Genomic DNA, 112140 nt, shown 5'->3' on the forward strand with positions numbered 1-112140 from the left:
AATCCAAATGTTTGTAGCAAAGAGTGGATTTGGCAACAATACGATCATACCGTTATGGGTGATACTATTCAAAAACCTGGCGGAGATGCTGGTGTTGTTAGAGTTCATGGTACCAATAAAGCTGTTGCAGCATCTGTAGATTCATCTGCTGTATATTGTTGGGCTCACCCTTTAAGTGGGGGAAAGCAAATTGTTTGTGAAAGTTGGAGGAACTTAATTTCAGTTGGTGCTAAACCAATTGCTATTACTAATTGCTTAAATTTTGGTAGTCCTGAAAATGAAGAAAATATGGGTGAGTTTGTTGAGTGTGTTCAAGGTTTAGGTGAAGCGAGTGCTTACTTGGAGTTTCCAGTAGTTTCTGGAAACGTTTCATTTTACAACCAAACTAAAGATATTGGGATTAAACCTACACCAGCAATTGGGGGGGTTGGTTTAATTAAAGATTACCAAAACATGGTTACAATGGATTTAAAAGAAGCTGATAATATACTTTTAGTTATTGGTAAAACTGAAGGTCACTTGGATCAAAGTTTATTTGCAAGAGATATTTTAAATGAAAAAAATGGACCTCCTCCTGAAATTAATCTTTTTAATGAAAAAAATAATGGTGAAACAATTTTAAAGCTTATTAATAAAAAATTTATAAAATCTGCTCACGATGTTTCTTTAGGTGGAATAATTACTGCTCTTTCTAAAATGTGTATTAAAGGTAAAAAAGGTGCAACTCTTAAAAAGTCTAATTACTTAATTAATCAATTTGAATACTTATTTGGTGAAGATCAGGGAAGATACATTATTGAAATTAGTAAAGATGATCTAGAAAATGCTACTAAAATACTTCAAGAAAACTCCGTACATTTTGATGAACTTGGGTTAGTTAATGAAGATGGTTTAATAATTGACGATAAGACAAAAGTATCAATTGACGATTTGATTAAATCACATACAAATTGGCTAACGAACTACATGGAAAATTAAAATGGCAATGGATATAAAAGAAGTTGAAACACTCATTAAAGAAGCTTTACCAGATGCTATAATAGAAATTCAAGATCTTGCAGGAGATAGTAATCACTACTCAGCGACAATAACCTCTAAAGAGTTTTCAGGAAAAAGTAAAATTGAACAACACAAAATGGTGTACAATTCTTTAAAAGGGAAAATGGGCAACGAACTTCATGCATTAGCAATTAAAACAAAGGAACAATAATGGACGATAGTACAAAAAATTTAATTCAAGGTCATATAGAAACCAACGAAGTATGTTTATTTATGAAAGGAACGCCAGATGCTCCTCAATGTGGATTTTCTATGGCTGTGTCAAATATGTTAAAAATTTTAGAAGTGAATTACAAAGGAATAAATGTTCTTGAATCTCAGTCTTTAAGAGAAGGTATAAAAGAATTTAGTGACTGGCCTACTATTCCACAAGTTTATATTAAAGGTGAATTTGTTGGTGGCTGTGACATCGTTAAGGAAATGTATGAAAATGGTGAACTCAAAAAAGTCCTTGAGGATAAAGGAATTAATTTTAAAAAATAATTGATTACTTATACATATAATCTCTAGTATTAGGAGTTGACATATAGTTCTTTGTTAGTTGGAACTGATAAACAACTTGGTCTCCCCATTTAAAAGCACTTTCACAGCTAGCTAAATAAAATTCCCACATCCTAAAAAATTTTTCATCAAACATATTAATTATTTGAATTTTATTTTTAATACAATTTTCTTTCCAGTGCCTTAGAGTGTGAGAATAATGTAATTTAAGAACCTCTATGTCAGATACTATTAATCCAGCTTTCTCAACAGGTGTTACCACCTCACTGAGACTAGGCGTATAACCACCTGGAAAAATATACTTAGTTATCCAAGGGTGTGGGTCTCTAGGAGGATTAACTGAGCCAATAGTGTGAACTAGTGAAACACCATCATCTTTAAGCAAATTATCAATTTTCTTAAAAAAATTTTTATAAAACTTTCTACCAACATGTTCAAACATTCCAACACTTACAATTCTATCAAACTTTTCGTCTATCTGACGGTAATCTATTAGCTTAAAGGTAACTTGATTTTCTAAATTAAGCTTTTTGGCTTTTTTAACACAGTAGTTAAACTGATTTTCGGATAGAGTAATTCCAGTAACTTCACAATTATTACTTTTTGCAATATCAATAGCTAAAGATCCCCAGCCACAACCTATATCAAGAACTTTTTGATTTGGCTTTATATTAAGTTTTTTTATTATGTGTTGTATTTTATTATTTTGAGCATCTTCTAAAGTATCATTTTCATTTATAAAATACCCACACGAGTATTGTTTTTTAGAATCTAAAAATAAACTGTATAAATCATCTGAGAGATCATAATGATGTGCCACATTCATTTTTGATTTTTTTATAAAGTTAAAGTTTGTTAAATATCTATAAGACCCATAAAGCTTATTTATCAACATACTAAAAAAATTTAATTCACCTCTTCCTATATTCATAAGCGCTATATCTAAGAAATCAGTTAAACTTCCGTTTTCAATTTGTATATCTCCATTAGAATAAGCTTCTCCAAAATATAAATCTGGCCTAAAAAATAATTTATAATGGAGTTTCTTATCTAATATTTTAACTGTGATTGGCTTATTGTTTTTTGGTGTGCCAATAATATATTTATTTGAATTAGCATCAATTAAAAGAAAGCCATCTTTCTGAAACAATTTATTTAGATATCTTGCCAGTTGCATTTAAAATCTCATAAAAATTTTATTTATAAGAAAAAATGTATAATAAATTTATATAAAATTCACTCAGGATTAATTCACAATTTTATTGGAATTTTAAGAGCAATATTAAAAGAATTTTTTAAAAAAGGATATTTATTATCTAGAGTAATATTCAATTACTAGATTAGGTTCCATTATTACTGGATAAGGAACTTCGTCGAACTTAGGTGTTCTAACAAAAGTAACTTTTTTATTTTTTTCATCTAAATTAATGTATTCAGGTGTTTCTCTTTCTTTACTAGCTAGAGCGATATCAATTATAGCCAACTGTTTAGATTTATCTCTAATTTCAATTATATCTTCTTCTTTAACAACGTAACTTCCAATGTTAACTTTTTTACCGTTAACTCTTACGTGACCATGGTTAATAAGTTGTCTCGCTGAAAATACTGTTGTTGAAAATCTTGCTCTATAAACAACAGAATCTAATCTTCTTTCAAGCAAACCAATTAAATTTTCACCCGTATCCCCTTTTAACATGGTAGCTTTTTTATAAATATTTCTGAATTGTCTTTCGTTAATGTTACCGTAGTAACCTTTTAATTTTTGTTTAGCTTGTAGCTGAATTCCGTAATCAGAAGGTTTTCCTTTTCTACCTTGTCCGTGTTGTCCTGGACCATAATCCCTTTTATTAAAAGGACTTTTAGGTCTACCCCATAGGTTAATTTTTAACCTTCTATCTATTTTATGTTTAGCGCTTATTCTTTTTGTCATTTGATAGGTGGGTTTATAAACTTACTCATTATTTTGTCAATCAACCTTTTTTGGACAAACTTGCAAATACACTGGATAAAATACGTGTTTCTTTCTCAGAAAGCTCCATTTTAGAAAAAATACTTCTTAAGTTTTCAAGCATAATAGGTCTCTTTTCTAAGGGTTTAAAAAAGTGTTTTTCCTCTAGTTTTTTGATGCACAAGTTAGTCATAGCTTGAATATCCTTTTTGCTAGCTAAGTTTACTTTTTTTGATTTAGAATATTTTGCACCCTTTAAATTAATAATGCTTGCTACTGTATGAGCTATAATAATAACACTATGTGACAGGTTTAAAGATTTAAAATCAGGGTTAGTTGGGATTTGCATAGTGTAATTAGCATAACTAATCTCATTATTAGATAAACCAGATGCCTCAGAACCAAATAAAAAAGCTATCTTTTTATTAAAATCAATTTTTTTTAAATCATCTAAATTAATATGTTTAATATTTTTATTTCTAAACCTTGCAGATGTTGCAACAACATAATCTACCTTTTTTACAGCAGATTCTAAAGTTTCATGTACTTTAGCATTAATAATTAGATCTTTTGCCCCAACTGATGTTGCTAAAATTTTATCATTTGGGAAAATTGGTTTTGGTTTAACAATAACTAACTTTTTAAAATTAAAGTTTTTAACAGCTCTAGCACAAGCTCCAATATTTTCTGATAGTTGAGGTTGATGTAAGATAAATGAGATATTATTAAAAGACATTAAAGACTTGCTGGAGCTTTATCTTTAAATAATTTATAATCTAAACTATCAACTAATGCTTTAAATGAAGCGTCAATTATATTTGCTGAGACACCAATAGTGAACCAGTTCTTACCTTTTGAGTCTGTGCTTTCTATTGAAACTCTAGTGATTGCTTCAGTACCTGTATTTAAAATTCTAACTTTGTAATCAACTAATTTCAAATCTTTTAAATATTTAGAGTATTTGTTTAATCGATCTACATTTTGTCTAATAGCATTATCTAGTGCATTAACAGGACCATTTCCTTCACCAGTACACATAATTTTTTCACCATCAACTTCAAGCTGAGCTTTTGCAGAAGAAACAATTGTACCTGACGAATCTTTTTTAACAGAGACATCGTATTCTTTAATCAATATATACCTTGGTATTTTGCTGATAATCCTTCTGGCCAATAATTCAAAAGATGCGTCAGCGCCATCATAACTATAGCCAATAAATTCTCTATCTTTAACTTCATCTAAAAGTTTTTTAATTTTAGGATCGCTCTCTTCTATTTCTATACCAATAGTTTTTAGTCTTGAGATTATATTGGATTTTCCAGATTGATCTGAAACTACTATATTTCGAGAATTTCCAACTTCTACTGGATCAATATGTTCATAAGTTTTTGGATTTTTTTGAACCGCTGATACATGAAGACCACCTTTGTGAGAAAAAGCTGCAGCACCAACGTATGGAAGATGTTTGTTAGGTTTTCTATTTAAAATCTCATCCAACAATCTAGAGCATTCTGTTAATTTCTTAATATTGTCTGGTTTAATTTTTAATTGAAAATTAGTTGCAAAATCTTCTTTTAAAAAAAAAGTAGGGATTAGTGACATTAAATTAGCATTACCACACCTTTCACCTAAACCATTGATGGTTCCTTGCACCTGTCTAACTCCAGCCCAAACTGCAGCTAAAGAATTCGCAACTGCATTACCCGTATCATTGTGTGCATGTATCCCTAAATTTTTTCCAGGTATAGTTTTAGAAACTTCTGTAACAATTTTTGTAACTTCATGAGGTAAGGTTCCACCATTAGTGTCACATAAAACAATCCACCTTGCTCCCTCATCAAATGCTGATTTGAGACATGATAAGGCGTAACTTGGATTAGCCTTGTATCCATCAAAAAAATGCTCTGCATCGAACATGAATTCTTTATTCTCTTTAACGAAATGTTTAGCTGTCTCTTTAATGTTTTCTAAGTTTTCTTCATTAGAAATACCAAGTGCTATATCAACATGAAAATCCCAAGATTTTCCTACAATACAAACTGCCGGTGTGTTTGAGTTTAAAAGTGCTGATAGTCCAGGATCATTATCGGCACTTCGACCAGTTCTTTTGGTCATACCAAAAGATGTTAGTTTAGCATTATTAAATGAATGTTTTTTTTGAAAAAATTCAGTATCCGTAGGATTTGCTCCTGGCCACCCACCCTCAATATAATCAACACCTAAATTATCTAAAGCTGAGGCAATTTTTAATTTATCATCTACAGAAAAGTCTACCCCTTGTGTTTGTGCACCATCTCTCAGTGTTGTATCAAATATAAAAAGTTGTTCTTTGCTCATTTTAGTTTCCAAATTGTTTTACCATCTTTGTCTTCTATTAAAACCCCTTTATCTAAAAGCTTATTTCTAATGATATCAGCTTCTTTATAATTCTTATCTTCTCTAGCTTTGTTTCTAAGTGAAATCATTTCTAAAATATCATCTTCATTAATGGATGATTTTTTCTTTTTAAATTCAATCCACTCTTCTTTTGTTTTATTTAAAATACCAATAAAATTACAAGCTAATACAAATAAACTTTTCTCTTCATTTCCACCTTTTAAGGCCTTATCATAAAGTTGATGTAATTTTGCAATGTAGCCAGGTGTATTCAAATCATCATATAATGGAGACAAAATATCTTCATCTAAAACTATTTTGTCTTTCGGGGGTAAATAAACTTCATACCATTTATCAATAGTATTTTTGCAATCTTCTAAGAGCTTTTCGTTCCAGTCTAATGGCTGTTTGTAGTGAGCACTCATAAGAGCAAGTTTTAAAACTTGTCCATCAACATTATCTTTAAAATCTTTAATCTTAAGTATGTTGCCAGTTGATTTAGCCATTTTTTCATTGGACATAGTAATAAATGCGTTATGGATCCAATAATTTGCAAAAACTTTACTATCATTCGCACATCTTGATTGTGCAATTTCATTTTCGTGATGTGGAAAAATTAAATCAATTCCACCTCCATGAATATCAAATACGTTTCCTAGGTATTTCTTTGACATTGCAGAACATTCTAAATGCCAACCAGGTCTTCCTTTACCCCAAGGAGAATCCCAAGAAGGTTCATCATCCTTAGAGGGTTTCCATAATACAAAGTCTTCTGATTTTTTTTTATTATCTGAAACTTCTACTCTAGATCCTGCAATTAAATCTTCTAGTTTTTTATTCGATAATTTTCCATAATCATCAAATTTGCTAACTTCAAAATAAACATGGTCGTTTACCACATAAGCAAAATCTTTTTCTATTAAAGTTGATATCATTTTAATCATGAGATCAATATGATCTGTTGCTTTTGGTTGTTGTGATGGATTATCTAAATTTAAGTAATTACAATCATCATTAAAATCTTTAATAACATTGTTTGTTAATTCTGATATTGAAAGATTTTTTTCTTTTGCTGATTTAATTATCTTATCATCAACGTCTGTAATATTTCTTATATAATTTATTTTATCATGACCATATTTTGATTTTAAAACTTTGAACAAAATATCAAAAATAACAAGAGGTCTTGCGTTCCCAATGTGTGGGTTGTCATAAACGGTTGGACCACAAACATACATTCCAATGTTTTCTTTATTTATAGGAACAAATTTTTCTTTTTTATTGTTTAGATTGTTTGTTAAAAAAATATCCTTGTTCATTATCTTAGAATTATACTTTAATTATAGATTTGTGAATCTATAAGATTAGTTGGGAATCTTGCAAACTGGGATTGGTTCCATTTTATGCAAGTTTATCTTTCTTATTTTTTCGTATTTTTCACGATTTATTGAATTAACATTGTTCATAGCTTCTTCTAATTCCTTGTATTTAAGACCTAACTGACCTTCATCAGTTCTGCCATCATCCCATAATCCATCTGTTGGAGCAGCATCAATTATCTCTTGAAGAATATTAATAGATTTACCTATTTCCCATACTTCTGATTTATTACAATCCGCAATAGGAGATATATCAACTCCACCATCTCCATATTTTGTATAAAACCCCACTCCAAAATCCTCAACTTTATTTCCAGTACCAACCACAATACCTTTGTTTGCAGCTGCTACTTGATAAAGAGTGGTCATTCTAATTCTTGCTCTAGAATTTGCCATACCAAGTTCACTATCAAAATTAGATAGCGTACTCTCAAACGTTTCAAATAATTTATCTAAATTTATTGTGTGCGCTTCAACATTATCAAAGTTTTTAACAAGCCATTCTTGATGTTTTAAGCTTAAGTCATGTTGTGATGATTTTTGTTTAATGGGCATTGATAAAACAATTGTTTTAATACCTGTCATTGCGCTCAATGTACTTGATACAGAAGAATCTATTCCCCCAGAAATTCCAATGATTAAAGATTGAGCCTTACTTGGCATCTTGTTCACATAATCTTTAATCCAATTGCTTATAAATTGTGCTTTTTCTAAAGGTTTCATTTCCTAAAATTTAAACGAAATTGTATTCAATACAATGGTTTAAGATGCCGCTTTAATATTTTTTTTAGAATAAGCAGCATTTTTTTTAATCTCATCAGAAATTAAAAAAGCTAACTCTAACGCTTGGTTAGCATTAAGTCTTGGATCGCAATGAGTATGGTAACGGCTAGATAAATCTTGGTCAGATATTTTCTGAGCACCACCTGTGCATTCCGTAACATTTTGACCGGTCATTTCAATGTGTAATCCACCTGCATAACTTCCTTCACTTTGGTGACATTCAAAAACATTTTTTACTTCTTTGACAACACTATTAAAGGGTCTTGTTTTAAATCCAGTTGTAGCTTTAATTGTATTTCCATGACAAGGATCACATGACCATATTACATTTAAACCTTCTTTTTTAATTGCTCTTATTAATTTTGGTAAAAATTTAGAAACATTTTCATGACCAAATCTAGAAATTAAAGTTATTTTACCTTTTTCATTATTTGGATTAATTTTATTGCAAAGATTTATCAAGTCTTCAGCTTTTAATGTTGGTCCACATTTAATTCCAATTGGATTTTCAATTCCCCTACAAAACTCAACATGTCCACCATCTAGTTGTCTTGTTCTATCTCCTATCCAAACAAAGTGAGCTGAGGTATCGTGATATTCACCTGTTGTTGAATCTACTCTTGTCATTGCTTGCTCAAAAGGAAGTAATAAAGCCTCATGTGAAGTCCAAAAGTTTACTGTTTTTAATCTTCTATTAAAGTCAGAATTAATTCCACAAGCATCCATAAATGCTAAGGCATCTGCAATTCTATCTTCTAAATCTTTAAATTTTTTTGCAGCTGGAGAGTTTTTAATAAACCCTAAGTTCCAAGTATGTACTTTTTTAAGATCAGCAAAACCTCCATGAGAGAAAGCTCTTATAAGGTTAAGCGTTGATGCAGATTGAGAATAAGCTTTAAAAAGTCTTTTTGGATCAGGAACTCTTGATTTTTCATTAAATTCCATTCCATTAATATTATCACCTAGGTAACTAGGCAGTTCAACACCATCAATATTTTCAACAGGAGAACTTCTTGGTTTTGAAAACTGTCCAGCAATTCTTCCAAGTTTAATAACAGGTAATGATGCCGAATAAGTAAGCACTAACGACATTTGCAGTATCAGTTTAAATGTATCTCTAATGTTATCAGGATGAAATTCTGCAAAACTTTCTGCACAATCTCCACCTTGTAATAAAAAAGCTTTTCCATCGACAACATCAGCTAATTGTTCTTTTAAATGTCTCGTCTCACCAGCAAAAACTAATGGAGGAAAATCTTTAATTTTACTTAAAACACCATCCAATTCTTTTTGATCAGGATATTCCGGAATGTGTTTTACAGGATAATTTCTCCAGCTATTTATTTTCCAATTTTTCATATTCAGCCTAGGGGTGTTGTAACAGAGATTAATTATTATTCAACTGTGACTGATTTTGCTAAATTTCTAGGTTTATCAATGTCATACCCTTTTTTGAGAGCTGAATAATATGCTAATTTTTGCAGTGGAACAGTTAATAAAAAAGGCAACAAGTCATCATTGGCACTTTCAACTAATACAGTTTCCCAAATATTTTCTGAAAAAACTTCGTCTTTGCTCTTGTTAGTGATCAATAAAACTTTAGCCCCTCTTGCTATTACTTCCTGCATATTAGAAATAGTTTTTTTATAATAATTATCTCTTGGAGCTAAGACAACAACTGGCATTCCATCTTCAATTAAAGCTAAAGGCCCATGTTTCATCTCACCTGCAGGGTACCCTTCAGCATGAACGTAAGCTAATTCCTTTAATTTTAACGCCCCTTCTAATGCAATTGGGTAAGAAAAACCTCTCCCTAAAAACATCGAACCTTTTGCATCAGTAAATGAACTTGAAACTGTCTGGATTTTACTCTCTGTAAGTAAAGTTTGCTCAACTAACTTAGGTAATAACTTTAAGTCTTTAATTTTGTTTAAATATAAATCTTTATCCAAGTCTTTTCTTAAAATTCCTAATTTTAATACTAAAATATATAAAACCAACATTTGACCCATAAAAGCTTTTGTGGATGCAACACCAATTTCTTGCCCACAATGAATGGGTAAAACAAAGTTAGAGTCCCTTGCAATAGAGCTTTCTATAACATTAACTACACTGCAAGTTTTCATGTTATTTTTATTACATAAATCTAGGGCCGCATAAGTATCTGCTGTTTCACCAGACTGAGAAACAAAAATATATAAATTATCATCTTTAAATCTATTTTTTCGGTATCTAAACTCAGATGCAATATCAATTGTTACTTCAAGTGTAGTATTTTCTTCAAACCAATACTTTGCCATTAAACAAGAGTGATAAGCTGTACCACAACCAATTAAAGTAACTGAAGAAATTTCTTTAATATTCCAGGGAAAATTGTAGATGTTGATGTCGTTGTTAATCTTATCTACATACTCGTTTATACAGTTCTTTAATGTTGTAGGCTGTTCTTCAATCTCTTTTGCCATAAAGTGTTTAAAATCACCTTTGTCATAATCCTGTTCTTTTGAAGATAATTCTAAAACTTTTTTATTAACCTTTAAGCCTTCTTCATCAAAAAACTCAACTTGGTCTTTTTTTATAATGCAAAACTCTCCATCATTTAAATATGAAATTTTATTAGTCATAGACTTTAAAGCGTAAGAGTCTGAACCTAAATAATTTTCATTAGGACCATAACCAACTGCAAGTGGAGACCCTCTTCTAGCACCCACTATAAGATTTGGTTGATCTTTAAAAATTATACCTAAAGCAAAACTTCCATGTAATTGTTTAAGGGTTTTAATAATTGCCTCTTTTAAATTTAGTTCTTTTAAATACTCTGTTATTAAATGTACAATTACCTCAGTATCTGTTTGAGATTTAAATACATGACCCTTGTTTATTAAATACTTTTTTAAAAGTGTAGAATTTTCAATAATCCCATTATGTACAACCGATACACTCTCTGAAGAATGAGGATGTGCATTAATAGTATTTGGAATACCGTGCGTTGCCCATCTAACATGCCCAATTCCAATGGGGCCTGACATATTCTTAACAGCAAGGTTTTTTTCTAAAATATCAACTCTACCTTCTGATTTTGCTTCACTTACAATTCCATTTGATAATGTGGCAATTCCTGCAGAGTCGTATCCTCTATATTCTAATTTTCTAAGAGAATTAATAATTGTAGATGAAACCGGTTTATTACTAGCTATACCTATTATTCCACACATTTTATTTTGTTCTTCTTTTGTAGTTTTTAACTTCTGTTTGAGCGCTTCTAGTTAAAGCTAATGAATTTTTTTTAACTTTCTTTGTAATAACTGATCCTGCCCCAACAATACTATTTTTTTCAAGAGTAATTGGTGCAACTAATGATGAGTTAGAACCTATAAATACATTGTCTTTAATTTTTGTTTTACTTTTTTTAACACCATCATAATTGCAAGTAATTGTACCAGCTCCAACATTAACACCTTTACCCAATTCACTATCTCCAACGTACGATAAATGATTTATTTTTGATTTTTTTCCAACTGTACTTTTCTTAACTTCTACAAAATTTCCAATTTTTGATCCTTCTTCAAGAATAGTTCCTGGTCTTAATCGTGCATAAGGTCCAACTTCAACTTTATTTTTTATTTTACAATCTTCTAAATGTGAAAATGAATTGATAGTTACATTATTTCCAATTTTAACTTTTGGCCCAATGACAACATATGGATTAATAGTAACGTTTTTTCCAACCTTTGTATCTTTTGAAAAAAAAATAGTTTCAGGACCAATCATTTTTACTCCAGACTTTATAAAAAATTTACGAAGTTTTTCTTGTTCAGTATTAGAATTTATTTGTTTCATCTGGAAATATTTTTATATTAAGTGTATAGATAGCTTAATTCACAATTTATTTCTTAAAAATACTTTATTAATGACTCAAAAATACTCAATATTATTTGACCTAGATGGAACATTAGTCGATACCGCACCTGATTTAATGAATGCTCATAATCATGTAATGAGAAAATATGGTTATCCTACCAAATCTACTGCTGACATTAGAAATTTAGTAGGTCAAGGCGCTGGAGCAATGATTGGTAGATCTATATGGGGACAAGCAAAAAAAGAGTTTGGTAAAATTGATGATCAAAAAATTAAAGCTGAAATGGTAAAAGATTTTGTTAATTTTTATGGAAAAAATATTATTAAAGAAAGCACACTTATTAATGGGGTAAAAGAATTTCTAAAATGGTGTAAAGAAAAAGAAATTTCAATGGCAGTTTGTACCAATAAACAAGAACACTTAGCAATTGATCTTTTAAAAAAGATTGGAATTTATGATTACTTTGAGTACGTTGCTGGTTCAGATACGTTTGATTATTGCAAACCCGATCCTAGACACATAACAAGTATAATTGAAATCATCGGGGGTGATATAAAAAAATCTCTAATGTTTGGGGATAGTGAAACTGATGCAAATGCAGCAAAGGCTGCCTCTGTTCCTGTTATTTTATTAGAAAATGGTTATACGGAAAAAAATTCTAATGAAATTTACCATAATCATTTAATAAAAGACTTTATTGGTGTTGAAAAAATAGTTTCAACTTACTTAAAAGATTGATTTAATTTTTTTTCTTACTATTAATAGGTTTGCACAATTAAGGAGGCCTAATGATTTCACATAGAGTTAAAGTTTACCCATCAAAAATTGATTTACCTAAAAAAAATCAATTAGCATGGAAAATTGCTGAAATTGCTTCTGATAATGCAAAGTTAGATAAGGCAGCCATTGAGATGGTTATTAATAGAATAATTGATAATGCTTCAGTTGCCATTGCTTCTTTAAATAGAAAAGCGGTTATCTCTTCTAGAGAAATGGCCTTAAAGCATCCTAGAAAAAATGGTGCAAATTTATTTGGTATTGATTCAAAATTAAAATTTGATTGTGAGTGGGCTGCTTGGTCAAATGGAACAGCTGTTAGAGAGCTTGATTTTCATGATACTTTTTTAGCAGAAGATTACAGTCATCCTGGAGATAACATTCCACCCATTTTAAGTGTAGCTCAACAAACTAAAAAAAGTGGACTAGATTTGTTAAGAGGAATTATTACAGGTTATGAGGTTCAAGTTAATTTAGTTAAAGGAATTTGTTTGCATAAACATAAAATAGATCACATAGCACACTTAGGACCAAGTGTTGCGGCAGGTTTGGGTACAATGTTAAAGCTAAACACTGAAACAATTTATCAAGCAGTTCAACAAGCTCTACATACAACAGTTTCGACAAGACAATCTAGAAAAGGTGAAATCTCTAGTTGGAAAGCTTACGCCCCTGCTCATGCTGGTAAACTTGCAATTGAAGCAGTTGATAGAGCAATGCGTGGTGAAGGTGCGCCAAGTCCTATTTATGAAGGAGAAGACAGTGTTATAGCTAGAATATTAGATGGTAAGAAAGCTTTATACAATGTGCCCCTTCCTAAGAAAAAAGAATCTAAGAAAGCGATACTTGAGACCTATACAAAAGAATATTCAGCTGAATACCAGTCTCAAGCACTAATAGATATTGCTAAAAAACTTAATAAGAAAATTCCTAATTTAAATCAAATTAAAAAAATTGATATTTACACAAGTCATCACACTCATTACGTAATTGGAACTGGTGCAAATGATCCACAAAAAATGGATCCAAATGCAAGTAGAGAAACACTTGATCACTCTATTATGTACATCTTTGCAGTAGCACTTGAAGATGCTGATTGGCACCATGTTAAATCATATACCAAACAAAGAGCTAATAGAAAAAGCACTATAAAAATTTGGAAATCAATTACGACGTTTGAAGATAAAAAATGGACTAAAAAATATCACGATCCTAATCCAAAAAATAAATCATTTGGTGCAAGAGTTGTAGTTACTTTAAATAATGGTAAAAAAATTACAGAACAATTAGATAGAGCAGATGCTCATCCATATGGAGCACGTCCGTTTAAAAGACAAAATTATATAAATAAGTTTTTAACGTTAACAGACGGTATCTTAGATAAAAAAGAGAGTGCACGTTTCTTAAAAGTTGTTCAAAATCTTAAAAACCTGAAAGCTGGAGAGTTAAATAAATTAAACATCCAGGTTAAAAGAAGTCAGATAAAGAAAAATACGAAACAAGGAATTTTTTAATGCATTTTGTAGAAAAAGAGCCCAGTCAAAAAAGAGCTGACTTTGTTAGTAAACTAAAATCAAATAAAATTTTAAGAGTGCCAGGAGCTTATAACCCACTAACAGCAAAACTAATTGAAGAAATTGGGTATGACGCAGTTTATGTATCAGGTGGAGTTATGGCTAATGATTTAGGTTTTCCAGATATAGGTTTAACTACGCTTCAAGATGTTAGTACTAGATCTTATTTAATATCTAGAGTTACAAGTTTACCTACCATCGTTGATATCGACACTGGCTTTAAGTCTTGTGAAGAAACTATTAAAACTTTTGAAGAATTTGGGGTGTCAGCAGTTCACTTAGAAGATCAAGTAGAACGAAAAAGATGTGGTCACTTAGATAACAAAGAATTAATTTCAACTGAAGCAATGGTTAAGAAAATTAAAGAATGTGTAGCCGCAAAACAAGATGAAAATTTTAAAATTATAGCAAGATCTGATGCTAAAGGAGTTGAGGGAATAGATAAGATGATTGATAGATGTAAGGCATATATTGATGCTGGAGCTGAAATTATTTTCCCAGAAGCTTTACAGGATGAAAAAGATTTTGAAAAAGTTAGAAAAGAATTATCATGTTACTTACTGGCTAATATGACAGAATTTGGAAAATCTAAGTTATTCAATTACAAAGAGTTAGAAAATTTTGGGTATAATATTGTGATTTATCCAGTAACCACACAAAGATTGGCTATGAAAAATGTAGAAGATGGTCTTAGAGACATTTTTGTGAATGGACATCAGAACAACATTATTGATAAAATGCAAACTAGAAAAAGACTTTACGAGTTAGTAGAATATGAAAAGTACAATTCGTTAGATGAAAAAATTTATAACTTTAGTACGGAAGGACATGAATAATGAGTGATGATATTAAAAAAGGTTTACTAGGGATAGTTGTTGATGAAACAGAAATTTCAAAAGTTATGCCAGAGATCAATTCTCTTACTTATAGAGGTTATGCAGCTCAAGATTTATGTGCAAGATGTGATTTTGAAGAAGTTGCTTACTTAATTTTAAATAAAGAATTACCTAATAAAAAACAATTAAAGGAATTTAAGAAAGAATTATCTAAAGAAATAACTTTATCTAAAAATTTATTAAGTATTTTAAAAAAAATACCTAAAAATTCTCATCCAATGGATGTTGCGAGAACAGCTGTTAGTGTCATGGGTCTTGAAGACAAAGAAACTAAAGATAGCTCACCAAAAGCAAATTTAAGAAAGGCGATTAGAATTCTTGCAAAAACACCTACAGCGTTAGCTGCTTTTTACAGACTTCGAAAAGGGAAAAAAATTATAGCTCCAAAGAAAAATCTTACTTTTTCTGGAAACTTTTTCCATATGTGCTTTGGAAAAGTTCCTGAAAAAGAAATTGTTAAAGCTTTTGATGTATCACTAATTTTATACGCTGAGCATAGTTTTAACGTATCCACATTTACTGCAAGAACTATTACCAGTAGTTTATCTGACATTCATGGAGCAATCACAGGTGCGATCGCTAGTTTAAAAGGTCCTCTTCATGGTGGTGCTAATGAAGAAGTAATGCACATGATGAAGAAAATTAAAAAACCTGAGAACGCTTTAAAATGGATTACGAAGGCTCTTAAAAACAAAGATGTGGTGATGGGATTTGGTCATAGAGTTTACAAAAGTGGAGACTCAAGAGTTCCAACCATGAGAGAATACTTTAAAAGAGTAGCTATTATTAAAAAAGATAAAACATTTGAAAAAATTTATGACATCGTTGAAAAGGTAATGATTAAAGAAAAAAATATTTATCCAAATGTTGATTACCCAACAGGACCTACTTACCATTTAATGGGTTTTGATACTGATTTCTTTACCCCAATATTTGTAATTTCAAGAATTACAGGTTGGTCTGCACATATCATGGAGCAACATGCTGCTAATAAATTAATTAGACCACTTGCAAGTTATAAAGGTAGCAAGCACAGAAAAGTAATACAGCTTAACCAAAGATAATTAATTTTTTTCTATTTTAGCAAATCTTTCGAAAATAATTTCTGATTTGAGATTGTTATCTCTAACAAATTCATCTATGGCTTGTTTGACCCCTGGTGCTTGACTTAAGTTGTAGTCATCACAAAGAACGGTTCCATTATTATCTAGAACTGGTTTTGAATAATGAAGGTCATTTTTAACCGTCTCATAAGCATGTCCTCCATCTAAAAAGACATAGTCAATTTGAGACATATCCATCTTTTTTAAAAGTAAATTTGAATTCCCTTTAATTAAATGAATATTTTCTTTAAATTTTTTTAAAAGATAGGTTACCGCCTCAACTGAGTATGGATCTTGTCTTAAGATATACTTGAAATATATTTGCTTTAAGGGATTATTAAACCTAGTGTTTGGTATAACTTCATTAGCATTTTCAGCACTTTCACCAAACAAATCTAATCCTATATATTTGAAATCATTTCCATGAATGCTGTGTAATAACTCACAAACATTTCGTGCAGTAACACCATGAAACACACCAATCTCAAGGAAATTTTTAGGTTTCTTGGAGGCTATTTCATTAAGAAATTGCTCTCCAATACCTTCTTGTTTAAGGCTAGTTTTTCTAAAATATTTCTTATATTTCAAAAGATTAACTAAAAGCTTCTGTCCAAGTTCCTTGAGTTGCTGCTTTAGAATATTCAGTAGAACGACCTTCGAAGAAGTTCATGTGTTCAACTGCATTCAACATAGAATCTAACCAAGTAAGTGGGTTCTTGTCCACATCATAAATTGGCTCTAATCCAAGCTGAGATAATCTTCTGTTAGCAATAAATCTTATATAAAGTTTTACATCTTGCGCTGTAAGACCTTGCATAGGACCCATTTCAAAAGCTAAATCAATGAAAGCATCCTCATGCTCAATGATTGTTCTACATGCTTTATAAAGTTCTGCTTTTAATTCAGGAGTCCAGATTTCTGGGTTCTCATGAATGAACTCTTTAAACAGTCTAATCATAGAGTTACAGTGCAACGTTTCATCTCTTACAGACCAAGTAACAATTTGGCCCATCCCTTTCATTTTATTATGTCTTGGGAAGTTAAGTAAGATTGCAAAACTTGCAAATAATTGTAAGCCTTCAGTGAATGCACTAAATACAGCTACCGTTAATGCAATGTCTTTTTTTGAACTCATGTCAAAATTTTGCATGTAGTCGTATTTATCTTTCATCTCTTTATATTTCATGAACGCAGAATATTCAGACTCAGGCATTCCAATCGTATCAAGTAAATGAGAGTAAGCTGCGATGTGAACTGTTTCCATTGAAGCAAAAGCAGTCATCATCATTAAAACTTCTGTAGGTTTAAACACAGTTGTATAATGTCTTAAATAACAATTTTGTACTTCAACATCAGCTTGAGTAAAAAATCTAAAAATTTGTGTTAATAAATTTTTTTCAGATTGAGTTAAATTTTTCTGCCAATCTCTAACATCATCACCAAGAGGCACCTCCTCTGGTAACCAATGAATTCTTTGTTGAGTTAACCAAGCATCATAACACCATGGATATCTAAAAGGTTTGTAAACTGGGTTTTCAACTAGCAGTCCCATTTTTTGGGGTTTAACTATTTCCTCTTTTGGTGGTTGAATAATTTTAGTATTCATTTTTTCTACTGACATGATAGGCACTCCTCGTATTCTGGTTGTTCAGTTGTTTGTGGTTTTGATTTGTAAACATTTGCGTTAACATCTGTTGCTTTAGTGTCATTAACATTTTCCGCACGTTGAATTGATTTTGATCTACAGTAATAAAGGCTCTTTAAACCTTTTTTCCAAGCATCAAAATGAATTTTGTGCAATTCTCTTTTGTGAATATCAGCTGGCACGAATAAGTTAATTGATTGAGCTTGAGATATATACGGCGTTCTATCTCCACTTAATTCAATAATCCATTTTTGATCCAACTCAAAAGCAGTTTTGAAAACATCTTTTTCTAAATCAGTTAAAAAATCTAAATGAGAAACGGACCCTTGATTTGTTGTAATACCAGACCAAACATCATCAGTATTTTTCCCATGTTTTTCTAATAATTCTACTAAGTATCTGTTTCTAACATTAAATGATCCAGATAAAGTTTTGTGCGTGTAACTATTTGCTGCAACTGGCTCTACTCCAGGGGATGCTCCACCACAGATAATAGAAATAGAAGCTGTAGGTGCAATCGCAGTTTTGTTAGAAAATCTTTCATTATAACCATAATCTGCAGCATCTGGACAAGCTCCTCTTTCATCAGCTAAATCTTTTGAGGCTTGATCTACGTGTTCTTGAATATGTTTGAATATCTTTTTATTCCAAGCTTTACTCATAACTGACTCAAGTGGAATACTATGCTTTTGTAAGTAAGAATGGAAACCCATAACACCTAGGCCAACACTTCTTTCTTTTTCAGCAGAATATTTTGCATCATCAAATTGCTCTGGAGCTCTTTCAATAAAATCAGTTAATACGTTATCTAAAAATCTCATAACATCGTTAATCATAACGTTGTCGTCTTTCCACTCATCATACTTTTCTAAGTTTAAAGATGATAAACAACAAACAGCAGTTCTATCTCTGCCATTTTTATCTATTCCTGTAGGTAATGTGATTTCACTACAAAGGTTAGAAGTTTTAACAGTTAGATTTGCTAATTTATGGTGTTGTGGAATTTGTCTATTCACTGTATCGATATAGATTATATAAGGCTCACCTGTTTCAATTCTTGCAGTTAATAATCTAATCCATAAATTTCTTGCAGAGATAGTTTGTTGTACAGTTCCATCTGCAGGACTTTTTAATGCCCATTGCTCATCTGTTTCAACAGCTCTCATAAATGCATCTGATACTAAAACACCATGATGAAGGTTTAATGCTTTTCTATTTGGATCTCCACCTGTGGGTCTTCTCATTTCAATAAACTCTTCAATTTCAGGATGCTCAATTGGAAGATAACAAGCAGCAGATCCTCTTCTTAATGAACCTTGACTAATTGCCATCGTTAACGAGTCCATTACTTTGATGAAAGGAATTATTCCTGATGTCTTTCCAACTTTACCAATTTTTTCTCCAATAGATCTAAGGTTACCCCAGTAACTTCCAATCCCACCACCTTTAGCAGCTAACCAAACGTTCTCACTCCATAGATCAAGTATTCCATTTAAACTGTCTGATGCTTCATTTAAAAAACATGAAATTGGCAAACCTCTTTTAGTTCCACCATTTGATAAAACTGGAGTTGCTGGCATAAACCATAAATTACTAATGTAGTTATAAATTCTTTGTGCATGTAAATTGTCATCTGCATATGAACTTGCAACACGAGCAAATAAATCTTGAAAAGATTCGTTTTGACCTAAGTATCTATCTTTTAAAGTTGCTTTACCAAAGTCAGTTAATTTTGAATCTCTTGTTCTATCAATTTTAATAATTATACCTTTTTCATTTTGAAAAAGTTCTGTATCATTGCTAAGTGAAAATAAATCTGGACCTTTGCTCTTTGAAAGTTCGCTATTATTTGGGCTATATTCGGAGACAGCTTTCTTGAGTGCCTGTGATAGTATTTTGTTCATATTTTAATATTTTATAAGTTATTTTTCACAAAACAACTACATGTTGTATGCTGAAACCATTGATACACCATATAAATCATTATTCAACAGAACATTTATAGAACATATAAAAAAAAAATCAATAAAAAAATAAAATGAATGTAAGAAAGGTTAACAATGACAACAAATTTAAAAATAGATCCATATGGCTTCAGAGAGTATGACGCGAGGTGGTTGTACGAGAAGGACATAAACCAACTCGGAATAGAGAATCTAGGAAGAGGTTTAGGAACTCAAATTATAAAACATACAAAAAAAACTAATCCAAGAGTAATTGTTGGTCATGATTATAGATCTTACAGTGAAGAAATAAAATCTGCTCTTAAAAAAGGACTACTTTCAACTGGATGTAATGTTGAAGACATAGGTTTATCATTATCCCCTACTGTTTATTTTGCACAATTTAATTTAGATGCAGATGCTGTTGCAATGGTAACTGCTAGTCATAATGAAAATGGTTGGACTGGAGTTAAAATGGGTATCAAAAAAGGTTTAACCCATGCACCAGAAGAGATGAAAGAATTAAAAGAAATTACCTTAAATGAAAATTTCATAAAAGGTGAAGGTAATGAGAAACACATAGATGGTTTTCAGCAAATTTATAAAAATGATTTAATAAATAAAAATAAAATAACAAAAAAAATTAAAGCAGTTGTTGCATGTGGTAATGGTACCGCTGGAATATTTGCCCCTGAAATTTTAAGAGGTATTGGTTGTGAGGTAATAGAACTCGATTGTGATCTTGATTGGACTTTTCCAAAATATAATCCAAATCCAGAAGATTTAGAGATGTTACATGCAATTGCAAAAGCTGTAAAAGATAATAACGCTGATATTGGTTTCGGTTTTGATGGTGATGGCGATAGAGTTGGTGTAATTGATAATACAGGGGATGAAATATTTTCAGATAAAATTGGATTATTGATCGCAAGAAATTTATCTAAAACTCATAAAAATTCTAAATTTATAGTTGATGTAAAATCAACTGGATTGTACGCAACTGATAAAGTTTTAAGTGATAATAACTGTGAAACCATTTATTGGAAGACAGGTCACTCACACATTAAAAGAAAAGTTAATACTGAAAAAGCATTAGCTGGATTTGAGAAAAGTGGTCATTTTTTCTTTAACCAACCTTTAGGTTTTGGTTATGATGATGGAATAAATTCTGCAATTCATGTGTGCCATTTATTAGATAATCAAAATAAATCTATGAATGAAATTATAAAAGAATTACCTAATACTTTTCAAACCCCAACAATGGCTCCCTTTTGTAAGGATGAAGAGAAATATCAAGTAGTTGAAGATTTAGTTAAGCAAGTAAACGCTATTAAAGATAATAAAACTAAAATTGATGACCAAGAGATTAGTGAAGTCTTAACAGTTAATGGTATCAGGTTTTCTTTTAAAGATGGATCATGGGGTTTAATTAGAGCCTCATCAAATAAACCATCATTAGTTATTGTAACCGAAAGCCCAACATCAGATGAGAGAAAGAAAAAGATCTTTGATTTTATTGATGACCTTTTACAAAAAACTGGCAAAGTTGGTGAATATGATCAAAAAATATAAATATCTACTAATCTTTATCCTCCTATTTACCTCTAAAAGTCATGCTCTAAGCCCTCAATATGAGAAGGAATTATACATTGGTTGTTACACTAACTCTAAGCAATATTTGGGTAACGAAAATGCTAAAGTATACTGCCAGTGCACAATTGATAAATTAAGCGCTAAATTCAATGACAAACAAATCGATGAAGTCTTTAGTAAAACACCTGAAGAGATCATGGAGCTAACTGCATTTGCAACAGAGGAATGTGAAAATAACCAATGATGACCCCAAAAGATTATATATCCCTATATTTACTAGTTATTGTGTTAACGGTAGTCTCAGTTAACTTCATGTACCGTCTCTATTTCTAGTAATAAAACTTAACCTTTTCTTATTTTTTTCTAATATTCATCTAAATCTATGTTTTTATACTTTGATTAAGTAAAACAATCAGCATGTAGGACAAGCTTCTGTAGCAAGCGAACCTGCATCAGCATCTGATTTTGATTTCTGATCAGATCTATCACTTTCAGAATAACTTGCTGCAGCTTCTGCTTTTGCTGTATCTGAACCTATATCACCAGATGCTATTTCAGCCGCCATTTCTGCCATAGCCTCATTGTGAGCTGCCGCATCAAAAAAATCACTTTGCATTGTTTCAAGTGTTGGCATCACATCGACATCAAGATTTTGGGACTTAGCTGCATCTGCAACTGCTGTTGTTGATTCAGTAATTCCAAGTCTTTCAGCTTCAGCAATAGTCTCTAGTTGTTTAGTATAGTCCTCTTCTGAAATTCCTTTTTTAGATGCATTTAAAACATCTTCTTTTAATGAGGAGTTCTCGCTTACAACTTTTGCAATATCTTCAAAATTTAAAGTGTTAACTCCTAATTCATTTAAATTTTTGCTGACTTGAAAAAGATTAAGACCCTCTTTCTCAACAATAGTCATATTCTCAACTAAAGATGTAATTTTTTCATTTTTAATAATCTTCATTTGTTTACTTGTTTCCATTATTTCTTGAAAATTTTCTTTAGGTAAACTTTTCATATCTACAACAGATAAGTCGTTACTAAACTCTTTGGGTGCCAACTTACTAATATCAGCAAGTGACTTATCAATATAATCTAGAGTTATTTTAGTGATTTCAATTTTGTTTTCTTTGAAATTTTCATTAGCAAAGTCAAAAGCTTGATCCAATTCTTTAATCGCTTCATCAATAACTGTCAATTCGTCAGAGGCCTCTGTGGGTAATTTGTCTAACTGTTTTCTAATTTTATTTGTCTCTTTAATAAATTTTTTATATTCTTTTTCAGCATCATTAGCATAAGTTAAATTTGACATTAAAAATAAAATCATCAGACTTACAAATATTATATATTTTATGTTATTAAATTTATCTTTAATCATTTTTGTATTTCATCGTATAAATCAAGGTTCTCTTTATTCTTTAAAGTAGAATTAAAGGTACTAATTGCATTTTTATACTTAGTTAATAATTCTGCGCGCTTTTTTGTATTTTTATCAATCTTATTTTTTTTAATTTCTCCTTTGTTTAGAAAATCACCCATTACCCAATATCGCTCCATAGCATCTTCAACACTAGTGTTTAAATCCATCCCTAAAGCTGCTCTCATTTTTTCTCTACTCTTGTTTAATTTAATTAATGAAACTACATTTTTTCCATACCTTTTTTTATCTGGCCAAGTAGATACAAATTTTTGAAGTTTTTTTTGATTCTGTTTTAATTGTTGAAGGTAATATAATTCAAATTGTGCAAGTGCATATAACTGCTCACCTGGGTATTTTTGGTGATATTCAGGACCACGTTGGAATGTTTTAGACATTGTTTTGGTTGCTTTGTTTGCTCGACAATAAAATTTAACACAACTTTTACTAAAAGATTCTAACATACCAACAGGATATACTTTTGGCTCAACAAAAACGCCCAGAGCTTTGATTTCCTGTATCACTGTTAGAGGCTCTTTTGTTGCGCTAAATGAATTTGAGTGAAAAATAATAAAAAAACTTATAATTAAAGTAGTTAAGATTTTCATTAATCATTAATTTATTCATTTATCTAGAGTTGTCTATATGACATGTAAGGTTTTTATTTTATTAAATAGAACTTTTTTAATAATAAAATGGCGCCTTTTTATTCACCTTTCATTGGTATTCATTTGAATGAATACTTATCCATCTTCCTTGTTTATGAGTATTAACCCAACTAATATATTTACTAGTTATTGTCTTAACGTTAGTCTCAGTTAACTTCATGTACCGTCTCTATTTTTAGCAATATTACCTATTCTATATTACCAGTTTCAACGTCACACTTATAATGCTCTAAGAATCTATTATTTTTAAAGTCGTATTTTGACATGGTCATGCTAGGTTCTGTATCTCCATCAAGCACGATCATTTGAAAACCTAATTCATAATCTGCAAACCTTGCAGTTATCTGGTTTTCACCAATATCTAATTTATTAGCTTCAATCATTACAAATTCACCCTTCTCTTTATCAAAGTATTCAAGCCCTACAGCTTGCATTGTAAATTTTAAAGGATCATGTTTTCTTCCAATAACTACATATTTCATATTAAGGCATGAGATTTTTAAACCTTGATCAGCGTTAGAAGTTGTTGGTAATAATAGTAAAATAAATAAGATAATTCTTAACATTATCTAACTATCCACATGTTCAATGGTTTCACAAAGTTTACGTGCCTCTAATACAGAGGGTACGAGTTTGTCTAATCTCCAATTATTATTAGGTATGTCAAAATATTTAGCAGCTTTAAAATCGATCCCATCTACTATCTCAATTTCATACTTGTTCTCTTTTTGATAAAAATTGTTTAAGCGATAGATGTATTCTTTAAGCGGATAAGTCCCCAAAGAAAAACTAACTCTAAACCCCATTAAAAAAGGACTAATTGATTGAACTTTAGCTGTTAACTCTTCACCATTGATCTTAATTGGAATATTTTTACCTTCTAGTTGATAAATATCTGCAGGCTTTTCGTAGGTATAAAAAGTAAAATTATTATAGACTGTTTCACAGTTTTCTCTTGATAATATAAAAAAATTTAAGCTATCACCATGAGTTACTTCTCCACTAACCCTTGCGTAAGATAAGGTTTCATATTTATCTATCGTCCATTCCTCATGATCTGCTTGAGCCTGATAGGCAATAACTAATAGAAATAAAAACAAATTAGCTGACACAAAGATTAAGAACCGCTTCATGATTTAAGCTCCACATTTATTCCGTTTTTCTTAAGTATTCTTATTATTTTCTCCCAAATGATGCTGTTATGGGTGCTTGGACTGAGTTCAAACTTGAAGGTTTGTTTGTAAACTGGGCTGCAGTTATCATAAGCAATGTAAGCGCTTACATGACAGTATTTATTAATACCGTTTATTTCCATATATCAAGACTCCTATTGTTGGTTGTATTTTTAAGGGAAAGTAATTTGTAGTTAGTAATGGTTTCACTCCTTCTCTTATCGAAGGGTCTACGTAAAGAGGAGAACAATGAAAAGAAACGTAAACGGGTGAAAAGGAATGAAATCCAATGCATGATTCTACTTAATCATTAACATTTGTTTCCAATCAGCCAAAAAGGTGTTTTCAAAAAGGCAGCTATATATTTATAATTTTATATTATAATAAATTTTGCTAAGATAATTGTGTGAAAAAAATTTTTAATATATTAACTTTAATATTAATTTTTTTTAACCCCGCTTTAGCAGGTGATGCTGAAGATAAATACTGGGATACATACGCTGATAGAATCATTAAAAATAGTCACATATGTGAAGATGAAGCTGAAAAAAATGGTGAATTTAATAGTAATATTTTTGACCAATGTAATTATGCCATGAATAAAATTGAAAAAATAAGATATGAGTCTGCTGTTGCAAAAGACAAGAATGAATGTGACTCAATGAGAAAAAAAATAGAAAACTCGAAAATGAATGCAGGCTCTAATGTTGGAAATTTCTTATTGGGCATGCTTAATCAAAGCATGCAAAATATGGCTTGTTATTAAAAATTAAAGAATCCTATTGCCTTTGAGAGGTTTTTCATCAATTTCCTCAACTTCACTTTTTTTTTCTGATAATTGTTTTTTAAATTGATCTTTAATCCCAATATATTCTTTATTTAATTCTTCGATAAATTTTTCAAAATTATCTGTTGTGAATGTAAGAGTTTTATTAATTTTTTTTGTATTTATTAATTCCTTGGAATGAATTGGTCTTGAAAAAACATTAAATTTTACTATGCCATTATAAACTATTAAGTCACAAAAACCCTCAGTAAAAACTTCTTCTGGACTATCTTTTGAATTAATGCTTCCTAAAATTTTATCTTTATTTTTATCTATCATATTTTTTTTCTACTAATAGTTTTTTTGGTCTTCTATTCTTTGCTGTTTTAAATAGTGAAAAAGTATTAGATACATATCTTGGTGTTTGTAACATAGAGTTTTTAAATTTTCTTAGATCATCTGTATATTCTGCTTCGACCAATTTATAATTGTCCTCCGGGTTATTAGATTCAAAAAAAACATAAAACCAGGGTTTATTTCTTTTAAGTATTAAATCTTGCGAAAGATCGTGCCATTCAAATGCCCAAGAAAGTGTTCTTGGCCAATTAGTGATATTAAATCTTCCTGATATTAAAGTACCAGGCCAATAATTAGAATTAAAATTTAAAAAAGGTGGTAATTGAGTCAAATAAATGTCTTCATCTGTAATGAAAGCATAAGGACATTCAATTTGAATAACAGGACGATCTTCATTTCTCCAGCTATCTTTTGGCATAAGATTAAGATTTCTTTTAATAAGCTCTTCGTCTATCCGAGTTCCTTCTGGCACAGAATATATTTCAAAATTAGTATCTTTTTTTTCGCATCTTAGTCTTAAATCGAATGGACAAGGAACTTCAAAATATCTACTTTCTACTTGATTAACAGCTGGGCATGCTTGTACAGCCATGTTTGAGAGTGGTTTTTTTTTGTTTATAGTTACTGGGTTGGGTTCGTTATAAATAAAATTTCCAGGCTGACCATCTTCAATGAGCCAACCTATCTTTTTTACTGACACTTATTTTTTAGTTGCCCCAGCTATAACTGTAACCACTGCCATATCCACCATAATAAGCATAAGACCAATTAGTGGTAGTGCCACCATTATATGAATATCCATAAGATTGATTGCCATATGTAGATGACCCCCAACTTGAACCGGTGTAAGCATTATAACCGTAAGTGCTGTTACCATATGTTGAGTATGTTGAGCCATCAGTACAAGTTTTGAAAGTGCCAGATCCATAACAAGCTGCCTCGGCTGTAGTTGTACCAACTGTTACAAGCGCTGTAGAAGCTATTAATGTTGGTGTAACTGTAGCTGAAGTTACAAAAGCAACACCTGCGATAGCTGATAAGGCTTTTTTCTTTATCCCCATAAAAAAACAATATCAGAATTTAAATAAATTTAAATATTTTTTATCTCGTGCAAAAGTTGTATTTCTTAAAAAAACTATGTATTTATTCAACCAGTTTAAACGATACTTCATATTTCATAAACTTTATATTGGGTGCCACAGATAAGGCATCTCTTAAATTTTTATCATCTTCTAAGGCAATAATAAGTCCCTTAACATCTTTGTCTCCAGCTAAATTATTTTTGATGTGACCCATATATCTCTGTATTTGCCCCATGACTATATCGCTAGCTCTACCCTTTTTTAATTCAATAACTAAAAATTCTTTTTGGTCTTTGCTGATAGCTAAAATATCTAATGGACCAGAACCTGTTGAATATTGGGTGCAAAGTTTATTGTTTTCTTTGTGAATATCATAATTTTTATTTAACTCAATATTAGACCAATTTTTGATAATATAATCTTCTAGATGCTTCTCTAGCAAGAAAGATGACTTTGGAGTTAAATTATTTTCTAATGAAATATTTTTATCAACGTTTGTTTGGTTTTGAATAGGAATTATTTCTCCTGAGTCTTCTACAGTTAATTTTAATTCTATTGTCTCAACTTCATTCTTATTTCCATCTAAGCATGGATGGCCATCCTTAAAACTCACAACATTTCCAATACCTAAATACGAGAATTGAGGATCTTTATTATCCCAACGGGCAAAGAAGTGTGGTGTTAGATTTCCATCTAATAGTTTTTGAAATAATGGTTGTCCAGAATGTGATTTTGGTTTTCCATACCAAACAATGACTCCTTTTGAATGATCATAATGATTTGCAAAATCATGCCCTGTAGTTCCTGGCACACCGATGTTCATAAAGATTATTAAATTATCTTCAACACGTACATATCCAGTTTCCCAATTACCTCGTGGTGGAGGTCCCTTTTCTGGATAACAAATCCAACCTATGTCTTTTCGAGAATATTTTGAGCCTTTTTTGAATTCTAATTTCACTAATCCAACCCTACCAATATTCAAATCAGGTGTCTAGGCTATGGAATGAGAGTTAATCAACTAAAAGATCGTAGAATTTAAAGATTGATTAATAAAACTATTATGGCGATAGCTATTAACACAGCACTGACAATAATATAATTCAATCTAATATTAAATTTTTTAAAGACTATTTCAGTAATCTTTTCCCAGAATAATACGATTAAGAAGATGATTATAGCTGGCAGAATATATTTGATCATAAATCCATAATTATTGTGTAAGCTAAATAAGTAAGTTCAATGGCTAATAGTATTTCAAGTACAGACATAATTTACTTTATTTAATAATCCAAAAAATGATATTTATTATATAAACCAAAATACCATAAAATAAGAACATCAGAAATTTGTCTTTTCCTGACTTTTCTTTCCAATTTAAAGTAAATAACGCAGCAGGTGATGCAACTAGTAAAATAACCCCAACAACAATTACCAATACTGATAAAATTATAAATACATTCATAAATTAACTTTTATCATATATTTTCTTAAATATTAAATCTGTCTTTAATTGCATAAAACCACACCGCTAATCTAAAATAAAACGTTCTTAATTTAGGGAAGATAAACTTCTTAGGTAATCCTTTATAAATTTTTGAAATATCCAGTTCTTTACTGTTTGATAATACTAACTTAGACAATTGTTTTCCAGTCCAAGGAGCAGCACTCACTCCAACCCCATTATAGCCAAATCCATAATAAATCTCTTCATTATCAATTTTACCAATAGAGGGAGTTAATTTTTGAGATAAAGCAATTAATCCCCGCCAATTATAATCAATATTAATGTCTTTCCATTTAGGAAAAATATCTTTTAAAAACTTTTCCATTTTCTTAGACATATTTAAATTAGATTGATCACTGCCACTTAAATCCCCTCTGGTACCAAATAAAATTCGGTTGTCAGGTAACTTTCGATAATAATATAAAAGATTTTTAGTATTAGCTATTGGTGAAAATGTTTTAAAATTATGTTGGTCAATTTCTTGCTCTGTTAAGGCTCTGGTGACAATAATATTTGAAATTACTGGTAAAATTCTTGAATTCATCTCTGGGATTAAACCTTCTTGGTAGAACCCATTTGTTGCAACAACTATTTTTTTTGATCGAATAGATCCTTCTTTCGTCCTTAAAATATAAGCACCATTCTCTTTATCAATTTTATCCACTTTAGTGTGCTCGAAGATTTTTAATTGTTTAGATAAGGCATATTTTGCAATGCCATTAACAAATTTAAGAGGATTGATTGCAAAACCAGGTTTATAAGAAAAAGCTCCAAATTGCTCTGTACCCCCATGGCCAATTTTATCAAAGTCTTCTTTTGAATAAATTTCAGTTTCAATACCAAACTCTTCTCTGTAAGCTGTAGCTTGTTCTTGAATATCTTTAAACTTATTTGGATGATGGGCAACTACGTAATTACTATCCCCCGTTACATCACAATCAATATTATATTCTTGTATAATATCTTTTGTATAATTTGAGCCTTCAACAGAGTTTTTAAAGAACTTTTTAGTTTCATCATTGCCGTAAATAGATTGCATCTTTTTAAAAGACATCTTACTTGGCGGTAGAGAACAGAAACCTGCATTACGAGATGAAGCCCCCCAACCTATTTTTCCAGCTTCAACTAAAATGACCTCTAAATTATGATTTTCTATTAAATTAATTGCACAGGATAAACCAGTGTACCCTCCACCTATTACAACAATTTCTGAGCTGACATCTTTATTAAGTTTATCTAGATTTAAATTTTCGCTTGAATGATCTTCCCAATAACTACTAACTGGGGTGTTAAATTGATAAATATCAGAATGATAAATATTTTTCATTAACAAGACCCTAGCACGCAATTTATACTTAATTCTAGTCAAACTTCTAATTTTTTAGGATTTGAAATGAACTTAAAAGACTTAAGCCCTATTTTTCATAGGGCTTGAGTTAATTAGTTAAGCAGCACTTACTCTTTGCTCTATGTGCTCTTCATTATAAGAGTTTGAAGAAACCTTTTGAAACAATTTAATAGGAACTCCTTTTGATAAAATATCTAATACCGGGCAATGTGTATTTACCGTATCAATCAATTTATCTATTTCTGCTTTTGGTGATGAAGATTTAATGTCAACAGTTCCAGAGATGGATTGAAAGCCAGGTCTAGTGTTTTTATTTAAAGCTAAAAAACCCTGAAGATCTAATTCACCTTTTAATTTAACACTAACACTCTCAATATTAATACCCGCTGCTGTAGCAAATGCTTTATAGGTTATCTCCTGACACGTTGCTAACGCTGCTAATATTAACTCTACTGGGCTGGGTCCCTCATCTTTTCCACCAAAACTTTTGGGTTCATCAACAACTAATTTATGTTCTCTAAGAGTGACTACAGATTGAAGTCCTTCCTTAAGAATTGAATTGCTTTCATATTGGACCACAGCATTTTTTGGGTTAGCTGTAAAATCCTTCTGTAGATTACTTATTGTTTCTTTTAGATTGTTACTCATTTTTTTTCTCCTGTTTTAGTGCTTCGACATATGTCAGGCGCACAATTTAGTTAAATGCCCTTCTTAATTTATTTACGCTTTGTCTCCATATTCAGTCATATGTTTTGGAATTCTTTTATTTTTTCCATACATAAAATGATTTTCCATGTTCTCTCGATATTTACTTGCTGGAACAGTTAAACCAATTGATTCAGCAACTTCCCTAATCAACATTGGGTTTGCTCCACAACATACTCCAAGATAATTAATGCCTAGGGCATAAGCGTCTTTTGCAAATTTACCTATTTCATATCTATTACAAAAATGTGGGTCCAATGCTGTTGGAAACGTTCTTCCATGAGGCGATGGACATGCACAATTACTTCTGTCCGGTAGGTTAAAAAATGTTGGGTAATCTTCACTGGTTCTATAAGGAATAGGTAAAGCTCCAACATGGCATTTAACTGCTTTTCTAATTTCTTTTAAAAAAGGAAACATAGTAGCAGGTCCTCTAAAACAATTTAAACCTACAACATCGGCCCCTAATTGCTCTAGCTCTTTACAAGTATCAACAACTGATTTTCCATCTCTCATTTTATTTTCACCCATTGGGGATATGGTTAATACAGTTGGTAAACCTGTTTTTTTCATTATCTCTAAAGCTTTAAAAGCTTCTTCAGCATAATAAAAAGTTTCACCAATTAACATATCAGCACCTTCTTCAACGGCCCAACCAATCATCTCTGTAAACATTCCTTCAACTTCTTTTTGAGATTGTGGATCATTATGTTTCCAGATATTTGAATTTGAAATATTACCTGCCATCAAATTTGGTTTTGATCCTTTAGGAGTATCTAGTGCTACTTTTTTAGCAATTTTTAATGCTGAACGATTTAGTGGTTCGAGAAGTTCTTCCTTACCAATAACACGCATTTTTTCTCTGTGTCCATTATAAGTAAAGGCCTCAACTACATCAGATCCTGCGTGTTGAAATTCTCTATGTAAGTTCTCTAAAACTTCAGGATGATCTAATGACACCATTGGGACAAATTCCCCTGATGACATGTAGCCACGTCTTTCTATCTCAAATAAAAAACCTTCTGCGCATATAACCGGTCCTTTATCTAATCTTTCTTTTAATTTATTTGTGCTCATTTTTTTTCCTCTTGTTTTGGAGAAAAAAGGTCACAAAATAATAAGAGGTTATATTCATAGGCCTCTTTTCTCCTTTTTAGTGCTTAAGCAAATGCAGGGCGCACAATATGGTTCAACTGCCCGGCTTAATTTTATGAAAGATAAAAAAAAACCACCTGTCTAAAGCGGTGGTTGAAGCGTCGCTTTAGCAGGATTTGTAACGCGCTCTGCAATTTAACTTAAATCAGCGCAACTAAATATAATCAACTTTCTCTCAAACTGTCAATTGAAAAAATAAATAATAGTTAAAATTATGAGAATAATGACAATCCAAATACTAAGATTAGTTAAGAATTGCTTTAATTTAGAGTTAGATTGTAGAAAAGCTGGGAGTACTAATAAGAGTATCCCTAGCATATAAACAAAGGGTATTATCTGATCTGCCATTTATATCGATGATAGCTTCATCTTTTTGGAATACTTTTTCTGAGGTGAATTTTTTATAACTGCTTGAGCACAACGCATGACCCCTCTTTTTTTATCAAAAGTCATTTTAGGTTCACCATACAATTTCCATCCATTGGATATGGCCTCCGTTACACGATGGCAAAATTCTGAAGTGTCGTCACTTGTAATAAATCTATAACCTTTCATAATCAGACCTTAACAAGTCCTAAATCATGTGTCTATGTTCAGTTTATTATTATTATTTTAAGTCTTTATGCTTCTACAATCATTACTAATTTAATGAATAGCCAGCTGATCTTACGGTTCTAATTAATTCTTTAAATCCATCAATATTAATACTTTGTCTAAGTCTTCTTATATGAACATCAACTGTTCTTGTTTCAACATTGATATTATCAGACCAAACATTCTCTAGAATTTGATCTCTTGAGTAAACACGTTTAGGGTTTTTAATAAAAAAATTGATTAAATCATATTCCTTGGGTCCCAAATGAATTTCTTTGTTTTTTCTAAAAACACGTCGTGTTAATCTATCCACCTTAAGGTCTTCGAATTCAACAATATCAGAAACTAATGAGGGCTTAGATCTTCGAAGTAGCGCTTTTATTCTTGCAAGTAATTCTGGGAAACTAAAGGGTTTGGTGATGTAATCATCTGCACCAGAGTTTAACCCTTTAATCTTATCTTCATCCTCACCCTTAGCAGTAAGCATTATGATTGGAATTTCTTTAAATTTTTTTTCTTTTTTTAAAATTTTACAAATTTCTACGCCAGAAAAATCAGGTAACATCCAGTCTAATAAAACAAGATCAGGAAATAATTTTTTAATATCTTCAATACCCTCATTGCCATTGTCTGATGATGAAACTTTATAACCTTCTTTTTCAAGGTTATATTTAACTAAAGTGATAATGGGTTGTTCGTCTTCTACAATATGAATGCTAACGCTCATTAGTTTGGATCAAAATCTTTACCTTTAGGTCTTGCTCCTTCAATATGCTCTCCCTCGATTAGATAAAATAAAGCTTCAGCGATATTAGTAATATGATCTCCTGCTCTTTCAATATTTTTAGTCACAAACAATAAGTGTGTTGCTAGATCTAAATTTTTTTTATCTTTGCTTAAGAAATTTGCAACTTCGTTCATTGCGATATGTGTTAAATCATCTACTCTCTCATCTGATTTCCAAATTTTAACAGCAGCTTCTTTTGACTGGTTAAGATAAGCATCCAAAACATCTTTCAATTGTCTTTGAACTAACTCCCCTAATCTTTTTAAACTGGCAATTAACTCTTCTGGAAGATCGCGTGGTAAAGGTTTGATCTTTTTAGCAACACTTTTTGCTAAATCACCAATACGTTCAAGATCACTTGAAATTTTTAAAGTTGAAATAGTTAATCTTAAATCAATTGCCATCGGGGCTCTTTTAACGAGTACTGTTACAATCTGCTCTTCAATAGTTGCTCTTAACTCATTAATTTTTTCATCATTTTTAATAATGTTTTCAGCAGCTTCTTTATCAACTTTGATGATGGCCTCCATTGAGTCTGTCAACTGAGCTTCAACTAAGCTACCCATTTTAATTAAGTTATCATTTAAACTTTGTAATTCATCCTCGTAGGATTTAACAATATGTGTAATATCTGACATGATTAACCAAACCTCCCTGTAATATAATCCTGGGTCATTTTATTTCCAGGGTTTTTAAATATTTTCTCTGTTGTATCCACTTCAATTATTTTTCCTAAATGGAAAAAGCCAGTTCTTTGAGAAACTCTTACAGCTTGGGACATTGAATGAGTAACAATGACTATTGTATAACTTTTTTTAAGTTCATCAATTAATTCTTCAATTTTAGCAGTGGCAATAGGGTCTAGTGCCGAACACGGTTCATCCATTAAAATAACTTGAGGATTTACTGATATGGCTCTTGCAATACATAATCTTTGCTGCTGACCTCCAGATAAACCTGTGCCTGCTTCATTTAACCTGTCTTTAACTTCGTTCCATAAAGCTGCTTTTTTTAAACTATTCTCAACAATTTCATCCATATCTGTTTTATTTTCTGTTAAACCATGAATGGTTGGTCCATAAGAAATATTATCATAAATACTTTTTGGAAAAGGATTGGGTTTTTGAAAAACCATACCAATTTTCTCTCGAAGTCCTACAACATCCAGATTTTTGTCAATGATCTCTTCATCATCTATTGTAATTGATCCTTCAACTTTACAAATATCAATAACATCATTCATTCTGTTTATGCATCTTATGAAGGTTGATTTTCCACATCCAGAAGGACCGATTAAAGCTGTAACTTCTTTGTCATAGATATCCAAATCTACATCAAAGAGTGCTTGTTTTTCTCCATAATGCACATTTAAATTACTGCTTTTAATTTTTATTTTATTATTTTTCATTACCACTTCCTTTCAAATTTTTGTCGTAAGTAAACTGCTATAAAATTTAATGTAATTAAAAAACTTAAAAGAACCATAATAGTTGCTGATGTTTTTTCTACAAACCCTCTTTCTGCTTGTTCAGACCATAAATAAACCTGTACTGGCAACGAAGCTGATGGATCCGTTGGAATAGATGGAATATCGACCACAAAAGCAACCATGCCAATCAATATTAAGGGCGCTGTTTCCCCAAGCGCTTGGGCCAAACCAATAATAGTTCCTGACAAAGTGCCTGGAATTGCTAAAGGCAGAACATGATGCGTAACTGATTGAACTTTAGATGCGCCAATTGCAAGCGCTCCTTCTCTAATTGAAGGAGGTACTGCTTTTAAGGAAGCTCTACATGGAATAATAATTCTTGGTAAAGTCATTAAGGCTAAAGTAATTCCTGCAACTAATGGAGTTGATCTTGGTAGATGAAAGGTCCCAAGCAAAATACCCAAACCTAATAATCCAAATACAATGGAAGGTACTGCTGCTAAATTATTTATATTAATTTCTATAAAATCAGTAATTTTATTTTTAGGAGCAAATTCCTCTAAATAAACTGAAGCTGCAATAGCGATTGGAAAAGATAATAATAAAGTAATTACAATGGTAAAAAATGAACCCACTAAGGCTCCACCAATTCCTGCAAGTTCAGGGTTTCTTGAATCTCCTTTAGTAAACAAATATGAGTTAAATATTTTATTAACTTTTCCTTCATTAACTAATTCGTCATAAAGATTTAATTGAAAATTATTAATCCGTCTTCGCTCTTCTGGAAGTTCTCTAGGGTAATTACCTTTATGCAATTGATCAAAATCATCTGATGCAGTTAGTTTTAATACAGTGGTTTGATTTAAAGCTTTTGGATTATCAAGTAAAAAGTTTCTTATTTCATATTCATAATCAGGACTAAATAAATTAATTAATAACTTTTCTTCAGTTAAACCATTAACTTTTTTTACTTTAAGAATACTATCAATTGCTAGTTCATAGTAATCTGTATTTTCTAAATCTTCGAGTGGAGGCGATTCACTTAATTCTAAAGTGTCAGCATCAAAATTTACCTCAACATCGATAGTTGTTTTTAAAAATGCGCCACTGCCTTTTGAAAAGATAGCATTTAATAAAAAGATTACAAAAAAAATTGCCAGTAAAATAGAAGTTAATCCATAGAGCTTAAATCTTTTTTCAGCATTATGTCGTTTTTTTAATCGTTGCTCTTTATTCATATTTTTCTCTATATTTTTTAACAAATCTTAAGGCTATGTAGTTTAAAATTAATGTTGCAAAGAAAAGTGTTAAGCCCAATGCAAAAGCAGATTGTGTTTTTGGACTATCGAACTCCTGATCGCCAATTAATAACATTACAATTTGAGTGGTGATGGTAGTGGTAGACTCAAGTGGATTAATGGTTAGATTTGCGGCTAAACCAGCAGCCATTACCACAATCATTGTTTCACCAATGGCTCTTGATACAGCTAATAACACCGAGCCCACAATCCCTGGTAATGCAGCAGGAATTACAACATTTTTAATAGTTTCTGATTTGGTTGCTCCAATTGCATAAGATCCATCTCTTAAAGATTGAGGGACTGCATTAATCACGTCATCAGATAATGAAGACACATAAGGAATAATCATAACCCCCATTACCAATCCTGCAGCAAGAGCACTTTCAGAAGATACCTCTAAATTTAACTTTTCACCTAATTCTCTAAAAAAGGGGCCGACAGTAAGCGCTGCAAAAAAACCATATACAACTGTTGGAATTCCAGCCAGGATTTCAATAATTGGTTTAGAATATTTTCTAACTTTAGAACTTGCGTACTCTGCCATATAAATTCCAGAAAATAATCCAATAGGAACAGCTACAAGCATTGCAATCAGAGCTATAAATGCTGTACCAGCAAATAAAGGAACAGAACCAAAAGCACCTTTTAAATTTTCATATTCTAAAGCTGTAATTGCTGAGGCATCACTAACGAAAGCTCTTTGAGGACTCCAATTCATTCCAAACAAAAAATCAAAAATATTAATTGCTGAAAAAAATTTTAAACTTTCAAATAAAAGAGAGAAAATAATTCCCATTGTTGTTAATATAGCAACTAGAGAACATACAAAAAGTAACCCTGTTAAAATTTTTTCAACATCATGTCTTGCTTTATTGTTTTTTGAAATTCTAAAAATCCCATATGAGATAGCAGCAATAAAAGTTGATAATAATAAAACAATTTTAGAATTTTGAGCAATTGTTTGTAAATTTTCATAATTCTTAACACCTATTTTAATTTCTTCAGTTAAGGTTCCTGAAAAATTACCCTCATAAAGTGATCTAATTTTTTGATAAAGTAAATTAAGTTGGTCCCCCGAATAATTTAAATCGTTTTGAATTAAAGTTTGTGAGATCAAATATTTAATAATCGCTGGTTCAAATATAGACCAAAATAATAATATAATTAATGCTGGTAACGCGCACCATAAAGCTAGATAATAACCATAATAATTTGGTAGAGCGTTAATCTTTATAGATTGTGTTGATGTAATTTTTCTTATTCTAGAGCGACCATATAAAAATGATAGATAGCTAAATATTGTAACTAATAATAAAATTATAATATTCATGAGCTTATGTATTACAGTTTTAATGTTACAGATTTGTTACAATTTTAAACTACAAATTGTACTAATAAAAAAGGCCAGAAGTTTATTCTGGCCTTGATTGTGTTTGAGGAATTTAAATTACTTGATGCTAATAGTGTTTAATTCGACCGCTGCAGTTCTTACAACATCATATTTTGCTTTAGCTAAAGGTACTAAACCGATCTCAGCTAAGTAACCTCTTGGTCCCATTGCTTTTTTTGACGTAAAATCTTTAATAAATGCGTCAATTCCAGGAACTACTCCAATATGTGCTTTTTTTACATAAAAGAATAAAGGTCTAGCTATTGGATATGAGTAATCTTGAATACCTTCAAGACTAGGTTTAACTCCTTCTATAGCTGCAGCTTTCACCTTGTCTTTATTGCCAACTAAATAGCTATAACCAAAAAAGCCGTATGCGTCAGGATTTGATGCTAGTTTTTGAACAATTAGAGTATCGTTTTCACCCGCTTCTACTGCATAACCGTCTTCACGGATTTTAGTACATTCACTACTAGCTTTGTCACCAAAAAGTGCTTTTGCCTCTTTAGAACAACCTTTGCTCATTACTAAAGAATTCCATGCATCTCTTGTACCTGATGTTGGTGGGGCAATAAGAATTTCAATCTTTTTAGAAGGAAGTGATGGATCAATGTCGCTCCATTGTTTATATGGATTAGCAACCAATTTACCATCTACATCTACTTCATTTGCTAGTGCTCTCCAAAGTTGTTCTTTAGTAAAATTTGAATCTGGAGAATCTACTGCGTGAGCTAAAGAAATACCGTCATTTCCTACAATAATTTCTATAATTTCAGTTACACCATTTTTTTCACATAATGCTTTTTCTTTAGATTTTATAGCTCTTGATGCATTAGTAATATCTGGGTGATCAGTGCCAACACCAGCACAAAATAATTTCATACCCCCACCCGTTCCAGTGCTTTCAATTACGGGCGTTTTAAATTTTCCTGTTTTACCAAAATTTTCAGCAACAACAGTTGCATATGGATAAACAGTTGATGACCCCACTATCCGGATTTGATCTCTTGCTTGAACATTTGACGCAAATAGCATCACCGTCAAGATTGATAAAATAATTTTAACATTTTTCATTTTTATTTTTCCTTTGTTTATTTATATTTAATTCTTATAAAATTTCTTTGTTTCAATTTTATTACAAGTTTATGAAACTTTTATGACAAAGAATATTTTATTATCTTCTAAAATTTTATACTTTTGGAAATTCAATGGTAAATTCAGTACCTTTTCCTTCAGTACTGATAATATCCATAGTTGCACGGTGTTGATTTACTATATGTTTAACAATAGCCAAACCTAAACCAGTACCCCCTGCATCTTTGCTTCTTGCAGGATCTACTCTGAAAAAACGCTCAGTGATTCGGGATAAATATTTTTTAGGAATTCCAACCCCTTGGTCTTTAATAGAAAACAAAATAGTGTCCATTTTCTTAACCAAGGAAATTTTAATGACAGTATCACTATCGCTATACTTGCAAGCATTATCAATTAAATTAGTAAAAATTTCTATTAATCTATTTCTATCTCCAGAAATTTTATAAGTATCATCTGTAATATTGTTTTCTATTTTTATCTTTTTTTTCTTAACAAGCTCTGAATTCAATTTAATCACGTGAGTTATTATTTCTTTTAAATCTAACTCAGTGGTGGGTCTAATATGTTCTTGTAATTCGATTTTTGACAATGAAAGTAAATCATTAATCAAATTTTCCATACGCTCCGTTTGTTGCATCATAATGGGTAAAAATTTCTTTTGCATTTCAAAATCATTTGAAGCATGACCATCATTTATTGTCTCTAATCCTAACTTAATTGACTGTAAGGGTGTTCTTAACTCATGAGAAACATTAGCAACAAAATCTGATTTAAATTGTTGTGTCTTATATATTTCAGTTAAATCTTTTAAAAATATTATTACAGAATGTTCATCTTCAGATTCATTTAAAGAATCTGGGATAATATTTACATTATAGAATTGAAAAATAGGAAGTTTAATTTCTACATCTAAAACTTGTGAACTTTTATCCTGAATTGCAAGATCAATACTTTCTAATAAATTAGCATCTCTTAAAATTAATGAAATATTTTTACCAATAATATCATTACCAAATCTAGCAACAGCGCTTTTATTTGCAAAAAAAACATTTTTAAATTTATCAAGGATAATTACTTGATCCATCATCTCATCAAGAAATATCATTTTTTGATCTTTTATTTTAATATCAGAGCTCATAATTTTAAAACCAGAGGTAGTATTATAACTCTAAAAATAAATTTGTAATTAATAATTAATTATATAGAAAGTTTTAATGACTCTTACATTGTTTTATACAATCGTCGGCTTTGCTTTAGCGGGGTACAGTGTTATTGCAAATGACTCAATTCAAACATTGGGAACTTTTATCGCGTCAAAACAAAAATGGTTTAAATGGTACACTCTTGCTAGTGCAGCATCATTTGTAATGATACTTGCTATTACTTGGGGTTGGTACAGTAATAATGGAGATATCTCTTACGGTAGATTAACAAGAATACCTTTCCAAGAGATACAATGGTATCACGCTGTGGCACCAGGAATACTTCTTGTATTAACAAGAGTTGGAATACCTGTTTCAACAACCTTCTTAGTTTTATCAGCTTTTGCATCAACGGTAGTACTTGAAAAGATGCTTATGAAAAGTGTTGTCGGCTATGGTCTTGCTGCAGCTGCTGCTTATATTTGCTGGATCGTTATCTCTAAATTTATTAATGAAAAATTAGATGAAGTTAATGACAAATGGATTTCCTTTTGGCGTAACTCTGTTTGGATAACTTCAGGCTGGTTATGGTGGGTTTGGTTATCTCATGATGTAGCAAACATTGCTGTATACCTTCCAAGACAATTAGATGTTGCTCTTTTATTAGTTGTTCTGGGTTACTTTACAGCACTACTTTTTTATATCTTCTACATTCATGGAGGGGCTATTCAAAAGGTTGTCTTAGAGAAAACTGGAACAAGATATGCAAGATCAGCAACTATAATCAATATTATTTATGCAGCTGTACTTTACTACTTTAAAGAGCTTAATGATTTACCCATGTCAACAACCTGGGTATTTGTTGGTCTATTATGTGGAAGAGAGTTAGCAATCGCATCAATGAATAAAGACTATAAGTTCAAATATGTGTTTCCACTAATTGGTAAAGACTTTCTTAAAATGATATTCGGATTAAGTGTGTCAGTTGGAATTGTACTTGCAATTCACTACATCATAATTCCAAATAATTGGTTTTAAGTATTAATTATTTAAGCTTAAACCTTGAGCACAAAAACTTAAAGATAAAGTAATTAAATTTCCCAAGACCGTAGGAATTTGGTTCTATTTTTTTAGTCTTTAATTTTTTAGCTTTTTTCTTCTTCATAGCCAATATGGTTTTGTGTTTCGTTTGAATGTTTCAGGTTATAACAATCTGTGCAAAGTAAGATCACCTCTGGTCCTGAGCTTACTTGTGTTAAGATGGCTGTATCATCTCCACACTCACTGCACCCTGATAAACGTTTTTTCATTTATGTTTTTTGCGGGTAATTTCATTAATTCTATCAATATAATTTTTTATCTCAGGGCTATCTTGAGTTTTATTATCTTGCTTAGGGTTTTTCTTCCTTTGGTAATAATAATAGATAGGCATAACAACAGATAAGGCAACAATAATAATTGCTAATATAATTTCAGAAGTTGTAACCATTTAATATTTAATGACAGGCTTGATTGAATTTTTTAAGTCTCCAATAATTATAAGGCCAGGGTGTTAAAAATCCCGCAGTTAACATAATAGGTACCACCCACCAAGTTAGCATCGCTCCACCGGTTAAAAAATAATCTGTAGCGTTCATAGAAATTTCCATACTAACCATTGAGATGAAACTCATTCCACAGGCGGTCTTTAAAGCATTAATTAATTTAAAATTTTGTCTCATTAAAATAAAAGTTTCAAGCATAATGCTGGTTAATAAACCATTTATGATTGCTAAAGTCATAATACCTAATACTGGAAAAGGAATTTTACTTAACTGAAAAAATAGTATGGTTCCAAAGTCACCAATTGCACAACCGATAACACACCACATCGTATTCTTAGCACTTTTTCTCCACGTGTGTTTACACGACCAATGAAATGTGTCTGTTGCCATTTAATTTATTTACTTAAATTTATTTGATGTTTGTAATAATCATCTGGCCAAAAACTTTTAATGTAGGCTAAAACTGAATCTATATCTTTGTCATTTAATTTATCTCCAAAGGCACCCATTTTTCCTTCATAGTCACTAATTATTCCAACTAAACCATATTTAATAATTTTATGTAATGTCTCATCATCATGGTGCCAAGTGTGACCTGTACCATTTAAAGGCGGCGCTTTTCTATGGCCGTCTTCATCAACACCCTTCCAATTTTCAGCACCTGACAAATTAACTTGATGACAGCTTACACAATTATTTTGGTAGGCAATTTTACCTCTAGCAATCATTAATTGAGAATCTCTTGTGATTGGATAATGATTATCAGAATAAGAAATGCTACTTAATGATATAAGTAGAGTTGAAATTAGAAGTATTTTTTTCATAACTTATAAATTTATATATTAAAAATTGTTAGATTAATCTTATATTTTTTTAAGATTGTTTGATTATAGTCCTTAATAATGAACAATTTTTTCTTATTTATTGTCACACTTTTTTGCTGGTCCCCTACTTGGTATGTCATCAAGTTTCAATTGGGTTACGTTGATCCATTAGTATCCGTGTTTTATAGATTTTTGATAGCTGCAATAGTTATTTTTGTTTATTTAATTTATAAGAAGAAAAATCTTAAGTTTTCTTTAAATCAGCATCTTTGGTTTTTACTCTTTGGTGTTTGTCTCTACTCACTAAACTATGTTTTCTTTTATCTATCAAATACTTACTTAATAAGCGCATTTCCAGCAGTTGTCTTTTCAACAGTAGTTATTATGAATATTTTAGGAGAAGGCTTTTATTTTAAAAAGAAACCTTCTTTAAAAACTTTACTTGGTGCAACTATTGGGATGATTGGAATTATAATCATTTTCAATGATGAGATTTTCAATTTCAGCTTTGCTAATGGAACCCATGTTGGATTATTTTTAGCCTTACTTGGTACATTTAGTGCATCAACAGGTAACATGGTTCACCAAAGAAACTTAAATAATAACTTCTCATTAATACCAACACTTGCGTATTCAATGCTTTATGGATCATTAGTTACTCTATTAATCACTCAGATAAAAGGCACTGAATTATTATTTGAATATAGCTTCAGTTACATCGCATCCCTTGCTTATCTATCTATTATTGGCTCGATATTTGCTTTTATCTTTTACTTAAGATTATTAGAAAAAGTTGGAGCTGGTCGAGCGGGTTATGTAGGAGTTGTAATGCCTGTACTTGCTTTATTAATCTCAACAATATTTGAAAACTTAGAATGGCAACAAGATTTAATAATAGGTTTACCTATTTTAATAATTGGAGCAGTGCTCGTTATTAATCAAAAAATTAAACCAATAAAATAATTCTTAAGAATTTTTTATTTATTACATTTACCAATGGAACCTAGTAAACATTTAGTTCCATCAATCCAAACTGCGTTATTAAGATTAGCGCCTTCAAAGTTAGCATTTAAAATATTAGCACCCGTTAAATCTGCTTCAAAAAGATTACTGTTAGTAAAGTTAGTCTCAATTAATGAAGCTCCTTTAAAGTTTACTCTTGTTAAATTAGCACTTGAAAAGTTAGCTTTTTCAAAGATACCCCCTTCAAGATTTGCTTCATATAAATTCGTTCTAATAAAAGAAGATTCTACAAAATTACCATTAGCTAATGTTGCATTCATCATTACCCCTTTATCAAAGGTAACTTTAATAAAACTAATAAAAGATAGATTAGAGTTTGGTATATAGGCTCTACTTAGATCTTGGCCTTCTGAGAATTGACAATTAGAATAATCCACTCCATCAACTGGTGCATCATCACAACCTGCTTTAGCACCATTAGATAACCATAAACTTAGAACTAAAATGGCAAAAAGCTTGCTTATAAAGCCTGCTCTTATTAATTTTATCATGACAAATGCTAACAAATCATAGATTGAGAGTCTTCTATTAATTTAATTATAGGTAAAATTAAGCCACTATTTATCGTTTAGGAAAGCCTTCTACTGTATAAAAATTTCTTATCTTCTTTAGAGATACATAATAAGCACTATCTCTAAAGGATTTTTTTATTTGTTTTTTAGCATTATAAATTTCAATAAATGCATTTCTCATACTATCTTCTAGACCTGAAAAAGCTAAGTCCTCTTCATCAGCACCATGAATAATTTTTTTAATGGTGTCAAAATCTGTTTTAGTATTCGTTTTTTTATCTATCAAATCAATAATGTCTAATATTTTTTGTTCTTGAAATCTTTTTTCAACTCTACCAAAACGTATATGAGAAATATCTTTTACCCACTCAAAATAAGAAACCACAACACCCCCTGCATTGACATAGATATCAGGAATAATCATAACGCCTTTTTCAAATAATTTTTGATCCGCCTCAAATGAAATGGGTCCATTAGCAGCCTCAATTATTAATTTCGTTTTAATTTTATCTACATTATCAATGGTGATTGCATTTTCTAATGCAGCTGGAATTAAAATATCACAATCTAATTCTAAAAGTTCACTTGGATTGTTTTTAAATTTTCCAAGTTTAGGGTTATTGATAGTTTTATTTGTCTTATAAAATTCAATTAGTGCATTTATATCAATACCTTTTTTGTTATATAAATAACCATCATATTCTCCAATTGCTATAATCTTTGCATTATCTCTATTATATAAATGTTTGGCTAAATTACTTCCAACATTACCAAAGCCTTGAACTATAATTTCATTATCCTTTAATTCATTTTTCAATCCTGCTTCTTTAACAACATCTTCATGTCTAAATATTTCTCTAACTACTTCCTCAATACCTCTACCAGTTGCTTCTGTTCTGCCAGCAATACCTCCTCTGTGTAAGGGTTTACCTGTTACACAACCTCTATAATTTATATCATCAGGTTTAAGTGTTTTATAAGTCTCTAAAATCCATTCCATTTCTCTTTCAGACGTTCCGACATCTGGAGCTGGAACATTTAATGCTGGAGAAATAAAACCTTTATTAATTAATTTACTAGCAAACGCTTTAGTAATTTCTCTAAGTTGAGGCATTGTGTAATTTTTAGGATTAATTTTTAAACCCCCTTTAGCTCCTCCAAAAGGGATATTAACTATTGCACATTTGTAAGTCATCAAAGATGCTAGAGCTTCAGTATCATCTTGATCAACCGTTTCTGAATATCTTAGTCCACCTTTAGTTGGAAGAATGTGCTCTGAGTGAACAGCTCTCCATCCAGTAAAGTTATTAATTTTGCCATCTAAGACAACACCCACATTTACTTTAATTAATGAGTGAATAGATTTTAAATGTTCAAGTAAATCATCACTAAAGTTTAGTAATTTAGCTGATTTATCTACATGTAAATTGACGTTATCTTTAAAGCTCATTAATAATTATTATATCTTTAATTTATTTTTTTCCAATAACCATAAACACAACGTGTGCCCCGTCTAGAGCAATCATATGTATCATGCAAGACACCATCTTTGACAACCGTTATGTGCTTTGAACAAGATACAATTAAAGTCCCACTTGGAAGTTCATCTTTCTTTAAATGAACTTTACAACCTTGACCAATAAACATAGTTGGCGTCCACTGCCACCCAAGTTTTTCAAGATATTTTTTAACCACCACTCTATGAGTGCCTGATCTTGGGCTATCATTTTTTTGTTTTAGGCTTCTAGCAAGTTTTGTTCTTGATGTGGTTCTAAATTCTTCATTTGCTTTATAAAGATCATCATAAATTTTTTGATAAGGAAGATTTGTTACAATTGCAATAGATCTAACTACACAGTCTCCAGCTTTACCTTTATATCCAGCAGCAGCTCTGCCTCCATCATTGATTTCTAGTTCTAAATTGCTACTTGAAAATAATCTTTTAAAGAAATTCACGATTTAGTTTTATGATCTAAGATCTCGATCATACACTGGGTTGCATATTCACGCCATTCACTAGCAGTTTTGCCTTTAAGACTATCAAGCTGTTGCTTGTTACTATTAATGCTTTCTTGGTATTTAACTTTATCAGTTTCTTCTAGATTTTTTTCCATGTTAGCAAGATTGGTTTCCATGGCACTAATCCAACCATTACCAAGTTCAACACATTTAACATCATCTTTCTCATCACAAACTTGCTTGAAGAAATTGAAAATAACATCATCTGTTTTAATCTCTTTGCTCATCTTATCTGCCAAAAATACCTAATTTAACATCATAATCAACTGCAATTCCATAATCAGGATCATCATCACTATCAACTACTAATTGGCCTGCTCTACTTAATAATCTATGACAATCACGAGTTAGATGTCTAAGTTTAACTTTTTTTCCAAAACTATTATATTTATCAGCAATGTCTTCAATTGCTTTTAATGCAGATTGATCAATTACTTTTGATCCTGCAAAATCTATAATAATTACATCAGGATCTTGTTCTGGTTTAAATAATTCTAAAAAACTATCTGTTGAACTAAAAAATAGCGGTCCTTCTATTTCATAAACTTTAGCACCCTTTTCTCTAACGGATGCTCTCTCAACTGCTCTAATTCTTGATGCAGATTTCCAAGCAAACACTAATGCTGATACAATAACACCAACAATTACAGCAACGGCTAAATCTTCTAAAACAGTTACAACAGTTACAAGAACAATTACTAATGCATCACTCTTTGGTACAAAAAATAATATCTTTAATGAGTTCCAGGCAAAGGTTCCAATCACTACCATAAACATTACACCAACTAGTGCTGCAATTGGGATCATCTCAATATAGTTTGATGTATATAAAATAAAAATTAATAAGAATACTGCTGCAGCTATTCCTGCAATTCTTGTTCTACCGCCTGATTTTACGTTAATCATAGATTGACCAATCATCGCACATCCACCCATACCCCCAAAAAAACCAGTAACTGTATTTGCAAAGCCTTGTGCTAAGCATTCCTGACTAGCCCCACCTCTTTTATTAGTAATTTCACCAACTAAGTTAAGAGTTAACAGGCTTTCAATTAAGCCAATGGCTGACAATATAAATGCATAAGGAAAAATGATCTTTAAAGTTTCAAAGTTTAAAGGAACACTTGGAATTGAAAATATTGGTAATCCTCCTTTAACACTTGCAAGATCTCCAACACTTGGAATATCAATCTTTAATGCTAAAACTAATACAGATGTAACTAAAATTGCAGCAAGTGTTGCTGGAACCGCTTTAGTAATCTTTGGTAGTAACCAAATGATTAACATCGTTAAAATAACGAACCCTACTGAATAATATAAAGTGTTTCCTGAAATCCATTCTAATTGCCCCATTGCATTAAGGGTTTTAAACTGACTAAGTTGTGAAATACCAATAACAATTGCAAGGCCATTAACAAAACCTAACATTACCGGTTGGGGTACCATTCTAATAAATTTTCCAAGCTTAAAGACACCCGCTAATAATTGTAAAATTCCCATCAAAACTACGGTTGCAAACAAATACTGTGCACCGTGATCCATAACAAGGGACACCATAACAACAGCTAAAGCACCGGTTGCTCCTGAAATCATTCCAGGTCTTCCACCAAACACAGCTGTAATTAAACCAACAATAAAAGCTGCATAAAGCCCTGATAAAGGTGCAACTCCTGCAACAAAAGCAAAGGCAATAGCTTCAGGAACTAACGCTAAAGCAACTGTTAAACCAGATAAAACTTCAATTCTAAATAAAGAAAAGGATGCCCCTTCTTTTGGAATATAATTTTGTGAATTAAAACCAATAGATTTTGCAAATGATGAGAGTGTGGTTTTAATCAATGTGTTTAAATTTTAATTATTTATGAGTCGGTGTGTTATCTATTTAGTAAAGCAAGCAGTTGATAAAGTCTAGTTTCAATTAATACGTGTTAACAAATTTGGGACGAATCAGATACATAATGATTAAGAGGTAGTGGCGGGAGACTAAAACTACCTCTGTCTTTATCCCTTAAAATACTTTTTAATTTTTGAAATAGTTTTCGCTAATAGAACTTTTGAATAAGGTTTTCCTTTAATAACCCAAACCGATAGTGGCCACGTACTGTCTTTAGTAGATCTTGCAATAATATGAATATGTAATTGAGGAACAATATTGCCAATTTTTTCAACATTAAGTTTTTTTGTTTTAAATATTTTTTTCATTAACTTGCTGCAATGAACAATTTCTTTCATTAATAACATTTGATCTTTTGAATTAAGTTCTGAGATATCGGTTATATTTTTTCGCTTTGGAATTAAAATGATCCAAGGAAATTTAGCATTATCAATTAAACGAATACTACATAATTTTAATTCAGTTATTAAATGAGAATCTTTTAGAAAACTTTTACTTACTTTATTTGCCATAACTACAGTTTGAAATATTCATATAAAAATTTTGCAGCAATGATAAGTAAAAATATTCCAAAATATTTACTAATTCTATTCTTATCAATTGTATGAACTGTTCTTGCACCAATTCTAGCCATAAAGGTTGTAATCGGTATAAAAATTAAAAAAGCAGGAATATTTAAAAAACCAATACTTAATGGAATATTTGTTTTTAAATAACTGCCAGTTATCAAAAATCCGATTGCGCCAAATAATGCTATTAAAAAACCAATAGCTGCAGCGCTACCTATAGCTCTATTAATTGAGTAACCAAAAAACTTTAGAATTGGAACATTCATAACAGCCCCTCCAATACCCATGGGTGCCGAGATAAAACCTACTAAAAATCCTAAAATAATTTTCAAATGAAGCTTAATTTTAAGAGTTATATTTTTTTCCTTTTCTTTTAATAATAAAAGATAAATACTTAATAAAAATATTACGATTGCAAAGAAAAGAACTAAGGTTTTAGTTTTAAGAGTTGCTGCAAAAATTGTTCCAAAAATAACACCAAGTACTACAAATATTCCATAACTTTTAACTATATCAAAATCCACTGCTTTAAATTTATGATGAGTTAAAACTGAGACAGTTGAGGTTGGTATTATGATTGCAAATGATGTTCCAACTGCAAGGTGCATGACATATTGTTGATCAATCCCTAAAGAATTAAAAATATAAAACAAAAATGGAACTGTAATTAATCCACCGCCAATACCAAATAAACCTGCAACAAATCCCACAGGAATAGCGGTTAAGGCCATTAGTAGGCTAAAGTATATGTACTCGTTAGATAAAAGAGAACTAAGCAGATTGACTTACCGACGTGTCGACATTGTTATATTTAATCTTATCCATGATGTGATCAATCTTTTTAACATCGGCATCTCTAACACACATATTTTCGCTTAAATACCTTTTCCAAAAGCTAGATCCTGTTTGACCATGAAATAATCCAAGTGTATGTCTCATAATTTGATTTAAACGTGTTCCTTTTTTTATTTCTTCTCTAACGTACGGTAGCAACTGTTCAATTACATCTTGTCGACTTGGTACATTTTCATTATTAAATATATCTCTTTCAATATCAGCTAATAAATAAGGAGTATGGTAAGCAGCACGTCCGATCATAACTCCATCAACTTTATCTAAGTGATCTTTCATTTGATCGGTTGTGGTAATTCCACCGTTAATAATGATTTCTTCATTAGGGAAATCTTTTTTTAATCTATAGACAAAATCATACTTTAAAGGAGGAATGTTTAGATTTTGTTTAGGGGTAAATTTTCCAAGAATAGCTTTTCTTGCATGAATGATGAAAGTTTTAACACCAGTGCTTTTTAAAGTTGAAATAAAACGATGTAAGTTTTCATAGTCTTCAGTATCATCGTAACCAATTCTTGTTTTAATCGTGACCGGTAACTTTGTAACCGATTGCATTTTACTCAAGCAGTCTGCAACCAAATTTGGTTCTTTCATTAAACATGCACCAAATTTATTTTTCTCAACTTTTTTTGAAGGGCAACCAAGGTTTAAATTTATCTCATCATAACCAAAGTCTTCACCCACTTTCGTTGCCTCTGCAAGTAAAGTTGGAGACGATCCACCAATTTGAAGGGCTATTGGTTTTTCATTTATATTAAATTCTAATAGTTTTTTTTTATCCCCTCGATGAATAGCTTCAGAGACAACCATTTCACTATAGAGCAATGTATTTTTACTAATCAGTCTTAGAAAAAAACGTTCATGACGATCAGTACAATCCATCATAGGTGCAACGGATACTTTCCTGTTCATACTAAACTTTTATATTATTTTTTTAGCTATTTGTAGTCTCTGAATCGTCAGAGTTTACTTCAGTTGTTTCAGCTTCTGTTTCAGCTTCAGCTATTTGATCTAAAGAAACTGCTGTCTCTTCATCTCCCACTTCTAACTCTGCATCAACGTCAACTTCTGGCTCTGCCTTTGCAGTTAATTCTTCTAAATCATCAGAGGATACTTGAATTTTTTCAGGAATTTTTCTAGCTCTTTTAGATGGTAAAATAGGAGTTCCACTTTTAGAAATTTCACCTTTGTACATACTTTCAAAATCATCACCAATAATTTCATCATCATCAGTACCATCGTCAACTTGCTCAACGTGTTTTCTAAGTTTGTGAATAGCGCTATCTGTTAAGTCTGAAACTTTAATAGTGTCTGCTGCAATTTCTCTTAAAGATATAACTGTGTTTTTGTCATTATCTCTATCTAAAGTTGGTTCTAAACCAGAATTTAATTGAACGGCTCTTTCTTTAGCAACTAAAACTAATTCGTAAGGACTTTCTACTTTATCTATGCAATCTTCTACTGTTACTCTAGCCATGCGCAGTATCTATACAGTAGTTAAAAAAAAATCAAGGATAATTCTATAAATAATCAGGATTAAGCTTATTCTTTACAAGGAATAACAACAATATTGCTATTAAAATATAAGATCCTGAAACAAGAGCAATTTGCTCAATAGAAAGGCTATTATCAATCAAAATTCCAAAGAGCGCTGTACCAAATGCAGTTGAAAATACCATTAACGCTGTGGTTAATGCTTTAATGGAACCAATATATCTCACTCCATAAATCTCAGCCCAAGTAGCAGAACCTAGAACATTTGCTAAACCGTTTGAAATCCCAATTAAACCTAAAAATACAAATGATGAAATTGGTGAGTTAAAATAATAAAGCACAAACGTTGCAACTAATAAAGGAATGTTCATATAAATTATTAATTTTCGACTACTAAACTTATCAATTAAAAAGCCTGTTAAAAATAAAGTAATCACTGATAAAATTGAATACACCATAAAGGATTGGGCAATAACATATGGTCCCCAACCTTTAGATGACACTATAAAAGATTGATAAACAAATGTACCCGTTGCAATCCAAGGCATCGCTAACATGCTTAAACATATAATATAAAAGCGATAATCTTTTAAAACTTCACCTCTCGTCCATTGTTTTATATCTTTAGTTTTAATATTTGTGGCAATAGATGTTTCTCTTGAGTCTAATTTAACGTTTTTAACTAATGTAACAATGACAATAGGTAAAATGATAATAACTGAAATTGATATGGCTATCCAAATATTTCTCCAATCAATAAAAGTTAATAAAAAAATAATTAATAAGGGTAAAATAAATTCAGCTAACGATAAACCAAGCCAAGTTGTGCTTAATGCACGTCCCCTAGTCTTTTCAAAAAATCTTGATATTGTTGTGGTTGCAGTGTGAGACATTAGTCCTTGACCTGATAACCTCATTAAGAAAATTGATAAAAATAAGAAAGCGACTGATGAAATTTTAGAAAATAAAAAACAAGAGATCGCTAGTAACGCAATGACATAAGATGCAAATTTTAAAATATTAAAGTCATCTATTTTTTTACCAACCCAAACAAGTATAAAACTACTTAATAGAGTAGCAGATGCATAGATAGATCCAAACTGACCATGCGTGATAGAAAGCGCGTCTCTTATGCTTGAATTAAATAATCCTAGAAAAAAACTCTGTCCAAAGCTTGAAAAAAATGTAAATATAAATCCAAATAAAATTACTTTAAAATTCAAACTTTTAAACATAGGAAATAGAAATTATGAGCAATGTTGCATTTATAGGTTTAGGTGTCATGGGTTATCCAATGGCAGGATATATATCAAAAGCAGGTCACAATGTAACTGTTTATAATAGAACAGCTGCAAAAGCTGATAAATGGGTTGCTGAATATAAAGGGTCAAAAGCAGATACTCCTGCAAAAGCTGCTGAGGATGCTGACTTTGTGTTTACCTGTGTTGGTAATGATAACGATTTACGAGAAGTAACTTTTGGTGACAACGGTATCTTTAAAACAATTAAAAAAGGCTCAGTTTACATTGATAACACAACCGCTTCTGCAACGATTGCTAGAGAAATTTATGAGCATTCATTAAAAAGTGAATTTGGTTTCTTAGATGCACCGGTATCAGGTGGACAAGCTGGTGCTGAAAATGGTGCTCTAACTGTTATGATTGGTGGAGATCAAGCAAACTTTGATAAAGCAAAAGACATTATTGATTGTTACAGCAAAAAGATGAAATTATTAGGTGGTGCTGGTAATGGTCAATTAGCAAAAATGGTTAACCAAATTTGTATTGCAGGTCTTGTTCAAGGTTTATCAGAAGCAATTAACTTTGGAAAAAAAGCAGGTTTAAATATGGAAGATGTAATTGAAGTTATATCTAAAGGTGCTGCTCAATCTTGGCAAATGGAAAACAGATATAAAACGATGATTGATGATCAGTTTGAATTTGGTTTTGCAGTTGATTGGATGAGAAAAGATTTAAAAATTGCTATGGATGAAGCTAAAAATAATGGCTCTCAACTTCCTGTAACTGAAATCGTTGATAAATATTACGGTGAAGTTCAAGAAATGGGTGGAAACCGTTGGGATACTTCCAGTTTAATTAGAAGACTAAGTAAATAATCTCGTATGCAACCAGCGTACTACGAAGATTTTGAAGAGATCAAAAATAAAATCTGGTATATGCTGGATAATGCTATCAAAGATAGAGGGTCTCAATTTAGAATTCCTGTATTTATTTGTGGTGGTCAAGATGACTTTGATGGAAGAATTGTAGTCCTTAGAAAATCAGATAGAGAAAACAATATTATCCAATACCATAGTGATATCAGATCAGATAAAATTGCTAAATTAAAAGCAAATAAGAATGCATCAATGTTATTTTATGACAAGGATGAGAAGATACAAGTTAGACTTAAAGTTGAGTGCACCGTTAATCATGAAAATGATATTACAAAACAGTCCTGGTTAAAAACAGGACACATGAGTAGAAAATGTTATTTAGTTGATAACGGACCAGGAACATTATCTGAAACCCCTACTTCAGGACTAAAGCCTGAACTAGATAATTTTGAATTTACAATGGAGCAAAGTGAAGTGGGATATAAAAATTTTACTGTTATTCAATGTAAAATTAAAAGTATGGAATGGCTTTATTTAGCAGCCAAAGGTCACCGTCGTGCTAAATTCGATTTAGAAAATAACAAGGATACCTGGTTAATTCCTTAAAAAACTGATTTAGAATATTTTTTCCAATTATCTTGGTAATGAATTGCATTTTCAGTAATTGACTTTGCCTCTTCTGTTGAGACTTGTCTTACAATTTTACCAGGGGATCCAATCACTAGAGAATTGTCGGGAATGACTTTGTTTTCTGTGATCAATGCATTAGCTCCTATGATGCAATTTTTTCCAATCTTTGCACCATTTAAAATTACAGCACCAATTCCAATTAAAGAATTGTCTTCAATCGTGCAGCCATGCAACATAACCAAGTGACCAATAGTTACATCTTTACCAATTTTTAAAGGGTAACCTGGATCGGTATGCAATACACTGCCATCTTGTATATTGGAGCCTTCACCGATATGAATATTTTCAACATCCCCTCTTAAAGTTACATTAAACCAAATGCTGGTATTTTTTTCTAGCGTGACATCACCAATGATAGATGCATTAGATGCAGACCAATTATCACCTAAATTTTTAACTTTTTTATCTTCCAAATCATAAAACATAACATATATATTATTATAACATGCCGTTAAAAACTCCAATATGTGATTTTGGACAAGCTGCTAAAAGCTTTGAATTAAAGTCCACTAATAACGAAATTATTAAATTAAATGATGTTAAAGGGACAAATGGAACTTTGGTTATGTTTATTTGTAACCACTGCCCTTATGTAAAAGCAATTATTAAAGACATTGTTGAAGATTGCAAAAATTTAGAAAAACATGGAGTAAAAGCTGTGGCTATTTCAGCAAACGATCCGATAAATTATCCTGAAGATAGTTTTGAAAATATGATCGAATTTGCAAGAAAACATCAATTTAATTTTCCATATTTATTTGATGAAACTCAAAATGTTGCAAAAAGTTATGATGCAGTATGCACTCCTGATTTTTTTGGATACAATAATAATTTAGAATTACAATACAGAGGTCGTATAAGAGAATTGGATAATTTAAAACCAGTAAGAGCTGGTGATAGTGATTTATTTACTGCAATGAAACAAATTGCAGAGACGGGCAAAGGTCCTGAAACGCAAATTCCAAGTGTTGGCTGTAGTATCAAATGGTTAGATAATTAATGTACTTAATAGTTACAAAAACGTTCCCTCCAGAAGTTGGAGGTATGCAGAATTTAATGTGGGGTTTAGCAAACGAACTTTCAAAACATTACATGATAAAAGTATTCGCTGATTATCATGAAAATCATAAATTATTTGATGAGCAAGTTTCTTTTTCAATAGAGCGTGTTGGTGGCATAAAACTTCTTAGAAAATATAGAAAAGCTCAATTGATTAATGAATTTATTAAAGAAAATAAAATTGATGGTATAATTGCTGATCATTGGAAAAGTTTAGAACATCTTAAAACTAATAAAAAAAAGATATGCTTGATCCATGGTAAAGAAATTAATCATGAAAAAGGTACCTCTCTTAATAAAAGAGTATTGGAGGTTTTAGATAGTGTTGAAACCATCGTTGCTAATTCTGAGTACACTAAAAATTTAGCTATTTCATTGGGAGTTCAGCAAGATAAAATTGTAGTTATAAATCCAGGTGTTGATCCTGTTGAAGAATTAGATAAAAAAACTTTAGATAAAGTAGAGAATTTATTAAAACATAAGTCTCCAAAATTAATTACTGTTTCTAGATTTGATAAAAGAAAAAACCATGAAAAAGTAATCATGGCGCTTCGAAATTTAAAACAAATCTACCCTAGTATTATTTACATTTGTGTGGGTTACGGCGATGAAGAGGAAAATATTAAAAAATTAGTAGCAGAATTGGGCCTTCAGCCACAAGTGATGTTTTTTAAAGATATTTCTAACGAATTAAAAAATGCACTAGTTGCTAAATCTAATATTTTTGTCATGCCATCTATTGTTCATAAAAAATCTGTTGAAGGATTTGGGATAGCTTATGTTGAAGCTGCTCAATATGGATTGCCCTCTCTTGGTGGAAAAGATGGAGGTGCAGCAGATGCAATCGAGCATGAAAAAACAGGTTTAATCTGTAATGGCAATGAATTAGATGAAGTGTATTCATCAATTAATTTAATGTTAGAAAATAATAAATTCCAAGAGTATGGAAAAGCTGCCAAAGAAAATTCTGCTAAATTTAAGTGGAGTACGATTATTGAAGAATATAAAAAAATTCTAAACTAAATTTTTTTATTTTTAATTGTTTTATAAATTTGCCAACTAACAATTAGAATTGTAACTCCTATAATTGATGCGGTAAGAGGTCTGTCCCATAAAAAAGTCCAAGAACCATCGCTTATTAATAAAGATCTTCTTAAATTTTCTTCCATTAATCCACCGAGGACAAAGGCTAATATAAGTGGTGGCATTGGAAAATCATATAAGCGCATAAACGTTGCAACAACTGCAATTCCAATCATTAAATAAATGTCAAAATTATTAAATGACATTACGTAAATTCCTGTAATTGAAAAAAATAAAATAAGTGGAATTAAATAATTTTTAGGTACAGCAAGTATTCTTGCTATGTAAGGTATTAAGGGCAAGTTTAGAATAAGTAATACTACCATTCCAATATACATCGACATAATAACTGACCAAAAGATTTCAGGATTAGTTATATAAAGTCTAGGGCCTGGTTGAATTCCAAATCCTAATAAAGCACCAAGCATTACAGCGGTTGTTCCACTTCCAGGTATTCCTAAAGTTAATAAAGGCACAAAAGCTCCAGAACATGCTGCATTGTTTGCAGTTTCTGGTGCAGTTAAGCCATGAACACTACCTTTACCAAATTTTTCTTTCTCTTCATCACTAACAAAATTTCTTTCCATTCCATAGGCTAGAAATGAAGCAATAGTTGCACCCGCACCTGGTAAAACTCCAATTAAAAAACCAATAACTGAGTTTCGAGGAATAGCTTTTAACATTTTGGTTCTTTCTTCCTTGTTAATTTTAATCGAACCAAGTTCTGTTAATGAAACTTGTTTGGCAACTGCAGATGGATCATTTCGTTTTAAAATAATTGTTAAAGCTTCACTCATAGCAAAAGTTGCCATTACAACTAAAACAAAACTTATCCCATCGGATAAATTCATATTGTTAAAAGTAAATCTTGAAATATCAGATAAAGAATCTTGACCAACTGATGCTAACATTAAACCTAAAACAACCATCATCATTGCTTTTAAAAATTGCCCCTTTGATGAAAAAGCTGCAATGGCTGTTAAACCTAAGATCATTAAAGCAAAATAATCTGGTGATCTAAAAGATAAACTTACTTTAGATAAGCTTGGTGCAAGAAATAATAAATATATTGAAGCAAGGGTTCCACCTGCAAAAGAGCTCCAAGCAGCAATCGCTAACGCTTTTCCAGCTTTACCTTGTTGAGCCATAGGATATCCATCAAATGATGTTGCAACAGTTCCAGGAACGCCTGGAGCATTTAATAAAATTGATGAAGTTGATCCACCAAACACTGCACCATAATAAACACCTGCCATTAAAATTAATCCGGTAGCTGGATCAAAACCATAAGTAATAGGTATCATTAATGCAATTGCCGTCATTGGTCCAAGACCTGGGAGCATTCCAATGATGGTTCCAAAAAAACAACCAATCATAACCATAAATATGTTTTGAAATGTAAGAGCTGTTTTTAAACCAATTAAAATGCCTTCAATCATCCCATAACTCCAATTAGTTTTAAAAATGGATCTCTTAAATAAATTTCAAGCACTCCATGCAAAAGATACATAAAAGCACCCACAAAAGGGAAAGAGAGTAAAAATATTAACTTCCACCTCCTCTCACCTAACGCATAATAAGAAGATGCTAGAAATAGAGAAGTCGTTAAAAAATAACCTACTTTTAATATAGTTACTCCATAAATAATTGCTATGAGCACAAGTATAGCTGTTTTTTTATACTCTAAGTTTTTATGATTAACTTTAATGGTATTGGGCTCTGGTAAAATAATCTTTAAGCCAGAAAAAAATAAACCTGCATAACCTAAATAAATTGGAAATGTTCTGGCATTAAAAGGTGCATTTTCATCAAAAGAAAAAACCTGAATTTGATACGCAATATATAAATAGAATGCTGAGAAAATAAAAAAGAGCAGTGATATAATTTTAGTAGTATTTATATTCACTGCTCTAATTTTTAAATAATCCTAAAGGATTATATAACTCCTAATTTCTTCATAAGAGCTGTCATTTCTACAGTTTGTGCATCTAAGAATTTAACAAAATCCTTATCTGAGTTATAAATATTAACCCAAGCATTTCTTTTTCTAACAGCTTCCCATTCAGGAGTTTCCATCACTTTACCTAACATTGTAGATAAAGCTTTTTTATCTTTATTGCTCATATTTGGAGGTCCAAAAAATCCTCTCCAGTTTACGAACTGAACATCATATCCTTGTTCTTTTAGAGTTGGTGCATCCGGTGCATCAGCTATTCTTGAAGGAGCAGTAATACCAATAATTCTTACTTGGTCTCTTGCACCCATAAGTTCACCTAAACCTGTAGAGATAATTTGAGTTTCTCCAGATAAAAGTCCAGCTAACGCTTTTCCACCAGCATCATAAGGAATATAAGCAACATCATTTGGATTAGCACCAGCAGCTTGGAAAGCTAAAGCGCCAATTAAATGGTCCATACTTCCTCTTACTGATCCACCAGCCATTTTAATAGAGCTTGGATTCTTTTTATATGCATCAACTACATCTTTAAAGTTTTTATAAGGTGAGTTTTTTGCAACTGCAATCGCACCATAGTCACCAATTACACCAGCGATCGGTGTAACATCTTTATAAGATAAAACTCCAGATCCTGTAACATAACCTTCGTGTCTAGTAATAGATCTTAAAACTAGCGGCGTAGATTGTACTAAAATTGTATTTTTAGGTTGAGTGTTAATCATGAAAGCTAAAGCTTTTCCTCCACCACCACCTGACATATTTTCAAATGATGCACTTTTTAACATTCCTGATTTTGTTAAAGCTTCTCCAGTACCTCTAGCAGTTCCATCCCATCCACCACCAGCACCACCACCAATTACGAAATGGATTTTTTCCATTGCGATTGAATTTGTTGCTGTTGCAGAAAATAATAGAATTGCTGAGAATAATACTGAAACTAATTTTTTAATGTTTTTCATTATATTCCTCTATTGTTAGTTTTTAATATTTGCAGTTAATTATACTATGGTCTTGAAAGCAAGTTTTTGAATAGAATGCAACTTAACGTTGATTTTCTTTCCTTAGGAAATAAGTAAGTGTTATCTCAAATATTTTATTAATAAAAAAATAGATATCTTTAATTACGGAAGTTTCTTTTCTGTTATCTTTTTTAAAGTAAATGATAAAAGAATATTTGTTAATGAAAAATTCTTCTATTCAATTTAATTCCTTTAACATTAAAGAATTATTTTCTAAAAAATTTCTATTAGTTATTTTAATTTCTATCCCGAGCGCAATTGTAGCTGACTATTTTAATATCCCATTAGCGTGGATGCTTGGTCCTATGCTTGCAGTTTCAGTTGCAGCCTTAAGTGGATTAAAAATTAAAATGCCAAAACTAGCTTTAAGTTCAATTTTAATAGTTCTTGGTCTTCATATTGGAAATTATATAGATCAAAATTTAATCAATCAGATGACTGAATGGGTGTGGACTTCAATAATAATGTTTGTCTATATTTTAATAAGTATTTTAATTGTTTCAAAATATTTACAAAAATTTTCAGGTTATAATGTCAAAACATCTATTTTTTCAGCAGCACCAGGCGCTTTAGGACCTTTGATGATATTAGCAGAGCATGAAAAATCTGACTTATCGCAAGTTGCTACATCACATTTAATTAGATTAATTATAATAATAACTGTCATTCCCTTTTTTGTTGTTAATTACTCAACAAATGAAGCCCTAACAATTGAAAAATTTAATTATCTTGATCAAAACCATTTTCATCTTTTAATTCTCTTAATAGGTTCGATTTTATTAATTTTCTTATTTGATAAAATTGGTGTGCCTGCTGCATTATTATCTGGGACATTAGTTGCAAGTGGAATTTTACAAATAACGGAAGTTGCCTCCTACAAACTGCCGGATGAAAGTATAAATTTTTGTTTGCTTATTTTAGGTGCCTCTGTGGGTTGTCGTTTTGCAGATAAATCATTAAAAGAAGTTGCGGGTAATTCATTTCATAGTTTAGTTGCAACTGTAATACTTGTAGCTCTTGGATTATTAGCTGCAATTGTTGCAACATATTTTGTTGATACCAATTTCTTAACTCTACTTTTATCTTTTTCTCCTGGGGGAATTTATGAAGTAGCAGTTATAGCAATTGCTTTTGATTTAGACCCTAACTTTGTAGCATTTCATCATATTATTAGATTACTGATGATACTCTTCACTGTTCCTGTAATATTGAAAATTATTGGTAAGAAATTAAATTAATATTTTTTCTAAAACTTTAGCTGCACTTAATTTTTCTAAATCATCAACTTGTATTGCTTTAAAGTTTTCTCGCTCAATACTAACTTTAAAAGCTGTTGTATGTTTACCAAATAAAGTCAAACCTTTTACTCCAAGATGAGCAGTCATATGAGCTGGTCCTGTATCATTTGCAATAACAAATAAGCTTTCTTTAATCAAGCTTGCAAGTTGAGAAATATCTAAAGCTTTACCTTTATCTAAAATTGAAATGGCATTAATGTTTTTTGCATCATCGATTTCAGAGGGTCCAGGTGCTACAATAACTTTAATTTGATCTTTATATTTATTTTTAATTAATTCTATTAGCTCATTATAATGGGGCCACTTTTTATGTGTTAGATGCGCTGAACAAAATGGAAATAAGACAATGTATTTGTCTAACTTAAATTCTTGTTTAATATGATCAATGTTAGTCACAGCCCAACTAAAGTTTGGTTTCATGGTGTACTCTGTTTTAATTCCAGAGGTTTTAAGTTGATGATCAAATCTATTTAAAACTGGGTCTTTATCAAATTCATCTTTTGAAATATTACTTGGTAAAGTTGTTTCTGAGCTAGACCAAGTATTAAAATTTGCTTTTGGAAATAAAATATTTTTATAAAATTTTGTTCTAGATGAGTTTTGTAAATCATAAACTTTTCTAAAATTCTTCTTTTTCAAGTTTCTCATTAACATATATAGATAAATTAAATTAAATCTTGATTTACGTTTGTCTAAAATAACATTGTGTACAAATGGGTTTTTCCTAAATAATTCAAAATAAGGTTTTGTTGTTAAGATATGTATTTGATCTTCAGGGTGGTTTTCAGAAATATCTTGAATTGCCCCACAAGCTTGGGCTATATCTCCTAAAGAACCATGTTTGATAACTAAAATATTAGACATATTTCTAACAACTTAACATAGTATAAATTTTTATGAATAAAATTCTAGTTGAAGTATCAGTTGGTGAACTTTTAGATAAAATTTCTATTTTAGAGATTAAACAAGAAAAAATTAAAGATCCTGAAAAATTAAAATTTATTAATGATGAGCACAGTATTTTAAAAAATCAATTAGATAGCAATGTTAAATCTGATGAAAAACTTAATACACTTTTTCAATCCCTGAAAGATATTAATGCAAAATTATGGGTGATAGAAGATGACAAACGATTGTGTGAAAAAAATTCTGATTTTACTGAAAAATTTATAAAATTATCAAGGGATGTTCATTTTTTAAATGATGATCGTGCTAAAATAAAATTAGAGATGAATAATCACACAGGCTCTAAGATTAAAGAGATTAAAGAATATACTTCTTATTGAAAACTATATTTCTTTTCTAAATATTTTATCAAGTTGTGAAAAATAAAAGTCATAAATAAATAAATTCCACCTGCTAAAAGAAACACTTCTAAAGGTTTATAAGTCGTTGATACAATATGTTTTGCAACTCCTGTAATATCCATTAAGGTTACCGTGCTTGCAAGAGATGTGCCCTTCATCATTAATATAATCTCATTACCATAAGCTGGTAAAGATTGTCTGATCGCTACAGGAATTTGAATTTTATATAAAATAATTTTACTTGATATCCCTAAACTTTTACCCGCTTCAATTATTCCAGGTTTTATAGTTTGAAAAGCTGATCTTAAAATTTCTGAAGTATAGGCCCCAGTATTTAAGGCAAATGCAATAATTGCGCACCAATAGGGTTCTTTTAAAATGACCCAAAGAAAAGTTGATCTTAACCACTCGATTTGTCCAAGACCATAATAAATTATAAATATTTGAACTAGTAATGGAGTGCCTCTAAATAAATAAGAATACCCATAAGCAAACTTATTAATAAATGGGTTCTTATTTAATCTTAAAACTGCAAATAAAAATCCAATAAATAAACCAATGATTAAAGATGCTGATAATAGTTTTAAAGTAATAACTGCAGCACTTAGAAGTTTTGGCAAACTTGTTATCATTAAATCAAAATCCATTAAAAGCCCCTACTATATTTAACTTCAAGTCTGTTAATTAGCTTCATGCTTAAAAATGTTAGCATCAAATATAAAACCGCAGCAAAACAATAAAAGAATAAAGGATCTCTAGTAGAACCTGCTGCAATATAAGATTGTCTCATAATCTCAACTAAACCTGTAACTGATATTAAAGATGTGTCTTTTAAAGTGATTTGCCAAACATTGCTTAAGTTTGGAATAGCAAGCCTTAACATTTGAGGTAGAATTATTTTATAAAATTGTACAAATTTACTAACCCCTAAAACTTTGGCAGCTTCAAATTGACCTTTATCTATTGATTGTATCGCTCCTCTAAATACTTCTGTTGAATAAGCGCCAGATATAATACCGATTGCAACTGAGCCCGTAATAAATGCATTAATCTCAATATATTCAAAGTATCCAAAAATTGAAGCAACGTACATTATGGCTCCACTACCCCCAAAAAAGAAAAGATAAATTACTAATAATTCTGGAACGCCCCTGATTACTGTAGTGTACGTATTACCAATAAAATTTAGAAATTTATTATTTGATAATTTAAGTGGCGTAAAGATTAATGAAAATAAAAAACCAATTAACATTGCAGTAACTGCCACTGCAATTGTCATTAGAGTTGCATAAAACAACTCGTCTCCCCAGCCTGTTTTTCCGAATGATAAAAGATCCATATCGAAAGGGCGACTAAATAAATAGTCGCCTTTTCAAAATATTATTTACATAGAAGCGTCAAAGCCAAAATGCTTGATCGCTAATTTGCTGATGATTCCTTGTTTTCTAGCAGTGTTAATTGCTTTGTTGAAATCTTTAAGAAGTTTTGCATCTCTTGTACCGATTGCATCATCTCCACCTTGTCTAATTCCAACACCAACACCATTACCAAAAGCACCACCTGAAAAAGTAGGTCCAACTAATACTACTGGTTTTCCTGATTTATCCGCATAATCAGTGAATGCAACAGCTGCAGCTAATGCAACATCACATCTACCAGAAGTTAAGTCTAAGTTTACTTCATCTTGAGTTTTGTAAGTTCTAACATTTACTTTACCTACATCACCCGACTCTAAAAAGTTTTGGTGAATAGTTCCAGTTTGTGTACAAACAGTTTTTCCAGCAAGTGCAGCAGTTAAAGTCTTAAGAGTTTTCTTAACAGCACTTCCACCTAAAGTTAAATTAATACCTTCTGGTGTATCCATGCTCTCTAAACTTGAACCTTTCATTACTGCAAGGGCTGCAACTTCGTCTGCATAACCTTGTGAAAAAGTAATTGTTTTTTGTCTTTCAGCAGTAATTGACATTCCTGCCATGATCGCATCAAACTTTCTCATTAACAAAGCTGGAATCATTCCATCCCAATCTTGTTCAACGATAGTACACTCACGACCCATGATTTTGCATAGCTCTTCTGCTAACTCAACCTCAAAACCAATAAGAGCACCTGAAGCATCCTTAGAGTTCCATGGTGGGTAAGCACCTTCTGTTCCAATCTTTATTTTATCAGCGTAAACATTTCCGATTAATAATAAAGAAGCAAGAACACTTAATATTGTTTTTTTAAATATATTCATTTTTTCCTCCATATGATTATGAGGATTTATTTCACAATTTTAATAATTTAAAAAGAAATTTTTAGTGATTAATTGATGATGAAAAGTTCCAAGAACAGTCAAAACTTGGGATGTAAACCCTATCCAAAGTTGTATTTCCAAAATTCTTATTGAAAACATCTAACCATTTCTCTACTTGCTCTGGTTTCTTATCTTGGCTACCCACTTGAGCGGTAATTACTCCATTAGGTTTTAATATTCTAATTAATGAGTCCATATTTTTGGCAGCAAGATCAATACAAAACTGATCATCGTTAAGATCTACAAAAATTTTATCGTACTTATCGTCTTCAACAGACTTTATACTTTCAAAAGCATCTCCCCAAATACATTTAACTGAATTTTTCTCAGTTGATTTATTGCCAATGCTTCCAAGGTGTTTATTGCAAACCTCAACTACTTCTGGATCAAGTTCATACCAGTCTATAAAATCAAAACCTTTAGACGTACACTCTCTTGCAACTCCTCCATCACCACCACCAATGATAGCAGCTGTTCCCATGTCTTTATTTAATTTTAAAGCAGCGTTTACAAATGTTGAGCTATACAAAACTTCATCATTTGTTGCGACTTGAATTTCGTTATCAATAAATAATGATTTACCAAATTGTTCTAAATCTAATATTTCAATATGTTGACCTACTTTAGATTTAAAATCCTCTAAAACTTCATTTACAACATACGATTTTTGTAATCCAGGCGAACTGTAAATGTCATGATATAAAGACTTAGTATCCCTATCAAAAGCTTTTGTGACAATTCTCTTATGTTTAAATTCTTTTTTAACAATATCGAGGGCGATAGAAGGACTTACCTTCCCGCATGTGAAAAAATCAAAACTAATAATTCCTTTTTCTGGAAACGTATGAAAACTGATATGACTTTCCGCTAATAAGGCAAGGATAGTAAAACCTTGCGGTTCAAATTTATACTTTGAAATTTCAAGAATTGTAACTTCTGCAGCTTTTGCAATTTTACGAATTACGTTCTCGTAAACTGAAGGGTCATACTCTTGAGTAGTGCCTATGATGTCTAAAGTTATATGCTCGCCTACTTTAGTCATAAAAATTATTCCCTCTTATAATTTTTTATTAATATTAAGTTGCTCGGTTTTATATAGGTGTATTGATAATTTTCAACAATTAATCAATTTTTTGATATTTTACTTAATTAAATTAAAACTGAGTATTAATTAAACTAGCAAATGCACTAGCCCCTTTTGCTAGATTTTTGTTCCAATCATTATCAGCATTTTCATCTGCATTATCAGATATGTATTTAAAACATTTAAATTCAATTTTCTCTAACTTGCAAACTTTTGCAATAGCGTAGGCCTCCATATCAACTACATCAACTTCTATATCTATTTTTTTATTAACAAAACTATCTCCTGTTCCACAAGAATAACCTTCTTTTGATGTAATAATTTCTTTAATTTTATCAAAAGGTGTCTCACCTAATTCAAAATCTAACCCTCTAACATCCATATCTCTTTGATAAAATTTGGTGCATTCAACGATTCCTTTTAACTTAGTATTAATTGCACCTGCAGTACCATAATTGATAATTAGTTTTGGTTTGTAAATATTGATTAACTTTAATGTGTTATAAGTTGCATTAATTTTTCCAACTCCAACATGGTTAAAATAGTCTAATCCAATCGTTTCTTCTTTAATTGCTGCTAGGAATAATTTGTCCATAGATTTTTTTTACTAAAGATATAAATATATTAATATCATGAATTTAAAAGATTATATTAGATCTATTCCAGATTATCCAAAAAAAGGAATTTTATTTAGAGATATTACAACTTTAATTAAAGACGCAGATGCATTTGAAGAATGTATTAATCAAATAATTGAAAGATCAAAAAATTATAAAATAGATAAAATTGCTGCAATTGAGTCAAGAGGATTTGTATTTGCTTCTGCTGTTTCTTATCTTCTTAAAAAACCTTTTATTATGTTTAGAAAGAAAAACAAACTTCCGGCTGAAACTCATTCAGTTGATTTTGAATTGGAGTATGGAACTGCAACTATTGAAGTTCATAAAGATTCAATTGACAAAGATGACTCAGTTTTAATTATAGATGATTTAATAGCAACAGGTGGAACAGCTGAAGCAGCAGCTAAACTTGTGGAAATGTCTAATGCCAAAATTGCTGCATTTGTTTTTGCAATTAATCTTTTTGACCTAGGTGGATCTGATAATTTAGTTAAAAAAGGTTATAAGGTTGAAAACTTAATGGATTTTCCAGGGCATTAAAGTTTAAAAGGAGATAGAATACAAAAATCAGTATGAAGCTAAGTTTTGATGAAATATTACTACTTGTAAAAGATAAACAATTTAAAGAATCTTTAAAATATATAAACAAACTGATATCTGAAAATGGTGATAATTTTAATTATCTACACTTAAAAGGTACACTAGAATTCAATGTAGGTGAATTTTCAAATGCTATAACAAGCTTTTCATCTGCATTAGAACTAAAAAAAAATGATCATAATATTCATCATTTAAGAGGTATTACTTATTATAACTTAAACAAATTTAGCGAAGCTAAAAAAGATTTAGAAAAAGCAATTTCATTAGAAAATAATTTTTCTGAAGCTTATTTTTCTCTTGGAGTTTTGTATTTTGAGCATTCTAAAAACACTGAAGCAATAGAGAGCTTTATAAAATCAATTGAAATAAATAAAAATTTTAAAAAACCAATAAAACATTTAATTAAGGCACTAGCACGTACTAATAATATTAAAGAAACAAATTCAAGTATTGTATCTAAACATAATGAATTGAATAAAATTAATCTTTATTATAACTCAACTGAATATTTAGATGATAAAATTATAAGTAATTTTGTAAAAGAAACAGATGAAATTATTGGAAAAAATTTTCAAGATTTAGATTTTAAAGAAACACAAATTTATAGAAGGAATCAAGATTTTCTAAATTGCAGAAGACATAAAAAAGTATTTAATACTTATGATGTCATACCCAAATTTTGTTTCAATTGCTATAAGGTTCAAATCGAACCAGATAACTTAGTAGATTTAATTAAACTCTATATAATATTTGACAACATTATCTTACCAAAAAACAATATAAGAAAATGTATGATCGAAAATAGAGCAAATATTTCAGGAAATTATAAAGGATTAATATATTGTAGTTCCATCGAAGAATCTCAATTAATAGAAAAAAAACTTAACGTAATATTAAAAAATAATTTAAATAAATCAATAGTTTGTAAAATTAAAAGAGGATGCTCTGAATTTGCATTAAAATATCCTAAATATAATAGTTTTGAAAAAGACTCATTAAATTATAAAGAAGATTGGAAAAATTATGAAGCGCTAATCGATAACAAGTACTCACACTTAACTTTTGATAAAAAAACAATACCAACAATCAAAGGTATTTCTTTAAACGATGTATTAATAATAAGAAATTGGATAACTTTTGCTAAAATGAGAGGTGACGATATTCATAAATTAATCACATAATAAATATATTGAACTCAATAAATAAAATTAATTACATTAATAAAGAGACAAAACTACACTAAAGGTTAAAGGTATCTTGCTATAAGTACCCAAGTTCTTTCATTTCTACATAAAACTTAAGCTCAATTTCATCTTTGATTTTTTTATTTAAATTATTTTCCCAATTATTTTTCGGCCCAAGATTAAAAAATTTTTTCTTTGTATCATTTGTGTCGTAAGCATTTTCATCAAAACCACCTTTTTCCTCTAGGTTTTGGAGATAATTAAAACTAGTGGTTTTAATAATGTTTTTATTTTTAATTTCATCTGTTTGGATAGGAGTAAATCTTTTAATAAATGCAATAATTTTATCTAATTCAGAATTTGTATTATTAATTAAATCTTCATATTTTATTAATAGAAAATTTTCATTATTATTTTTCCAAAAATTATAATGTTCATTCCAAGTACCTAAAAGAGTTATTAAGCTACCATTATCTAAATCATCCTCTTTTTCAAATTTCGTAATAATTTTTGGAGCAAATAAAAAATTTTTTGAATCTTCTACAGATTTACTAAAGTGATTTGAAATTGAATTTACTAAATTTCTAGGATCTCGAGTAATGTATATTGTTGCAAGTGTATTTTTTTTACTAGTAAAGCTGTACTGACCAATTTTACAGTTAATATGATGTGTTTTAAAAAATTTTACTTTATTATCTAAATTTATAAAATCTTGCGCAGATTCCCAATATTTTTTAATTTCATGAATATTTTCAAAATCATTTGTAAAATCTTTAAAATACTTTTTACTTGGAAATTGTTTAATTTGATTTAGTAATTCAAATTTAAATACACCATCATTAGTATGCATTAAAGCGGCTATTATAGATCTTACCCATGTATTGCCACTTTTAGGGTAAGATGCTAGCCATATAATCATACTCACTTATAATATTTAGATTAAAAAAATCAATGTTGCTAAATAATTAAAAATTACAGGTTAAGATCATTTTATTAAAAAAATTATAATATTGAAAACTTAATAAATTTTCCAGGGCATTAAATGGTAGCGGGAAGTGGAATCGAACCACTGACCTCAGGCTTATGAGTCCTGCGCCATGACCCTTGGAGCCAACGCATCCTGCAAGAACATCTTCAAAACTCCTTTGTCTCTGCTCTTTTCTTTCTAGACTCAGATTTACATAAACTTAGACTCTAGTCAACTTCTATTGGAGCATTGGAGCATGAGTGGAGCACAGATTTTATATCAATAGAGGTACCAAGTGGATTTCGAAAATTGAAAGTTGTTATGACCCCACCACCCTTTTTTATAAATGGGACTCCTTATATCTATACGTAAATAAGAATGTAAAAATATTATTGCTATTCTTGTAAGAGAAAGTGGTTTTTAAATATCATTAGTTTATTAAACCTAAAATGGACGTCTTTTGATATAAAAAGATACATCAAGTCAATTATAATTTTAAAAATGAAAGTTATAAATAATAAAAAAGGTTTTACCTTAATTGAATTATTAGTGGTAGTTGCCATCATTGGTATTTTATCATCTGTCGGGGTTGTTGCTTATAATGGGTATACAGCTGGGGCTAAAGAATCAGCTTGCAAAGGTAATTTTAGAACCTTAGTTAAATCTGTTTATGAAAATATAATGTGGTGTGAGCTTAACCCAACAATTAATTTTATAGGGGGTAATGATAAACAAGTTTGGGAATATGATTGTAATACTATGTTCGTTGGCGGCATGTCAGTTTCGTCTCAGCTTGGGTACACGACAAATGAAAAAATAGCCCACCTTACTATAACTGAAATTAGTAATCGAGATAGACATAGAGAACCAGACTCAACAATAGGTTCAAGAACAACACTTAACACGATTTCTAATCCCTACACTGGTCGTTATGTTTATGATGACACACCCAGTGAATATTATTATGGAGATAAATATGATATGAGAGGTAAATTATCTCTTAGAAAAAGAGATAGTAGTGGAAATGAATTAAGCAATAATTGGCAGTCAGAGGGACAACTGTATCTAATAACTAGATGTGGTGATAAGGTGATAGAACACGAATTTGATATCTATTGAAAATTTATATGTTTTCTTCTAGATAACGCTATGACCAATTCTCATTGGAGCATGAGTGGAGCAAAAAAAGTTAGTTCCAATCACTAACAGCTTTAACTTATCAAAATTATTAAAAGCTTTCAAATAAAACCCAAAATAAACATAGTATGACTTTGATTACATTAAATATAAGTATATATTTTAAAATTATGACTCAAACACTATTTGAAAAATATGGCGGAAAAAAAACAGTTGGTCAAATTGTTATTAATTTTTATCAAAAGCTTATGGCTGATGAAAATTTAAAAAAATTTTTTACAAATTCTGATATGAAAGTTTTGATTTCACACCAAACTAATTTCATTTCCCAAGCTTTAGGTGGGCCAAAAGAATATACTGGTCTTGATATGAAAACTGCTCATCAAGGCATGAAAATATCTCAAGAAGACTTTAATGGAGTTGCTGGACATCTAAAACAAACCTTGGAAGAACTAAATGTTGAAAGCCAAGATGTTGACACCATCATTGGTGTTGTCGCTCCACTTTCAGAACATATTGTATCAAAATAACAGAATTCATAATTAATAAATTTTGGCAATATTTATTTAATGATAAAAATAAATAATTGGGAAGACTTAATAGCATTAGCAAAAGAACAAGGGCTCACACCTAAGGAAGCATGGGAAAGAATTGAAAAAACAAATCTAAAATTTTTAAATAGAAAAAGTTCAGCAGAAAAAGAACTTAAAAAAGGAACAAGAGTACAAAAACTAATGTTTCCAAAGAATAATGAGGAAAATATTCTTTTAGCAAAAAATGTACCTTCTTTGGATGTTTCTGGTGATTTTTATAATTTTAAAAATATAGGAGATAAAATCTTTTTTACTCTTGGCGATGTTTCTGGCAAAGGAGTGGATGCAGGACTCATTATGGCAAGAGTTACCGCATTGTTTGAAATCCTTGTTGAGGAAAAAAAGAGTCTTATTGAAATTGTGTCATTAATAAATGATAATTTATATAATTTACGTTCAGGAAAATTTTTAACAGGAATATTTGCTGTATACGATAAAAAATCTAAAAATCTTGAATTTATTAATGCTGGCCATTCAGAAAGTATAATTTCAGAGAATAAAAAAATTACTGAACATGTTTCTAGCAAAATTCCGCCGCTTGGAGTTCAGCCTATTAATCTTGATTTAAATAGTGTTTTAAATAAAATTTCATTGAAGGATAAAATTTTTTATATATACAGCGATGGCTTAAGCGAAAGTAAAGATTTTGAAGGAAATGAAATTGAAGCTGAGGGTATAATAGATTTGTTAAATAAGAATAAAGATCACGATATTGCAACACAATTGGAAAATATTTTTATAGAAATTTCCGCGTTTGGTGCATTGCAAAATATGTCAAATGAAGAACAAAGTATAATTAAGGATGATCTTACAATTTTAGCTATTAATGGGAAAAATATTTAATCAATGAAAAAAATTAAAAATGGTTTTACCTTAATTGAATTATTAGTGGTAGTTGCCATCATTGGTATTCTTGCAAGTGTAGGTATTGTTAGTTTTCAAGGTTACACTAAAATGGCAAAGAACAGGGTGCTTGTTGCAAATTGGAAAACAATTTCAAAAGTAATTGAGTTAGAATTAGCTGCTGCAAACAATGGTCTTGATAGTTTTATTGCAGAATATGATGAAGATGGAAATATGGTTAGTGAAAAAATGGATGGAAATACAACTTGTAATAATTTTGCATTTTCAGTCCAACAACATTTTAGTCATTTTAAAAACCCATACAATCTAGAATGGGAGTCTGTAACAGTTGATACATTAGCGCAATCACAACATAGGAAAGGACAAATTCAATTAGTGTGCTATTCACATTTTGCAAGTTTCGGTGACGGTGGAGGATGTCCTATTTCATCTGATGCATGTAGATTGTTGTTGATTGCTTATAAAGAAGATAGAGGACGATGGAATACACCTGATGGAAAGTGTGATAATACAATTGTTTCAACCACTGGTGATGGCTGGCAACGTAATAAGAGAGAATTTGTAAATGATTGTTATAATCAAATACTTGTAGGTGGAGACCAAAGAGAAAGTCAAGCTCAAGCACAATCTGATTGTGGTTGGGATTCAAGTATCCATGGCTCTTGGGCAGTAAATCAAAATAGTATCAGAGATGAAGCAGGTGGAAAATGTTCAGGTTCAAGTGGAACACCTTGTTCTTAAATTTTTAATTAATCTGTTATCTAACACGTGCTTCTCACTTGTTATTTCTTCTTCTAGATAACGCAATGACCAATTCTCATTGGAGCATGAGTGGAGCAATTAATATTTGAAAATGTTCAACCTTAAATAAGGCTTGTTAATTGGTAGCGGGAAGTGGAATCGAACCACTGACCTCAGGCTTATGAGTCCTGCGCTCTAACCGACTGAGCTACCCCGCCACTTAATTCTTGATGATTTATAATAGGTTTTTAATTTAGATCAATCAACTTTTGATCAATATGATTATTTTATAACCACTATAAAAGTTGAAAAAAGAGTTAATGCTAAAATTACTGAACTATAAAAAACGATTTGTCTTTTAGTTTCGTTTTTCTTATCTATTTTTACTCGGTTCAATAATTTATTGATGTCTACAATTCTCTTTTGATCAATATACTGTACTGGAATAGTTTTTTTATGAACTTTTTTTTCACTGGTATGTTTTCTGTCATGAAAATAAGTTTTTTGCATGAGATTATTTAACCATCAATTATTAAACTCGGCAACTAAAATTATAACAATCTAGCACGTTTATCTTTTAGGGGAGCGATCTCTACTAGTGCTGGTAATTTCTGTTTAGCAACTTCAATATATAGGTTCATTTTTGAAAGTTCTTCATTTGAATGTATTGAGCTTACATATCCAAAAGACAAGTTTTTTTTATAATTAAAGGAATAATTGCCGGATGTTGTTCTCCCAATAATCTTATCTTCTAGATAAATTGGCTCTTCATGTAGTAATAGAGGTGTGCCTGGCTTACTATCTTTAAGTGACAGTATAATAAATCTTCTATTTAGCTTTTGATCTTTTATTTTTAATAAGCTTTCTTTACCAATAAAATTGGTTTCTTTTTTATAGCTTATTGCAAAATTTAATCCTGCCTCGTATTGGTTTTCTTCAGGTGAAATATCATGACCCCAATGTAAAAAACCACTTTCCATTCTCATAGTATCCATTGCATGAGAACCACAATGAGATAAATTATGATTTTTTCCCTCTTCAATAATTAATTGATAAATTTCTTTAGCATCTTTATTTTCAATATAAAGTTCAAATCCTAACTCACCCACATAAGATAATCTTTGGGCCCAAATTTTTTTTGAACCAAGCGTTACAAATTTGCCATAACCAAATTTAAATGTTTCATTGCTAAAATCATCATTTGAAATTTTTGAAATTAAATTTCTACTTTTTGGTCCAAAAATTCCCAAACAAACAAGATCATCCGTAATATCTTTAAATTCTAAATTAGGTGATAAATGTTTTAAAATATGTGCTTTGTCGTGAGTTCTTGTTGCAGCTGAGCTTATTATTCTAAAATGATTTTTATCAATACAAATAACTGTTAAGTCTGTTTCAATTCCTCCACCCTCATTTAACATTTGGGTGTAAGTTGATCTTCCTATTTCATTTTTAATATTTGCTGTACATATTCTTTGTAATTCACTGTGTGCATTTTCTCCTTTTATTTCATATTTAGAAAAAGGAGAGAGTTCAAAAAGACCAACATTGGTGATTGTATTTTTTGTTTCAAATTCAACTGAAGGGTACCAATTTTGATAATCAAAACTATATTTGTATTCTGCTTTTTCATTACTTTTTGCATACCACATCGGTCTTTCGTATTCACCTGATACACCAAAGCATGCTCCCTCTTTTTTTAACTCTTCATGATAAGGTAAAAGTCTTTGATTTCTTGATGTGTTATGTTGTTTATAGGGCCAGTGCATTCCATATAAATCACCAAGAGTTTCCGTTACCCTTTCCATAATAAATTTTTTAGATGAATGAAATTTTTGAAATCTTTTAATATCGAGTGAAAATAAATCTTCATTCATATATCCATTAATCATCCATTCAGCAGTAACTCTGCCCGCACCCCCAGAACTTGCGATCCCAATGCTATTAAATCCACAACACGTAAAAAGGTTATTCACTTCAGGAGTTTCTCCTAAAAGATATTGCGTGTCAGGGGTAAAAGATTCAGGCCCTGAAAAAAATTTTCTAATTCCAGCAGTTTCTAACATGGGTAATCTTTGAAATGATTTTTCAAGATAAGGCTCAAAGTGATCAAAATCATCTGGAAACTCTCCAAAAGAAAAGTCCAGTGGCACCACTCCTTTGTCTTTAAATGCAGGTTTTGCATTAGGTTCAAATATTCCAACTAACATTTTCCCAGCATCTTCTTTTAAATAAAGACAGGAATTATAGTCTCTCAAAACTGGTAAGTTTTTAGGTAATTTATCTAATGGTTCTGTGATTATGTAAAAGTGCTCATTTGGATATAATGGAATACTTACACCAATATCTTCTCCAATTTGCCTCGACCACATCCCAGTTGCAATTACAACGTATTCACAATCAATTTTGCCAAATTTAGTTTGAACACCAACAATTTTTTTGTCTTTAACCAATATTTTTTCAACAGGAGTTTTCTCAAATATCTGAGCCCCTTCCATCTTTGCAGCTTTAGCTAATACATTAGTAACCCCTATAGGATCTGCCTGACCATCTTCTGGCATATAAACTCCACCTAAAATGTCATCATCATTTATAACGGGATAGAGTTCTTTTATTCTTTGTTTATTAACGCTTTCAACATTAACATCAAACAACTGCGCAGCTGTTGCTTGTCTTAATAATTCTTGTAATCTTTCGGGTGTACTTGCAACTGTGATTGCACCATTTTGTTTTAATCCAGTTGATAATCCAGTTTTTTTTTCTAATTCTTTATAAAGATTTAAGGAATATTTTCTAAGCCGTGTAATAGTGGCTGATGCTCCTAATTGACCAACAAGTCCTGCTGCATGCCAAGTAGTTCCTGAAGTAAGTTGATCTCTTTCTAATAATATAGTGTCTTTCCAACCGTATTTTGCAAGGTGATAAGCAACAGAACAGCCAGCAACACCCCCTCCAATAACTACTACTTTAGCTGATTTTGGTAATACGGCTGACATTTATATTTAAACAATATTAAAATTTTTAAATACAAACAACTAAATCTTAATGTTCAGCTCTAAATTTTGAGTGACAAGCTTTACAGCTACTCCACATATATTTTCCAAGAGTTGCCTTCATATCTTCTGCCCCATCAATGACAGACGTTAACTCGATCATATTGCTTGAAGCTTTTGTCATTAATAAATTAAATTCATCTTTATTTTCCCAAATAGAAGGTAAAGCCTCTGTTTTAAATCCTACTTTTGAATTTTCAGGAAAAAGATCAATTAATCTTTTATAATTATCGCTCATTTCAATCATTAGTTTTTTTGCTTCGTCTAAACTTCCATTAGAAGCAAGACCTTGGACTCTTTTGGCAGTTTTGTAATTTTTACTAAAAATAGATTTTCTTTCTTTGATAATCTCTTCAACCGTTTGTTCTGAAAAAGCACTGAAGCTATAAAATAATATAAATATAAAAAATAAAGTGTTTTTAATTAATGTCATAATATGTTTAATTTAAACATGTCTATATTTAACAACATATCAAAATATGGATTACTTGCCAAATTAATCCATTGGCTAACTGCCGCAGGATTACTAATTCAAATACCTTTGGGGTTTTATTTGGTTGATTTAGACTTTGATCAATTTAGGGTTGATATAGAAAATTATCATATATTATTTGGATTAATCCTATTTTACACAACTCTAATAAGGCTAACTTTTAAACTATTATCTCCTACACCAAATTTCAATGACAATGCTTTTCCTGGTCAAAAAGTTTTAGCAAAGTTAAACCACTTTTTTTTATATTTAGCTTTATTAACAATAACTATATCGGGTATTTTTAAGAAATTATTTAATGGTGAAAGTTTAGTTATTTTTTTCAAAAAAGTTAATCTAACTTATAATTTTGAACTCTCAGAACAGTTTTATTCAATTCATGTATTAGCAAATTATGTATTAATTGGATTAATTGCATTACATATTTTAGCAGTACTGTTTCATAAATTTTTATTAAGGGAAAATATTTTAAAGAGAATTTTATAATTTTTAATTATCAAATGCACATCTAAAACCAACATAGATTGCATAAAAGTTCGAGGGTTTATATTGAGCTCCATTAATACTGGTCTTTGAACCTCCATACCACCAGGAGGCCCCTGCTGTTAAAGAGTTATTTTTTTCCTGATCATCGACCCATTCCCACACATTACCACCCATTGCGACTAGCCCATTTATACCTTCTGGTAATGTTGTTACATCAACATGCTTGTCATAATTTAATAAACCTTGGGAGTTCATTTCTTTAGCTATATCTCCACTAGGGTATCTATAAGTTTTATCTTTATCAAATTTATTGGATGCAAATATTTGAGTGTAAGCTGCATAAGACCATTCCTCAAATGTAGGCAATCGGCCATTTATAAATTTGCAATAATTCTCAACTTCAAATCTACTTAGATGAACAGCGGGCTCTAATTCACTATCAGGTTTTTTTCCATAAGGTGTTTTATAATTCCAATTATCACGTTTAACCCAACCAGCACCCCATTCGTAACCTCCACCATTTTTTTCAGCTTCTGTAATGACTTCGTTTTTAATTGTATAATTATTAAACTCCATAATTGTTACTTCATATTTATTTAGTGAAAATTTTCCAAAGTTAATTTTCTCATTTTCAAAACTAAATACTTTAATTGGTAAGATTAATATAAATATCGAGAAATACTTTATAGTTTTGTAAATATTATGCATTTAAGCTTATCGTTGAATAAAATATTTTTTTTATAATTTAGATTAATCTCATTAATTCCGTTAGAAATTTGAAGTGAATTAAAATTTAATAAAGTAGATATATAGCGTTGTTTTATCATTTTTAAATATACGTTTTTCTTAATATTAACTTTAAAGTTAAAGCTAGCAGTACTTTTTTTTATATTAAGCTTAAGTAGTTTTTTCCAAATAAGACTATCTCTTTTAAAAGATTGGTTAAGTTTTTGTTTCATCAAGGAAAATGTGGGTATTTCATTATCTTTTGTATCTAAAGTTAAAATTAAAATAATCCCTCCTACTTCTAAACTAGAGTATGCATAAGTTAAAATTTTCTTAATATCTTTTAGATTAAATAAATGAATAGTTTGTTTAATTAATATTAAATCAAATTTCTTTTTATTATTTCCTAGATATTGAATTGCATTTATTTTTTTAAAACTAATTCTTTTGTCAAAATCTTTGTGATTTTCAATATCAAGTCCAACAGGCTTATTAATTAATTTGAGTTTAGAGGATAACGAACCCATTATCTTACCTCGGCCACAACCAATATCTAGAATTTTTGAGTATTTAGTTAGTTTTTTTTGCTTTAATAAAAAATTATTAAAGGACTGGATATATTTAGCTGATGAAATCCAAGTTTTATTATCCCAATTTTTTATACTTAACATTACCTAATTTAAAACATTTTAACTTATATTTAAATAAAGTATTAGTAACTCATGTTTAAAAAGTTGCATATATTTCTTGGCGCAACTGTTGCAGATGCAGCAGCCCGACCTTTGCACTGGGTGTATGATGAAAAAAAACTAAAATCTTATATTAAAGGAAAAAAAAATATTGCTTTCTTTAAACAAAATAGATCCCCATTCTACTCTATTAAAACAGGTGAAGTTTCAGGATATAATGATGTGGGTCAAGTAATGTTTAAAACATTAACTAAGACCACTAATCATAAAGAGGTTATTAAACTTTTTAAAAAGAATATTGTCAAAAATTTTGGACCAGGGTCAAAATATTGGAAAAATTTATCTTTAAGAAAAAAATACAAAAAGATTAAGTGGAAAACAGCCATGAAAGGTCCATGGATCCATCAAAATATTTTAGAAACTATCAAAAATATTAAATTAAAAAAAACTATCACAGGTGGGACTAAAGTTAACGAGTCTGATGGGTATTGTGCAAGCCTACCCTTTTATTTTTCAAATAATTCTGACCACAAAACAAAACAAATTATAAGAACGGTTGCTAATGGTAAAATTAGCGAACAATTTGCATTGGCAAAACTTAAGATTATTGATTTAGCTGATAAGGGGGACAAGGATCCAGTTAATAGCTTTTTAAGAAAAAATATAAAAAATAAATACTTTAAAAATGTCATTGAAAACATCAAAAAAGTTAAAAAGGTAAAATCAAAACCCCACAATTTTGTTGTAAAGAAATTTGGTAAAGCATGTAGTTATCCAGGTACTTTTAATGGAGGAATACATGCAATCATAACCTCTAAAAGTTTTAAAACTGCGGTTATTAAAACAATTAAAGCTGGTGGATGCAATTGTTCTCGTGCTAATTTTGTCGGTGCTTATTTTGCAGCTTATAAAGGTTTAAAAGGTATTCCTCAGGATTGGATAAAAAAAACAAATCCTGCAAAATCTATACTGAAATTTATTGCTTAAATGCAAAACCCATCCATTAAATACATTTTAAAATTATCTATTCCAATTTTCTTTGCAAATTTGGCTATTCCATTAGTTGGTATTATTGATACTGGTTTAATGGGTAACCTTGGTAACTTATCATATTTATCAGCAACTTCAGTGGCTGCTAATTTATTTTCTATGATTTTTTGGAGCTTTGGTTTTTTAAGAATGGGAACCGTTGGATTGGTTTCACAAGCCTATGGAAAAGAAGATTATACAGAAATATTTAATATTGTTATTCGAAATTTAGTTTTTGTTTTGCTAATTTCATTGATCTTAATTTTATTACAAAGTTTTATATTTAATCTAAGTGCGGGTATTTTTAATTTATCAGACACTACTAGGGAATTTTACCAGGATTACTTTCAAATAAGAATTTATTCAGCGCCTGGTGAGTTAACCCTTTACATTATAACTGGTTTATTTGTTGGATTACAGAAAACTAAAATTTCAAGTTTAGCTGTTGGTCTTTTTTCGATTCTAAATATAATTTTAAGTATTATTTTTGTTTCAAAATTTGATTTAAATATCAAAGGGGTTGCTTATGGGACTTTAGTCTCTGCACTTTTGATATCTACATCTTTTTTAATTTATACATTTTGGTATCTAAATAAAATGTCTAAAATCAATATCAATATTAATGAATTAATAGATCTAAATAAACTTAAAAACATTTTTAATATTAATCTAAATATATTTATTAGAACCATTTTACTAACTTTTTCATTTTTTTGGTTTACTTACCTTGGCAGTCAAATAGGTGAAGATTACATTGCAGCAAATGCAATTCTTATTAACCTGGTCTTTTTGTCTGCTTTCATTCTTGATGCTTATGCATTTTCAACCGAAGGTATGGTTGGTTATTCCTTAGGTAAAAAAGATATAAGCTTGTTTAAAAAAATTGTTAAAAACTCTTTTATTTTAAGCACCCTTACTGGATTAATTATTTCGATAATTTATTTTTTTATTAACAAACACGTCATTACACTAATGTCTGATATTGAAACTATTAGAAATCTAAGTTCTTCTTATGCAGTATGGCTAATACTAATGCCTTTAATTTCATCATTTTGTTATCAATTTGATGGAATATTTATTGGTGCATCACAAACAAAAGAGCTTAGAAATGCCATGATTTTTTCTGTATTTTCTTATCTATTAATGTCTTTATATTTAACAAAATTAATGGGTAATACAGGTATCTGGATATCTTTATGCTTGTTTATGGTGCTAAGGGCTTTATCTTTATTTTATTACCTAGACAGAATTTATTTAAGATTTAGTACCACTAAATAAATACAACTGCCCCTGATAAAATGGTATTCTAAATCAATGTTATTTCGACAACTCTTTGATAAAGCTTCAAGCACATTTACATACCTAATAGCTTCTGCAAAAGGAAGAGAGGCCTTAATCATTGATCCAGTGTTAGAAAATGTTGAACAATATATTAAGCTCCTTAAAGAACTAGATTTAAAGTTAGTAAAAGTTATTGATACTCATATCCATGCTGACCATATCTCAGGTATTGCCGAACTAAGAGATAAAACGAATTGCGTTACAGTAATGGGTGACAAAACCCCTGCTGATGTGGTTGCAATGCAAGTTGCCGATGAAGAGACAATTAAAATTGATGGCTTAGAATTACAGGCAATTTATACCCCAGGTCACACCATAGAAAGTTTTAGCTTCTTAATGAATGATAGGGTTTTCACTGGAGATGCATTATTAATTAGAGGAACCGGTAGAACAGATTTTCAAAATGGAAATGCAAGAGATTCGTATAATTCTATTTTTAATAAACTTTTAAAACTTCCAGATGAAACATTAATTTACCCTGCTCATGATTATAAAGGAGAGATGGTCAGTACCATAATAGAAGAAAAAAAATTCAACCCAAGACTGCAGGTAAGTTCTGCAGATCAATATATCGAAATTATGAATAATTTAAATTTGCCTAATCCAAGTATGATGGATGTTGCAGTTCCTAGTAATTTACAATTAGGAATAGATTTTAATAGACAAAAAGTAAATAACGGTGTCGAACCAGAAAAATTTAATGAAATTAAAAATGATGCTCAGTCAATTTTAATTGATCTTAGAGAGCAAAATGAAATAGATAAAGATGGTATGATTAAAAATAGTACAGTGGTTCGTTTTCCAGAAATTAACGAGTATCTACAACAAAACAAAAATACTTTAAAAGATAAAAGAATTTTATTTTATTGCGCACATGGTCATAGATCGACTCTAGCAGTTCAATTATCAAAATCTTATCAATTTACCAATTGTTTTCACTTAATTGGTGGTCTTAAGAATTGGAAAAAAGAAGGTTTAGATTTATAAAATTAGAATTTAATAACTTAACTTTAAATTTAATCTTTTAAATTTATTTCTAAAACTAAAAAATAATTTATTATGATTACCAGTATCTTTTTTAATTGTTTGTTGCCATAAGTGAACCATTTCATGAGATAAAGTATTTAAAAACTCCATTTTATTTTTATATTTAGGCATCATCTCAAGTACAAATTTATTTGTACCTTTTCTATAAGAGATATATTCAACACATTGCCCTGATCCTCTTACTATTCTTTTAATCATTACATCATTAAAAGGGTTGAGTTTATTATTAAATAAAGATTTATTAAAAATCTTAAAGTAATTTCTAATGTCTTTAAAATTAGTAGTATATTTTTTTTCTGTTTCTATTGTGTCTCTAAGTATTCTTTTTTTTGTTCTTACAATGTAGCTATCTTTAACAATTTTCTTTTTTTTCATTTTTATAGAGTGTGTAAATAAGTGTTATTAAATGGGTATAATTTCTGATTATCTACTACTAAAACTGTAATATACAAGATAATAAAATCTTTAAAAATACGAATGTTTTTAACTTTATTATGATGATGTTATTTAAAGATTAAAGAGATTTAATAGCAGAATAAATTTTGTCTTTATTCATTTGACCGATGCTTCTATAGACCTCTTTGTTATTTTGGTAAATTACAATTGTTGTCCAATAGTCAATTCCTAATTGTTTTGCAATAGTCTTATCCTTTTCTTGCTCAAAGCTTAAAAAGAGGATGTCCTCAAAGTCTTTTTCGGCTTGATTTAGGATCTTAATTTGAACCTTACAGGTTGTGCATGTTTCATTCCAAGAATTTATAACAACTATTTTTCCATCGAGTTGAGCTTTTTGGAAAATTTCATTATTAAAGGTAGTATTCTTTTCTACGGCAAATGAGTTAAATGACAATAATATAAAAATTAGAATTAAGATTTTTTTCATATTTTAAATATATAAGTTGCCAAGTTAATTAACAACTCATTGTTTTATTTTATAACCCCAATTTGTTTCTGTCTCGATATGATAATTAAACCACTAATTATAATAATTAATGCTCCAATATAACTATTAGTCGAAGGAACTTCATCAAATAAAAAATATCCATAAATAATGCCCCATAAAATCACTGAATATCTAAAAGTTGATGTAACAGACACAAGTGCAATCTTGATAGTTGCAATTGAAAAAATATAACCCATTGCTAAAAAAAAAGCAGAAATAAATAAAATAAAAATATCTTTTAACGTAAAATCATAAAATTTGTAAATACTTAATATTCCAAAAAAAATAGTCACAACAAAACATGTCATAAATGCAGTTTGAAGACTGTGATAATCTTTTTTAAAATTTTTTGTGTACATATCTCTAATTGAAAGCATGATTGCTGCTAAAATTGGAAATATAAAATAATAACCAAACTCTAATTTCCCTGGATTAACAACCACAACAACTCCAATAAAACCTAAAATTACAGCACTCCATCTTCTCCATCTTACTTTTTCATTCATAAAGATTGCCCCAAATGCAGTTAAGATAATTGGTGCCATACTTAATAGAATATAAACTTTTGCAAAAGGTAGTAAGGCAATACCTATAAAAAAAAATAATGCGGCTAAAGACTCAAGAAACCCTCTTATCTTTAGTTCTGTCGAAGAAAAAATTAACTTAAAATTTAATTGTTTTTTTATGTAAAGAAATAATAAAATAAATAGTAGTGTAAAGATCCCTCTTATAAAAATTATTTGATTTAAAACAAATATTTCATTGTAGTGTTGGTATATATTTTTTACAAAAGCATCATTTGTTGCAAATGAAAACTGACATAAAAGCATATATAGTATGCCCAATAACTCATTGTTAATTTTAACTTTTGCAAACATTTTGGGAGTAAATATAGGCTTTTTTATTGATAATATACAAAAATTAGAAACCAGTAAGAAGCTAGGCCTGCTAAAATTGTAACAATAATACTTCTGCTAAAATAACCAACGATAATGGCAAATATGGCTGCTAGTAATTTTGGATTACTATCAATGTCTATAGACCCTGTAGCATTAAGAAATATAGGAGGAAATATTATTGCTGGAAAAATAGCTGATGGAACATAGGATAAAACTTTTTTTGTCTTTTCATTCAAAATATCTCTCTTTAAAAAAAAGATCATAGAAAATCTTGTCATATAAGTCAAAATTCCACAGTATATAATTGTTGTCCAATGCATTATTTTTTCTTCTTATCAATTAATGTAATTATAGTAGCAACTGATAAGGCTGATAGTGCTGCTACAATAATGTAAGCTTGAAATGGAATAGCATTATAACCAATGGTTGCCACAATACCTGATACTAGCATTACAATTACGTTCTTAAATTTTCTAAAATCATTAATCAACAAAGCAAGAAAGGTTAAGGAAATCGTAAAACTTAACCCTAACTCTTCAGGTACTACTGATCCAAGAACTATTCCTAAAATTGTTGAAATTTGCCAAATTGTCCAACAAGTAAATCCAGCACCTAATAGGTGATAATGTTTATACTTATTATTTAAATTTTTCTTAAAATAAATATTTGAGACCGCAAACGCTTGATCAATTAACACATAGGATAATATAATTTTCCAAGTAAGCCTTAAGTGAGATAGATATTCAGAAAAAACTGCACCGTACAATAAATGTCTAGAGTTTACTGCCGTAACTGATGTTATTGCAACTAATGATGATGCACCTCCAGAAAATAATTGCAATAAGACAATTTGAGAGGCTCCACCAAAAATTATAATAGACATACCAAATGTCATATACGCGCTCAAACCTAGCTCCATTCCAATAACACCATATATAATTCCAAATGGAACTACCGGTATCATTAAAGGACTTACATCAATAATCCCTTTGGATAATGTTTTTAATCTATTATTCATTTTAATTTAAGATTTTGTATTAGAAACAAACTATATGATCAATATTAATAGGACGCTTGATACCAAATTTTTCGTCAACTTCATGCTGATGAATATGATGTGAATGAACAAAAACAGGTACTAATCTATTACTTGTAGTTTTAAGGGTGTAGATAAAATTTGTTCCCCTAAATTTTCTATCTACTACTTCTAATTTTAAGTTACTTTGATCATCATGTTCTAGATCTTCAGGCTGCAATAAAAGTTGAACTTCAGACCCTTTTGGATAATGTTTTATAAAATCTCCAGTTATTGTTCCAAGATCATCATTTTCTAAACTATTTTCACCTGTAACTTTTGCTGGGATTAATATGCCTCGATTTAAAAAATTAACCACCTCTATTGAGTTTGGAAAATGGTAAACATTATACGGATCATCGTATTGTTTAAGTTGACCATCTAAAATTATTCCACATTTTGTTCCCAAATAAAAAGCTTCGTATGAGTCGTGCGTTACAATAATTGTTGTAATTTTATGTTCTGTTAAAATTTGCTTTAATTTAACCTGTATTTCTTCTTTAAAGTTCTGATCAACATTTGAAAGAGGTTCATCTAATAACAATAAATCAGGATTAGATAGCAAAGACCTTGCTAATGAAGCTCTTTGAGCTTCTCCAGAACTTATCTGATGTGGATATTTATCAGCAATGTGTTCGATATGAAGAAGCTTATTTATTTCATTTAAATTTAAGCCTTTCTTCTTCTTTTTATTTCTATCAGCACCAAATTTTATATTTTCTAAAACCGTATAATGGGGAAAAAGTGAATTGTCTTGAAACCCCATAGAAATATTTCTATTTTCAGGTTCAATATGAGTTTTATCAGATGATAAGATTTTATTTTTTAAGATAATCTTTCCTGATTGTATTTTTTCCAAACCTGCAATTGTTCTAAGAATAGTAGTTTTACCAATACCTGATGGGCCTAATAAACAAACAATGTCTCCTTGATTTTCGATTGTAAGAGACACATTATTTACTTTGCTCTGAGCACTTGCTGCAAATGTTACATTATTTATTTCTAAAAAATTTTTTGTCATAATTTTAATCCTTAAGGATATATCTAGATGTAATTAAAATAAAGCAACTTGCAATAAGAATAAGCAGTAATGATGGGGCCGCTGCAGCTTCAAGTAAATCTTGGGAAGCATAAATGTATGCTTTTGTTGCAAAGGTTTCAAAATTAAATGGTCTCATAATTAGAGTAATGGGTAATTCCTTAATTATCTCTATAGTTAACAAAATACCTATTAATAAAACAGAATTCTTTAAATAAGGAACATGAATATTTTTAAATGTTTTAAGTTTTGAATAACCAAGAAGATAAGCACTTTCATCTATAGAATAATTAATCTTTAGGTAGCCAGATTTAATTCCATTATTTGCTAAGGAATAAAATCTTATAAAGTAAACTAAAATCAGACCAAAAATTGATCCAATAAAAATAGGTTTAATCGTTTCTGTTCCAAGATAATTAATCATATTTAGATCTAACCATGAAATAAATGTTATAAAAGCAACTGCTAAAATAATTCCAGGTATTGCATATCCAGAAATAGAAAATGTATTTAATGCTTCTAAAAATTTACTTTTTGAAACTCTGTTTCCATAGTTTGAAATAAAGGCTAATAATATTAATAAGCAACACGATAAAAAAACTAACAACATTGTATTTGAGAATAATTCAATTAAATTTAAATCTAAAAAGTGTTTTGGAAAAATAATTGTCCAATATAACATTTGAAAAACTGGAAATAAAAAGCTTAAGAAAAATACTAACGTACAAAATAAAAACGCTAAAATTGATTTATAATTATATAAATGAACTACAGATTTTGATTTAAACCCTCCTTTTGATGATGTGTGATATTGAGCTTTTTTTCTAGATAGATTTTCTATAACAAAAAGTCCAAGTATAAAAATTAACAAGTAAGATGATAACCTATTTGCTAAAGTAAGATCGTCAAAAGATATCCATGCATTATAAATACCTGTTGTTAAAGTCGACACTCCAAAAAATGAAACAGAACCAAAATCTGATAAGGTCTCCATCGCAACCAACGAAAGGCCAGCAACTATTGCAGGTCTTGCTGAAGGTAAGATTATCTTAAAAAATGATTTTTGCTTAGAAAAGCCAAGGTTTTTACCAAGTTCTATTAAGTTTTGTGACTGATAATGAAATGATGCTCTAGTTAATACGTAAATATAACCAAATAACGAAAATGATATTGAAATTATTGCGCCTAACATTCCATCAAACTTTGGAATATGAGCGTTGTAATTTCCCTCGCCCAATAAGTTTTTTAAAATTGAAAAAGCCGTTCCATAGTTTTCAAAAAAAGCAGTTAATGAATATGCATAAATATAGGCTGGTACTGCAAAAGATAGGATTAAAGCCCATTTAAAGAAATTAACACCAGGAAATTTATAAAATGAAACTAAATAAGCACAACCAACTCCTATAATAAAAGTTAAGGTTAAAACACCTGTCAAAAGTATTAATGAATTATAAATATAATCTAAAAGAAAAGTATTTTTTAAAACTGTTACATAGCCTCCAGTTGTTTCAAAGAAACTACTGAATACAGTTATAATGGGTACAGCTACAATTATGGATATGACAAAAGAACTAAAATACCAAATGTTAATCTTATTACCCATTTTTTAACAACGCACTAATAACATCAAGCAGGGTAATTAACTTAATATTAAAAGCGCGCTGTGTTATAACCTCTTTATTTCCACTTCGCGTTAAGCATTATCTCTAATGCGATAGCTTGATTTTTTCCGTAATTAGCTACTTTAGTTTTAAGGTCTTGTTTAAAATTAAACCCCATTTGTGTAATTAATCCATGAGGCTCAACACCTTCAATCATTGGATATTCATACGTATTATTAACAATATGTTGTTGAGCATCTTTAGTTAATAAAAACTCTAACAGTTTAATTGCGTTATCTTTATTTGGAGCATATTTTAATATTCCACCTCCACTAATATTCATATGTGTTCCTCTATCACCCTGATTTGGGAAAAATGGTAATACTTTTTTTGCAGCCTCTTGTTGCTCTGCACCTTTACTACCAGAAAGCATAAGTGCGTAATAATAAGTATTTGCAACAGCAATATCAGCTTCGCCAGCTGCTACAGCTAAAATCTGAGCTCTATCATTTCCCTTTGAGTCTCTAGCCATATTCTTAACCAAATTTTCTGCCCAAATAGTAGTTCTCTCTTTTCCATTATTATCTATTAATGAAGCTACTAGAGATTGATTATAAATATTATTAGATTGTCTTATAACAATTCTACCTTTCCACTTAGGATCAGCAAGACCTTCATAAGTCAATCCATTAAGATCATTGTCACTTACTCTCTCTGGAGAGTAATAAATTATTCGTGCTCTTTTAGCTATTCCTGTCCAATTTTTAGATCTAAAGTTTGCCGGTACTGCAGATTTAATTGCTGGCGACATAGAGTTTTGAAACATCCCTTTTAAATCGAAAAGTCCTAACTTTCCAGCATCAGCTGTAATATAAAGATCAGCTTTTGAATCTTTTCCTTCTTCTATAATTCTTTTTTGAAGAGATTTATCTTTGCCGGATATGACATTCACTTTAATTCCAGTTTGAGATGTAAATTTATTGTAAAGCTGGATATCTGAATCGTAATGTCTTGCACTAAAAACATTAACTTCATTAGCTAATGTCATGCTTTTAAAAAAACTCAAGGTTAATATAATAAGTATAATTTTTTTCATTTTTTCCTTTATTTTTTACCCTTGATTAGTTTAGAATGCTTATTATTAACATTGCGAATGATTATCAATCGCATTTATTGACGCAGTTTACAATGGTTAATTAAGTTAATATCCGGATAAGCAGATTACTTAGGAAAGACATGAATGCATAAAACCCTATAAAGAAATTGCAGTACATTATTGAGACAGCCCGGTTTCTAACTCTTCTTTTTCTTACAAATGGCTTATCATCAAGGTCTGAAACATCTCTTTCTCCAATTACTTGATAGTCATATGACCAACGCCATACAGAATTACCAAAACGTTCATCTGTCTTATTGTAGTAGATAATCCAAGCAACAATGTATCTGTGAGAAATATAAAGAATGACTAAAAGTATACTACTTATAAGCATCTAAATATATAATCATATTTAGAAAGGTTATTAAAGACTAATTAAAACTGCTCAGATTCTGTTGATCCTGCCATAGCAGTTGTAGAACTTTTTCCACTACTTATGGTATTTGAAACTGCATCAAAATAAGATGTTCCAACTTCTCGTTGGTGTTTAACACTTGTATAGCCATCTTTTTCTCTAGCAAACTCAAGCTCTTGGATTTTAGAATAAGCAGTCATTCCTTCTGTTTTATATTTTTCAGCAAGTTCAAAAATTGCAATATTTTGAGTATGAAATCCTGCAAGAGTTATAAATTGGAATTTATATCCCATCTCACTAATTTTTTGCTGAAATGTTGCAATCTCAGCATCTGATAAATGCTTTTTCCAATTGAATGAGGGGGAGCAATTGTAAGCTAATAATTTACCAGGAAACTTTTTATGAATTGCATCTGCAAACTTTTTTGCCTCTTCTAAGTTTGGTGTTGCAGTTTCACACCAGATTAAATCTGAATAAGGCGCGTATGCTAAACCTCTGGAAATTGCTTGATCAATTCCGTGTTTAACATAATAAAAACCTTCTGGTGATCTTTCACCAGTTAAAAATGGTTTATCATTTTCATCAAAATCATTCGTAATTAATTTTGCAGCATTAGCGTCAGTCCTTGCTAAAATTATTAAGGGTACATCTGCGATATCCGCTGCAAGTCTTGCAGCTTTTAAGTTTTTAATCATAGTGCCAGTTGGAACTAAAACTTTTCCACCCATATGGCCACATTTTTTTTCGCTAGCTAATTGATCTTCAAAGTGAACTCCAGCCGCACCTGCTTTAATAAATTTTTTTGCTAATTCAAAAACATTTAATGGACCACCAAAACCTGCTTCACCATCTGCAATAATAGGCAACATATAATCTGTTCTATCATTTGATTTCATTTCACCATCTTGTAATTCCATATGCTGAATTTGATCTGCTCTAATTAATGCATTATTCATCGACTCAACTAATTTTGGCGCACTATCATATGGATATAAGGATTGATCTGGATACATTTCACCAGCCGTATTTGCATCAGCTGCTACTTGCCATCCACTTAAATAAATTGCTTTTAATCCAGCTTTTGCATGTTGAATAGCATGGTTTCCCGATAGAGATCCCAATGTATTAATATAATTTTCTGAATTTAACAAATCCCATAATTTTTTGGATTGGTGTTTACACATAGAGTATTCAATTTTAAATGAACCTCTTAATCTCTCAACCTCTTCTGGGGTATAATCTCTTTTAATTCCTGCAAATCTTTTTAAATCGTATGAGATGTTCTCAGCACTCATTTAGTCCTTTACTGTTATGTTGTGAAAATATTTTAAGTGAACGAATTAATTACTGTCGTTGATTTGATCAACTAAAGCATCCATTCCACTTGAGCCCCAATCACAGTGATCATCTCTTATATAAATGCCTTTTGCATTATATTGAGAAATGTCTTCTTCTCTTATGATTTGAGCTTCATTTTCAGTATTTTTAATTTTATCGTCCATGTAAACTTTATAATTTACTAAATTTACAAATTCCAACAAAATCGTTAAAAACCTTGTAAAACAACATAATTTATTGTAAATTAAAATTTACAAAATTTACAAATAACTTATATGAGTCAATTAGATATTAAAATAGGTCCAAAAATAAAAGCTTTTAGAAGGCAGTTAGGACTGCAAGCTAATAAACTTTCAGAGGATCTAGGAATTTCTCCAAGCTATTTGAATTTAATTGAAAGTGGAAAAAGAAAAATAGATGGAGATTTATTACTTAAGGTTTGTGAAAAATTAAATATTCAACTTTCAGACTTAACTTCAAAATCAGATATTAATTTAGAAAATACAATTTCAGAAATTTTAGATGATAAATTATTTGAAGACTTAGATATTCTTGGTCCTGAAGTTAAAGACCTTGTTGGCACAAACCCAAAGATCGGTAGAGCCCTTGTTAGATTAGGAGATATTCTTAAAAAGAAAGATCACGAACTAATTGATAAAATAGAAAAAATTTCAGGTAAGATAGTGGATAATAGAAAAAACTCTTTTCCTGGCGAAGTAATATCTGATTTTCTTCAACAGCATAAAAACTATTTTCCAAAATTAGAAGAATTTGCAAATAAAGTTTTTGATAAAATTCAAAAAAATAATAGAACTCGATATATTGCGTTATGTGAGTATTTAAATAAAGAATATTCAATTACAGTAAAAGATATTTTACCTGAAGAAGGAAAGCCTTTTTCTAAAATCTATAATAAGAGCAAAAAAGAACTTTTGTTAAGTGATTATAGTTCCCTAGAAACAAAAAAACTTCATGCAGCAGCTCAGATAGCTCAAGAAGGAGCAATGAAAGATATTGATATTTATTTATCAAAATTTTCTTTTCCATCAGATGAGTCTAAAAAATTAACTAAAGTTGCATTATTGAATTATTGTGGTGCTGCAATTTTAATGCCTTACAAGCCCTTTCATGCTGAATGTAAAAAATTAAAATATGACTTGGAACTTTTACAAAATACATTTGCAACTTCTTTTGAGCAAGTTGCTCACCGTGTAACATGTTTACAAGACCCAAAATTACCTGGAATTCCTTTTCACATGTTAAGAGTTGATATGGCTGGAAATATTTCAAAAAGATTTTCATTATCAGGAATTGATATACCAAGATATGGTGGTGCATGTCCTAGATGGAATGTTTATTCAGCCTTCACAAGACCCGGTGTTATTCAAGCAGCAGTTAGTAAAATGACTAATGGTGAAAAATATGTGTGTATTGCAAGAACAGTTGAAAAAGGTGTCGGACGATTTGGTCAATCAAAAAGTATTTTATCAATTGGACTAGGTTGTGACGCAAAGTATGCAAAAGATTTTGTGTACACTGAAAACATTAATGTAAGTGATAAAACTACAGAAATTCCCATTGGTGTATCTTGCAGAACTTGTGATAGATTGGATTGTCCACAAAGAGCGTTTCCACCTTTACACAAAAAATTTGATGTAGATATCAATTCTAGAGGTGTTTCAGTTTATGTTAATGATAAGTCTAGTTAATTAAGACTTCCAATCACCAATTTTACTAAACAAAAAGTTCCTAAAAGCGGTTATTCTTGCTGTGTTTTTAAGTGATTGAGGATAGACAAAGTGAGCCTCTGTTATAGGTCCTTCCGAACTAGGAAGTACTTTTATTATATTATTTGAATTTGAAACTAAATACTCTGGAAGTGCTGCAAGACCTACACCAGCTTCAACTGCTAAAAGTAAACCCATAACACTATTAACTTTCATTACTGGTTTTCTTTTTTTACCATCTTTAATTCCAAGTTTTAAAGCCCAATCTGGATCATAGACAGGAGATGGTGCTCCTTTTCCAAATGAAATGAATTTATGTTTATTAAGGTCTGAAATAGTTTTAGGCATCCCATGTTTTTCTAAATATTTATTAGAACCATAAATATAATATTTTAAATCCACTAATTTTTTTTGAATATAATTAAGCTGCTTAGGTCTTCTCATGAAAATACCTATATCTGCCTGTCTCGTACTTAAGTCTAATTCCCTATCTTCAAAAATTAATTCAATTTCTATTTCAGGGTTTAAAGTCATAAATTCTTGAATACGAGGTGTTAACCAATGGGTACCAAAACTTCTAACTGTTGTAATGGTTAATTTACCAGTTGGTTTATTTTTTTGATCTCCCAAAGTAGATTCAACTTCTTTTAATTTACTAATTACATCATGAGCTGTTTTAAATAAATATTCACCATTTTCAGTTAATGTAAGACCTCTTGCGTGTCTTTCAAAGAGTTGTACTTTAAGATCTTGTTCTAAAGATTGAATTTGTCTGCTAATTGCTGACTGACTTAAGTTTAGGTTTATTGTTGCGTTAGTAAAGCTTCCAGCTTCTGCAACTGCATGAAATATTTTTAGTTTATCCCAATCCATTTATTTATTAAGATCAACAATATATCGTCCAGATGTCTCACCTTTTAGCATTTTCGGATATATATCTATTAAATCTTCTAAACTCACAGTTTTAATTGATTTTTCTAATTGTTCAAAATCAATAAGACTTTTAACTTCATTCCAAACAAACTCCCTTCTTTTAATCGATGCTGTAACCGAGTTAATTCCCCAAAGTTTAACACCTCTAATAATAAAAGGCATAACTGTTGTATTTAATTTATAATCAGAGGCGTTTCCACAGGCTGCAACAATTCCATTGTCTCTTGTTTGTGCAAGCGCATTAGCAAGTATCTTTCCACCAACAGTATCAACAACACCGTCCCATAAACCTTTGTCTAATGGTCTAGCGTCTTTATCTAAATCTGCTTTATTTATTATATTTTTAGCGCCTAATGATCTTAAATATTTTTCATTTTCTGCCTTTCCAGTAACAGCTGTAACATCATAACCAAATTTATTTAAAATCATCACTGCAATACTTCCAACACCACCGGATGCACCAGTAACTAAAACATCTTTTACTTTTTCACCTAACAAAAGTTCTTCTCTAGCTTTGATTGCAAAAGAACATAACAATGCTGTTAATCCAGCAGTCCCTAAGATCATTGCTTGTTTAGATGAGATATCTTTTGGTTTTTTAACTAAGTAATCTCCATTAACTTTAGCAAACTGAGAATAGCCACCAAAGTAAATTTCGCCAACTCTCCAACCTGTAAGGATTACTTCATCCCCTTTTATAAATTTAGAATTATCACTTTCTAAAACAGTGCCTGCGAAATCAATTCCTGGGATATGTGGAAATTCTTTTACTAATTTTGCCCCATTATTTAAAATAAGTGCATCTTTATAGTTTAAGTCTGAATAATCTACTTGAACAAGTACATCGCCATGTTTTAAAAATGATTTATCTATTGATTTTACTTCTCGTGTAAAATTTTCACTTTCTTGATTGACAACTAGTGCTTTAAAATTATCTGACATGCTTTTCCTCCTTAAGAAGGTTACTTACTAATAAATCTCAAATATCTATTCTGAACACTTAAATCTTTTTTAAATTCCCCTAAGAAATAATTTGTAACCGTTGTTGCATTTTCTTTTTTAATACCTCTCATCGTCATACATTGGTGTGCTGCATCAATTGTAACAGCAACTCCTTTTGCATCTAATGAAGTCATTAAAGCTTGAGCAACTTGCATTGTTAATCTTTCTTGTGTCTGTAATCTTTTTGAAAAAACTTCTACTACTCTTGCAAGTTTACTTAAACCTACAACTCTTTCATTTGGAATATAAGCAACATGTGCTGTACCAACTATTGGTGCCATATGATGTTCACAATGACTTGATACTGAAATATTTTTTTCAACAACCATGTCATCATAACCTTCAACATCGCCGAAAGTTTTCTCTAAAATTTTTTCAGCATCTTCAGTGTATCCACCAAAATATTCTTTAAATGCTTTAACAACTCTTTTTGGAGTTTCTAATAACCCTTCTCTACTAGGGTCTTCACCCATCCAAGTTAAAATAGTTTTAAAAGCCTCTTCAGCTTCTTTGTCAGAAACTTTTTTGGTATCTAAAATCTTGCTATCTGTGTCTTCGACTAATTTCATAAGGCAACTTTATACAGTAAATCATTGTTTTTAAAATATTTAATATATCTAACAATATGCTACATAATTACCTAATTATGTTTAAAAAAAGAGAAAATATAGTTGAAATCGAAGAGGGCAAACTCCTTTCACCAAAATTTGATAATGATGGATTAATTCCAGTTATTACAATGTGTTCAAAAACTAAAGATGTTTTGATGCATGGTTACATGAATGTTGAAGCTTTTAAAAAAACCATTGAGACTAAAGAAGCTCATTATTTTAGTAGATCTAGACAGCAAATTTGGCACAAAGGCAAAACTAGTGGCTTTACTCAAAAAGTAACTGAAATTAGAATTGATGATGATCAAGACTCTATTTGGTTAACGGTTGATATTGGAGATGGTTCAAGCTGTCATGTTGGTTATAGATCGTGTTTCTATAGATCAATTCCACTCGGCCCAATTGAAAATGGTAGAGAAATTGAAATGAAATTTGAAGAAAAAGAAAAATCTTTTGATCCAGAGGTTGTCTATAAAGGTCAACCTAATCCTACAAAAATTTAAATGAGTGACAATCAAAAAAATGTTCTAGGTGAAGATCTAGAAGAGTGTTCTAACGATCCTTTAACTGGATGGCATAGAGATGGTTGTTGTAGTACTGATGAAAATGATCACGGTGTTCATACAGTTTGTGCAAAGGTTACAACAGAATTTTTAGAGTGGTGTAAAGAAGCTGGGAATGATTTAATAACTCCTCATCCTGAATTTGGGTTTCCAGGTCTAAAAGCTGGAGATGGTTGGTGTGTATGTGCTAGTTGGTATGCAAGAGCTGCTGATGCTGGAAAACCATGCCCTGTTTATTTAAAAAGAACACATGAAAAAACTTTAAAGCTTGTTTCAATGGAGGTTTTAAAGAAAAATGCTATTGATTTATCTTAATTAATTTAATTATCTTTCATTAAACTTAAATTATAAATACGTGCAGAAAATTTAGATAAGTTGTTTAGGGTGTTTTTTTGTACGTCTAATATTTTTTTTTGGTAAACTCCTGTTATAGAATAATGTTTTTTACTATCTATTGTTAAAAATTTTTGTTTTAATAATATATTTAATTTTCTAATAACTGTAGCTCTTGGGATACCTGTAATATCTGAGATAGACATTGCGTTAACACCTACTTCATCCTTTTGCTCAGCAAAGAAGTACTTTTCTAAGTAAAATTCTTTATTCATTTCACTATTATCATTTTTTTTTGAGTGCAAAGCGTGATTGACTAAACAAATGCCATGAATATGAAAGGATTCTAGATCGCCATAAACTTTTTTATATCCTAATAACATAGGCATTTGCATTTCATAATAAAGTTTCCAAACAAATGAAAAATATTCCTTGCTTGTTTCTGTTAAACGTTCACTGCTGAATGGTTCTGATATTATCCCTTCTTCAACACATACATTTGAAAGAGTTGATAAAAATCTCGTCATTCTTTTTACTGTTTCTTCAGGTTTAATGCTTGGCCAAGTGTTTCTATCAATTATAATCTTTCTATTTACTCTTTTTATTACACCGATTTCTTCTAATTCATTAATTTTTCTTCTAGTAGTTTCTTTTGGTATATTAAGTGATTTGGATATCTCTATTACATTTATTGTTTCTATTTCAACCTCATTTTGATCAAAATACTCCTCATAATTTAACTTCACAAAATTCTTTGAATAAGCTTCAAATGTGTTCATTAATAAATGCATAATGATCATAAATTTTTCATAATCATGAAAAGTTCTGTAAACATTATTAACCCAAGCTAATTGTAGTGGTACCCAAACAGGCATTATCGAAACAAAGTTTTTCTCAATTACTTCTCTTATATTCTTACTCCGAATTTGCTTTGATATTTCAGGTAATAATTTCTTCATAAAATTATATTTCCACCCAAAATGGACATGATTTAAGCAAGAGTCAACCCAAAATGAACATCTAGTGATTTGTGTTGTTTGTATTTTGATGGTTTATTATCTACATGAGTGCTGAAAAAATAAGTTCTACAGAGTTAAATGATCTTCCTCCTTTAGCAACCCCTGAAAAGAGTGAGGAAGTTTCATCAGTAGGTCGAGTTGATATAAATATTCTCTTAAATAGAGCTAGAAAAGAAAAAGAAAAAGAAAATCTAACAAACCTAGTTTTTGCTGGATTAACGTCTTGCTTAATTATTGTTGCCGGTATTATCTTATCCTTTTAACTACATATTTCCATATTTAGGCCCACCACTTCCTTCGGGTGTTACCCAAGTAATATTTTGAGAAGGTTCTTTAATATCACAAGTTTTGCAATGAATACAATTTTGAGAATTTATAACAAATTTATTTACACCATTTTCATTTTGAACTTCATAAACGCCTGCGGGGCAATATCTTTGAGCAGGTTCATCAAATTTTTCTAAAGTATAATTTATCGGTAAGTTCGGATCTTTTAATTGTAAGTGTACAGGTTGATTGTCGGTATGATTTGTTCCTGTTAAATAAACAGAACTTGTTTTATCAAATGTAATCACATTATCTGGTTTAGGGTAATCAATTTTTGGCATTTCATTTGCTGGTTTTAATGTTTCATGGTCAGCATGCTTATGTCTTAAGGTAAAAGGTAATTTTCCTCTAAATAATATTTGATCAATTCCTGTAAATATTATTCCAAGAATTAAACCCCAGCTAAAACTTGGTTTAACATTTCGAGCTTGGTAGAGCTCCTCATAAATCCAACTTTTTTTAAATTTATCCTCATAAATTGATAAATCTTTATTTTCTTTTAAATGTTCGTTTATTGTTTCTGCAGCAATCATTCCACTTTTCATTGCAGTATGTGATCCTTTAATCTTAGGCATATTCAAAGTTCCCGCATCACAACCAATTAATAAAGCTCCAGGCATAAACATTTTTGGTAAACTCTGAAGTCCACCTTCAATTAAAGCTCTTGCTCCATATGAAATACGTTTTCCACCTTCAATTATCTTTTTAATTGCAGGGTGAGTTTTAAATCTTTGAAATTCATCAAACGGTGAAAGATGTGGGTTTTTATAATCAAGACCAATTACATATCCTAAAAAAACTTGTTTGTTTTCTGCATGATACATAAAGCTGCCACCATAAGTATTGTTATCGAGTGGCCAACCTGCGGTATGCATAACCATTCCCTCTTCATGATTTTTTTCACTGATTTCCCAAATTTCTTTAAACCCAATTCCATATTGTTGAGGATCTTTACCTTCTGATAAATTATATTTTTCTATTAATTGTTTTCCAAGATGTCCTCTACATCCTTCTGCAAACACAGTAACTTTTCCTAACAGTTCTATGCCTGGTTCAAAGCCATCTTTTTTATTTCCATTTTTATCGACTCCCATGTCTTGAGTTGCAACTCCCTTAACAGATCCATCTTCATTGTATAAAATTTCACTTGCGGGAAAACCTGGAAATATTTCAACACCTAAAGCTTCTGCTTGTTCTGCTAGCCATCTACATAGATTTGCTAAACTAATTATGTAATTATTATGATTTTGCTGAACCGATGGCAGCAGCCATGTTGGCCAGCTTAATGATTTAGATTTTCCTAAAAATAAGAATTTTTCTTTAGAAACCTTAGTTTTTATAGGTGAATTAAGTTCTTTCCAGTTTGGTAATAACTCATCTAATGCTCTAGTTTCAAAAACATTGCCACTTAAAATATGAGCTCCTATTTCGGATGCTTTTTCTAGTAGGCAAATATTTAATTCTGGATCTAATTGTTTGAGTTTAATAGCAGTCGATAGTCCTGATGGGCCACCACCAACAATTACCACGTCATACTCCATTGCTTCTCTAGGCATATGGTAATTTTTTATATTATTTGTTATTTTTGTATAGTGTTTAATTTATTCAATTCTTCTAGGAATTGAGGAAGGGCTTCAAACAAATCAGCTTCTAAACCGTAATCAGCAACACTAAAAATAGGTGCCTCTCCATCTTTGTTTATTGCGACAATAATTTTACTTTCTTTCATACCAGCTAAATGTTGAATTGCTCCAGAAATACCAACTGCAATATATAGATCTGGCACTACAACTTTACCCGTTTGACCAACTTGATGTTCGTTACTTATGTAACCTGCATCAACAGCTGCACGCGAAGCTCCTATTGCAGCATTTAATTTATCTGCAATATCAGTAATTAATTTAAAATTGTCACCATTTTGCATACCTCTTCCACCTGAGATCACAATTCTTGCAGTTCCAAGTTCTGGTCTATCTGATTTAACTTCTTCTCTTTTAATAAATTTAGATAACGTAAACTCTTTTACCGAATCCATTTTTTCAATGGGTGCTGATCCACCTGAAGTTTCACAAGGTTCAAATGAAGTTGGTCTAATAGTTACACATTTTTTTGCATCAGTGCTTTTTACAGTTGCAAATGCATTTCCCGCATAAATAGGTCTGATAAATGTATCTGGAGATACCACTTTGATTATGTCACTAACTTGTGATGTGTCCATTAAAGCTGCTATTCTTGGCATTAAGTTTTTACCAAATGTATTAGCCGAACTAATTACATGGGAATAATTTTCAGAAACTTTAACAATCAATGGTGCAAAATTTTCCGGTAGAAAATTTTCGTAATGAGTGGCTTCAACTTGTATTACTTTTTTAACCAAGGGTATTTCAGATAAAACTTTTGCAACATCAGAGCAATTGTTTCCTATTAGTAATGCATGAACATCGCCATCAATTTGAGAGGCAGCTGTAATAGCGTTAAGAGTAAATGGTCTTAATTCTTTATTGTTATGTTCAACAATTAATAAAATTGACATTATATAACTTTCGCCTCATTTTTAAGCTTTTGCACAAGTTCAGCTACACTTGATACTTTAATTCCAGCTTTTCTTTTTGGTGGCTCTTCAACTTTAATTTGTTGAACTCTTGGTGTTGCATCAACACCTAAATCTGCAGCTGTCATTTGATCTATTGGTTTCTTCTTAGCTTTCATAATATTTGGTAGAGATGCATAACGCGGTTCATTTAATCTTAAATCACAAGTAACTACCGCTGGAACGTTAACTTTAATAGTTTCTAAGCCTTCATCAATTTCTCTAATTATTTCTAATTTATTGTCTTTAATGTCAATTTTTGATGCAAAAGTTGCTTGAGGCCAGTTCAATAAAGCACTCAACATTTGTCCTGTTTGGTTGCAATCATCATCAATTGCTTGTTTACCCATAAATACTAGATCAGGTTTTTCTTTATCAACAATTTTTTGTAATATTTTAGCTACTGCTAAGGGTTCGACTACGCCATCTACTTTAACATGAATTCCTCGATCAGCACCAACAGCTAATGCTTTTCTAACTGTTTCTTGTGCTTTTTCTTCACCAATAGTAACCGCAACTATTTCAGTTGCTTTACCTGCTTCTTTAATTTTTACAGCCTCTTCAATTGCATTATCATCAGGTGGGTTGGTTGACATCTTAACATTATCCGTAACAATTCCTGTGCCATCTTCTTTAACTCTGATTTGAACATTGTAATCAATAACTCTTTTTACAGCGACTAATATTTTCATTATGCTCTTAATAAGTTGTTTTCAGGATCATATGGGCTTTCTTCTAAAATTGTACAATCGTACATTTTACCAAGAATATCAATTTTCAATTTTTGCCCTGGTGTCGCAATCTCTGGTTTGACCATTCCTAATGCGATTGATTTTCCAAGTCTAAATCCAAAATCTCCACCAGTTGCACGTCCTATAACTTTTTCATTATCATAAATTGGATTATTCCCTAAAACATCTGCATCCTCTATATTGTGAACTTCCAAGGTAACCAATTGATTTGAAAATCCTTTTTCTCTCCATTTATTCAAAGCATCCAATCCTATAAAATTTCCTTTGTTGGGATGAACAAATCTATCTAACCCAGATTCGTAAGGTGAATATTCAATTGATAATTCTGTGCCAACAAGTTTATAAGATTTTTCAAGTCTCAAACTATTCATTGCTCTAATTCCATAAGGCTTAAGACCTAAATCTTTTCCAGCTTCCATTAATCTATCAAAGATGTGATTTTGATATTCAATTGGATGATGCAATTCCCAGCCAAGCTCACCTACAAAGTTTACTCTCATAGCGTTAACTGGTGCATTACCAACATCAATATTTTTTGCACTCAACCATTTAAAATTTTCATTTGAAAAATCATCTCTTGAAACTCTTTTCATTAGTTCTCTAGCTTTAGGACCAGATACAACTAGAACTCCCATACTGTTTGTTAAATTTTCAAATTGAACACTACCATCAGTTGGCATCCACTTTTGAATCCAGTCATGATCTAATCTTTGGTTTGCTCCTGCAGAAACTAAATAGTAACTTCCATCAGCTTCTTTCATGATTGTAAATTCAGAGTGCACTCCACCCTTAGTATTAAGTGCATGACATAATCCAATTCTTCCAATTTTTTTAGGAAGTTTGTTTGCAACTAAATAATCTAAAAACTCTTCAGCACCAGGTCCTTTAATTCTACATTTAGCAAATGCCGTCATATCTAAAAGACCAACATTCTCTTTTACATTTTTGCATTCTTGCTCAATTGCTTTAAACCATTTTGATCTTCTAAATGACCAATCATCTTTTTGCTCCATCCCATCGATTGCGAAGAAGTTAGGTCTTTCCCAACCAAATTTTTGACCAAATACTGCACCTAATGCTTTCATTCTGTCATAACAAGGTGATGTTCTTAATTCTCTAGCAGCCTCTCTTTCTTCATCTGGGTAGTGAACTTTAAATACATGATTGTAAGCTTCTTCATTTTTTTCTTTTAAATAAGATTTTGTTGCATAATCACCAAACCTTCTTGGTTCAACTCCAAGCATATCTATTGTTGGCTCACCATCAATTATCCATTCTGCAAGTTGCCAACCCGCTCCTCCTGCTGCAGTTATTCCAAAACTGTGTCCTTCATTAATCCAAAAATTTTTCAATCCCCATGCAGGTCCAACAATTGGGTTTCCATCTGGTGTATAACAAATTGCACCATTATAAACTTTCTTAACTCCAACTTCTCCAAAAGCTGGTACACGATGAATAGCTCCTTCTATATGCGGTGCTAATCTATCTAAATCTTCTTGAAATAGTTCATACTCTGAATCTTTTGATGGCCCATCAACATAACAAGCTGGCGCACCATCTTCGTATGGTCCTAATATTAATCCACCTGCTTCTTCTCTCATATACCATCTGCTGTCGCTATCTCTTAAAACTCCCATTTCAGGTAAGCCATCTTTTTTTCTTTTTACGATATCTGGATGAGGTTCTGTTACAATATATTGGTGTTCAACTGGTATTACTGGAATATCTAATCCAACCATTTTTCCAGTTTGTCTAGCAAAGTTTCCAGAACAAGAAATTACATGTTCGCATTCAATAGCACCTTTATCTGTTTCAACAATCCAGCCATCTTTAGTTTGTTTCATTCCAACTACAGCTGTGTTTCTATAAATCTCTGCACCTAAATTTCTAGCACCTGTTGCCATTGCTTGTGTTAAGTCAGCTGGCTGAATGTATCCATCTTCAGGGTGTTGGATTGCTCCAAGTAAATCTTCTGTACGGCACAATGGCCAAATTTCTTTTACTTGATCTGGTGTTAAAAATTTTACATCCACACCAATTGTTTGAGCAACACCTGCATATTGATGATACTCATCCATTCTATCTTTAGTGCTTGCTAAACGAATATTTGATACGACACTAAAACCAACATTTTGTCCTGTCTCTTCTTCTAATTTTTTATAAAGATCCACTGCATACTTATGAAGCTGTCCAACCGAATAACTCATATTAAATAATGGAAGTAGACCTGCTGCATGCCAAGTAGATCCAGATGTTAATTCTTTTCTCTCAATTAAAACAACATCAGACCAGCCTTTTTTTGCTAAGTGATAAAGAGCACTAACTCCTACTACACCACCACCAACTACAACAACTTTAGCTTTAGATTTCATTAACACGATTCCTACTAAATTTTCATTACGAACGAAACAAAATTCGTTTACCCTCTAAATTAAATTGAAGATCCTAGGGGCATTGGAGCGGACACCATTGTGGTCAACCAGCAGTCTTTGAAGGGACCATCTATTTTATACTTTTCAACCTGCCATTTAAATTTGTAATAGGATTTGTCTTTTCCAAGAACACTAACTTCAAACAAGGCTACTGAATTGTTAAGGTTTTCTTGAACAATTTCATGATCTAAATGATCTAATAATATTTTATATGACTTGCCCTTCAGCATGGTCTTAAATCTATCTAAAGGTCCTGTGCTTTTTCTATTACTAGGATGAGCAAATTCCCAGGTTTGTTCAATGCCATTATCTATAGTGGGAGAGTTGTTTTTTTGTAAACTTTTCAACTGAATTTCCACAACCTGGTATGGCTCAATATTACTATTAGGCTTTATTAATTCTGCTTGTGAAATTGTAAGACTTAGAAAGTAAATTAATAAGGTTTTATATATTATTTGCTGTCTTTTTAACGTCCTCAAGAAATTCTTTTCGTTTTTCATCTGTTACAAACGGTACTGCAAAATATCTTCTGTATACAATATTATAAATGCCACACATATGAAACACACCTCTTTTTAGCCTTCTAATAGGTAAATTTAAAAAAAATGTTGTAACCGCTAACCTTGGGGATCCATAGGTACAAAAGATTATAGCTTTTTTATCTTTTAAGTTTCCCATTGGATAACCATAATTTCCAACTAATTTTTTAAATGTGTAAGCCCATGGGGGTGACAAAACTTTATCTATCCAGCCTTCTACAATAGCTGGCATTCTAAAGTTCCAAATAGGTGCAATTAGAACAATAATATCACATTTCTCAATACGTCTTCTATGATCTAGAACGTCTTCTCCAGCTTGTTCACCTGCAAAAACTGGATTGAATTTATCTTTATATAAATCTACACAATCAACTGTATTACCGTTTTTTTCTGCTGTTTTAATAAATGTATCTCTAATAGCTGCATTAAAAGACTTTTCATTATAGTGCCCGTATAAAAGAAATATTTTTTTCATTACATTAAGGGTGTATAGACTAGAAAAATTAAAAATCTATGAAAAATTTTTACGTAGTTGCTGGTATTCATAAAGATCCAAATAAAATTGAAACTATCATTAAAGATACAGAAAAAAAATTTGGACCTTTTGAGGAGATTGAAGCTAATAATTTAGCTAAGAGTTTAATTCAAAAAAATATAGATGATTTTTATCATCGTGCTTGGATTGTTAAATCTAATAATTTAACCAAATAAAACCCAACAAACATAAAAATTACAAAGCTTACAGAATTTAAATTTAATAAAGCCAGTGAGGCTATTGCAGGTCCTGGACATAATCCAGCTAAGCCCCAGCCTGCACCAAAAAGTGATGAACCTATAATTAATTTCTTATTTAGTTCTTTATTATTTGAATAAGAAAATTTATCAGCAAAAATTGGTTTCTTATTATTTTTAAATAAATGAAAAAATGGTGAGGATATTATTAAAGCTCCAATCATAACAAATGCTAATGATGGGTCCCATTCTCCAAAAATATTTAAAAAACCTAAGACTTTAGCGGGATCTATCATCTGTGAAACAGTAAGACCTATTCCAAAAATTATTCCACAAATTAAAGATATAATCTTATTCATATTAAATTTTTTACCAAAACAGTTAAAATTCCAACAATCATAAATGTTACTGTTGCAATAATTGATCTTAAAGAAAATCTTCCAATACCACTGATGCCGTGTCCACTAGTACAGCCACCACCTATTCTTGTACCAGCTCCAACCAATAAGCCTGCAATTGCTAATAAATAAAATGAGTTTGAAATTGTGATATTGATTTCCTGTTGAGTAAATATTTTATAAACAATAGGTCCGATAATTAATCCAATTAAAAATAAAAAATTATCAAATCTATTATCTTTTGAAGTTAAAAAATTACTGGCAATTCCACTTATTCCAATTAATCGACCATTAAATACAAAAAAAATAATTACTGCTAAACCAATTAAGGATCCACCTAGAAATGCAGAGATTGGAGTAAAATTAACTATATTCATTTAACTTTGTAATACTGGAAAAGCAGGGTTTATATTTAAAAAAAGCTTTTGATATTCCATCTTTGTACATCTATTTTCAATATACTCAATATCATTACTCTCCACTAATTCTTTAGCATCAATGCTTCTAATTCCAAGTTGTAACCAAAGAACTTTAGCTCCAATTTTAACACTCTCTTCAGCATACTTGTTAGCTTCAGATGATGGTCTAAATACATCTACGATATCAATAGGTATATTAATATCTTCAAGTTTTTCAAAAACCTCTTCTCCTAAAATCTTTTGACCTTTGGCACTTGGATTAACTGGAATAACTTTAAAACCATATTTTTGCATATACTTCATCACTATTGTTGATGGCTTTTTATCATCTTTACTAACACCCACCATCGCTATTGTTTTATACTTTGAGAGAATTTCTTTTATTTTATCGTTCACTACTTATGTTTCCACTTAGGTTTTCTCTTTTGTAGAAACGCTGATATGCCTTCTTTAGCATCCATTGCCATCATATTTTTAGTCATCATTTTACTAGTGTATGCGTAAGCTTTTCTCAATGGCATTTCTAATTGATTATAAAAAGTTTGTTTTCCAATTTTAATTGTAAGACTTGATTTTGAAGCAATAGTTTTAGCAACTTTTAATACTTCATTGTTTAATTTTGATTTAGAAAAATGATTATTAACTAGTCCAATTTCTTTTGCGTAATCTGCTTTAATAGGCTCTCCCGTTAACAGCATATGCATCATTCTTTTTCTATTAACCTTTCTACTAACAGCAACCATCGGTGTGCTACAAAATAAGCCTATATTTACACCTGGTGTTGCAAAAATTGCATCATTAGTACTGTAAGCTAGATCACAACTTGCAACTAACTGGCAACCTGCTGCAAATGCTGCTCCATGAACTTTTGCAATAACTGGCTTTTTTCCTTCAACTATTTGAAGCATCAACTTTGAGCAAAGATTAAAAAGTTTTTGATATTTTTCTCTTTTCTTTAATCCACTTACTTCTTTTAAATTGTGACCCGCACTAAAACCTTTTCCAGACCCTTCGATAATTATTACCTTAATATTTTTGTTTTCATCTAGTTTTTTAAAAGCTTTAATTAAATCTCCTAAATTTTTTAATGAAAGAGCGTTATAGGTTTTTGGCTCATTAATGATGATTGAAGCAATATCTTTATTTAAAAGTTTAATTTTAATATTACTTAAGTTTGCCATCTTCTCTCATTTTGGCTCTAATTTTTGTTGCAGAAATTTGTTGAATTTCTTCTGACAAAACAACTTCTTCTATTTTGTAACCAACTCCTCTTCCATAACAAATATTAGTAATATTAGGAACCATCATTATTTTAAATCTTCCTTCAAATTCTGGGTTTAACTTTTCTTCAATATTTTTTTTAACTGTGTCAAAATCAAACGGATTATCGTCAACACCTTGAACATCTCTTATTTGAATGCAAACTTGACCTGTTTTTTTAATAATTTCTTGAAATAAAGCATAGTGACCATCATGAAATGGTTGCCATCTGCCAAGCATTTGTGCTGTTGGTTTTTTATTATCCCATTCGTACGCCATTATTTTATCTCCTTTATAATTATTGGTGCCCAATGTTTAGCATCTTGAGTTGTAACCTGACAATCAAATTTTTCAGGCTTTACAAACATTTTGTTAGTATCGTCAAAACGTCCCTCTTTTATTGTATTTACCCAAACTATATAATCTGCAGGAAACAAGTTTCTTGCCTCCGGTGTTGGGCAAACAAAGTCTGCTACGACATAATTTCCATCATCTTTTAATTTTTTTGCAAAATCTGCCATTCTACTTGCTTGTCTTGTTCTGCCTTCTTTTGAAAAATCCCAATCATTAGCTTCTTTTCTAACTTCATCAGCATTAAGTCTTTTAGCATTTAGTAATGGAGCAATTTCATTTGCTAAAGTTGTTTTGCCAGATCCTGGAAGACCCATAATTAATATTATTTTCATTTTAAACTAAGTTTGTTGCAACCCATTTATGAAATTCATGTGTAGGGTTATCCATTATCGGTGAAAAATTCCCACCATTATATACTGGTGAATTTCTACCTTCTTGCATACCCTCAATAGCTTTTATATCCTCAATCATTACTTCCTTCCAAAATTCTGCATTTTTTTTTCTCATCTCAGTAAACTCAGAACCATTTGCACTATCATCACCAACATAATACATCGTTAAATGTTCTTTAGTCTCACTAAAAGACTTAGGTTCTAACCAAAAAACATAAAAATGGTCTACATGAAGACCAATCATTACATTTGGAAATAAAGCGATATACTCAGCTTTTTTGAATAAGTCTTTAGGCCAATTTGGAAAATTATTGAAACTTTGATTTCCTTTAACAGGTTGATCATATTTATTTGTTCCTTGGCCAGCAAATCTATTTGGTAAACCTTGAATATGGTAATGATCACTAATATTTGAAACTTTATTTAATTCAGGATGTATCCAAGGCAAGTGATAACTTTCACAGTAATTCTCTATTGCAAACTTCCAATTACACTTAACATCAAGACTGAAGTATCCATGATCTTTTGAGTGCTTAAGTAATTTTTGATCTTCCTTAGATATAAATTTTGACCATCTTTCTTCGAGAGGCTTGATATATTCATCAAACTCTAATTCATTACTATTTATATTGATAAATATTATATCCATCCAAATTTTGGTTTTAACCTCTTTTAAATTGCTCGATGATTTATCGAATTTTTCTGTCTCATGAACATTTAGGCCTCCTATGTGAGGTGTCGCAACCAACTTTCCATCAAAATCGTAGGACCAGGAGTGGTATGGACATCTTAAGACATTTTTCAAAGCACAAGGCTCATCTAAAAGCTTGAAGCCTCTATGGCTGCAGACATTGTGAAATACCCTTATTTTTTTCTCTTTATCTCTTAAAATAATAAGAGGGATGCCTAGTAAATTATAAGGTTGAGCATCTCCTACATTTGGCACAGAACTTCCAACGCCAATCACCGTCCATTTATCCTTGAAAATCCTCTCTCTTTCAATGCTTAGATAGTCAGAGCTAGTGTAGCACTCGTTTGGTAGGCCATGGGCTTTCTCGATGGGGTTCCCAACCACTCTAATTTTTTCCAAGTCCAAGATTTTCGAAAGTTGAAGATTTTTAAGATTTTCAGACATTAAAAAAAATTATCACCAGCACAATTTTTGGCAACAAATATTTTATCCACAAGATGAATTTCTTTGACAGCATATACAAAAAAGATAATCATCAGGAAAAATGAATTTTTCACTTGAGGTTGGACCTCAAACAGATCTTAATACACTGCCTCCCGTTAAGGATGTTTATGTAACTATGCTTCCAGGAGGAGACTATAAAGAGACAGCTAACCAAACAGCGGCGTTAGTTAAAAAAGGATTTAATCCAGTTCCACATTTTCCAGCACGATCAATTACGGATGATGCTCAGCTTAAAGATTACATTGTAAGATGTAAAGATGTGGGTGCTAAACAAGCTTTAGTTATTGGAGGAAGTAGAGAGCCAGTTGGAAAATTTGATAGTTCAATTCAAATTTTAGAAACAGGATTTTTTGATGGAATTAAAATAGGAATAGCAGGACATCCAGAGGGAAGTCAGGATATTTCTGATAAAGAATTAGAAAAGGCTATGATAGATAAAAAACCTTACGCCGACTATATAGTGACCCAGTGGTTATTAGAGAGTCAACCTATCGTAGATTTCATTTCTAAGCAGTCAGTACCAGTGCATGTAGGAATTACTGGGCCAATGAAAATAACTAGCTTAATTAAATTTGCTAATATTGTCGGGGCGAAAAATTCTATAAATTTTCTTAAGTCTAATTTTAGTAAGGCATTAGATTTATTGAAACCTAAAGACCCTAATGAATTAATTGGGAAAGTGAAAGAGTTTACTGGTAACTTCCACATTTATACATTCGGCGGCTTGAAGGAAACAAACAAGTGGTTGAAGGAGAACGGTTATGTCTAATGAATTTGACTATACTAAACTAAATCATGTAACTTCAGTTGATCAATCAGATCGTGAAGTACCATACAACTTAAGACAGAGTGGGCCTACAAAAGTTGAAATGTTAATTTCAACAAGAGTAAGAAAATCTCCGTATTGGCATTTATCAATGCAAGCAGGTTGTTGGAGAGCAACTGTATACAATCGTATTTATCACCCAAGAGGATATGTAAAGCCCGAAGATGGTGGAGCGATGGTTGAATATGAGGCAATTAAAAATCACGTTACAATGTGGAACGTTGCTGTTGAAAGACAAATTAGAGTTAAAGGTCCGGATGCAGAAAAGTTTACTGACTACGTTATAACTAGAGATGCAACTAAAATCTCACCCATGAGAGCAAGATATGTAATTTTATGTAATGCTTATGGTGGTGTTTTAAATGATCCTATTCTTCTTAGAATTTCAAAAGATGAATTTTGGTTCTCACTATCAGACTCTGATATTGGAATGTATCTTCAAGGTGTTAACGCTGATGGAAGATTTGATTGTACAATTGAAGAAATTGATGTTTGCCCAGTGCAAATTCAAGGACCTAAATCAAAAGCTTTAATGAAGGATCTTATTGGAGATCAAGTGGATCTAGATAATATGCCTTTCTATGGTTTAGCTGAAGCAAAAGTTGGTGGTAGAGATTGTGTTATTTCACAATCTGGTTTCTCAGGTGAAGCTGGATATGAAATCTACTTAAGAGAAGCAACTAAATATGCTGACGATATGTGGAATGCTGTTCTTGCTGCAGGTAAAAAACATAGCCTAATGGTTATAGCCCCTGCTCACCACAGAAGAATTCAAGCTGGAATTCTTTCTTGGGGACAAGATATGGATCATCAACACAATCCTTTCCAGTGTAACCTTGGTTACCAAGTTTCACTATCTGGCAAAGGTGAGTGGAATAAAAAAACTGACTATGTTGGAAAAGCTGCATTAGAGAAAATGGGTGCAGATCTTAAGGCTGGTCAAAAACCTTACAAACTTCAGTTAGTAGGTCTTGAGTTGGGTGGAAAACCAATTGAAGAATATGCTCCTGACTTTTGGTTAGTGTCACCTGAGAGTGGTGGAGATCCTGTAGGATTTATCACATCACCTTGGTATCACCCTGAAAAAGGTCAAAATATAGCAATGGGATATGTGCCATTTGATGGAACATTAAATGCTAATGGTTTCCCAAAAGGTAAAGTTGGAACTAAGTACAAAGTTCACTTACCTGCTAAATATTCTGACACACCAGGAACGCCTGTTGATGCTGTGGTAGTGGATATTCCATTTACAGAATCGTTTAACGCAAACACAAGAGAAGTCGTTAAAGGTTAAATTAATTATTTGGGGGAGGTTAATTCTCCCCCACTAATAATGACAAAATCATTCCTAATCGTAATTTGCATAATAATAATAATTGCTTTAATACTCTTTCCACTATTTGTTTCTTACAAAGCTCAGAAAAATAGTAAAAAAAATAAATAATGTTTGGTCAATTTTTAAATATAGTTGTTCGGTCTATTAAATTAGATAAATCTCTTTACAAAGATAATAAGAACTTTGGTGAAGCTGCAATATATTTTGCAGGCCTTATCATGATACTAGACGGGCTAGCAGGAGCTGTTGCAGCAAACACTGTTATTAAAACTGCTGTTGCAATGTCTGGTTTAACTGCCATTCTTACTTGGTTTGTATGGGGACTATTTATTTATGTGATCGGTGTAAAATTATTTCCAGATAAAGATACTAAAGTTTCATTTAAAAAAGTTTTAACAGCTGTTGGGTTTGCTCATGCACCAGGGCTTTTAAGATTTTTTGCTGTAACACCAGATTTAATGATCCCAATTATATTTTTAACTCAGTTCTGGATATTTGCTGGATTAATCATTTCAACAAAACAAGTTTTAAATCTAAAGTCTAATTTTAAATCATTTGGAATAGTCTTTTTAGCTTTTTTAATAATTGCTTTTCTTTCAATATCTTTTGTAATGAGCAAAATGAATGCTTTGCCTATAAGCAATATCAGTTAAATTGGAAATATAGTTTTTGAAAGCTTACAAGAATTACAGGTTTTAAATCCTGTTAAAATTAAATTTTGAGAAACACTCGGGTCTTCTTTTTTACACTCTTCACAAAAATTATCTAATTGAAGAACTTCTTCATCATTATTATCTTGATCATTAAAGTCTTTAGTCATTATCAGTAAGGCCAGCTCCTGCTCCACCTTGTTTTAAGCTTTCATTTTCTTCAACAAACGTTTCTTCTGAAAGCTTATAAAGCTCATTCCATTCTTTTTCTTCAAACGAGTCTCTGTTTTCTAAAACTTTTAAATAAATATTTTCAGCAGATTCAATAATTTCGTTTTTAGTGTAATTAGAATAAATATTATTATTAAAGTTTAATAAAAACTCCCTGTCATCCATTTTTAAGAATATTCTTTTACCGATTACCTCAGCTGCTCTACTTACAAATGGTAGGAAAAGTAATGGATATGAGACTTTTTTAAACGTTATCTCATTTAAAGTTTCTAGAGTTTTAATCTGATCTAAAAAATTTACCCCTGCGATTATTGGGCAATATTCATTTTTACCAGCCTCATTGTCTTGCTTTATGATGCTGATATTCTCTAACCTTATTTCTTTTTTTTTCTTAAAAAAACTATTTAAGTTTTTAATTCCAGGCAAACTAAAAATTTCGAGTAGTCTTATATTTTTTCCAATCTCTTCTGCAATCCCCCATGAATATCCTGCAGCTCTACTTGATCTTTTAGAAACTGTATCTATTTCGCTTAATGATCTCATGATGATTAATTATAAACCCAATGTTCATCATAGTTTTTTAATTGCTCTGGTAGGGGTGCTCCTTGAAACATACATATTCTTAGCCACTTATCAGAACGTGGATCAAATTTTAATGCTCCAAAAAAAGATAATTTTAGTCTCAACATATCAATAGGCATTATTTCTTGGCCAATAGTATTGTCTTGTATTTCAGAATAAGGAAATTTCTCTACTATAAATGCTCTTCTTACAACGTGTCTTAACTCATTATTGGTTGATAAAAATTTAGCAATAGTCCAACTATTTTTAGCAACCGTTAACGATTCATAAAGTTTTTTAATATCTCTTGCAATTGCTAAGGGTTGCTCTAACTCAGCACCCACTTCATCAAATCTATTTGCTAGTCTTGGTTCCTCTTTATTTTTTGAGATAAACCAAAAATTTAAATTATTTTCATCTTTGGTAAAATCTATTGTTAAGATATCTGGATATTTTTTTTCTAAAATTAGCTTTAAGTCTTCTACCGTTCGCTCAGTTGGAATATTGAAATATTTTTCTTCTTCAGAGCTCATTTCTTTAATTAATGGAGACGTTATATCATCATAAGGTTCCATCATCATTGAGACGACATATTCAATGCATTCTTCACAATATTTTTTTTCTAAATACAGATATAATTCGTTAAAGGCATAATCTTGCTCAAAATTAAATTCATTATCTAGATAGACAATAAATTCATTAAGATCTTTCAATAAAGATTTAATCTTATTTATTTGATATTCACTTTCAGTATTCCAAGAAGTGATATTCTTTATTGATTTTTTTAAACATTCTAAAAATAAGTTTTTATCTTTCTCTGATATTGTTTTTATCTCTCTTATTTTTTTTAAAGAAATTTCTCTTGCTGAAATCCAGTTATTTAAAAGAGTTGGATGATTAACAATAAATGGCGCCATTCCAAGACCTGTAGAATTTCCTATTCCTAAACCTTTACAAATATTTATATCAAGATTTACAGCTTTTTTTGGATTCTTACTTTTTGCAACGTGATTAACTTGATCAAAAGTAAATTGTCTTACCAGATAAACCAACATCATTTCCAATCTAAATGGACCATATATTTCTTCTCGGTCTTTAATTCTAAATCTGTCTGCTAAGCCAAATTTACCTGACCCATAAACTGCTGTGGTTCTATATAAATAACCAACACTAGTTAACAAATCATTATCAGGCTGCTTACCTTCGCTTAAACATTCAACCACATGATTGAAAACTCTTACTGATTTATTAGCTCTTGAAAGAGTTAATTCTTTATAAGAAAGTCTGCCAAATTCTTGTTTGGGTACTTCGTTTTTTAATCTTTCAATATCTTGTTTTTTTGGAACACCATCAAAAAGTGTGAAGGCTGCATCCCATTTGGTAGCTATAACTCTATCTGATCTTTCATTATCATCTAATTCATTTGCAAAACAAATTAATGAATACACTCTATTTTTTTTCTTAAATGAATAAACTGCAGTACCATAGCCATGTTCGTTTAATTCAAATAAATCTCTTTTGTAATTCCAATCCTTAAACTCTTTTAAAAAACTTCTTAAAAATGAAAGTTTAGATTGATGAAAAGATCCAAGTCTTGATAGCTTCATTACTACATTGGGATCTCTTAAAGAAATATTCATTGATTCATTTCTTTGTAAAAATTGTACCAGTTGTTTCCAAGAATTCCATTTACTTCACTTTCTGAAAAACCAACTTTTTTAAGTCCTATCTCTAAGTTTTCAAATCCTCTTGCATCTAAAAACCAATCAGGTTGTTTTGGAAAACCAGGTTTGTTTTTAGACCCTTCTCCATAATTTTTGCTTTTAGTCCAAGTACCATTTCTCATCCACTCAACAATAGTATCTGGTTGGTTTAAACAAAGATCTGAACCTATTCCAATTTTTTCAACTCCCATAATCTCAGCAGTCTTAGCTGTCATTTCACAAAAGCTTTCCAAAGAACAATCTGTTCCATCTTTTAAATGATGAGGATATAAAGATAGACCCAACATTCCTTTGTGTTTGGATAAAATTTTTAATAGTTCGTTTGATTTGTTTCTCTTAGCTGGGTGCCAAAATGATGGATTTGCATGAGTTATTGCAATTGGTTTTTCACTTATCTCAATTGCATCAATTGTACTTTTTTCTGCTGAATGAGACATGTCTATTACAAGACCTAATCTATTCATCTCTTTAATTACCTCTTTACCAAAATTAGTAACCCCACTATCTATTGCTTCATAACATCCCGTCGCTAGTAAGGACTGATTATTATAAGTAAGCTGCATAAACCTACATCCTAAATCATAAACTTTTTCAACCAATCCAATATCATCTTCTATAGGTGAACAATTTTGAAAACCAAAAAAAACTGCAGTTTTATTTTCAGATTTAGCTTTTTCAATATCTTTAAAACTTTTACCGTGAAAAATTAAGTCGGAATTTTCTGAAAAGTGATTTTCCCAATTTTTTAATACCGTTTTTAGCTCATCAAAATCTTCGTGGTAAACAATAGTTACATGGATTGCATCCAGTCCTGCTTGTTTATTGATCTGAAAAATTTCTCTAGACCAGTTACAATATTGTAAATTATCAATTTTAAAATTCATTGTGATCTTCTTTGTTTTAAAGAATACCAATAAGATAGATAAATTCTATTAATTTTATTGAAATTTTAGGCTTAATTTGAAATAACAATTTACGTTAGAATAAAATTACAACAAATGGCTAAAAATAAATTAAACAAAGTATCAATTGTTATGGGTAGTCAATCTGACTACAAAACCATGACATTTTGTCAAAATATTCTTAAAAAATTAAACATAAAATTTGAAACAAAAATAATATCAGCTCATAGAACCCCTAAAAGAATGTATGAATTTGCTATTAATGCTGAAAAAAATGGTATTGCAGTAATTATTGCTGGAGCTGGTGGATCTGCACATTTACCAGGAATGATTTCAGCCCTTACTTCTCTACCGGTACTAGGTGTTCC

Annotated in this window: 129 protein-coding genes, 1 tRNA gene and 2 riboswitches (2 of these 132 only partly in view); of the genes, 37 read left to right on the forward strand and 93 right to left on the reverse strand. The window is 30.6% G+C overall.

The features are described from left to right. The 3 genes in view from purL to grxD are tightly spaced (at most 1 nt apart) and all read left to right on the forward strand, a layout consistent with a single transcriptional unit that may run on beyond the window. Positions 1 to 978 carry the end of a phosphoribosylformylglycinamidine synthase subunit PurL gene (purL, locus tag SAR11_RS05725; RefSeq protein ID WP_006996787.1) on the forward strand. The gene continues 1215 nt to the left of window position 1, outside the view, so the window shows 978 of its 2193 coding nt (coding positions 1216-2193); its start codon lies beyond the left edge, outside the window; it ends in the stop codon at positions 976 to 978. A gap of 1 nt (position 979) precedes the next feature. Further along, positions 980 to 1210 (forward strand): BolA/IbaG family iron-sulfur metabolism protein, encoded by a 231-nt coding sequence (locus tag SAR11_RS05730; RefSeq protein ID WP_006996786.1) that lies wholly within the window; start codon positions 980 to 982, stop codon positions 1208 to 1210. Next, positions 1210 to 1542, forward strand: coding sequence for a Grx4 family monothiol glutaredoxin (gene grxD, locus SAR11_RS05735; protein ID WP_006996785.1), 333 nt, complete (start codon positions 1210 to 1212; stop codon positions 1540 to 1542). Before SAR11_RS05730 ends, grxD begins: the two co-directional genes overlap by 1 nt. 4 nt (positions 1543 to 1546) lie before the next feature. On the opposite strand, the gene SAR11_RS05740 is transcribed toward grxD, so the two are convergent. The 9 genes from SAR11_RS05740 to SAR11_RS05780 form a co-directional block, all read right to left on the reverse strand. Next, positions 1547 to 2737, reverse strand: a complete 1191-nt coding sequence (locus SAR11_RS05740; RefSeq protein WP_011282162.1) for an SAM-dependent methyltransferase — start codon at positions 2735 to 2737, stop codon at positions 1547 to 1549. Between the two features lie 135 nt (positions 2738 to 2872). Continuing rightward, entirely contained in the window at positions 2873 to 3490 is a 618-nt protein-coding gene (gene rpsD / locus SAR11_RS05745; protein ID WP_006996782.1) for a 30S ribosomal protein S4, read from the reverse strand. 40 nt (positions 3491 to 3530) lie between these two features. Next, on the reverse strand, positions 3531 to 4244 hold the full coding sequence (locus SAR11_RS05750) for an RNA methyltransferase (protein WP_011282163.1): 714 nt from the start codon (positions 4242 to 4244) through the stop codon (positions 3531 to 3533). Further along, complete coding sequence (cimA, locus tag SAR11_RS05755) at positions 4244 to 5845, reverse strand: citramalate synthase (RefSeq protein ID WP_011282164.1); 1602 nt, start codon at positions 5843 to 5845, stop codon at positions 4244 to 4246. The genes SAR11_RS05750 and cimA overlap by 1 nt, the downstream gene beginning before the upstream one ends. After that, positions 5842 to 7203: a cysteine--tRNA ligase gene (cysS, locus tag SAR11_RS05760; protein WP_011282165.1), complete on the reverse strand. Its 1362-nt coding sequence runs from the start codon at positions 7201 to 7203 to the stop codon at positions 5842 to 5844. Before cysS ends, cimA begins: the two co-directional genes overlap by 4 nt. 45 nt (positions 7204 to 7248) lie before the next feature. Continuing rightward, positions 7249 to 7986, reverse strand: a complete 738-nt coding sequence (gene nadE / locus SAR11_RS05765) for an NAD(+) synthase (protein ID WP_041185793.1) — start codon at positions 7984 to 7986, stop codon at positions 7249 to 7251. A gap of 39 nt (positions 7987 to 8025) precedes the next feature. Continuing rightward, positions 8026 to 9405 (reverse strand): class II 3-deoxy-7-phosphoheptulonate synthase, encoded by a 1380-nt coding sequence (locus SAR11_RS05770; RefSeq protein ID WP_011282167.1) that lies wholly within the window; start codon positions 9403 to 9405, stop codon positions 8026 to 8028. A gap of 35 nt (positions 9406 to 9440) precedes the next feature. After that, positions 9441 to 11261: a glutamine--fructose-6-phosphate transaminase (isomerizing) gene (gene glmS, locus SAR11_RS05775; protein WP_011282168.1), complete on the reverse strand. Its 1821-nt coding sequence runs from the start codon at positions 11259 to 11261 to the stop codon at positions 9441 to 9443. Between the two features lies 1 nt (position 11262). Then, complete coding sequence (locus SAR11_RS05780; protein ID WP_011282169.1) at positions 11263 to 11886, reverse strand: DapH/DapD/GlmU-related protein; 624 nt, start codon at positions 11884 to 11886, stop codon at positions 11263 to 11265. Positions 11887 to 11956: 70 nt separating this feature from the next. Here SAR11_RS05780 and SAR11_RS05785 point away from each other — a divergent pair, with 70 nt between their 5' ends. The 4 genes from SAR11_RS05785 to SAR11_RS05800 are packed head-to-tail and all read left to right on the forward strand — an operon-like array spanning position 11957 to position 16219. Further along, positions 11957 to 12646 carry an HAD-IA family hydrolase gene (locus SAR11_RS05785; protein ID WP_011282170.1) on the forward strand — a complete coding sequence of 230 codons (690 nt, stop codon included), beginning with the start codon at positions 11957 to 11959 and terminating at the stop codon, positions 12644 to 12646. A 50-nt stretch (positions 12647 to 12696) separates the two neighbouring features. Continuing rightward, the gene (locus tag SAR11_RS05790; RefSeq protein WP_011282171.1) at positions 12697 to 14199 is read left to right on the forward strand and encodes an MmgE/PrpD family protein; all 1503 of its coding nucleotides are present in this window, start codon (positions 12697 to 12699) and stop codon (positions 14197 to 14199) included. Further along, entirely contained in the window at positions 14199 to 15095 is an 897-nt protein-coding gene (gene prpB, locus SAR11_RS05795; protein ID WP_006996772.1) for a methylisocitrate lyase, read from the forward strand. Before SAR11_RS05790 ends, prpB begins: the two co-directional genes overlap by 1 nt. Next, entirely contained in the window at positions 15095 to 16219 is a 1125-nt protein-coding gene (locus SAR11_RS05800) for a bifunctional 2-methylcitrate synthase/citrate synthase (protein WP_011282172.1), read from the forward strand. The genes prpB and SAR11_RS05800 overlap by 1 nt, the downstream gene beginning before the upstream one ends. Here the strand turns inward: SAR11_RS05800 and SAR11_RS05805 are convergent, their stop codons facing one another. Genes SAR11_RS05805 through SAR11_RS05815 form a run of 3 tightly spaced genes read right to left on the reverse strand, consistent with a single transcriptional unit; the run spans position 16220 to position 19807 of the window. Beyond that, positions 16220 to 16846 (reverse strand): class I SAM-dependent methyltransferase, encoded by a 627-nt coding sequence (locus SAR11_RS05805; protein WP_011282173.1) that lies wholly within the window; start codon positions 16844 to 16846, stop codon positions 16220 to 16222. A 4-nt stretch (positions 16847 to 16850) separates the two neighbouring features. Further along, positions 16851 to 17864, reverse strand: coding sequence for a ribonucleotide-diphosphate reductase subunit beta (locus SAR11_RS05810; protein WP_011282174.1), 1014 nt, complete (start codon positions 17862 to 17864; stop codon positions 16851 to 16853). Between the two features lie 5 nt (positions 17865 to 17869). Beyond that, positions 17870 to 19807 carry a ribonucleoside-diphosphate reductase subunit alpha gene (locus SAR11_RS05815; RefSeq protein WP_011282175.1) on the reverse strand — a complete coding sequence of 646 codons (1938 nt, stop codon included), beginning with the start codon at positions 19805 to 19807 and terminating at the stop codon, positions 17870 to 17872. 156 nt (positions 19808 to 19963) lie between these two features. Here SAR11_RS05815 and SAR11_RS05820 point away from each other — a divergent pair, with 156 nt between their 5' ends. Together SAR11_RS05820 and SAR11_RS05825 are read left to right on the forward strand one after the other, a co-directional pair. Then, on the forward strand, positions 19964 to 21418 hold the full coding sequence (locus SAR11_RS05820) for a phosphomannomutase/phosphoglucomutase (RefSeq protein WP_011282176.1): 1455 nt from the start codon (positions 19964 to 19966) through the stop codon (positions 21416 to 21418). Beyond that, positions 21402 to 21683, forward strand: a complete 282-nt coding sequence (locus SAR11_RS05825) for a hypothetical protein (RefSeq protein WP_011282177.1) — start codon at positions 21402 to 21404, stop codon at positions 21681 to 21683. The genes SAR11_RS05820 and SAR11_RS05825 overlap by 17 nt, the downstream gene beginning before the upstream one ends. A 168-nt stretch (positions 21684 to 21851) precedes the next feature. Here SAR11_RS05825 and SAR11_RS05830 read toward each other — a convergent pair whose 3' ends face one another. The 4 genes from SAR11_RS05830 to SAR11_RS05845 form a co-directional block, all read right to left on the reverse strand. Beyond that, on the reverse strand, positions 21852 to 22745 hold the full coding sequence (locus SAR11_RS05830; RefSeq protein ID WP_148193093.1) for a hypothetical protein: 894 nt from the start codon (positions 22743 to 22745) through the stop codon (positions 21852 to 21854). Between the two features lie 62 nt (positions 22746 to 22807). Beyond that, positions 22808 to 23458 (reverse strand): hypothetical protein, encoded by a 651-nt coding sequence (locus SAR11_RS05835; RefSeq protein WP_011282179.1) that lies wholly within the window; start codon positions 23456 to 23458, stop codon positions 22808 to 22810. Positions 23459 to 23706: 248 nt separating this feature from the next. Further along, positions 23707 to 24084 (reverse strand): hypothetical protein, encoded by a 378-nt coding sequence (locus SAR11_RS05840; RefSeq protein ID WP_011282180.1) that lies wholly within the window; start codon positions 24082 to 24084, stop codon positions 23707 to 23709. 3 nt (positions 24085 to 24087) lie between these two features. After that, positions 24088 to 24651, reverse strand: a complete 564-nt coding sequence (locus tag SAR11_RS05845) for a hypothetical protein (RefSeq protein ID WP_011282181.1) — start codon at positions 24649 to 24651, stop codon at positions 24088 to 24090. Positions 24652 to 25096: 445 nt separating this feature from the next. Between SAR11_RS05845 and SAR11_RS05850 the strand changes: the two genes are divergently transcribed. Further along, complete coding sequence (locus SAR11_RS05850) at positions 25097 to 25456, forward strand: exonuclease (protein WP_011282182.1); 360 nt, start codon at positions 25097 to 25099, stop codon at positions 25454 to 25456. A gap of 3 nt (positions 25457 to 25459) precedes the next feature. Here the strand turns inward: SAR11_RS05850 and SAR11_RS05855 are convergent, their stop codons facing one another. From SAR11_RS05855 to SAR11_RS05930, 16 genes are all read right to left on the reverse strand, one after another. Further along, complete coding sequence (locus SAR11_RS05855; protein WP_011282183.1) at positions 25460 to 25795, reverse strand: hypothetical protein; 336 nt, start codon at positions 25793 to 25795, stop codon at positions 25460 to 25462. Next, positions 25785 to 26513 carry a hypothetical protein gene (locus tag SAR11_RS05860; protein ID WP_011282184.1) on the reverse strand — a complete coding sequence of 243 codons (729 nt, stop codon included), beginning with the start codon at positions 26511 to 26513 and terminating at the stop codon, positions 25785 to 25787. The genes SAR11_RS05855 and SAR11_RS05860 overlap by 11 nt, the downstream gene beginning before the upstream one ends. A gap of 7 nt (positions 26514 to 26520) precedes the next feature. After that, entirely contained in the window at positions 26521 to 26874 is a 354-nt protein-coding gene (locus SAR11_RS05865; RefSeq protein WP_011282185.1) for a hypothetical protein, read from the reverse strand. 82 nt (positions 26875 to 26956) lie between these two features. Beyond that, complete coding sequence (locus SAR11_RS05870; RefSeq protein WP_011282186.1) at positions 26957 to 27856, reverse strand: endonuclease NucS domain-containing protein; 900 nt, start codon at positions 27854 to 27856, stop codon at positions 26957 to 26959. Between the two features lie 318 nt (positions 27857 to 28174). Beyond that, the gene (locus SAR11_RS05875; RefSeq protein WP_006996719.1) at positions 28175 to 28360 is read right to left on the reverse strand and encodes a hypothetical protein; all 186 of its coding nucleotides are present in this window, start codon (positions 28358 to 28360) and stop codon (positions 28175 to 28177) included. A 25-nt stretch (positions 28361 to 28385) separates the two neighbouring features. Further along, positions 28386 to 29729 (reverse strand): NAD(P)/FAD-dependent oxidoreductase, encoded by a 1344-nt coding sequence (locus SAR11_RS05880; protein WP_011282187.1) that lies wholly within the window; start codon positions 29727 to 29729, stop codon positions 28386 to 28388. A gap of 117 nt (positions 29730 to 29846) precedes the next feature. Beyond that, positions 29847 to 30398 (reverse strand): OsmC family protein, encoded by a 552-nt coding sequence (locus SAR11_RS05885; RefSeq protein ID WP_011282188.1) that lies wholly within the window; start codon positions 30396 to 30398, stop codon positions 29847 to 29849. A gap of 4 nt (positions 30399 to 30402) precedes the next feature. Beyond that, a riboswitch (SAM riboswitch) is annotated at positions 30403 to 30467 on the reverse strand. A 3-nt stretch (positions 30468 to 30470) separates the two neighbouring features. Continuing rightward, positions 30471 to 31532, reverse strand: coding sequence for a homocysteine S-methyltransferase family protein (locus SAR11_RS05890; RefSeq protein WP_011282189.1), 1062 nt, complete (start codon positions 31530 to 31532; stop codon positions 30471 to 30473). Positions 31533 to 31598: 66 nt separating this feature from the next. After that, positions 31599 to 31663: riboswitch (SAM riboswitch) on the reverse strand. A 295-nt stretch (positions 31664 to 31958) separates the two neighbouring features. After that, positions 31959 to 32165 (reverse strand): DUF1737 domain-containing protein, encoded by a 207-nt coding sequence (locus SAR11_RS05895; RefSeq protein WP_006996714.1) that lies wholly within the window; start codon positions 32163 to 32165, stop codon positions 31959 to 31961. A gap of 85 nt (positions 32166 to 32250) precedes the next feature. Beyond that, complete coding sequence (gene phoB / locus SAR11_RS05900) at positions 32251 to 32931, reverse strand: phosphate regulon transcriptional regulator PhoB (RefSeq protein WP_011282191.1); 681 nt, start codon at positions 32929 to 32931, stop codon at positions 32251 to 32253. After that, positions 32931 to 33629 (reverse strand): phosphate signaling complex protein PhoU, encoded by a 699-nt coding sequence (gene phoU, locus SAR11_RS05905; RefSeq protein ID WP_011282192.1) that lies wholly within the window; start codon positions 33627 to 33629, stop codon positions 32931 to 32933. Before phoU ends, phoB begins: the two co-directional genes overlap by 1 nt. A 2-nt stretch (positions 33630 to 33631) precedes the next feature. Further along, complete coding sequence (gene pstB / locus SAR11_RS05910) at positions 33632 to 34399, reverse strand: phosphate ABC transporter ATP-binding protein PstB (RefSeq protein WP_011282193.1); 768 nt, start codon at positions 34397 to 34399, stop codon at positions 33632 to 33634. After that, on the reverse strand, positions 34399 to 35658 hold the full coding sequence (pstA, locus tag SAR11_RS05915) for a phosphate ABC transporter permease PstA (RefSeq protein WP_011282194.1): 1260 nt from the start codon (positions 35656 to 35658) through the stop codon (positions 34399 to 34401). Before pstA ends, pstB begins: the two co-directional genes overlap by 1 nt. Next, on the reverse strand, positions 35651 to 37051 hold the full coding sequence (gene pstC, locus SAR11_RS05920) for a phosphate ABC transporter permease subunit PstC (RefSeq protein ID WP_011282195.1): 1401 nt from the start codon (positions 37049 to 37051) through the stop codon (positions 35651 to 35653). The genes pstA and pstC overlap by 8 nt, the downstream gene beginning before the upstream one ends. 117 nt (positions 37052 to 37168) lie before the next feature. Continuing rightward, positions 37169 to 38185, reverse strand: coding sequence for a substrate-binding domain-containing protein (locus tag SAR11_RS05925; protein ID WP_011282196.1), 1017 nt, complete (start codon positions 38183 to 38185; stop codon positions 37169 to 37171). Between the two features lie 115 nt (positions 38186 to 38300). After that, positions 38301 to 39344: an ATP-binding protein gene (locus tag SAR11_RS05930; protein WP_011282197.1), complete on the reverse strand. Its 1044-nt coding sequence runs from the start codon at positions 39342 to 39344 to the stop codon at positions 38301 to 38303. 76 nt (positions 39345 to 39420) lie between these two features. On the opposite strand from SAR11_RS05930, the gene SAR11_RS05935 reads away from it, so the two are divergent. Further along, positions 39421 to 40386, forward strand: coding sequence for a hypothetical protein (locus tag SAR11_RS05935; RefSeq protein WP_011282198.1), 966 nt, complete (start codon positions 39421 to 39423; stop codon positions 40384 to 40386). A 268-nt stretch (positions 40387 to 40654) separates the two neighbouring features. Here SAR11_RS05935 and SAR11_RS05940 read toward each other — a convergent pair whose 3' ends face one another. Genes SAR11_RS05940 through SAR11_RS05950 form a run of 3 tightly spaced genes read right to left on the reverse strand, consistent with a single transcriptional unit; the run spans position 40655 to position 41716 of the window. Continuing rightward, the gene (locus SAR11_RS05940) at positions 40655 to 40837 is read right to left on the reverse strand and encodes a hypothetical protein (protein WP_011282199.1); all 183 of its coding nucleotides are present in this window, start codon (positions 40835 to 40837) and stop codon (positions 40655 to 40657) included. A 7-nt stretch (positions 40838 to 40844) separates the two neighbouring features. After that, complete coding sequence (locus SAR11_RS05945; RefSeq protein ID WP_018414244.1) at positions 40845 to 41282, reverse strand: DUF4396 domain-containing protein; 438 nt, start codon at positions 41280 to 41282, stop codon at positions 40845 to 40847. 5 nt (positions 41283 to 41287) lie between these two features. Then, the gene (locus SAR11_RS05950) at positions 41288 to 41716 is read right to left on the reverse strand and encodes a c-type cytochrome (RefSeq protein WP_011282201.1); all 429 of its coding nucleotides are present in this window, start codon (positions 41714 to 41716) and stop codon (positions 41288 to 41290) included. Between the two features lie 78 nt (positions 41717 to 41794). Here SAR11_RS05950 and SAR11_RS05955 point away from each other — a divergent pair, with 78 nt between their 5' ends. Further along, positions 41795 to 42679, forward strand: a complete 885-nt coding sequence (locus tag SAR11_RS05955) for a DMT family transporter (protein WP_011282202.1) — start codon at positions 41795 to 41797, stop codon at positions 42677 to 42679. 14 nt (positions 42680 to 42693) lie between these two features. Here SAR11_RS05955 and SAR11_RS05960 read toward each other — a convergent pair whose 3' ends face one another. The 10 genes from SAR11_RS05960 to SAR11_RS06005 all read right to left on the reverse strand — a co-directional run bounded on the left by SAR11_RS05960 (position 42694) and on the right by SAR11_RS06005 (position 51314). Beyond that, complete coding sequence (locus tag SAR11_RS05960; RefSeq protein WP_011282203.1) at positions 42694 to 43230, reverse strand: pentapeptide repeat-containing protein; 537 nt, start codon at positions 43228 to 43230, stop codon at positions 42694 to 42696. Between the two features lie 70 nt (positions 43231 to 43300). Beyond that, the gene (locus SAR11_RS05965; protein WP_011282204.1) at positions 43301 to 44701 is read right to left on the reverse strand and encodes a Glu/Leu/Phe/Val family dehydrogenase; all 1401 of its coding nucleotides are present in this window, start codon (positions 44699 to 44701) and stop codon (positions 43301 to 43303) included. A 17-nt stretch (positions 44702 to 44718) separates the two neighbouring features. Next, entirely contained in the window at positions 44719 to 45207 is a 489-nt protein-coding gene (locus SAR11_RS05970) for a hypothetical protein (RefSeq protein WP_011282205.1), read from the reverse strand. Next, complete coding sequence (locus SAR11_RS05975; RefSeq protein WP_006996701.1) at positions 45204 to 45497, reverse strand: hypothetical protein; 294 nt, start codon at positions 45495 to 45497, stop codon at positions 45204 to 45206. Before SAR11_RS05975 ends, SAR11_RS05970 begins: the two co-directional genes overlap by 4 nt. 1 nt (position 45498) lies before the next feature. Then, complete coding sequence (locus tag SAR11_RS05980; protein WP_011282206.1) at positions 45499 to 47109, reverse strand: SulP family inorganic anion transporter; 1611 nt, start codon at positions 47107 to 47109, stop codon at positions 45499 to 45501. 162 nt (positions 47110 to 47271) lie between these two features. Beyond that, the gene (locus tag SAR11_RS05985) at positions 47272 to 47676 is read right to left on the reverse strand and encodes an HIT domain-containing protein (RefSeq protein WP_011282207.1); all 405 of its coding nucleotides are present in this window, start codon (positions 47674 to 47676) and stop codon (positions 47272 to 47274) included. A gap of 2 nt (positions 47677 to 47678) precedes the next feature. After that, entirely contained in the window at positions 47679 to 48464 is a 786-nt protein-coding gene (locus SAR11_RS05990; protein WP_006996698.1) for a sulfite exporter TauE/SafE family protein, read from the reverse strand. 40 nt (positions 48465 to 48504) lie between these two features. After that, positions 48505 to 49497 (reverse strand): tRNA dihydrouridine(20/20a) synthase DusA, encoded by a 993-nt coding sequence (gene dusA / locus SAR11_RS05995; protein ID WP_011282209.1) that lies wholly within the window; start codon positions 49495 to 49497, stop codon positions 48505 to 48507. Between the two features lie 22 nt (positions 49498 to 49519). Further along, positions 49520 to 50062 (reverse strand): DNA-directed RNA polymerase subunit omega, encoded by a 543-nt coding sequence (gene rpoZ, locus SAR11_RS07140; RefSeq protein ID WP_011282210.1) that lies wholly within the window; start codon positions 50060 to 50062, stop codon positions 49520 to 49522. Positions 50063 to 50105: 43 nt separating this feature from the next. Next, positions 50106 to 51314 carry an MFS transporter gene (locus SAR11_RS06005; protein WP_011282211.1) on the reverse strand — a complete coding sequence of 403 codons (1209 nt, stop codon included), beginning with the start codon at positions 51312 to 51314 and terminating at the stop codon, positions 50106 to 50108. A gap of 14 nt (positions 51315 to 51328) precedes the next feature. Here SAR11_RS06005 and SAR11_RS06010 point away from each other — a divergent pair, with 14 nt between their 5' ends. Together SAR11_RS06010 and SAR11_RS06015 are read left to right on the forward strand one after the other, a co-directional pair. Then, complete coding sequence (locus SAR11_RS06010) at positions 51329 to 52195, forward strand: NAD(P)-dependent oxidoreductase (RefSeq protein ID WP_011282212.1); 867 nt, start codon at positions 51329 to 51331, stop codon at positions 52193 to 52195. A gap of 6 nt (positions 52196 to 52201) precedes the next feature. Beyond that, the gene (locus tag SAR11_RS06015; protein WP_011282213.1) at positions 52202 to 52801 is read left to right on the forward strand and encodes a pyridoxamine 5'-phosphate oxidase family protein; all 600 of its coding nucleotides are present in this window, start codon (positions 52202 to 52204) and stop codon (positions 52799 to 52801) included. On the opposite strand, the gene SAR11_RS06020 is transcribed toward SAR11_RS06015, so the two are convergent. Beyond that, positions 52798 to 53310, reverse strand: coding sequence for a gamma carbonic anhydrase family protein (locus SAR11_RS06020; protein ID WP_011282214.1), 513 nt, complete (start codon positions 53308 to 53310; stop codon positions 52798 to 52800). The genes SAR11_RS06015 and SAR11_RS06020 overlap by 4 nt on opposite strands. Positions 53311 to 53330: 20 nt before the next feature. Between SAR11_RS06020 and SAR11_RS06025 the strand changes: the two genes are divergently transcribed. Both SAR11_RS06025 and SAR11_RS06030 read left to right on the forward strand, forming a co-directional pair. Next, entirely contained in the window at positions 53331 to 53885 is a 555-nt protein-coding gene (locus tag SAR11_RS06025) for a thioredoxin family protein (RefSeq protein WP_011282215.1), read from the forward strand. Further along, positions 53885 to 54967: a glycosyltransferase family 4 protein gene (locus SAR11_RS06030; protein ID WP_041185794.1), complete on the forward strand. Its 1083-nt coding sequence runs from the start codon at positions 53885 to 53887 to the stop codon at positions 54965 to 54967. Before SAR11_RS06025 ends, SAR11_RS06030 begins: the two co-directional genes overlap by 1 nt. On the opposite strand, the gene SAR11_RS06035 is transcribed toward SAR11_RS06030, so the two are convergent. The 3 genes from SAR11_RS06035 to SAR11_RS06045 are packed head-to-tail and all read right to left on the reverse strand — an operon-like array spanning position 54964 to position 57943. After that, positions 54964 to 56466: a tripartite tricarboxylate transporter permease gene (locus SAR11_RS06035; protein WP_011282217.1), complete on the reverse strand. Its 1503-nt coding sequence runs from the start codon at positions 56464 to 56466 to the stop codon at positions 54964 to 54966. The two genes, SAR11_RS06030 and SAR11_RS06035, sit on opposite strands and share 4 nt — an antisense overlap. Continuing rightward, positions 56463 to 56933 carry a tripartite tricarboxylate transporter TctB family protein gene (locus SAR11_RS06040; protein WP_011282218.1) on the reverse strand — a complete coding sequence of 157 codons (471 nt, stop codon included), beginning with the start codon at positions 56931 to 56933 and terminating at the stop codon, positions 56463 to 56465. The genes SAR11_RS06035 and SAR11_RS06040 overlap by 4 nt, the downstream gene beginning before the upstream one ends. Before the next feature lie 29 nt (positions 56934 to 56962). Then, complete coding sequence (locus tag SAR11_RS06045) at positions 56963 to 57943, reverse strand: tripartite tricarboxylate transporter substrate binding protein (RefSeq protein ID WP_011282219.1); 981 nt, start codon at positions 57941 to 57943, stop codon at positions 56963 to 56965. Positions 57944 to 58164: 221 nt separating this feature from the next. Here SAR11_RS06045 and SAR11_RS06050 point away from each other — a divergent pair, with 221 nt between their 5' ends. Then, positions 58165 to 59241, forward strand: coding sequence for an AbrB family transcriptional regulator (locus SAR11_RS06050; RefSeq protein ID WP_148193096.1), 1077 nt, complete (start codon positions 58165 to 58167; stop codon positions 59239 to 59241). Here the strand turns inward: SAR11_RS06050 and SAR11_RS06055 are convergent. Continuing rightward, positions 59233 to 60165: a glycosyltransferase family 9 protein gene (locus SAR11_RS06055; RefSeq protein ID WP_011282221.1), complete on the reverse strand. Its 933-nt coding sequence runs from the start codon at positions 60163 to 60165 to the stop codon at positions 59233 to 59235. The genes SAR11_RS06050 and SAR11_RS06055 overlap by 9 nt on opposite strands. 32 nt (positions 60166 to 60197) lie before the next feature. On the opposite strand from SAR11_RS06055, the gene SAR11_RS06060 reads away from it, so the two are divergent. Next, on the forward strand, positions 60198 to 60587 hold the full coding sequence (locus SAR11_RS06060; RefSeq protein WP_006996683.1) for a DUF6165 family protein: 390 nt from the start codon (positions 60198 to 60200) through the stop codon (positions 60585 to 60587). Here SAR11_RS06060 and SAR11_RS06065 read toward each other — a convergent pair. The 5 genes from SAR11_RS06065 to SAR11_RS06085 form a co-directional block, all read right to left on the reverse strand. Further along, positions 60581 to 61255, reverse strand: a complete 675-nt coding sequence (locus tag SAR11_RS06065; RefSeq protein WP_006996682.1) for an ABC transporter permease — start codon at positions 61253 to 61255, stop codon at positions 60581 to 60583. The two genes, SAR11_RS06060 and SAR11_RS06065, sit on opposite strands and share 7 nt — an antisense overlap. After that, positions 61255 to 61947, reverse strand: coding sequence for an ABC transporter permease (locus SAR11_RS06070; RefSeq protein WP_006996681.1), 693 nt, complete (start codon positions 61945 to 61947; stop codon positions 61255 to 61257). The genes SAR11_RS06065 and SAR11_RS06070 overlap by 1 nt, the downstream gene beginning before the upstream one ends. Before the next feature lie 45 nt (positions 61948 to 61992). Further along, entirely contained in the window at positions 61993 to 62844 is an 852-nt protein-coding gene (locus tag SAR11_RS06075; protein WP_011282222.1) for a transporter substrate-binding domain-containing protein, read from the reverse strand. A gap of 61 nt (positions 62845 to 62905) precedes the next feature. Continuing rightward, on the reverse strand, positions 62906 to 63946 hold the full coding sequence (speD, locus tag SAR11_RS06080) for an adenosylmethionine decarboxylase (RefSeq protein ID WP_011282223.1): 1041 nt from the start codon (positions 63944 to 63946) through the stop codon (positions 62906 to 62908). Positions 63947 to 64058: 112 nt separating this feature from the next. Further along, positions 64059 to 64583 (reverse strand): 5'-methylthioadenosine/S-adenosylhomocysteine nucleosidase, encoded by a 525-nt coding sequence (locus SAR11_RS06085; RefSeq protein WP_011282224.1) that lies wholly within the window; start codon positions 64581 to 64583, stop codon positions 64059 to 64061. A gap of 37 nt (positions 64584 to 64620) precedes the next feature. Between SAR11_RS06085 and SAR11_RS06090 the strand changes: the two genes are divergently transcribed. Beyond that, complete coding sequence (locus SAR11_RS06090) at positions 64621 to 65148, forward strand: adenine phosphoribosyltransferase (RefSeq protein WP_006996677.1); 528 nt, start codon at positions 64621 to 64623, stop codon at positions 65146 to 65148. Between the two features lie 32 nt (positions 65149 to 65180). Beyond that, positions 65181 to 66389 (forward strand): tetratricopeptide repeat protein, encoded by a 1209-nt coding sequence (locus tag SAR11_RS06095; protein ID WP_011282225.1) that lies wholly within the window; start codon positions 65181 to 65183, stop codon positions 66387 to 66389. A 79-nt stretch (positions 66390 to 66468) separates the two neighbouring features. Here the strand turns inward: SAR11_RS06095 and SAR11_RS06100 are convergent, their stop codons facing one another. Continuing rightward, positions 66469 to 67311 carry a sulfotransferase domain-containing protein gene (locus SAR11_RS06100; protein WP_011282226.1) on the reverse strand — a complete coding sequence of 281 codons (843 nt, stop codon included), beginning with the start codon at positions 67309 to 67311 and terminating at the stop codon, positions 66469 to 66471. A 549-nt stretch (positions 67312 to 67860) separates the two neighbouring features. Here SAR11_RS06100 and SAR11_RS06110 point away from each other — a divergent pair. The 4 genes from SAR11_RS06110 (at position 67861) to SAR11_RS06125 (ending at position 70694) form a co-directional block, all read left to right on the forward strand. Further along, positions 67861 to 68478: a type IV pilin protein gene (locus SAR11_RS06110; RefSeq protein WP_018414265.1), complete on the forward strand. Its 618-nt coding sequence runs from the start codon at positions 67861 to 67863 to the stop codon at positions 68476 to 68478. Between the two features lie 188 nt (positions 68479 to 68666). Beyond that, entirely contained in the window at positions 68667 to 69026 is a 360-nt protein-coding gene (locus tag SAR11_RS06115; protein ID WP_006996981.1) for a group I truncated hemoglobin, read from the forward strand. A gap of 39 nt (positions 69027 to 69065) precedes the next feature. Beyond that, entirely contained in the window at positions 69066 to 69932 is an 867-nt protein-coding gene (locus tag SAR11_RS06120; protein ID WP_041185795.1) for a PP2C family protein-serine/threonine phosphatase, read from the forward strand. Positions 69933 to 69935: 3 nt separating this feature from the next. Next, complete coding sequence (locus SAR11_RS06125; protein WP_011282230.1) at positions 69936 to 70694, forward strand: pilin; 759 nt, start codon at positions 69936 to 69938, stop codon at positions 70692 to 70694. 141 nt (positions 70695 to 70835) lie between these two features. Here SAR11_RS06125 and SAR11_RS06130 read toward each other — a convergent pair. The 4 genes from SAR11_RS06130 to SAR11_RS06145 form a co-directional block, all read right to left on the reverse strand. After that, positions 70836 to 70912 (reverse strand) — tRNA-Met (locus SAR11_RS06130). Positions 70913 to 70976: 64 nt separating this feature from the next. After that, on the reverse strand, positions 70977 to 71204 hold the full coding sequence (locus SAR11_RS06135) for a hypothetical protein (RefSeq protein ID WP_006996673.1): 228 nt from the start codon (positions 71202 to 71204) through the stop codon (positions 70977 to 70979). A gap of 41 nt (positions 71205 to 71245) precedes the next feature. Next, positions 71246 to 73690, reverse strand: coding sequence for a GcvT family protein (locus SAR11_RS06140; protein ID WP_011282231.1), 2445 nt, complete (start codon positions 73688 to 73690; stop codon positions 71246 to 71248). Positions 73691 to 73736: 46 nt separating this feature from the next. Further along, entirely contained in the window at positions 73737 to 74180 is a 444-nt protein-coding gene (locus tag SAR11_RS06145; protein ID WP_006996671.1) for a cytochrome c, read from the reverse strand. A 3-nt stretch (positions 74181 to 74183) separates the two neighbouring features. Here SAR11_RS06145 and SAR11_RS06150 point away from each other — a divergent pair, with 3 nt between their 5' ends. Further along, on the forward strand, positions 74184 to 74726 hold the full coding sequence (locus tag SAR11_RS06150; protein WP_006996670.1) for a cytochrome b: 543 nt from the start codon (positions 74184 to 74186) through the stop codon (positions 74724 to 74726). Positions 74727 to 74729: 3 nt separating this feature from the next. Here the strand turns inward: SAR11_RS06150 and SAR11_RS06155 are convergent, their stop codons facing one another. Continuing rightward, complete coding sequence (locus SAR11_RS06155; protein ID WP_011282232.1) at positions 74730 to 75434, reverse strand: formylglycine-generating enzyme family protein; 705 nt, start codon at positions 75432 to 75434, stop codon at positions 74730 to 74732. Then, a complete protein-coding gene (locus SAR11_RS06160; RefSeq protein ID WP_041185796.1) occupies positions 75410 to 76123 on the reverse strand; it encodes a class I SAM-dependent methyltransferase in 714 nt (237 codons plus the stop codon). Before SAR11_RS06160 ends, SAR11_RS06155 begins: the two co-directional genes overlap by 25 nt. 51 nt (positions 76124 to 76174) lie before the next feature. Here SAR11_RS06160 and SAR11_RS06165 point away from each other — a divergent pair, with 51 nt between their 5' ends. Genes SAR11_RS06165 through SAR11_RS06175 form a run of 3 tightly spaced genes read left to right on the forward strand, consistent with a single transcriptional unit; the run spans position 76175 to position 79498 of the window. Next, the gene (locus SAR11_RS06165; RefSeq protein ID WP_006996667.1) at positions 76175 to 77128 is read left to right on the forward strand and encodes an ADP-ribosylglycohydrolase family protein; all 954 of its coding nucleotides are present in this window, start codon (positions 76175 to 76177) and stop codon (positions 77126 to 77128) included. Next, positions 77129 to 78448, forward strand: a complete 1320-nt coding sequence (locus SAR11_RS06170) for an MATE family efflux transporter (RefSeq protein WP_011282234.1) — start codon at positions 77129 to 77131, stop codon at positions 78446 to 78448. It begins immediately after the preceding gene. Positions 78449 to 78484: 36 nt separating this feature from the next. Then, on the forward strand, positions 78485 to 79498 hold the full coding sequence (locus SAR11_RS06175) for an MBL fold metallo-hydrolase (protein ID WP_011282235.1): 1014 nt from the start codon (positions 78485 to 78487) through the stop codon (positions 79496 to 79498). Between the two features lie 9 nt (positions 79499 to 79507). Here SAR11_RS06175 and SAR11_RS06180 read toward each other — a convergent pair whose 3' ends face one another. From SAR11_RS06180 to SAR11_RS07075, 10 genes are all read right to left on the reverse strand, one after another. After that, positions 79508 to 79933: a hypothetical protein gene (locus SAR11_RS06180; RefSeq protein ID WP_006996664.1), complete on the reverse strand. Its 426-nt coding sequence runs from the start codon at positions 79931 to 79933 to the stop codon at positions 79508 to 79510. A 139-nt stretch (positions 79934 to 80072) separates the two neighbouring features. Beyond that, on the reverse strand, positions 80073 to 80441 hold the full coding sequence (locus SAR11_RS06185; protein WP_011282236.1) for a TlpA family protein disulfide reductase: 369 nt from the start codon (positions 80439 to 80441) through the stop codon (positions 80073 to 80075). A 44-nt stretch (positions 80442 to 80485) separates the two neighbouring features. Next, positions 80486 to 81433 (reverse strand): DMT family transporter, encoded by a 948-nt coding sequence (locus tag SAR11_RS06190; RefSeq protein ID WP_041185797.1) that lies wholly within the window; start codon positions 81431 to 81433, stop codon positions 80486 to 80488. Continuing rightward, positions 81403 to 81720 (reverse strand): AzlD domain-containing protein, encoded by a 318-nt coding sequence (locus SAR11_RS06195; RefSeq protein WP_018414275.1) that lies wholly within the window; start codon positions 81718 to 81720, stop codon positions 81403 to 81405. The genes SAR11_RS06190 and SAR11_RS06195 overlap by 31 nt, the downstream gene beginning before the upstream one ends. Then, on the reverse strand, positions 81720 to 82418 hold the full coding sequence (locus SAR11_RS06200) for an AzlC family ABC transporter permease (RefSeq protein ID WP_011282239.1): 699 nt from the start codon (positions 82416 to 82418) through the stop codon (positions 81720 to 81722). Before SAR11_RS06200 ends, SAR11_RS06195 begins: the two co-directional genes overlap by 1 nt. A 19-nt stretch (positions 82419 to 82437) precedes the next feature. Next, a complete protein-coding gene (locus SAR11_RS06205; protein ID WP_011282240.1) occupies positions 82438 to 83496 on the reverse strand; it encodes an ABC transporter ATP-binding protein in 1059 nt (352 codons plus the stop codon). 4 nt (positions 83497 to 83500) lie between these two features. After that, the gene (locus SAR11_RS06210) at positions 83501 to 85117 is read right to left on the reverse strand and encodes an ABC transporter permease (protein ID WP_011282241.1); all 1617 of its coding nucleotides are present in this window, start codon (positions 85115 to 85117) and stop codon (positions 83501 to 83503) included. 74 nt (positions 85118 to 85191) lie between these two features. Then, positions 85192 to 86211, reverse strand: coding sequence for a Fe(3+) ABC transporter substrate-binding protein (locus SAR11_RS06215; protein ID WP_011282242.1), 1020 nt, complete (start codon positions 86209 to 86211; stop codon positions 85192 to 85194). A gap of 435 nt (positions 86212 to 86646) precedes the next feature. Continuing rightward, positions 86647 to 87921, reverse strand: coding sequence for an isocitrate lyase (aceA, locus tag SAR11_RS06220; protein WP_011282244.1), 1275 nt, complete (start codon positions 87919 to 87921; stop codon positions 86647 to 86649). 45 nt (positions 87922 to 87966) lie between these two features. Continuing rightward, on the reverse strand, positions 87967 to 88128 hold the full coding sequence (locus tag SAR11_RS07075) for a hypothetical protein (protein ID WP_011282245.1): 162 nt from the start codon (positions 88126 to 88128) through the stop codon (positions 87967 to 87969). 111 nt (positions 88129 to 88239) lie between these two features. Between SAR11_RS07075 and SAR11_RS06225 the strand changes: the two genes are divergently transcribed. Next, positions 88240 to 89673, forward strand: coding sequence for a helix-turn-helix domain-containing protein (locus SAR11_RS06225; protein WP_006996653.1), 1434 nt, complete (start codon positions 88240 to 88242; stop codon positions 89671 to 89673). On the opposite strand, the gene SAR11_RS06230 is transcribed toward SAR11_RS06225, so the two are convergent. The 3 genes from SAR11_RS06230 to folE are packed head-to-tail and all read right to left on the reverse strand — an operon-like array spanning position 89674 to position 92195. Then, positions 89674 to 90564 (reverse strand): LysR family transcriptional regulator, encoded by an 891-nt coding sequence (locus tag SAR11_RS06230; RefSeq protein ID WP_011282246.1) that lies wholly within the window; start codon positions 90562 to 90564, stop codon positions 89674 to 89676. Continuing rightward, positions 90565 to 91566 carry an oxidoreductase gene (locus tag SAR11_RS06235; RefSeq protein ID WP_011282247.1) on the reverse strand — a complete coding sequence of 334 codons (1002 nt, stop codon included), beginning with the start codon at positions 91564 to 91566 and terminating at the stop codon, positions 90565 to 90567. A 20-nt stretch (positions 91567 to 91586) separates the two neighbouring features. Beyond that, positions 91587 to 92195 carry a GTP cyclohydrolase I FolE gene (folE, locus tag SAR11_RS06240; RefSeq protein WP_011282248.1) on the reverse strand — a complete coding sequence of 203 codons (609 nt, stop codon included), beginning with the start codon at positions 92193 to 92195 and terminating at the stop codon, positions 91587 to 91589. A 77-nt stretch (positions 92196 to 92272) separates the two neighbouring features. Here folE and hisI point away from each other — a divergent pair, with 77 nt between their 5' ends. Together hisI and SAR11_RS06250 are read left to right on the forward strand one after the other, a co-directional pair. After that, a complete protein-coding gene (gene hisI, locus SAR11_RS06245) occupies positions 92273 to 92740 on the forward strand; it encodes a phosphoribosyl-AMP cyclohydrolase (RefSeq protein ID WP_041185798.1) in 468 nt (155 codons plus the stop codon). Further along, complete coding sequence (locus SAR11_RS06250) at positions 92741 to 93115, forward strand: DUF2237 family protein (RefSeq protein ID WP_011282250.1); 375 nt, start codon at positions 92741 to 92743, stop codon at positions 93113 to 93115. A gap of 5 nt (positions 93116 to 93120) precedes the next feature. Here SAR11_RS06250 and SAR11_RS06255 read toward each other — a convergent pair whose 3' ends face one another. Then, positions 93121 to 94092, reverse strand: coding sequence for a DeoR family transcriptional regulator (locus tag SAR11_RS06255; RefSeq protein ID WP_011282251.1), 972 nt, complete (start codon positions 94090 to 94092; stop codon positions 93121 to 93123). A 104-nt stretch (positions 94093 to 94196) separates the two neighbouring features. On the opposite strand from SAR11_RS06255, the gene SAR11_RS06260 reads away from it, so the two are divergent. After that, on the forward strand, positions 94197 to 94415 hold the full coding sequence (locus SAR11_RS06260) for a hypothetical protein (RefSeq protein WP_011282252.1): 219 nt from the start codon (positions 94197 to 94199) through the stop codon (positions 94413 to 94415). Here SAR11_RS06260 and SAR11_RS06265 read toward each other — a convergent pair whose 3' ends face one another. The 6 genes from SAR11_RS06265 to SAR11_RS06290 form a co-directional block, all read right to left on the reverse strand. After that, positions 94416 to 96035: an electron transfer flavoprotein-ubiquinone oxidoreductase gene (locus tag SAR11_RS06265; protein WP_041185799.1), complete on the reverse strand. Its 1620-nt coding sequence runs from the start codon at positions 96033 to 96035 to the stop codon at positions 94416 to 94418. It abuts the gene before it with no gap. Positions 96036 to 96058: 23 nt separating this feature from the next. Next, positions 96059 to 97012 (reverse strand): electron transfer flavoprotein subunit alpha/FixB family protein, encoded by a 954-nt coding sequence (locus tag SAR11_RS06270; RefSeq protein ID WP_011282254.1) that lies wholly within the window; start codon positions 97010 to 97012, stop codon positions 96059 to 96061. Further along, positions 97012 to 97761: an electron transfer flavoprotein subunit beta/FixA family protein gene (locus SAR11_RS06275; protein WP_011282255.1), complete on the reverse strand. Its 750-nt coding sequence runs from the start codon at positions 97759 to 97761 to the stop codon at positions 97012 to 97014. Before SAR11_RS06275 ends, SAR11_RS06270 begins: the two co-directional genes overlap by 1 nt. Further along, positions 97761 to 100193 carry a GcvT family protein gene (locus SAR11_RS06280; protein ID WP_011282256.1) on the reverse strand — a complete coding sequence of 811 codons (2433 nt, stop codon included), beginning with the start codon at positions 100191 to 100193 and terminating at the stop codon, positions 97761 to 97763. The genes SAR11_RS06275 and SAR11_RS06280 overlap by 1 nt, the downstream gene beginning before the upstream one ends. A 59-nt stretch (positions 100194 to 100252) precedes the next feature. Then, positions 100253 to 100600: a hypothetical protein gene (locus SAR11_RS06285; RefSeq protein WP_230454324.1), complete on the reverse strand. Its 348-nt coding sequence runs from the start codon at positions 100598 to 100600 to the stop codon at positions 100253 to 100255. Positions 100601 to 100697: 97 nt separating this feature from the next. Next, entirely contained in the window at positions 100698 to 101267 is a 570-nt protein-coding gene (locus tag SAR11_RS06290; protein WP_011282258.1) for an NAD(P)H-dependent oxidoreductase, read from the reverse strand. A gap of 38 nt (positions 101268 to 101305) precedes the next feature. Here SAR11_RS06290 and SAR11_RS06295 point away from each other — a divergent pair, with 38 nt between their 5' ends. Next, the gene (locus SAR11_RS06295; RefSeq protein WP_011282259.1) at positions 101306 to 101503 is read left to right on the forward strand and encodes a DUF4170 domain-containing protein; all 198 of its coding nucleotides are present in this window, start codon (positions 101306 to 101308) and stop codon (positions 101501 to 101503) included. On the opposite strand, the gene SAR11_RS06300 is transcribed toward SAR11_RS06295, so the two are convergent. From SAR11_RS06300 to SAR11_RS06330, 7 genes are read right to left on the reverse strand one after another with little or no spacing between them, the layout of a single operon-like run. Continuing rightward, positions 101461 to 101883, reverse strand: a complete 423-nt coding sequence (locus SAR11_RS06300) for a DUF6691 family protein (RefSeq protein WP_011282260.1) — start codon at positions 101881 to 101883, stop codon at positions 101461 to 101463. The genes SAR11_RS06295 and SAR11_RS06300 overlap by 43 nt on opposite strands. After that, a complete protein-coding gene (locus SAR11_RS06305; RefSeq protein ID WP_011282261.1) occupies positions 101880 to 102299 on the reverse strand; it encodes a YeeE/YedE family protein in 420 nt (139 codons plus the stop codon). Before SAR11_RS06305 ends, SAR11_RS06300 begins: the two co-directional genes overlap by 4 nt. Then, positions 102300 to 102737, reverse strand: coding sequence for a CoA-binding protein (locus SAR11_RS06310; protein WP_011282262.1), 438 nt, complete (start codon positions 102735 to 102737; stop codon positions 102300 to 102302). Further along, a complete protein-coding gene (locus SAR11_RS06315; RefSeq protein WP_006998023.1) occupies positions 102737 to 103522 on the reverse strand; it encodes an enoyl-CoA hydratase in 786 nt (261 codons plus the stop codon). The genes SAR11_RS06310 and SAR11_RS06315 overlap by 1 nt, the downstream gene beginning before the upstream one ends. Further along, positions 103506 to 103880 (reverse strand): hypothetical protein, encoded by a 375-nt coding sequence (locus SAR11_RS06320; protein ID WP_006998022.1) that lies wholly within the window; start codon positions 103878 to 103880, stop codon positions 103506 to 103508. Before SAR11_RS06320 ends, SAR11_RS06315 begins: the two co-directional genes overlap by 17 nt. Next, on the reverse strand, positions 103880 to 104287 hold the full coding sequence (locus SAR11_RS06325; RefSeq protein ID WP_011282263.1) for an AAA family ATPase: 408 nt from the start codon (positions 104285 to 104287) through the stop codon (positions 103880 to 103882). The genes SAR11_RS06320 and SAR11_RS06325 overlap by 1 nt, the downstream gene beginning before the upstream one ends. 1 nt (position 104288) lies before the next feature. Then, on the reverse strand, positions 104289 to 105482 hold the full coding sequence (locus SAR11_RS06330) for an aromatic ring-hydroxylating oxygenase subunit alpha (protein WP_011282264.1): 1194 nt from the start codon (positions 105480 to 105482) through the stop codon (positions 104289 to 104291). Positions 105483 to 105582: 100 nt separating this feature from the next. Between SAR11_RS06330 and SAR11_RS06335 the strand changes: the two genes are divergently transcribed. From SAR11_RS06335 to SAR11_RS06345, 3 genes are all read left to right on the forward strand, one after another. After that, positions 105583 to 106311 carry a hypothetical protein gene (locus SAR11_RS06335; RefSeq protein ID WP_006998018.1) on the forward strand — a complete coding sequence of 243 codons (729 nt, stop codon included), beginning with the start codon at positions 105583 to 105585 and terminating at the stop codon, positions 106309 to 106311. Then, a complete protein-coding gene (locus SAR11_RS06340; RefSeq protein ID WP_011282265.1) occupies positions 106304 to 107662 on the forward strand; it encodes a glycine cleavage T C-terminal barrel domain-containing protein in 1359 nt (452 codons plus the stop codon). The genes SAR11_RS06335 and SAR11_RS06340 overlap by 8 nt, the downstream gene beginning before the upstream one ends. A gap of 149 nt (positions 107663 to 107811) precedes the next feature. Beyond that, positions 107812 to 108357, forward strand: coding sequence for a hypothetical protein (locus tag SAR11_RS06345; protein ID WP_006998016.1), 546 nt, complete (start codon positions 107812 to 107814; stop codon positions 108355 to 108357). Here SAR11_RS06345 and SAR11_RS07080 read toward each other — a convergent pair. From SAR11_RS07080 to SAR11_RS06360, 4 genes are read right to left on the reverse strand one after another with little or no spacing between them, the layout of a single operon-like run. Next, positions 108354 to 108524, reverse strand: coding sequence for a hypothetical protein (locus SAR11_RS07080; RefSeq protein WP_011282266.1), 171 nt, complete (start codon positions 108522 to 108524; stop codon positions 108354 to 108356). The two genes, SAR11_RS06345 and SAR11_RS07080, sit on opposite strands and share 4 nt — an antisense overlap. Continuing rightward, positions 108517 to 109128, reverse strand: a complete 612-nt coding sequence (locus SAR11_RS06350; protein WP_006998014.1) for a DUF3726 domain-containing protein — start codon at positions 109126 to 109128, stop codon at positions 108517 to 108519. Before SAR11_RS06350 ends, SAR11_RS07080 begins: the two co-directional genes overlap by 8 nt. Before the next feature lie 5 nt (positions 109129 to 109133). Further along, positions 109134 to 110786, reverse strand: coding sequence for a hypothetical protein (locus tag SAR11_RS06355; protein WP_011282267.1), 1653 nt, complete (start codon positions 110784 to 110786; stop codon positions 109134 to 109136). Beyond that, positions 110783 to 111754 (reverse strand): membrane dipeptidase, encoded by a 972-nt coding sequence (locus SAR11_RS06360; RefSeq protein WP_011282268.1) that lies wholly within the window; start codon positions 111752 to 111754, stop codon positions 110783 to 110785. The genes SAR11_RS06355 and SAR11_RS06360 overlap by 4 nt, the downstream gene beginning before the upstream one ends. Positions 111755 to 111868: 114 nt before the next feature. Here SAR11_RS06360 and purE point away from each other — a divergent pair, with 114 nt between their 5' ends. Continuing rightward, positions 111869 to 112140: the 5' portion of a 5-(carboxyamino)imidazole ribonucleotide mutase gene (purE, locus tag SAR11_RS06365; protein WP_006998011.1), read on the forward strand. The gene runs 220 nt beyond the window's last position; only the first 272 of its 492 coding nucleotides appear in the window; it begins with the start codon at positions 111869 to 111871; its stop codon lies off the right edge, out of view.

The organism is Candidatus Pelagibacter ubique HTCC1062, assembly GCF_000012345.1.
Lineage (GTDB): Bacteria > Pseudomonadota > Alphaproteobacteria > Pelagibacterales > Pelagibacteraceae > Pelagibacter > Pelagibacter ubiqueversans.

What these genes read in the sequence shown, in the direction of transcription:
- SAR11_RS05730 (WP_006996786.1), top strand. Translation starts at nt 980, where the DNA reads ATGGCAATGGATATAAAAGAAGTTGAAACACTCATTAAAGAAGCTTTA.
- grxD (WP_006996785.1), top strand. Translation starts at nt 1,210, where the DNA reads ATGGACGATAGTACAAAAAATTTAATTCAAGGTCATATAGAAACCAAC.
- SAR11_RS05740 (WP_011282162.1), bottom strand. Translation starts at nt 2,737, where the DNA reads ATGCAACTGGCAAGATATCTAAATAAATTGTTTCAGAAAGATGGCTTT.
- rpsD (WP_006996782.1), bottom strand. Translation starts at nt 3,490, where the DNA reads ATGACAAAAAGAATAAGCGCTAAACATAAAATAGATAGAAGGTTAAAA.
- SAR11_RS05750 (WP_011282163.1), bottom strand. Translation starts at nt 4,244, where the DNA reads ATGTCTTTTAATAATATCTCATTTATCTTACATCAACCTCAACTATCA.
- cimA (WP_011282164.1), bottom strand. Translation starts at nt 5,845, where the DNA reads ATGAGCAAAGAACAACTTTTTATATTTGATACAACACTGAGAGATGGT.
- cysS (WP_011282165.1), bottom strand. Translation starts at nt 7,203, where the DNA reads ATGAACAAGGATATTTTTTTAACAAACAATCTAAACAATAAAAAAGAA.
- nadE (WP_041185793.1), bottom strand. Translation starts at nt 7,986, where the DNA reads ATGAAACCTTTAGAAAAAGCACAATTTATAAGCAATTGGATTAAAGAT.
- SAR11_RS05770 (WP_011282167.1), bottom strand. Translation starts at nt 9,405, where the DNA reads ATGAAAAATTGGAAAATAAATAGCTGGAGAAATTATCCTGTAAAACAC.
- glmS (WP_011282168.1), bottom strand. Translation starts at nt 11,261, where the DNA reads ATGTGTGGAATAATAGGTATAGCTAGTAATAAACCGGTTTCATCTACA.
- SAR11_RS05780 (WP_011282169.1), bottom strand. Translation starts at nt 11,886, where the DNA reads ATGAAACAAATAAATTCTAATACTGAACAAGAAAAACTTCGTAAATTT.
- SAR11_RS05785 (WP_011282170.1), top strand. Translation starts at nt 11,957, where the DNA reads ATGACTCAAAAATACTCAATATTATTTGACCTAGATGGAACATTAGTC.
- SAR11_RS05790 (WP_011282171.1), top strand. Translation starts at nt 12,697, where the DNA reads ATGATTTCACATAGAGTTAAAGTTTACCCATCAAAAATTGATTTACCT.
- prpB (WP_006996772.1), top strand. Translation starts at nt 14,199, where the DNA reads ATGCATTTTGTAGAAAAAGAGCCCAGTCAAAAAAGAGCTGACTTTGTT.
- SAR11_RS05800 (WP_011282172.1), top strand. Translation starts at nt 15,095, where the DNA reads ATGAGTGATGATATTAAAAAAGGTTTACTAGGGATAGTTGTTGATGAA.
- SAR11_RS05810 (WP_011282174.1), bottom strand. Translation starts at nt 17,864, where the DNA reads ATGAATACTAAAATTATTCAACCACCAAAAGAGGAAATAGTTAAACCC.
- SAR11_RS05815 (WP_011282175.1), bottom strand. Translation starts at nt 19,807, where the DNA reads ATGAACAAAATACTATCACAGGCACTCAAGAAAGCTGTCTCCGAATAT.
- SAR11_RS05820 (WP_011282176.1), top strand. Translation starts at nt 19,964, where the DNA reads ATGACAACAAATTTAAAAATAGATCCATATGGCTTCAGAGAGTATGAC.
- SAR11_RS05825 (WP_011282177.1), top strand. Translation starts at nt 21,402, where the DNA reads ATGATCAAAAAATATAAATATCTACTAATCTTTATCCTCCTATTTACC.
- SAR11_RS05830 (WP_148193093.1), bottom strand. Translation starts at nt 22,745, where the DNA reads ATGTCAAATTTAACTTATGCTAATGATGCTGAAAAAGAATATAAAAAA.
- SAR11_RS05835 (WP_011282179.1), bottom strand. Translation starts at nt 23,458, where the DNA reads ATGAAAATCTTAACTACTTTAATTATAAGTTTTTTTATTATTTTTCAC.
- SAR11_RS05840 (WP_011282180.1), bottom strand. Translation starts at nt 24,084, where the DNA reads ATGTTAAGAATTATCTTATTTATTTTACTATTATTACCAACAACTTCT.
- SAR11_RS05845 (WP_011282181.1), bottom strand. Translation starts at nt 24,651, where the DNA reads ATGAAGCGGTTCTTAATCTTTGTGTCAGCTAATTTGTTTTTATTTCTA.
- SAR11_RS05855 (WP_011282183.1), bottom strand. Translation starts at nt 25,795, where the DNA reads ATGATAGATAAAAATAAAGATAAAATTTTAGGAAGCATTAATTCAAAA.
- SAR11_RS05865 (WP_011282185.1), bottom strand. Translation starts at nt 26,874, where the DNA reads ATGGGGATAAAGAAAAAAGCCTTATCAGCTATCGCAGGTGTTGCTTTT.
- SAR11_RS05875 (WP_006996719.1), bottom strand. Translation starts at nt 28,360, where the DNA reads ATGAATGTATTTATAATTTTATCAGTATTGGTAATTGTTGTTGGGGTT.
- SAR11_RS05880 (WP_011282187.1), bottom strand. Translation starts at nt 29,729, where the DNA reads ATGAAAAATATTTATCATTCTGATATTTATCAATTTAACACCCCAGTT.
- SAR11_RS05885 (WP_011282188.1), bottom strand. Translation starts at nt 30,398, where the DNA reads ATGAGTAACAATCTAAAAGAAACAATAAGTAATCTACAGAAGGATTTT.
- SAR11_RS05890 (WP_011282189.1), bottom strand. Translation starts at nt 31,532, where the DNA reads ATGAGCACAAATAAATTAAAAGAAAGATTAGATAAAGGACCGGTTATA.
- SAR11_RS05895 (WP_006996714.1), bottom strand. Translation starts at nt 32,165, where the DNA reads ATGAAAGGTTATAGATTTATTACAAGTGACGACACTTCAGAATTTTGC.
- phoB (WP_011282191.1), bottom strand. Translation starts at nt 32,931, where the DNA reads ATGAGCGTTAGCATTCATATTGTAGAAGACGAACAACCCATTATCACT.
- phoU (WP_011282192.1), bottom strand. Translation starts at nt 33,629, where the DNA reads ATGTCAGATATTACACATATTGTTAAATCCTACGAGGATGAATTACAA.
- pstB (WP_011282193.1), bottom strand. Translation starts at nt 34,399, where the DNA reads ATGAAAAATAATAAAATAAAAATTAAAAGCAGTAATTTAAATGTGCAT.
- pstA (WP_011282194.1), bottom strand. Translation starts at nt 35,658, where the DNA reads ATGAATAAAGAGCAACGATTAAAAAAACGACATAATGCTGAAAAAAGA.
- pstC (WP_011282195.1), bottom strand. Translation starts at nt 37,051, where the DNA reads ATGAATATTATAATTTTATTATTAGTTACAATATTTAGCTATCTATCA.
- SAR11_RS05925 (WP_011282196.1), bottom strand. Translation starts at nt 38,185, where the DNA reads ATGAAAAATGTTAAAATTATTTTATCAATCTTGACGGTGATGCTATTT.
- SAR11_RS05930 (WP_011282197.1), bottom strand. Translation starts at nt 39,344, where the DNA reads ATGAGCTCTGATATTAAAATAAAAGATCAAAAAATGATATTTCTTGAT.
- SAR11_RS05935 (WP_011282198.1), top strand. Translation starts at nt 39,421, where the DNA reads ATGACTCTTACATTGTTTTATACAATCGTCGGCTTTGCTTTAGCGGGG.
- SAR11_RS05940 (WP_011282199.1), bottom strand. Translation starts at nt 40,837, where the DNA reads ATGGTTACAACTTCTGAAATTATATTAGCAATTATTATTGTTGCCTTA.
- SAR11_RS05945 (WP_018414244.1), bottom strand. Translation starts at nt 41,282, where the DNA reads ATGGCAACAGACACATTTCATTGGTCGTGTAAACACACGTGGAGAAAA.
- SAR11_RS05950 (WP_011282201.1), bottom strand. Translation starts at nt 41,716, where the DNA reads ATGAAAAAAATACTTCTAATTTCAACTCTACTTATATCATTAAGTAGC.
- SAR11_RS05955 (WP_011282202.1), top strand. Translation starts at nt 41,795, where the DNA reads ATGAACAATTTTTTCTTATTTATTGTCACACTTTTTTGCTGGTCCCCT.
- SAR11_RS05960 (WP_011282203.1), bottom strand. Translation starts at nt 43,230, where the DNA reads ATGATAAAATTAATAAGAGCAGGCTTTATAAGCAAGCTTTTTGCCATT.
- SAR11_RS05965 (WP_011282204.1), bottom strand. Translation starts at nt 44,701, where the DNA reads ATGAGCTTTAAAGATAACGTCAATTTACATGTAGATAAATCAGCTAAA.
- SAR11_RS05975 (WP_006996701.1), bottom strand. Translation starts at nt 45,497, where the DNA reads ATGAGCAAAGAGATTAAAACAGATGATGTTATTTTCAATTTCTTCAAG.
- SAR11_RS05985 (WP_011282207.1), bottom strand. Translation starts at nt 47,676, where the DNA reads ATGGCAAATAAAGTAAGTAAAAGTTTTCTAAAAGATTCTCATTTAATA.
- SAR11_RS05990 (WP_006996698.1), bottom strand. Translation starts at nt 48,464, where the DNA reads ATGGCCTTAACCGCTATTCCTGTGGGATTTGTTGCAGGTTTATTTGGT.
- dusA (WP_011282209.1), bottom strand. Translation starts at nt 49,497, where the DNA reads ATGAACAGGAAAGTATCCGTTGCACCTATGATGGATTGTACTGATCGT.
- rpoZ (WP_011282210.1), bottom strand. Translation starts at nt 50,062, where the DNA reads ATGGCTAGAGTAACAGTAGAAGATTGCATAGATAAAGTAGAAAGTCCT.
- SAR11_RS06005 (WP_011282211.1), bottom strand. Translation starts at nt 51,314, where the DNA reads ATGTTTAAAAGTTTGAATTTTAAAGTAATTTTATTTGGATTTATATTT.
- SAR11_RS06010 (WP_011282212.1), top strand. Translation starts at nt 51,329, where the DNA reads ATGAGCAATGTTGCATTTATAGGTTTAGGTGTCATGGGTTATCCAATG.
- SAR11_RS06015 (WP_011282213.1), top strand. Translation starts at nt 52,202, where the DNA reads ATGCAACCAGCGTACTACGAAGATTTTGAAGAGATCAAAAATAAAATC.
- SAR11_RS06020 (WP_011282214.1), bottom strand. Translation starts at nt 53,310, where the DNA reads ATGTTTTATGATTTGGAAGATAAAAAAGTTAAAAATTTAGGTGATAAT.
- SAR11_RS06025 (WP_011282215.1), top strand. Translation starts at nt 53,331, where the DNA reads ATGCCGTTAAAAACTCCAATATGTGATTTTGGACAAGCTGCTAAAAGC.
- SAR11_RS06030 (WP_041185794.1), top strand. Translation starts at nt 53,885, where the DNA reads ATGTACTTAATAGTTACAAAAACGTTCCCTCCAGAAGTTGGAGGTATG.
- SAR11_RS06035 (WP_011282217.1), bottom strand. Translation starts at nt 56,466, where the DNA reads ATGATTGAAGGCATTTTAATTGGTTTAAAAACAGCTCTTACATTTCAA.
- SAR11_RS06045 (WP_011282219.1), bottom strand. Translation starts at nt 57,943, where the DNA reads ATGAAAAACATTAAAAAATTAGTTTCAGTATTATTCTCAGCAATTCTA.
- SAR11_RS06050 (WP_148193096.1), top strand. Translation starts at nt 58,165, where the DNA reads ATGAAAAATTCTTCTATTCAATTTAATTCCTTTAACATTAAAGAATTA.
- SAR11_RS06055 (WP_011282221.1), bottom strand. Translation starts at nt 60,165, where the DNA reads ATGTCTAATATTTTAGTTATCAAACATGGTTCTTTAGGAGATATAGCC.
- SAR11_RS06060 (WP_006996683.1), top strand. Translation starts at nt 60,198, where the DNA reads ATGAATAAAATTCTAGTTGAAGTATCAGTTGGTGAACTTTTAGATAAA.
- SAR11_RS06065 (WP_006996682.1), bottom strand. Translation starts at nt 61,255, where the DNA reads ATGGATTTTGATTTAATGATAACAAGTTTGCCAAAACTTCTAAGTGCT.
- SAR11_RS06070 (WP_006996681.1), bottom strand. Translation starts at nt 61,947, where the DNA reads ATGGATCTTTTATCATTCGGAAAAACAGGCTGGGGAGACGAGTTGTTT.
- SAR11_RS06075 (WP_011282222.1), bottom strand. Translation starts at nt 62,844, where the DNA reads ATGAATATATTTAAAAAAACAATATTAAGTGTTCTTGCTTCTTTATTA.
- speD (WP_011282223.1), bottom strand. Translation starts at nt 63,946, where the DNA reads ATGACTAAAGTAGGCGAGCATATAACTTTAGACATCATAGGCACTACT.
- SAR11_RS06085 (WP_011282224.1), bottom strand. Translation starts at nt 64,583, where the DNA reads ATGGACAAATTATTCCTAGCAGCAATTAAAGAAGAAACGATTGGATTA.
- SAR11_RS06090 (WP_006996677.1), top strand. Translation starts at nt 64,621, where the DNA reads ATGAATTTAAAAGATTATATTAGATCTATTCCAGATTATCCAAAAAAA.
- SAR11_RS06095 (WP_011282225.1), top strand. Translation starts at nt 65,181, where the DNA reads ATGAAGCTAAGTTTTGATGAAATATTACTACTTGTAAAAGATAAACAA.
- SAR11_RS06100 (WP_011282226.1), bottom strand. Translation starts at nt 67,311, where the DNA reads ATGATTATATGGCTAGCATCTTACCCTAAAAGTGGCAATACATGGGTA.
- SAR11_RS06110 (WP_018414265.1), top strand. Translation starts at nt 67,861, where the DNA reads ATGAAAGTTATAAATAATAAAAAAGGTTTTACCTTAATTGAATTATTA.
- SAR11_RS06115 (WP_006996981.1), top strand. Translation starts at nt 68,667, where the DNA reads ATGACTCAAACACTATTTGAAAAATATGGCGGAAAAAAAACAGTTGGT.
- SAR11_RS06120 (WP_041185795.1), top strand. Translation starts at nt 69,066, where the DNA reads ATGATAAAAATAAATAATTGGGAAGACTTAATAGCATTAGCAAAAGAA.
- SAR11_RS06125 (WP_011282230.1), top strand. Translation starts at nt 69,936, where the DNA reads ATGAAAAAAATTAAAAATGGTTTTACCTTAATTGAATTATTAGTGGTA.
- SAR11_RS06135 (WP_006996673.1), bottom strand. Translation starts at nt 71,204, where the DNA reads ATGCAAAAAACTTATTTTCATGACAGAAAACATACCAGTGAAAAAAAA.
- SAR11_RS06140 (WP_011282231.1), bottom strand. Translation starts at nt 73,690, where the DNA reads ATGTCAGCCGTATTACCAAAATCAGCTAAAGTAGTAGTTATTGGAGGG.
- SAR11_RS06145 (WP_006996671.1), bottom strand. Translation starts at nt 74,180, where the DNA reads ATGACATTAATTAAAAACACTTTATTTTTTATATTTATATTATTTTAT.
- SAR11_RS06150 (WP_006996670.1), top strand. Translation starts at nt 74,184, where the DNA reads ATGTTTAATTTAAACATGTCTATATTTAACAACATATCAAAATATGGA.
- SAR11_RS06155 (WP_011282232.1), bottom strand. Translation starts at nt 75,434, where the DNA reads ATGCATAATATTTACAAAACTATAAAGTATTTCTCGATATTTATATTA.
- SAR11_RS06160 (WP_041185796.1), bottom strand. Translation starts at nt 76,123, where the DNA reads ATGTTAAGTATAAAAAATTGGGATAATAAAACTTGGATTTCATCAGCT.
- SAR11_RS06165 (WP_006996667.1), top strand. Translation starts at nt 76,175, where the DNA reads ATGTTTAAAAAGTTGCATATATTTCTTGGCGCAACTGTTGCAGATGCA.
- SAR11_RS06170 (WP_011282234.1), top strand. Translation starts at nt 77,129, where the DNA reads ATGCAAAACCCATCCATTAAATACATTTTAAAATTATCTATTCCAATT.
- SAR11_RS06175 (WP_011282235.1), top strand. Translation starts at nt 78,485, where the DNA reads ATGTTATTTCGACAACTCTTTGATAAAGCTTCAAGCACATTTACATAC.
- SAR11_RS06180 (WP_006996664.1), bottom strand. Translation starts at nt 79,933, where the DNA reads ATGAAAAAAAAGAAAATTGTTAAAGATAGCTACATTGTAAGAACAAAA.
- SAR11_RS06185 (WP_011282236.1), bottom strand. Translation starts at nt 80,441, where the DNA reads ATGAAAAAAATCTTAATTCTAATTTTTATATTATTGTCATTTAACTCA.
- SAR11_RS06195 (WP_018414275.1), bottom strand. Translation starts at nt 81,720, where the DNA reads ATGCATTGGACAACAATTATATACTGTGGAATTTTGACTTATATGACA.
- SAR11_RS06200 (WP_011282239.1), bottom strand. Translation starts at nt 82,418, where the DNA reads ATGAATAATAGATTAAAAACATTATCCAAAGGGATTATTGATGTAAGT.
- SAR11_RS06205 (WP_011282240.1), bottom strand. Translation starts at nt 83,496, where the DNA reads ATGACAAAAAATTTTTTAGAAATAAATAATGTAACATTTGCAGCAAGT.
- SAR11_RS06210 (WP_011282241.1), bottom strand. Translation starts at nt 85,117, where the DNA reads ATGGGTAATAAGATTAACATTTGGTATTTTAGTTCTTTTGTCATATCC.
- SAR11_RS06215 (WP_011282242.1), bottom strand. Translation starts at nt 86,211, where the DNA reads ATGAAAAAAATTATACTTATTATATTAACCTTGAGTTTTTTTAAAAGC.
- aceA (WP_011282244.1), bottom strand. Translation starts at nt 87,921, where the DNA reads ATGAGTGCTGAGAACATCTCATACGATTTAAAAAGATTTGCAGGAATT.
- SAR11_RS07075 (WP_011282245.1), bottom strand. Translation starts at nt 88,128, where the DNA reads ATGGACGATAAAATTAAAAATACTGAAAATGAAGCTCAAATCATAAGA.
- SAR11_RS06225 (WP_006996653.1), top strand. Translation starts at nt 88,240, where the DNA reads ATGAGTCAATTAGATATTAAAATAGGTCCAAAAATAAAAGCTTTTAGA.
- SAR11_RS06230 (WP_011282246.1), bottom strand. Translation starts at nt 90,564, where the DNA reads ATGGATTGGGATAAACTAAAAATATTTCATGCAGTTGCAGAAGCTGGA.
- SAR11_RS06235 (WP_011282247.1), bottom strand. Translation starts at nt 91,566, where the DNA reads ATGTCAGATAATTTTAAAGCACTAGTTGTCAATCAAGAAAGTGAAAAT.
- folE (WP_011282248.1), bottom strand. Translation starts at nt 92,195, where the DNA reads ATGAAATTAGTCGAAGACACAGATAGCAAGATTTTAGATACCAAAAAA.
- hisI (WP_041185798.1), top strand. Translation starts at nt 92,273, where the DNA reads ATGTTTAAAAAAAGAGAAAATATAGTTGAAATCGAAGAGGGCAAACTC.
- SAR11_RS06250 (WP_011282250.1), top strand. Translation starts at nt 92,741, where the DNA reads ATGAGTGACAATCAAAAAAATGTTCTAGGTGAAGATCTAGAAGAGTGT.
- SAR11_RS06255 (WP_011282251.1), bottom strand. Translation starts at nt 94,092, where the DNA reads ATGAAGAAATTATTACCTGAAATATCAAAGCAAATTCGGAGTAAGAAT.
- SAR11_RS06260 (WP_011282252.1), top strand. Translation starts at nt 94,197, where the DNA reads ATGAGTGCTGAAAAAATAAGTTCTACAGAGTTAAATGATCTTCCTCCT.
- SAR11_RS06265 (WP_041185799.1), bottom strand. Translation starts at nt 96,035, where the DNA reads ATGCCTAGAGAAGCAATGGAGTATGACGTGGTAATTGTTGGTGGTGGC.
- SAR11_RS06270 (WP_011282254.1), bottom strand. Translation starts at nt 97,012, where the DNA reads ATGTCAATTTTATTAATTGTTGAACATAACAATAAAGAATTAAGACCA.
- SAR11_RS06275 (WP_011282255.1), bottom strand. Translation starts at nt 97,761, where the DNA reads ATGAAAATATTAGTCGCTGTAAAAAGAGTTATTGATTACAATGTTCAA.
- SAR11_RS06280 (WP_011282256.1), bottom strand. Translation starts at nt 100,193, where the DNA reads ATGAAATCTAAAGCTAAAGTTGTTGTAGTTGGTGGTGGTGTAGTAGGA.
- SAR11_RS06290 (WP_011282258.1), bottom strand. Translation starts at nt 101,267, where the DNA reads ATGAAAAAAATATTTCTTTTATACGGGCACTATAATGAAAAGTCTTTT.
- SAR11_RS06295 (WP_011282259.1), top strand. Translation starts at nt 101,306, where the DNA reads ATGAAAAATTTTTACGTAGTTGCTGGTATTCATAAAGATCCAAATAAA.
- SAR11_RS06300 (WP_011282260.1), bottom strand. Translation starts at nt 101,883, where the DNA reads ATGAATAAGATTATATCTTTAATTTGTGGAATAATTTTTGGAATAGGT.
- SAR11_RS06305 (WP_011282261.1), bottom strand. Translation starts at nt 102,299, where the DNA reads ATGAATATAGTTAATTTTACTCCAATCTCTGCATTTCTAGGTGGATCC.
- SAR11_RS06315 (WP_006998023.1), bottom strand. Translation starts at nt 103,522, where the DNA reads ATGGCAAACTTAAGTAATATTAAAATTAAACTTTTAAATAAAGATATT.
- SAR11_RS06320 (WP_006998022.1), bottom strand. Translation starts at nt 103,880, where the DNA reads ATGGCGTACGAATGGGATAATAAAAAACCAACAGCACAAATGCTTGGC.
- SAR11_RS06325 (WP_011282263.1), bottom strand. Translation starts at nt 104,287, where the DNA reads ATGAAAATAATATTAATTATGGGTCTTCCAGGATCTGGCAAAACAACT.
- SAR11_RS06330 (WP_011282264.1), bottom strand. Translation starts at nt 105,482, where the DNA reads ATGTCTGAAAATCTTAAAAATCTTCAACTTTCGAAAATCTTGGACTTG.
- SAR11_RS06335 (WP_006998018.1), top strand. Translation starts at nt 105,583, where the DNA reads ATGAATTTTTCACTTGAGGTTGGACCTCAAACAGATCTTAATACACTG.
- SAR11_RS06340 (WP_011282265.1), top strand. Translation starts at nt 106,304, where the DNA reads ATGTCTAATGAATTTGACTATACTAAACTAAATCATGTAACTTCAGTT.
- SAR11_RS06345 (WP_006998016.1), top strand. Translation starts at nt 107,812, where the DNA reads ATGTTTGGTCAATTTTTAAATATAGTTGTTCGGTCTATTAAATTAGAT.
- SAR11_RS07080 (WP_011282266.1), bottom strand. Translation starts at nt 108,524, where the DNA reads ATGACTAAAGACTTTAATGATCAAGATAATAATGATGAAGAAGTTCTT.
- SAR11_RS06350 (WP_006998014.1), bottom strand. Translation starts at nt 109,128, where the DNA reads ATGAGATCATTAAGCGAAATAGATACAGTTTCTAAAAGATCAAGTAGA.
- SAR11_RS06355 (WP_011282267.1), bottom strand. Translation starts at nt 110,786, where the DNA reads ATGAATATTTCTTTAAGAGATCCCAATGTAGTAATGAAGCTATCAAGA.
- SAR11_RS06360 (WP_011282268.1), bottom strand. Translation starts at nt 111,754, where the DNA reads ATGAATTTTAAAATTGATAATTTACAATATTGTAACTGGTCTAGAGAA.